The sequence below is a fragment of the Streptococcus salivarius genome, from assembly GCF_009738225.1.
In the GTDB taxonomy this organism is placed as follows: Bacteria; Bacillota; Bacilli; order Lactobacillales; family Streptococcaceae; genus Streptococcus.
The window spans coordinates 1,396,990-1,512,332 of record NZ_CP018187.1 but is presented as its reverse complement, the minus strand read 5'-3'; the positions used below and the strand labels follow the sequence as shown (position 1 = coordinate 1,512,332).

Here is a 115,343-nt window from a genome sequence, read left to right as displayed (position 1 = left end):
CAAGCAAGGCTATCCAAGCGAGCTACCTCAACTACATGAAGGAGCAAGGTCTCGGTACCAATCAGACCTATACGTCATTCAGCTCACAAACTCAAATGGACCAAGCAGCGCTTGAAGTTCAAAAACGTATTGAAGAACGTATTGCGCGTGAAGGTAACACTGACTGGTTGCGTACAACTATCAAAAATTTCGTGAAGACCCAACCAGGTTGGAATTCAACTTCTGAAAATCTTGATAACAGCGATCACTTGCAAGGTGGTGCCCTTCTCTATAACAACGATAGTCGTACAAGCCATGCTAATTCTGATTATCGTCTCTTGAACCGCACACCAACTAGCCAAACAGGTAAACACAATCCTAAGTATACTAAGGATACAAGTAACGGTGGTTTCGAGTTCTTGTTGGCTAATGATATCGACAACTCAAACCCAGCGGTTCAAGCTGAGCAGTTGAACTGGCTCCACTACATCATGAACATCGGTACTATTACTGGTGGTTCTGAAGATGAAAACTTCGATGGTGTTCGTGTCGATGCCGTGGATAATGTCAATGCTGACCTTCTTCAAATTGCTTCAGATTACTTCAAAGCTAAGTATGGTTCTGACCAAAGCCAAGATCAAGCCATTAAACACATGTCTATCTTGGAAGCGTGGTCTCACAATGACCCATACTACAATGAAGACACTAAAGGTGCCCAATTGCCAATGGATGACCCTATGCACTTAGCATTGGTATATTCACTCTTGCGTCCAATTGGTAACCGCTCAGGAGTTGAACCACTTATTTCAAATAGTATCAATGACCGTTCTGAAAGTGGTAAAAACTCTAAACGCATGGCTAACTACGCCTTTGTTCGTGCTCACGATTCAGAGGTACAATCAATCATTGGTCAAATCATCAAAAATGAAATCAACCCTCAATCAACAGGGAATACCTTCACGCTTGATGAAATGAAGAAAGCCTTTGAAATCTACAACAGAGACATGCGTAGTGCTAACAAGCAATACACACAATATAATATTCCATCAGCATACGCCTTGATGCTTACGCATAAGGACACTGTGCCACGTGTTTACTATGGTGACATGTACACAGATGATGGTCAATATATGGCCCAAAAATCACCATATTATGATGCTATTGAAACCCTCTTGAAAGGCCGTATCCGCTATGCAGCCGGTGGTCAAGATATGAAGGTTAACTACATCGGTTATGGTAATACTAATGGTTGGGATGCTGCAGGTGTCTTGACATCTGTACGTTATGGTACAGGGGCTAATAGTGCTTCTGATACTGGTACAGCAGAAACACGTAACCAAGGTATGGCAGTTATCGTTTCAAACCAACCTGCCCTTCGTTTGACAAGCAACTTGACAATTAACATGGGTGCGGCTCACCGTAACCAAGCTTATCGTCCATTGCTTTTGACAACAAACGATGGTGTGGCTACTTACTTGAATGATAGCGATGCTAACGGCATTGTCAAATACACTGATGGTAACGGTAATTTGACATTTAATGCAAACGAAATCCGTGGTATCCGTAACCCTCAAGTTGATGGTTACCTTGCAGTTTGGGTACCAGTAGGTGCTTCTGAAAGTCAAGACGTGCGTGTAGCACCAAGTAAAGAAAAGAACAGCAGTGGTTTGGTTTATGAATCAAATGCTGCCCTTGATTCACAAGTTATCTACGAAGGTTTCTCTAACTTCCAAGACTTCGTCCAAGATTCATCACAATACACTAATAAGAAGATTGCTGAAAATGCAAACCTCTTCAAATCATGGGGTATCACATCATTTGAATTTGCACCACAGTACGTTTCAAGTGATGATGGTAGCTTCCTTGACTCAGTAATCCAAAATGGTTATGCTTTTACAGACCGTTATGATATTGCTATGAGTAAGGACAATAAGTACGGTTCATTGGCTGACTTGAAAGCAGCTCTTAAATCACTCCACGCTGTAGGTATCTCAGCGATTGCTGACTGGGTTCCAGACCAAATCTATAACCTTCCAGGTGATGAAGTGGTTACAGCAACTCGTGTTAATAACTATGGTGAAACTAAAGATGGAGCAATCATCAATCATAGCCTCTACGCTGCTAAGACACGTACTTTTGGTAACGACTACCAAGGTAAATATGGTGGTGCCTTCCTTGATGAATTGAAACGTCTTTACCCACAAATCTTTGATCGTGTTCAAATCTCTACTGGTAAACGTATGACTACTGACGAGAAGATCACACAGTGGTTTGCGAAGTACATGAATGGTACTAACATTCTTGACCGTGGTTCAGAGTACGTGCTTAAGAATGGTCTAAGTGGTTACTACGGTACAAATGGTGGTAAAGTTAGCCTTCCAAAAGTAGTCGGAAGCAACCAATCTACTAACAACGACAACCAAAACGGTGATGGTAGTGGTAAGTTTGAGAAGAGCTGGGGCAGTGTTTACTATCGTTATAACGATGGCAAACGTGCTAAGAATGCCTTTATCAAAGATAACGACGGAAATGTTTACTACTTTGATAACTCAGGTCGCATGGCAATCGGTGAAAAGACTATCGATGGTAAACAATACTTCTTCCTCGCTAATGGGGTGCAATTGCGTGATGGTTACCGTCAAAACCGTAGAGGTCAAGTATTCTACTACGACCAAAACGGTGTCTTGAATGCAAACGGTAAACAAGATCCAAAACCAGATAACAACAATAACAATACATCAGGCCGCAACCAATTCGTACAAATTGGTAATAACGTTTGGGCATACTACGATGGTAATGGTAAACGTGTGACAGGTCACCAAAACATCAATGGTCAAGAACTCTTCTTCGATAACAATGGTGTCCAAGTTAAAGGGCGTACTGTTAATGAGAATGGTACTATCCGTTACTATGATGCTAACTCAGGTGAATTGGCTCGCAACCGATTCGCAGAAATCGAACCAGGTGTTTGGGCTTACTTCAATAATGATGGTGCAGCCGTAAAAGGTTCACAAAATATCAATGGTCAAAACCTCTACTTTGATCAAAATGGTCGTCAAGTGAAAGGTGCTTTGGCTAATGTTGATGGCAACCTTCGTTACTATGATGTAAATTCAGGTGAGCTTTACCGTAATCAATTCCATGAAATCGATGGTAGCTGGTATTACTTCGATGGTAATGGTAATGCTGTCAAAGGCATGGTTACTATCAATGGTCAAAACCTCCTCTTTGATAACAATGGTAAGCAAATCAAAGGTCATTTGGTTCGTGTGAACGGCGTTGTTCGTTACTATGATCCAAATTCAGGTGAGATGGCTGTTAACCGTTGGGTTGAAGTGAGTCCAGGATGGTGGGTTTACTTTGACGCTCAAGGCCGAGGACAAATCTAATCGTTTCCAAACTGTATGAACCGAGACAACAGTCTCGGTTTTTATGGCGTAACTGGGTTTCCGTAAAGACTTAGATGTGGACTGTGAATAGTCAATTTAACCCGTTTCTTGAGTTAGTTGTGAAAATACCTCTGACTATTTGGTGCCAAGGATGATATCAAAATAGCCTAATCCAAATAACTATTATTAATACATAATTTAATACGAGAAAACTTTGAATTTAGGGATTTTCATTAAATGGTTCCAATCTATTGACGAAGCGTCAAAGTCAATCTATACTAGGAGTAATGCCAGTTATTTATTGGCATTCCATAGTCGAGGACTAGGCACGGACCTTGTCTGTGTCATTCTCTTAGGTTGTTCCCTTACAACTAAGGTAAGGCTCTAGCCTTCCAAAGATGAGAAGTAGTTGTAATCGTTTTAAGTGTATTTCTTGTAAGAGTGTCTCTAGGGAGAGAAAACACCATTAAAGACTCATCATTTAAGTTATAGGGGTAATCTCATTTTGATGTCACTTTCGTAAACTACTTGATAGATATTGCACATTAAAGCGCTATTTTTTCACTTAGGGGTTAAAATGATTAAAGTTCTTACACCTTACTTGTAAAAATTCGATTCTCGTATTATAGTATATATAAGAGATATCAAAAATTTTAATCTTTGATAAGAACTTGTTAGCTTCTCTGAGGGAAAATGAAATCTTAATAGAAAAGATTTCCATGAGAACTTAGCAAGTAAAGGATTTTATTTCTCATAAAAAGAAGAAAGGGGGAGTATTTTTGAGAGCCTATAGGGAAGATGCGACTGAAGCAGCAGCAAGAACTGCCGAAGAGCATATTGCACATAAATCAGCGCACTCTGATTTAGTTGATACTATAGATCTTTCTAAATTATTGACTAACCCAAAAAGTCGCTCTGACCACGGTGCCCCCTCTCCATTAGATTTTGCCAGAGCTGACGAAGTTCTCTTTGATAATCATGCTCAATCGGAAACCGTGAGGATTCCATCTAAGCAAGAGATTATTTTTCAAGGAGCGGATTCGCAAACTCCAGATCCTGAAGTCATGGAAAACCATGTCTTCACAGGGACTAGGGATAGGAAGACTGGTTTAATCGAATGGGACAAGGACAGTTATACCTATCCTAAGATATCGGTACCAGTTGTCCAGGGCTATTTCGCTGACCAAAAGGAAGCGGGTTTTAACGTTGTCACGCCCTATGTGCCAACGGTAACGGAACATGTGACCTATAGGAAATTGGGACGCATTATCCCTGTGACAGAAGATGGGGAATATATTCCAGGTGCTTTGACTAAGCAGTATAACAATAACAAAAAAGATCCACGAAAGGCGGGTGAGACAGCAACACCAGCTGTTCAAGATTATATGACAGATATTAAAAGTGTAGTACCGAACAAACCAGGAGCGGACACTCCGGTTGTGTATCGTAAAATTTTCAAGAAAGCCAGCATCACTTATATTGATGAAACTACCGGTGCTTACTTGGTTAGTGACCAGTTGACCGGTGAATTGGGTGAAGCGATTGAATACGGGACAGCAACACGTATCAAGACTTTCAAGGACATGGGATATGACTTGATTCAGGACGAATTCCCTAAAGATGCCATTTTTGATGATAAGGATATTGATGATCAAGAGTGGTTTGTCCTCTTGCAACACGATGTTGCTAAGGTGGGACCTGAAAATGAACAAGTCCCAGATACTCCAATCAATCCTAATAATCCAGATGGACCTAAATGGCCATCTAAGTATGCTTACGAAAAAGAAGTAAGCTTCACAGTCTTTTACAGAAGTACAGATGGCAATGCGGATTTGCCAAATGCTGATGTGCAAAAGGCTTATTGGGTGCGTACTCTTACCTTCGACAAGGTTACAGGTGAGCTTGTTGATGAGACAGAGTGGTCTCCAAACAAAACCAAATATTATGATATCTATGCACCAGTTGTTTTAGGCTATTTTGCGGATAGAGTAGAAGTTAAGGGTAGAGATGTTACTGAAGATAATATAGAAGAAACCGTTACCTACGTTCCACTTGGTAAGATCATTCCTATTGATGCGAATGGACGCTTGATTCCAAACGTTCCAACGCCAACCTTTAACAATGATGCCAATAACCCAACTAAGGTTAGTGAGACACTTGTTCCACACATTCCGGGTTACCGTCCAATGCAACAAAGTGTCATGCCTGAGAGCTTGACAGACGATATTCTTGTCGAATATGCTCCAATTCTAGAGGATGTCACGCAACCAACCTTGCAAACTGTCTTCTTCAAAGGAGCTGGCGAAGCAACACCGTCTGTTAATATTCAGTCTGACTTCAGCTTCACTGGTAAGTACAACCAAGCAGAAGATACTTACACTTGGGATCAAGACAGCTATACTTTCGCTAAAGTCAATGTTCCAGTTATCGAAGGTTACTTTGCGGACAAGGCAGTTGCTGGTATGCAGGTTGTTACACCTGATAAACCAGAAGCAACAGACAGTGTTGCCTATAAAGAACTCGGTAAGATTATCCCTGTTGATAGCTTTGGTAATCCAATCGCGGATGCAGAGCCAGTTCATTATGCTAATGATCCTCAAGATGCTACGCAAGTTATTGAGACACCAGCACCACAAGTTGCTGGCTACCAAGCTGAAAGTGAATTGGTATTGCCAATTGACCTCAGCATGGACCAAACCTTGGTTTACGAGCCAATCTTGGATGATATCACGCAAGATACGAAACAAACGGTTACCTTCCAAGGTGCAGGCTACAAAGATCCAGTTATCAACATTCAAGATAGCTTCAGCTTCCACGGTAAATTTAACCAAGTGGAACAAACAAGCACTTGGGATCAAGACAGCTTCACTTACGATGTTGTAGAAGTTCCAGTTGTAGATGGCTTCTATGCGGATAAACGTCAAGCTGGTGGACTTGAAGTTCGCCCTGACCTTCCAGAAGTGGAAGATACAGTTACTTACACAGAGCTTGGTAAGATTATTCCAGTAGATGAGTATGGTACACCAATCGAAAATGCACCTACTCCAAGCTACAACAACGATCCTGAAGATCCAACCATGGCTATGGAAACAGTCGTTCCAGATGTTCTTGGTTACATTTCTGAAAAGGCCTTTATTATTCCAGAACACCCAGGTCAAGATACCAACGTGGTTTATGCTAAGGATGAGCAAAAAGCTATTATCCTTTACATGAATGAGCTTGATAAGTCCGAATTGACTCGTGATGTTGTCATCGGAAGCTCAGGTGAGAAGATTGACTACTCTACTGATGAACAAATCGCAAACTTGCTCAAACAAGGTTACGAGCTCGTCAACGATGGTTATGCGGCAGCCTTTGACCACACTTACAATGGTGATTCTGACTTTGATCAAGTCTTCGAAGTTGTTCTTCGTGAACGTTTGGTTCTTATTGACCCAGATATGCCAGCACCAGTTGCAGGTGAAGTCGTAGATCCAAACGATGTTAATAGTCCAGTTTGGCCAAATAGCGTAGAGATGCTTGAAAACCGTGCCGATGTGATACGTACAATCCAGTATGTCTTCGAAGAGGGCGGCTTGGCTAGCGACGACTACGTTGAAGTTCTTGATTTCAAACGTTTGACTAACGTTAACCTTGTTACAGGCGCTATCAATTATGAAGCATGGTCAAGTACTCAAGCTGGCTTCTCAGCTGTTCCTTCTCCAGAGGTTGTTGGATTTACACCAGACCGTATGGAAGTAGCTGAAATGACTGATGTTTCTGTAGAAACACCTGAAATCATGGAAGTAGTAACTTACCTTAAGGATGCTCAGAAAGCTACAGTTACTTATGTTGACGGTACAACTCGTAAGAAACTTGAAGTGGTCGACTTGCTTGGTAAGTCAGGCGAAGTGATTGAATACTCAACAATCGAGCGCATCAAGTACTACAGTGATCGTGGTTATACCCTCCTTGCAGATGGCTTCACAAACGGTGTTATCTTTGATGGTGATTCACATGTTGACCAAAACTTCATGGTTACCCTTCGTCATGGTACTGTTCAAGTAGGTCCAGATAACATCCAAGAAGCTGGTACACCAATCAACCCAGCAAATCCTGATGGTGCTAAATGGCCAGAACGTGAAAGCTATATCAAAGATGTAACCTTCACAGTTCTCTACACATCTAGCGATGGACAAGCAGAACTTCCTGCTAATAACATCCAAACCGCTCAATGGACTCGTAGCTTGACTATAGATAAGGTTACTGGTGAAGAGCTTGGTTCAAGCTACTGGACTTCAAATAAAGGTCAGTTTGAAACAGTCATCACACCAGAAGTAGAAGGCTACAGCGCTGATAAGGATAAGGTTGAAGGTAAGACCGTTGGTCAACGTAACCTTGAAGAAACCGTTGTTTATATCCCGCTTACAGGCGATATCAATGGTAAACCTAAAGAAAACAAGGCAGACGATATCGTTGTTGAAGAGGTTCAAGACCTAGAAGTTCTCGACCAAGTCGAAGAACAAATGGAATCTCATGAGGGACCAGTCACTTATGGACCAGACGACGACTTTGAAGCACCTGTTTCTGGTCAAGCTGAGGGTAAAGGCTCTAAACACAAGATGCCAATTAATCTCTCAAATGAGGAAGAAGCAAGCAAAGGTAAGATTGAAGAAACCATCAATATCGCAGGCTTCACCGTATCGGTAACAGGTCTAGGACTTGGCCGCAACGGACGTAAGAAGAAAAATAAAAAAGATCACAAAGATCAAAAAGAAAAATAATCAAAAGACCTGAATGACTCAGGCATGCCCAGACAGAAAGAAAATCTCAAGTTGCATAGAGCACTTGGGATTTTTTTGTGGATTGTTTCTTATCTAAAATAAGATGTTTAAAGACTATCTCAGAACATTTTTTTATTAAAAATATGTAAAACTATTAACTCTGATTTTTTTCCGAAAAGATATTGATAAACTACAATTATAGTGAAAGGTACCTTCACTATAACAAGATATTCTCCAGATTGGGTTTCAGACTTTAAAACTTCCCCTTATAATGCATATGCATGGGTGGAGTTTGATAATAATCCTATTGGTGAAAGCATTAATTTATGAAATTTCAAAAGGTTCTATTCGTCAAAGGAAAACAAAATGATTAATATTACTAATTTAAATAAAACATACGATGACAAAGTTGTATTATCAAATATAACTTTTCAAGCTAATAAAGGTGAAATTACTGGTTTGATTGGACCTAATGGTTCTGGGAAATCAACCCTAATAAAAATACTATTAGGGTTGGAGTCAGCTGATAGTGGAAAGGCAACTATTTTAGGAACAACATATAGTGAGTTAGGAGCTGAGCCAATCTCAATAGTAGGAACTTTTTTAGATAGTTATCAACCTTATCCAAGTAGAACTGGTTATGAGCAATTAAGATGGATTGCACTTTCTTGTGGACTAAGTAAGCAACGTTGTACTGAATGTTTAGAAATTGTTGGATTAAAAAATGTTGGTAAGAAGAAAATCAAAGATTATTCTTTAGGAATGAAGCAAAGATTAGGCTTGGCAACAGCAATACTTGCAGACCCAGATATTTTGATTTTAGACGAACCTATTAATGGGTTGGACCCAGAGGGAATCCGTTGGTTAAGAGAGTTTCTCAAAGATTTTGTGAAACAAGGAAAAACAGTACTATTAACTAGCCATTATATGAGCGAACTTGAATTAACCGTAGATAGAGTTGTAGGTATTTCAAATGGTCATGTTGTTCTAAACGACAAGCGTGAGCAAGTATTGAAGCAATATGATAGTTTTGAAAACGCCTATTTTAGCTCTGTACATGAAAGGAGTAGTATAAAATGTTAAGTCAAGTTATTAAGGGGTATTTATATAAATATAGTCATCTAACTTTATTTAAAATGGGATTTTTTATCTTAGTTGTAGTTAGTTTGTTTTTTACCTATCAAAACATTCAAGTCATTAATGCACTACACACTGGTGCTGCCAACTCAGTAAATATTGATCAAAATGTAATTGAGACTCCTTATAGAACGGTGAGAGATGCTATTTTATCATCTCCTTATCAAGCAACCGTGTTATTTTTGCCTATATTGTCAGCATTAATTCTAGCAACTGATTATCAATTTGGTGAGGATGAGTTTTCATCACTAATTTGTGCTAACTGGAAAATAAGGTTGTTTTCACAGATATTTAGTATAATTGTTATTTCAATAATGACGACCTTTACGTTGTTTTTATTAAATGCATTACTTCTAAAATTCATGTTAGTTAGTAAGTTACAAAGTATTCTGTCTATAGGCTTAATGCTTGATGTTTTCACTAGAATAGGAGCTTTTACAATTACACTTAATTTACTCTCTCTATTACTTGTAAAAATAACAAAAAGATCAATTCCTTCTTTGATTGTGATAGTTTTATTGTTAGTTTTTTCTTTATCAGGCATACTTAAGGCAATTTCTCCTATTTTAGATAATTTATTACCTTTAATTGGAGCTAAGTCTTTTGCTTTTGGTAGGGTCGAAGCCGGTCAGACAACTCAATTATATGGAGCGATTCTTCTATTATTTGAAACTTTCCTTACTACGATTTGTTTATTTTATTTAGAAAAAATAAAATGGGGGAAGAAGAATGAAAAGCCAATTGCATAGCTTATTATATAAAAAATATAGTTTATTACCTATACAGGTTTATTTATTATTTCAGTTAGTATTTGTTATTATAATAAGTTTATTAAGATATCTAAAATTCGAAGTTAATGAAGATTCTATCACTTTTAACAGTTCTGTTTTATTAACTATAATATCTTTCTCTTTTTTAGGGAATGGAGTTTTAAATGCAAGTGTAGAATTGAGGACACAAAGTTATAAGCAAGTTTACCTGAACAACGGAAGTAGGGTGAAGGCAGCATTATACATATTATTAATAGATCTACTAGAATGTTTAACACAGTCAGTATTAGCAGGTTTAATAGTAATGATGTTTAGTCAGGGTATTCATAGTGAAGTAAATTTTTATTATTACTTGTTTGGTTCAGTTGTATACTTTTTAGCGGGTTACTCTTTTTCCTTTTTATGCGGTAATTCAATGATTGCACTTGCAATTTTGCTATTATTTCCTATACTCGTGTTGCCTTTTATAGATAGGGTTTTACCAATAGCTTCAAGTGTAATAATATATGATTTAGTTTTTCAGCTAATACATACAAACTATTTTATAATGCGTTTTATTGTATTTATAATTTGGCTTTTTGGATTATTCTTTACGAGTTATTGCCTTATTAGAAAGGAATTTTTAAAGTAAGTCAAATAAAGATTGTTTTTTTAGATGAGACAACATCGAATTTAGATAGATTGACTGAAAAATAGATACAAGACTTTGGAGCACATATTCTGTTACTTAAAAATGAGCATTATTGAGATTTGGTAGAAAGTCAATTTATTGAACTATCAATTATATGCTAATTTTGAAATGTATTTTCGATTTTTAATTATGTTACAATATATTCAAAACGTACGAGGAAAAAAATGGTAAAGTCTAAAATTCTAGTTATTGACGATGATTTAAAAATTTTAAGATTGATTAAGAATATTCTGGAGAAAAACTCCTATGTAGTTGAAACTAGAAATTCTGTTAAAGATATTAACCTATGTGACTTCATAGGATTTGATTTGATTTTACTGGATATAATGATGCCAGTGAGTGGTATTGATATTTGTAGTAGTATCAGAAGTCAGATTCAAACACCCATAATTTTTATAACTGCTAAAAACCTTGAAGAAGATATTGTTGAAGCTATTGGAATAGGTGCAGATGATTTTATTACCAAACCATTCGGTATGAAGGAGTTGGTTGCAAGAGTCAAAATGCATATTAGAAGAGATAAAAGGCTACTTTCTGTCGGAGATACTGAGACTAGTGGTTTACTTCAATTTGATAGGGTAGGAAAGGAATTAATAGTAGACGGTAATAGTATTTCTCTTTCGAGAAGGGAATTTAATTTATTATATTTGTTGTTTACCTATCAAACTAAAATCTTTAGTGTAGAGGAGCTTTATGAATATTTGTACCCTCAAAGTTCAGAAGTTCAGTACCGAAGTATTACAGAGTATATCTATCAGATTCGACAAAAATTGAAACCTTATGGTATTGATCCAATTAAAACTCTTTGGGGTGGGGGATATAAATGGCAAAATCAATAACATTAAAGCAGTTGATAAGAGCAACTTATTTGAAAATTATTTTTCAATTTTTGTTATGCATTTGTTTTTTTTACATTATTCCTGCCCTATTTACAGCGGTTGAAGGAATTAATGCTAACAATGTGAATAGCTTTACTATGTTTTTTAGTGTTAGCTCGTGGATTTATCTTTGTGTCATTTTAGTTGTTATAATTGTAAGAAATGTACAAAAACTTCTATATGAAATTCAGAGAGAGATGAAGACAGTATATGAACAAAGCTTATATTCAGACAATAACAAATACTCTAAGCCACTAAGGTTATTTGAATTTATTGAGACAAAAGAACATATTATGAAGATGCAGGATAAAATTCAAAAGATGCTTGAAAAAGAGAAAAAACAAAAGCAAGAGCTAATGTTCAGAGTGTCTTCCGCAGCACATGATTTAAAGACACCTCTAACAATAATTTCAGGTAATGCTGAGTATCTTCAAACATTTGATTTGTCTCCTGAGTTAACTCAATGCTTATTAGATATCGAATCTTCAAGTCAACAACTAGATAATTATTTTAATCAATTTATTCAATATTCAAAAACATTTTATAAAGATAATATCAATAAAGAGCATATTACTTCGGAGCAGCTTGCGTCATGTTTGATTAGAGAATTAACTCCTCTGACAACTGGGACTTGTGTTTTAAATGTATTGAATGAAACCCCATCTGATACTACTATTCATATTGACTTAGTATTATTCTTAAGAGCAATTACTAATCTAGTGAATAATGCAATGTCCTATAGTCAATCAATGATGCCAAAGATAGTTATAAAATTATCATCTGAGCAAAATAAGATTGTTTTATCGGTTTGGAATGATGGCTCAAGGTTCTCAGCTAATATGATTGATAATGTAGGATCGCTCTTTTACCAAGATAATCAGTCAGGAAACGACTCTCAAAATCACCATTTTGGAATAGGGTTATCTTTTGTAAAAAGAGTCGTAGAACTTCATGATTGGGAACTGAAACTTTCTAATGAAAATAATGGAGCTATGGTTACAATCTATATTTAGTAATATTTTTTAAGTTGAGATATTTATCTAGTTTATATCTGTTCGCTTGTGGTAACATCACTTCTATACTACAATATAGGAAAACAACCATAAAAGGAGTATACCATGCCGACAGAATATGAAAAAATGATTGCAGGTGACTTTTATAAACCGAGTGATCCTGAGCTACGTGCTCTAGCAGCTAAATCGAGAGAAAACCAAATGGCCTTTAATGCGGAACCTGACCGTCTCAAGAGAGCTGAAATTGTCAAATCTTGGTTTGGTTCGACTGGTGAAAATCTTGCCATGAATCCTCAGTTCGTTACGGATTACGGTGTTAATATCCATATCGGTGAAAATTTTTATTCTAACTGGAACTTGACTATGCTAGACGTCTGTCCTATCAGGATTGGTGACAATGCCATGATTGGCCCTAATTGTCAGTTTTTGACGCCCTTACATCCTCTTGATCCAACCGAGCGTAATTCAGGCCTTGAATATGGGGCTCCAATTACTATCGGTGATAACTTCTGGGCTGGTGGAGGCGTGACCATCCTTCCTGGCGTTACCCTAGGGGATAATGTAGTGGCTGGGGCAGGCGCTGTTGTGACTAAGTCCTTTGGAGACAACGTGGTTCTAGGTGGAAACCCTGCGCGTGTGATTAAGGAAATTCCTGTAAAGAAAGACTAAATGAAGCAACTCAAGGATTTAAGTTCTTGAGTTTTTCTATTTTTTGAAAGAATCTATTGACTTGAGTTAATAATTCTACTACACTGTTAATCGCTAGTTAGCTAACAATATAGTTAAGGAGTCATGTTTTGGACCATTTTGGACGCTTGTTGAAGCAAGCCAATAACAATATGATGCGCCACTTTGATCAGTTTGCTAGGCAATATGATTTGACTGGAAATCAGATGGCCATTATCGATTTTATAACCAATCATGCTAATCATGAGGTATTTCAACGTGACATTGAGCACGAATTTGAGATTCAGCGTTCGACAACGACAGTTCTCTTACAGCGGATGGAGAAAAAAGGCCTTATCGAACGACATATCTCAGCGAAAGACGCTAGGCAAAAAGCGGTTGTTTTAACGGATAAGGCGGTAAAAATCGCGTCTGCCTGTCAATCCTATCTTCGTAAAGAAGAGGAAGAGTTTGCCCAGCAATTTTCAGCTAAAGAGAGAGAAATCTTTCTCAAAATATTACAACACTATCGTAATCTTTAAGTTTATCTAGGAGGAACAAATACTCATGTCAGAAGAAAAAATCTCCACCAAGATCCTGTGTGTCATCTTTGCGACAGGAATCCTTTCTTTTTGTGGAGTGGCTGGTGAAACAGCTATGAATATCACCTTTCCTGTATTGATGAAGGCATTTTCGGTTAATACGTCAACAGTACAGTGGGTTACAACCATCTACCTATTAGTCGTTGCTTGCGTGGTGCCCTTATCTGCCTATCTCAAGCGCTCGTTTAAGATGAAAACCATCTTTCTGGTCGCAAACCTTTTGTCTATTTTAGGTGTTCTCATTGACTTTATAGCGCCTAGTTTTAGCTTTGTTGTTTTGGGACGATTGGTTCAAGGGATGGGTGTTGGTTTTGCTCTACCTCTCATGTTTAACATCATTTTGGAGCAGGTGCCAAGTCGTAAGATTGGTCTCATGATGGGAGTTGGGACACTGATTACAGCAGTTGCACCGGCGATTGGACCAACTGTTGGTGGACTTTTGACAGCGCATTTTGGTTGGCGTTCTATCTTCCTCATTCAGTTTCCTATTCTCTTGGCTTCACTGATTGCAGGGCTTCGCTCGATTGAGCAAAAGAGTGAGGTTAAACGTGAATCTTTAGATATCCTCAGTCTAGTGGCTACCATCTTTCTTTTCTTGGGCCTGATTTTAGGTCTTCATGGGGTTGCTGAACATGCCTTCTTCAGCTTCTCAGTCTTAGGTTGGCTTTTGATTGGAATCTTAGGTCTTGCCATTTTGATTTGGCGTTCTACAACATTAGAAAATCCCATCATCAACCTCTCTATTTTGAAAAATCGTAAACTGACAGGTCATATCATCGCTTTCTTTTCTTTCCAATTGGGTTCCCTTGCGATGAGTTTCCTCTTGCCAAACTATGTGCAGTTGGTTAACCACTCTAATACCACTCTTGCAGCCTTGATGCTCCTCCCAGGAGCTATCATTGGTGCAGGATTTGCTCCGTTTTCGGGTATCATTTTAGATAAGATGGGAGCTCGTAAACCAATTCTGATTGGAGCAAGCCTTATTGTTCTTGCTCAGTTGCTATTTAGCTTGTTTGGCCTCTCCCTTTCAAATACTTTGATTCTCGCCTTTTACATGATTTTCATGACGGGACTTGGGGTTGCCTTTGGTAATGTCATGACCAATGGACAGAAACAACTGTCGCTTGATCAACGAGCCGACGCTAATGCCATCTTTAACACGCTCCAACAATTTGCAGGAGCAGTGGGAACAATACTAGCATCTCTAATTGTTGCTATGAGTCAAGCTAACCACAAGATTGACTTTGCACGAGCAACGGCTCAAGGTAGTCGAAATGGCTTTGTGGTCCTATTTGTTTTGGCTATTTTCCAACTCCTTGTCTTAGTTAGTGTTGTTAAAAAGAATGATTAATAACAAGTTTGAAGCAAAGGAAACATGCTTTCCCTTGCTTTTTCTTTCCTTAAATGAAATACTAATCTTATTGCAAATTTTAGTATTATGTTAAGGTTTATGACTTATAATAAACTTAAAGAATAAACCAGTCTTCGATCAAGAGGATAGAAGAAAGGAAAGACCAATGTCTTTACTCAAGAAAATTCGTCCCGAACAACCACTAAAGAATCTGAGGTGGTTTGATATCGGTATTGTTACGCTCATTATGTTTGGACAGTTTATTGTCCGTTCAACACAAATATATTTGGCAAGTTTGGCTCCAAGCGTTTCCACAGCAATCAGTGAGACTTCAACAAATACAGCCAGTGAAGGAGCAGGCTATTCAAGTAATTTCACCTTGCAGATTATTCTCCTAACCTTAGCGATTATATATCTCTGGATACGTCATTTTGACTTTAAACAATTACCTATACGCCTAAAGTGGTCTGTTCTCTTTTGGGTACCCTTTATTTTCGCTATCTCAGGTCTATTTGCCGATATGGTTAGCACCTTGTCAGGACAGTATAATTATTTTAGTCCTCAAGTTTTAGCCTATATTAATCCTATGGCTGTTATTGATAAGTTTATGGCTTTGTCACCTATGGCCATTGCTTACGGACTGCTTAATGGTTTCTACGAGGAATTTTTCTTCTTAGGGCTCTTGACCTCAGTAAAGGACAAGTATAAATGGTGGGTCTTGCTCTTTTCAACCATTGTCCGTGTGTCCTTCCATACCTATCAGGGCATGCTATGGGCTCTGGTTATCGGTGTGGTCTTTGGTCTACTTTATTATTTCCTTTATAAATACAAGGTCAAAAACTTGCTTCCATTCTTCCTCATGCATGCCTTGGCGGATATGTTTGGCTCGAGTCTCATTTATCTCTTGGTAAACTGGAATTATTAGTAAAACAACTCCCTTCGTTTATGAACTGCACCCCAAAAGTTAGACAGAAAAAATCTAATTTTTGAGGTGTTTTTATTATGAAATTAACTTATGAGGACAAGATTCAGATATATGAACTGAGAAAACAAGGGAGAAGCTTCAAAGAGCTTTCCAAAAGATTTGGTGTGGATGTTTCTGGACTAAAATATATGGTGAGGTTGATTGAACGTTACGGAATAGAAATCGTCAAAAAAGGGAAGAATCGTTACTATTCTCCCGAATTAAAGGAAGAAATAATTAATAAAGTGTTGCTTGAAGGTCGTTCACGAAAAAGTGTATCTTTAGATTATGCTCTACCCAATCCTTCTCTGTTGAAAAATTGGATAGCACAATACAAGAAAAATGGGTATACTATTGTTGAAAAAACAAGAGAGAGAGTACCTAAAATGGGACGTAAACGTAAGAAAACTTGGGAAGAAATGACAGAACTAGAACGACTCCAAGAGGAGAATGAACGCTTACGTACCGAGGTGGCTTACCTAAAAAAGTTAAAAGAACTAGAAGACAGGGACGAAGCCTTACAGCGAGAAAGGCAGAGACAATTAGAGAAATGGTCACAGGAGGATTTCGACTAGATTTACTTCTTGAAACGGCTGGTTTAGCTCGCTCAACTTACTACTATCAGTTGAAACAACTAGATGGATTTGACAAAGATAAAGTGCTTAAAGCTGAAATTCAATCAATTTATTGTGAGCATAAAGGAAATTACGGCTATCGTCGAATGACTCTTGAATTGAGAAATCGTGGCTTCATGGTAAATCATAAGAAAGTGCAACGTCTGATGAAGGTTCTTGGTTTAAGTGCTCGAATTCGTCGTAAACGTAAGTATTCTTCATATCAAGGAGAGGTTGGTAAGAAAGCAGAGAATCTCATTCAACGCCAGTTTGAAGCATTAAAACCAATGGAAAAGTGCTACACAGATGTGACAGAGTTTGCCATTCCAGCAAGCAGCCAAAAACTCTATTTATCACCAGTTTTAGATGGTTTTAACAGCGAAATTATCGCCTACAATCTTTCTACTTCGCCCAACTTAGCACAAGTAAAAATGATGTTGGAACAAGCCTTCACAGAGAAGTGCTATGAGAAAACTATTCTACACAGTGATCAGGGATGGCAATATCAACATGATTTCTATCATCATTTTTTAGAGGAGAAAGGAATCCAAGCCTCCATGTCACGTAAAGGCAATAGTCCAGACAACGGCATGATGGAATCCTTCTTTAGCATTCTTAAGTCTGAGATGTTTTATGGTTATGAGAAGACGTTTAAGTCAATTGAGCATTTGGAACAAGCTATTGTAGACTATATTAATTATTACAATAACAAACGCATTAAGATAAAACTAAAAGGACTTAGTCCTGTGCAATACAGAACTAAATCCTTTGCTTAAATTATTTGTCTAACTTTTTGGGGTCAGTACATTAAGTACGAGGGGAGTTTCCTTTTATTGTTAGATGTATCTTAATTAGCTTAGTATTATCGCTTTTAATTTAATAGTTCTTGGAAGAAGTTTTCTACCTCAGGATGAAGATTAGTTTCCTTAAGTGTAAGTAGTGAAACATAAAGCGACATGCGTTCCTCTTTAACCATTGGGATAGAAATTAAATCTTTGTCTTCCTTTGTTATAGCGATTTCAGAAAGAAGACTGATACCAATTTTTTTACGAAGGAGTTGCTTAAGCAAATTAATATCATCTGTTTGAAAGAATGGTGTTGCAGCATGATGATATTGATTATTCAAATGTTGAAAAGCTTTTAGATGAACAAAATGTTCGTCTAAAATAATAAAATTTTCATTTAGAACATCAGAGAAAGCGATAGCTTCCTTATCTGCCAATGAGTGGCCTGAAGGTAGAATATAATAAAGATCACTTGTCATAAGAGTTTTAACTGAAAATCGTTTATCGATAATCGGTTCTAAGCTTCCAATAAAACTGGCATCTAGTTCTCCCTTAGACAAGAGGTCTAGAAGTTCAATAGAACCTTCTTGTATAGGGTGAATGTTTCGAAGTGCTGAGACATTTTCAATAAAAGCAGGCTCTTTACGAACAAGATAGTCAATAATAAGAGGCGGAAACCCAATTGTATCATAGGGAGAAATGCTTCGAAGTATTTCTTTTTGGGCACCTTGTATTTCTGGAAGAGCTTTCTTTACATGTCGTAACAATATATCACCTTGTGGAGTTAGCTTAAATGTCCTATGAGAAGGATCATGCACAAGTAATTGGCAATGAAACTCCTTTTCTAAACGTTTAATGGCATAAGAAATAGATGGTTGACTCACCCCGTTTTTTCGAGCTACTTCAGTGAAAGATTGCAAGTTGCTTAGGTCATAAAAATAGTATAAGTCTTTAAGATTCATAAAATCACACTTTCAAAAAATTGTTAAAAAGAGTTACATAGACAAGGCTAGATGAGATGATAAGTAAATATTATCCGTAGTGATGTGTTTGACTATAACTTTTTTATTAGGTTAGAATATGATGATGAGTCAGGAGATGATTATAGGTTATCAAGAATATCTTCAAAAATAGCTAGGATTTTCTCCCTTTTATCAACAGGAACTTGTTTCAGCTTCATGTTAACTCTTTTCAATGAGAGATTATCGGTTTGGTCAGTGGTGGGCTCGAGGCTATTGAAATTGAAAAAGTCCTCTGGTGTCAAGTTTAAGGCGACAATCACTTTTTCTAGACTGTGAATGGTCAGATTCACATTTTGGTTTTCTAATTGATTGATATACTTGAGTCCGAGTCCTGCCTGTTCCGAAAGTTCCTCCTGGCTCATTTTGTTTTGTTTACGAAAATATTTCACTTTTTGTGAAATATATTTTTGTAGATAATTATTAGTTGTCATATAAACAGAATACAAGTTTTAAATGACAAAAATAACTTTTTAAACAATACAAAGTATACTATAAAATCCATATTGTTGTTTATTAGTTCAATATGCTAGTCTCTATTAGTACCATCACAATTGTTGCTACTATACAGCCTGTAAAACAAATGTGTTATAGGGTTAGGCACAGATAAAGTGGTTGTCCATTTGTATCTGGAGGAAAGATGATAACTGGTTGTATAGTTGATTCTGTCATAATTCTTTTTGCCCATTATAACATAAAAGAAATGAGTGGACACTATAAAGCACATTGTTCTTTAAAACGACTATTTTAAGTAGTATAATATAAGTAAAAAGGAGGTTGCATTATGACTGCACATGATATTTTAAACAACCCTTTCCTCAATAAAGGTACTGCCTTTACCTTAGAGGAGCGAAAGGAACTAGGCCTTATTGGTTTACTGCCACCGTATGTTCAAACGATTGAAGAACAAGCGGCGCAAACTTATGCACAAATGCAAACAAAAGCCAATGATTTGGAAAAACGTCTTTTCCTAATGGAAATTTTTAATACCAACCGAACTCTTTTCTATTACCTCTTTTCTCAACATTTGGAGGAATTTAATCCAATTGTATACGATCCAACCATTGCAGATACCATTGAAGGCTATAGTGACCTCTTTGTAGATCCACAATATGCGGGATATCTTGATATCAATCATCCTGAAAATATTGAAGCCACTTTGAAAAATGCTGCCGGGGATCGCGAGATTCGCCTCATTGTTGTAACAGATGCAGAAGGAATCCTTGGAATCGGTGACTGGGGAACAAATGGTGTCGATATTTCTGTTGGGAAATTGATGGTCTATACGGGTGCTGCTGGAATCGATCCTTCTATGGTCCTTCCTTTAGTTATTGATGCAGGGACTAACCGTGAAGAACTTCGTAACAATCCTAATTACTTAGGTAATCGTCACGAACGGGTTCGCGGAGATCGTTACTACGACTTCATTGACCAATTTGTTCAAACAGCAGAACGTCTCTTTCCTAAACTCTACCTTCACTGGGAAGACTTCGGCCGCTTGAATGCTGCCAATATTCTTGAAAAATACCGGAAACAAATTCCAACTTTTAATGATGATATTCAAGGTACAGGAATCGTTACCTTAGGTGGTATCTTTGGTTCACTGGATATTAGTGGTGAAAAATTAACAGATCAAGTTTATCTCTGCTATGGTGGTGGTACTGCGGGTGCAGGAATTGCCTCTCGTGTTCTTCGTGAAATGGTGAGTGAAGGTCTTTCTGAAGAAGAAGCCTATAAACGTTTCTTTATGGTTGATAAACAAGGTCTTCTCTTTGATGACATGGATGACCTAACTCCTGAACAAAAACCGTTTGCTAAGAAACGTGCTGACTTTAGTAATGCAGACAAGTTGACTGACCTGCTTGAAGTAGTGAAGACTGTGAAGCCAACCATTCTAGTAGGAACTTCGACTCAGCCTAATACCTTCACTAAAGAAATAGTAGAAGCTATGTGTGAAAATACAGATCGTCCGATGATCTTCCCTTTGTCAAATCCAACCAAACTAGCAGAAGCTAGTGCCAAAGATTTGATTGAATGGTCAGATGGCAAAGCTTTTGTAGCAACAGGAATTCCTGCTGATACAGTTTCTTATAAAGGTGTCGACTATGTGATTGGTCAAGCCAATAATGCCTTGATTTACCCAGGTCTTGGTCTAGGTATGCTGGCTTCTGAAGCAAGTCTTTTGACTGATGAAATGATTGGAGCTGCGGCTCATTCATTGAGTGGTATTGTCAATCCAGGCCAACCAGGAGCTCCTGTCTTGCCACCATTCAAGTATGTAGCAGATGTTTCTATTAAAGTAGCAGAAGCAGTCGCTAAAAAAGCACAAGAGCAAGGTCTTGCGCGTGCTAAGGAAACAGATATGGCCAAAGCAGTTCGTGATTTGAAGTGGTATCCAGAGTATAAATAATTCATTGCTGCTGTCTATCCTTCGCTAGCGACAGATTTGTATGGGCTGTGGACTTAAGTAATTTAGAAAGGATACCTATGTCACTCTTTTTAACCTCGATTACGAGTATCATTCCGATTATCGCTATTATTGTTTTGGGGTATATTCTTCAGGTGAAGGGATGGTTTGGAGATGACTTTGGACCTAACCTGTCTCGTTTGATCATGAATGTAGCCTTGCCAGCGTCAATCTTTGTGTCGGTGATGAAATACCTAACACTAGATAAGCTAATCAGTCTTTCTGGCGGTCTCCTTTATACATTTGTGGCCTTTATCTTGGGCTATATCGTAGCTTATATTGCAGTTGTGGTTTTCAAGGTTCGTCCAGGACGGCGAGGAACCATGATTAATACCTTTGTGAATGCCAATACTATTTTTATTGGTTTACCTTTAAACGTTGCTCTTTTTGGGGATCAGGCTCTTCCATATTTCTTAATTTACTATATCACCAACACGATTTCCACCTGGACATTGGGCGTGTATTTGATGACGAGCGACAGTAAATCGGGTCAAAGCAAGAAGACAAGTAAATTTGACTGGAAGAAATTGCTACCAGCTCCGCTTGTAGGTTTTCTTGTGGCTCTACTATTTTTGATTCTTCGAATCTCTATTCCAGATTTCGCAACGAATACCTTAACCTATGTTGGAAATATCGTCACTCCCCTATCTCTGATTTATATTGGTATCGTTCTTGCAAAGGCAGGCTTGAAAACTATTACTTTTGATAAAGATACAATTGTCACTTTAGTTGGACGCTTTATCCTAGCTCCTCTGATTATGCTTCTTGTATTGAAGTTCTTTGCACCAAATATGGCGACAGTAGAATTTAAGACCTTTATGATTCAATCCGCTACACCAGCTTTAGCTGTTCTCCCGATCCTTGCTAATCAGGGAAAAGGAGATGTGGAATTCTCTACGAATGTGGTGACTCTAAGTACGGTTCTATTTATCCTTGTTATTCCAATATTACAAACTTTGTTAGGATAAGAGGAAGAGATTGTGAGAACAATTTTGAATGGCGTGAAAAAATGGCAGAGACTTATCAAACTTGTGCTATTTTTATCTATTGCTAGTCTGGTTATTGTAGAGATAATCAGACTTTTTAAGACAATTTCGTTTGATAAGATTGGAGCAATCTTTGGAGAACTCTCTCCAATAAAAGTCATTAGTTTAGCTTTGCTTGGTTTTATGGCTGTTGCACTTATGATATTCTATGATAAAATCTTAAATAAAGAGCTTAATCAGAAACAAAAATTATCTTACTTACTAGAGACAAGTTGGACTATTAATAGCTTGAATAATATGATTGGCTTCGCCGGTTTGGTGGATGTTGGTTTACGATATTCTTTCTATGGAGATGAGGAACGACCTGAAAAAAGTATGCAGGGAATTTCTCGTGTCATACCTTCTTTTATGAGTGTTTTCTCACTGTTTGCACTGTTAAGTTTAGTTTTTATAATTATATTTCCTATTTCAATAGGGGTTCAAAAGTATTGTCCAGCTCTTTTAGGAGCTAGTCTATATCTTCCAATTGTTTTATTGGTTTCAAACAGAAAAAAATGGGCCTATTTTAGTCAACTGAGTGGAAGGACAATTAAATCTTTAGTATTTGCTTCTGGCCTTGATTGGGCTAGCGTATTAAGTTTTTTCTTTTGGTTGGGTATGCTTTAGGCTATAATTTACCAATTTATGATATAATCCTCTTCAAGGGATTTAGTTCTGTGTAAAACGGAGCTAAATCCTTTTTATATAGTAAAATCAATACCATTAGGGTTTGATTTGATTTTTATTAAAAATATGAGATAATAGACTCGGACTAAGTTTAAACAGCAATTTTAGAGGGAGACAATTATGTCAAAACGACTATTATCGAATGAGCCGAATACCCCCAAATCCCTTAAGGAGCTTTTCTGGGAAAATGCGGAAAAAGCTCGTATGGGGGAATTTTGGAAAGATAAGAAGAGTTACAAAGAGCTTTCAGAAGCTACGAGGATTCCGTCAGGAAGCCTTCGGATGCTTTTCATGAACAAGCCTAAGGGAAATATTCCAAAGATTGTAGCCATTACTAACGGTCTGGCCAAGGTGACTGGGAAAAAGATTACACTTGGGAAGCTCTTAGCTCGAGATAATCAGCATGAGGGTTTTGAGTTTCCAAGAGATCCTGATCAGGTCACCCAGAACTTGTGGCACAATATTCGCAAGAAGTTGGAAATCACGGAAGATATGGCTGAGGGGGAAGTCAGAGAACGCATGACAGCCTTTGTAGTCTCATCTGGTATGGCTCAAACCAACTATAATCTGATCAATCAAACAGGAACGGTATCGCTTGATACTTTGGAAAAATTTTCTAAAAGGCTTAGAGTCGAGCCTTATGAATTATTAGCTACCATAAGACGAAGGGAGATTGTTGATAGGAATGACTTCCCTATTCCTAAGGAAAATGTTAGCGACTCCCATATTGATATTGGCAAGCTTAATACTTTCATTAAATCACAACCTTACTCACCAAATGGTCAAGAGGTGGCATCAGCAGACTTAAGCCCACAGAATCTCTATCATTATTATGCCAAGGGAAATGTCGGAGATATGTCCATAAAAACAGCCTATAAGTTTAAAAGACTAGTGGATATTTATGAAGCAGAATATGGTGTTCTTGAACCTTCAAGCAGAGTTTTAGATGTCAAGGAGTTGAAAAAATTCCTTTATAGTGGCATGATTACCGGCTATGCCATTTCTAAGACAGGGTTGATGAATGCGACCAATGGAAATCTCTATATCAAGGGCAAACGTCCTATCGAATCTATGCAACTGGATCGTGCCTTCGGTCTCTATAAACACCTAAAAAGACTGAAAAAGGACTAATAAATTCTTTACCTAACAAAAAGCCCAAATCAATAGTTTGATTTGGACTTTTTGTTTGTCGTTTATCTGTATGACGAATGAGAATAATTTTAGTCGATTTGCGGACTTATCTTACAATTGCTTTGCACGTCCATTTTCATCAAAGTGATAAGTCACACCATTAATGGTACGTGTTTGGTTGGTGACGAGCTCACCAGAGTTTTCATCGTAAAAACGAGTACCCTTGTAGTCTGTAACGAAATCGCCCTTCACTTGTTTACCTTCATAATCGAAGTAGAGGTGTTGACCATTGATGACTTGATCAAAGAGGAGGGCCTTACCATCCTTACCGAAGTAGTACCAGTTGCCCTTCCAATTAACGAATTGGTTAGTTACCGCAGCACCTGTTTCAGCATCGAAGTAGTAGTAACTGTGGATTTTAGGTTCGATGATAGTACTACTAGATGTCCGAGGATATCTAGTAGACTCTTTTTGCTCAGGACTAAGCACTTTATCTTTTGCGAGATAACCAGTAACTAAGCTTGTAGACTCTGTATTATCGAGATAATAGAGTTTCCCATCGATTTCTTGAAGACCGAGAAGTTTATTACCATTTTCGTCAGTATAGTACCAATCGCCACCTACTTGATGGAATCCTTTTTCTCTGACTGCGGCTCCAGTAACTTTATCATAGAAAGGTCCTGAACCGTAAGGTCCAAAAGTACCTCGACGGGCTTGTCCATCTTCATAGAACGAATAGGTTACACCATTAATGGTATGAGAATCAGAAAGTGGTTTTCCATCTTTATCATAATAGAAGAGACCATTATCAACATGAACAAATTGGTTCCGTGGGACATCCTTCTGTTCACCGGTATCCTTATCATAGTAGTGGCCATTTTTAACTACGTTTTTGAATTGTGTTCCGAGGTGGTCGTCAAAGTAGACAGGAACACCATCAATGGTATGGGCACCTTTTAGAATATTGCCTTGCTTGTCTGCATAGAACCATTTGCCTCGAGTTGTAAAGTAACGCCCCTTAACAAGTTCACCAGTATCCTTGTCATAATACTTAACTGGGTTACCAAAGACAACAAAGCTATCATAGAGAACATTAATGCCATCTTCATCTACAAAGTCATCTTTAGCTTGTATTCCAAATACCCTGTCGAAATGCACTTGAGCACCATTGATGATGTGGTCGCCTTTAAGGATTTTGCCATTTGAACCGACATAATACCAATGGTTATTAATATTATGGTAACGATTTTTTTCGAGTGTAATTCTCGCACCAGAGTCTTTATCATAGTAGTAACCGTCGTCTCCAAAATCACCTTTAACTTGTCGCCCATAATAAGAATCAAAGTAGACAGGAACATTATTTATGGTTTGTGAACCTTTTAATGGTTTGCCCTCAGCATCAACATAGTACCAATATTTATCTACATTGACATAACGGTTGGTTACAAGTGCACCAGTTGAGGCATCGTAGTATTTACCATTACCTCCGAAGTCACCTTTCACTTGGGCACCTGTCTTTTTATCGAAGTAGTACTCTTTACCATCAATACGAGTAGCACCCTTCATGGCTACACCTTTTGCGCCAACGAAGTAGCTCTTATCGTTGACTGTTACGAATCGGTTGCTTACTAGCTTACCAGTGTGTTCATCATAATAGCGGTTATCCTTGTCAAAATTCCCTTTTATTTGAACACCATTTTCATCGAAATAGACCTGAGCTCCATTGATGATATGGTTGCCCTTTATAATTTGTCCTCTATCATTGAGATAGTAGCATTTTCCTTTGATTTCAACAAAGCGGTTGGTACCTAAATTGACGAAAACACCATCCTGATCGTAAAAGTGTCCATTAGGAGCAAAGCGATCAATGATTTGAGTCCCAAATTTATCGTCAAAGTAGGATGATCGACGATTAATTCGATACTCACCATACACGGGATTCCCTTTATCATCTAGATAATAGCGTTCATATTGTTTTGTATCGTTGCTGTAGGCAACGATAAATTGATTTTTGAGAAGAGCACCAGAATCTTTATCATAGAAATTTAGTTTTTTAGCATCATTAGGGTCTTTAGCAAAAACGCCTTTAGCTTGTATGCCATTTTCTTTATCGAAATAGACTTGAACCCCATCTATGGTTTGTGGTCCAGTCAGATCCTTACCATTGGCATCTCTGTAATGCCATTTGCCGTTTTGGTCGCTGTAATATTGACCGCCTGTAACGTTTAAGTCCTCATTGATAACAGGAGTTGTCGCAGTTGTTTCACTAGTGGTACTGTCTCTTGTTGAAGCTGTGTGTGCTTCAACGTTAGCTGTTTCAGTAGGTGATTGACTTTCATTAGTGCTTGCTGAAGCCCTTTCTCTAGCGTTTTCCGAACTTGCTAACTCTGGAGCAACTGTTGAACTTTCAGCAGAAGCAGTAGCCTCAATTCCCTTTGTTTCAACTAAATCTGCTGTTGTTTCAAGATTGGCAGTAACACTTGCTGTCGTGTCATTCTTGAGTGTTTCACTAGCAGTTACTTCATCCGCAAAAGCAGCTCCGGCAATAAGTGCAAAACTAGCAAGAGCAGATGCACATGAAAACGCAATCAGATACTTTTTAGATGCGTTTTTTTTGGCCTTATCATTTTTTTCCATAATAAATACCCCCTTTTAATTTATATTATAAGACAATAAGAAAGCCTTTTCAAGATTAAAATGAAAAGGCTTTCTTATAATGTGAAAAGGAGTAGACAAAAAAGAAAAGTATGCTTTTTTATGAATATTAAGTGAGATGTTGCCAGTTCTTACTAAATCCAGGATTCATAAAAAACAAAAAAATCCAGGACCTGAGCCCTGAATTTAGGAGATTATGAAAAAGAAAAGTTTTAGGATAGTTATAGTATATAAATCAAATCCTAAAGTTTGCTTAAAGTAGACAAAAATTATTTTCTTGGATTTTTAAAAGGAAGTTGAAATTAATCAACTTCCTTAGTATAGATGTCTTATAAGAATAATTTTAGTCGATTTCCTGACTTATCTTACAATTGATTTGTACGTCCATTTTCATCAAAGTGATAAGTCACACCATTGATGGTACGTGTTTGGTTGGTGACGAGCTCACCAGAGTTTTCATCATAGTAACGAGTTCCCTTGTAGTCTGTAACGAAATTACCCTTCACTTGTTTACCTTCATAATTAAAGTAAAGGTGTTGACCATTGATGACTTGATCAAAGAGAAGGGCCTTACCATCGTTACTAAAGTAGTACCAGTTGCCCTTCCAATTAACGAATTGATTAGTTACAGCAGCACCTGTTTCAGCGTCAAAGTAGTAGGCTGGATTGTCTTCTGGTTTTTTTGTATCAGTATTATAAGAATAGAAGAACCAATTCGGTTTTCCTAAAGCGCCACGAATTTGTTTGTGGGTTTCATATTTATTGGTAGGATTGTAAGAAAAGTAATATAATTTTCCGTCGATTTCTTTAAGACCTGAAGCTTTATTTCCTTTTTCGTCTACGTAGTACCAATTATCACCAGACTTAATAAAGCCAGGTTTTTCGACAGCAGCACCTGTTTCATCATCGAAGTAAGGAGGATTGTCATAACGATCAAAAGAACCTCTCAAGACTTCTCCATCGTCTTTAATATAGTATCGTTTACCATTTATTGTTCGGTAGTTAGAATACTGTTTTTCGCTATCAAAGTAGTATAGTTTGCCATCGGCTTTGATGAATTGATTACGAGGAACTTCGTGACGAGCACCAGAGTCTTTATCGTAGTAGTAACCTTCTGCGATTGCGTCTTTAGCTTGTACTCCATAAGAGTCAAAATAAACCTGCACCCCATCAATAGTTTGTGAGCCTTTAAGGATATTTCCTTCCGCATCTGCATAGTACCATTTACCATCATGGCTGAAGTATTGATCTTTTACAAGAGCACCAGAGTCTTTATCATAGTATCTCATAGGAGTGCCAGATAGATGATATTTTTCTTTTATGACTAGTTTACCATCTTTGTCAGCAAATCCACCTTTAATTTGTTGCCCTGTCTTAGTGTCAAAATGAACTTGAATACCATCGATAGTTTTATCACCTTTTAATGTTTTCCCATCATTGCCAATATAGTACCAATTATCGTTAACTTGGACATAGCGGCTTGTTCCTAAATCTACTTTAGCACCAGAATTTTTGTCGTAGAAGTAGCCATCATCGGCAAATGTACCTTTAATTTGTTGTCCATTGTAACGGTCAAAGTAAACTTGTACGCCATGGACAGTTTGTGGACCTTTTAAAATCTTTCCTTTATTATCTGAATAATACCACTTACCGTTGACTGTAAAGTACTTATCTTTAACAAGGGCTCCTGTATCTTTTTCGTAGAATTTAACAGGATCATTATTATAATTGTAATTCTCTTTACTAATTAGTTTGTCAGAGTAATCAACAAACCCACCTTTAATTTGTTCACCGGTATTTTTGTCGAAGAGATACTCGATATTATCAATTACAGTAGCACCTTTGACAGCTCTGCTGTCAGAACCAATAAAGTAAATCTTACCATTTGATGTGACAAACCTGTTAGTAACTAGATTACCAGAGTCTTTGTCGTGGAACTGTTGATTGTTATCAAACCCACCTTTGACCTGTTTACCGCTACGATCAAAATAAACATGAGCATTATCAATGGTCTGTTCACCAGTCAAAATTTTTCCATCATTACCAACATAGTACCAATTCTCTCCAATTTGAACATAACGGTTAGTACCAAGGTCTGTAAAGTTACCATAATGGTTATAGTAGTGACCGTCACCAAAATCATTAAAAAGTTGATGACCATCATAATTGCTGAAGTATACGGAGGCACCACTGATTGTTTGTGGTCCAGAAACACGTATACCATTCTCATCTACATAGTAACGTTCATATTTTTGTGTGTTCTTATTATAATCTATAATGTATTGGCTTTTAACAAGAGCACCGGAGTCTTTATCATAGTAGCGATATTTATAATCTGAGGAATCTCGAACAAATTTCCCCTTAATTTGTCTTCCATCGCTATCAAAATAGACCTGAACACCATCAATGGTTTGAGCTCCTTTTAGGATAGCACCATCATTTCCTGCGTAATACCATTTGCCATCTAGTTCGAAATAGCGGTTAGTACCAAAATCAACTTGTTTACCCTCCTTGTCGTAATAATAGCCATTAGGAGCAAATCTATCCTTAACTTGTTCACCATAGTTATCAAAATAATTCCAGATTCCGTTAATTTCTTTGTGGCCAGTTACTTTATAACCATTTTCGTCTAAGTAATAGGTGCTACTATAAATGTTTGCGTAATTATTAGTAACAAGCTCACCGGAATCTTTATCGTAATAATGATTGTCTTTAGCAAAATTTCCTTTAACCTGTTTACCATCTTCATCAAAGAAAACTTTGATACCATCAATCGTTTGCGGTCCTTTTAAGATTTTCCCCTCACTTCCAATATAGTACCAATGATTGGAAATTTGGAAGTAGCGGTTAATCCCTAAGTCAGTTAATTTCCCATCTTTATCATAATAACGTCCATTAGGATCAAATCTGTCTTTTAATTGTCTGCCATTATAATCGAAGTAATTCCAAACCCCATTAATTTCTTTGGAACCAATTACCTTATTTCCATTTTCGTCTACGTAGGAGTTAGTTATGGGAAAATCATTATAGTTAATTACATAGTTATTGGTAACAAGAGCACCAGAATCTTTGTCATAATAGTGACCGTCCCAGGCAAATTCCCCTTTAACCTGAACACCACTATCTCTAAAGTAGACCTTAACGCCATCAATAGTTTGTGGTCCAGTCAGGTCTTTACCACTAGCATCTTTATAATGCCAGTGACCATATGCATCACTATAGTATTGACCACCAGTGACATTGGTTTCGCTGTTTGAAGTTTCGTTAGCTGATGTAGCCTCATTGGTAGCTCGGTCTGTAGTTACAGCTTCGCGTGTTTGGCCTGAGGCCGATTCTGCAGGTGCTTGACTTTCGCTTGCAGTTGTTGAAGCTGTTTCACTGGCAGTTTCAGAACTTGCTGTAGAAGTTGTGGCTTGTTCTGAGACATTTGTAGTGCTTTCAGTGCTGGCTGCCTTTTCAGTAGTAGCAGGTGCTTCGACAACCTTAGTTTCGACGAGGTCTGATGTCGTTTCTACATTGGCAGTGGTAGCAGCAGTCGTATCAAGGTTTGATGAGTTGTCAACTTTAGCTTCCTCAGCAAATGCAGGCCTTGCGATAAAAGCAAAGCTAGCAAGGGCAGTTGCACATGAGAATGCAATCAGATGTTTTTTGGACTTAGGTCCAGTAAAATTAGAATGTACTTTCATACTTTTTCCTCCATTTCCTAAGTCCTATTATAGCGCTATTTTAGAGAGTTTCAAGGAAACATAATAAATTTAGACAAAAATAAGAAAACGATTACATAAAAAAGCGAGTGAATGGCCAATATCACAATTTTAGCAGTCTCAAGAGTTAAAAATACAAAAAAATCCAGGACCAATACCCTGGATTTTAGGAGATTATGAAAAAGAAAAGTTTTAGGATGATTATAGTATATAGAGCAGAGCCTAAAGTTTTCTTAAAGTAAGGAATAGCTTAAACTTTAGTCGCGTTACCATTTTCATCAAAATGATAAGTTACACCTTTGATAGTACGTGTTTGGTTAGTGACGAGTTCACCAGAGTTTTCATCGTAGTAGTGACCATCTGGTGCAAAAGCGCCTTTAACTTGTCTACCATGATTTTTATCGAAGTAAAGTTGTTGTCCATTAATCTGAACGGCACCAGTAGCTGCTGAACCATCCGCATAGAAGTAGTACCAGTAATTACCCCATTGATAGAAACGATTTTTAATTGCTCTACCGTCATGACCGAAGTAGTAGATTTTACCATCGATGTAATTAATACTGTCTTGCCACATGTCACCCAGTTGGGTGTACTTATAGGCACCTCCTCGACGGAAGTAATATAAATCACCATTGATTTCATGAAGTCCAAGGACTTTGTTACCTTTCTCGTCAAGATAGTAAGTTAAGCCTCTGTTATCTTTAACAAACCCAGCTTTGGTTACTTTGCGACCATTATCTTTATCGTAATAGTACTCAGGCATATAGACGCCATCTTGACCAAATCCTCCTTTAGCTTGTACCCCTCGATAGTTGAAGAAGACATCTTGTCCATCGATATTTCGAGCTCCCTTGACTGGCTTACCGTCTTTACCTACATAGAACCAATTACCCATGTATTCAACATAACGATTGGTTACAAGATTTCCAGAATTAATATCGTAGAATGCGTATAAATCACCGTAGGAATCACCATAAGCACCTTTAACCTGTTGACCATTGTCGCGGAAAAATAACTTTTGACCGTTAATGATTTGAGCACCAGTGAGGTTGTCTCCATTTACGTTCTTATAATACCAGTTTCCATTATCGTCGCTATAATAACCATTTGGGTTAGGAGCATCCATACCTACGCCGTTTTCATCAAATCGATAGGTCATACCATTAATTGTTAGAGTGGTGTTAGAGACGCGTGCTCCAGAATTAGGATCATAGTAGCGAAGAACACCATTGTCGAGAACAAGCTCTCCCTTAGCTTGACGACCATTGGCATAGAGGTAAACGATTTGACCGTCTATATTGACTTCACCATCTTGAGGACGAATAGCATTTCCATCTGCACCATAATAGTACCAGCCATCATTTTCTTGGACATAGCGATTTTTAACGGCTTGACCAGTAACTGAGTCAAAATAGTAGCGACGGGTAATATTAGTAGGGGTACCAAAACCATAAGTACGTGGTGAATTTTGCCCTTCTTCTAGTAAAATGCTGATTCCTTTTTGTAGGACGCCGGTATCAACAGGAGAGGCAGCTTCACGTGCTTTGAAATAGTAGATATTACCATCAATTTCACGTATTCCTGTAAATTTAGAACCATCGTTCTTGATGTAAAAGGTTTGGCCTTTTTTATTCTGAACTAGACCTTCTTTTCGGACCCTTGCACCAGAGTTAGAGTCGTAATAGAAAGTTTGATCTGGATAGCTATAGTCCTCTCCGCTAAAGTCACCTTTGATTTGAACACCTTTATAATCGAAGTAGACTTCTTGACCATTGATAGTTTGTTCTCCAGTGAGTGGATAGCCATCTTTACCTAAATAGTACCAATTACCTTGGGATTCAAGGTATCGATTCGTCCATAGTTGCCCAGTATCAACATCGTAGTAACGAAATAGATTATTATTCCTATCGAGTAAAGGCCCCTTAACTTGTTGCCCATTACTGCGGAAATAAACATTTTGGCCATCGATAGTCTGTTCGCCTACGAGGTTTTTACCACTGGCATCTTTATAATACCAGTTGCCTTGGTCATCACTATAGTATTGACCACCAGTGACGTTTGTTTCATTAGGTACTGAAGCTGTCTCATTGGCAGCTCGGTCTGTAGTTACAGCATCACGTGTTTGGCCTGTGGCTGATTCCGCAGGTGCTTGACTTTCGCTTGCAGTTGTTGAAGCTGTTTCACTGGCAGTTTCAGAACTTGCTGTAGAAGTTGAGGCTTGTTCTGAGACATTTGTGGTGTTTTCTGTGCTAGCCACATTTTCAGTAGTAGCAGGAGCTTCGACAACCTTTGTTTCTACGAGGTCTGCTGTGGTTTCCACATTGGCAGTGGTAGCAGCAGTCACATCAAGGTTTGATGAGTTATCAGCTTTAGCTTCCTCAGCGAAGGCAGGTCTTGCGATAAAGGCAAAACTTGCAAGAGCAGTTGCACATGAGAATGCAATCAAACGTTTTTTGGACTTAGGTCCAGTAAAATTAGAATGTACTTTCATACTTTTTCCTCCATTTTCCTAAGTCCTATTATAGCGCTATTTTAGAGACTTTCAAGAAAAAATAAGAAATTTAGACAAAAATAAGAAATCGATTACATTGTGATGCGAGTGAGAGAGGGGATGATTTTAGTTGCTACAGACTTTTCTAAAAACAAAAAAATCCAGGACCTATGCCCTGGATTTTAGGAAATTATGAAAAAGAAAAGTTTTAGGATAGTTGTAGTATACAAAGCGATTCCTAAAGTTTTCTTAAAGTGGAAGATGGAATTACTTTTTCATAATGATTACTGTTCACTTACACTAATTGAGGAGTTTTCCATTTCCCTCAGCATCAAAATGGTAGGTCTTACCTTCGATAGTGAGGGTAGTGTTCTCAGTACGTGCACCACTGTTAGGATCATAATAATGAAGTTTATCATTTACAGTGACTAGTTCCCCTTTAGCTTGTTTGCCATCTCTATGGAAATAGACATGAGCCCCATCAATAGTTTGTTCACCGGTTAGTGCATACCAATTAGGTCCAAAGTAATACCAGTTACCATTAACCTCTTTATATTGATTTTTTATAGCAGTAGCTGTTTCCTTATCAAAGTAATAGATATGGCTACCATTAGGAATAAGTGATGGGAAATAGTCTTTAGTCAAGCCATTCGCACTAACCCTACCATCAGCATATTTATTTGTCGGAGCATCAAACATATAAAGTTCTCCGTTGATAATGTGAAGCCCTAATGGGACGTGACCAGAAGCGGTAATGTAATATCTATTACCGTTTTTGGCCTTAACGAATTGAGGCCCTTTGACTTCTTTGTTATTCAAATCGTAGAATGAAGAGTAGCCGTAAGGATATAGAAATTCTTCTCTAGCAAGGTGGGGATCTGCACCGCCCGTAAAGGTATACTCTTTACCATTGATAGTTCGAACTCCCCCTTCTCTAAGTCTTTTGCCTTTAGCATCAACATAATAAGTCTTTCCATTCAAATCGACAAATTGTTCCTTAAGGCGGGCACCACTATCTTTATCGTAAAATGAATCGTTTTCAGCAAAGTTTCCTTTAACCTGCTTACCAGTACTATCGAAGTAGACCTCGACACCGTCAATGACTTGTTCACCAGTAAGGCGTTTGCCGTCATTACCAATATAATACCAATTATTATTTATGTTTTGATAATGATTTTGTCCTAAGTCTACTCGGTCTCCTGAATTTTTACTGTAATAGTAGCCATCTGAAGCGAAGTCGCCCTTAATCTGTTTACCGTCTTGGTCAAAGGAAACATTATGACCATCAACGACCTGAGCCCCTTTAAGAGGAGTACCTTTAGCACCGATTCTATACCAATTGTTATTGAAGTTAACATAACGATTGGTTACTTGTACTCCTGAATTTTCATCATAGTACGCTCCATTTTCTGCAAAGTTCCCTTTAACTTGCTTGCCATCTTTATCAAAGTAAAAATTGTTGCCATCAATGACTTGTTCACCTTTTACAATTTTACCTTCGTTATTAAGATAGTACCAGTTGCCGTTCACTTGAACAAACTGATTGTTTCCAAGATTAACGCGTGCACCAGAATCTTTATCATAATAGAAACCGTCATCTGCGAAAATCCCTTTAGCTTGAACCCCATCTTTGTCAAAGAATACGGTTACGCCATTAATGACTTGCTCTCCTTTAAGAGCTTTAGAGTCTGAACCGATATAGAACCATTTATCTTTATTTTCATGGGTATTATATGAGTTACTCAAGTCATTGATTTGAACATAACGATTAGTAACAGGTTCCCCTGTAATTGCATCATAAAAAAGTCCATTAGGTGCGAAATTTCCCTTAACTTGAATACCGTATTTACCGAAGTTGAGATGCTTACCATTAATAATTTGTTCTCCCTTAATTGTATTGCCTTCGTTATCGAGGTAATAAATAAGGGTTCCTGATGGTTGCTCTAAGGAGACAAAGCTATTTTTGACGAGTGCTCCAGTGTCTTTATCATAATAATAACCATCGTAGCCAAAGTCTCCTTTTGCTTGGTGTCCTCTATAGTTAAAGTAGACACGAACGCCGTCAATAACTTGTGGACCTGTTACCACTTTTCCGTCTGCCCCAAGATAATACCAATGGGTCTCTAGAGTTGGAGCCATAGAGCCGTTCGATTCGTAGCGTGTTAATTGAATATAACGGTTTGTCACGAGCTCGCCAGTATCCTTGTCATAGAATTGGCCGTCAGAATTAAAATCCCCTTTAATTTGATATCCGTAATAAGGGGTAAAGTAAACTTTCACACCATCAATGACTTGTTCACCTTTAAGTATCTTTCCATCTTCATCAACATAGAACCAATGGTTATCGATGAACACGTAGTGTTTTTTCCCTAGATCAACTAAATTACCATCTTGATCATAGAAACGCCCATTGTCAGCAACGCTATTACGCACCTGTGCTCCATCATACTTATCGAAATAGACAGATTTTCCATTGATGATTTGTTCACCTTTTAATTTGTCGCCATTTTTATCAACATAGAAAGGATAGATAGTGTTGTTATAGTTGTATTTAGTGCTAAAAACATAGCTATCTGTTACAAGGTTACCATCTTTATCGTAGAAGTGTTCATTGCTAGCAAATCCGTCTCGAACTTGAAGGCCGTTGTAATCATTGAAATAAACTTGTTTTCCTTGAATGGTTTGTGCGCCTTTTAATGGTTCACCATTTTTATCGACATAGTAAACACCACCAAGATGATTAATATAACAATCCGTTACAAGAGCACCAGAATCTGCATCATAGTATTGTTTATTTTTTGAAAAGTTTCCCTTGACTTGTATGCCATTTTCATCGAAATAAACGTTGATCCCATCGATTTTTTGTGCACCAGTTAGGTTCTTACCACTAGCATCCTTATAATACCAGTTACCAAGGCTATCACTATAATATTGACCACCGGTAACATTGGTTTCACTATTGGTATCTGCGGTTGCTGATGCAGCCTCACTGGCAGCCCGGTCTGTAGTTACAGCTTCGCGTGTTTGGCCTGAGACCGATTCTGCAGGTGCTTGACTTTCGCTTGTAGTTGTTGAAGCTGTTTCACTGGCAGTTTCAGAACTTGCTGTAGAAGTTGAGGCTTGTTCTGAGACATTTGTGGTGTTTTCTGTGCTAGCCACATTTTCAGTAGTAACAGGTGCTTCGACAACCTTTGTTTCGACGAGGTCTGCGGTAGTTTCTACATTGGCAGTGGTAGCAGCAGTCGTATCAAGGTTAGATGCATTGTCAGCCTTAGCTTCCTCAGCGAAGGCAGGTTTTGCGATAAAGGCAAAACTTGCAAGAGCAGTTGCACATGAGAATGCAATCAGACGTTTTTTGGACTTAGGTCCAGTAAAATTAGAATGTACTTTCATACTTTTTCCTCCATTTCCTAAGTCCTATTATAGCGCTATTTTAGAGACTTTCAAGAAAAAATAAGAAATTTAGACAAAAATAAGAAAACGATTACATTGTGATGCGAGTGAGAGAGGGAATGATTTTAGTTGCTACAGACTTTTCTAAAAACAAAAAAATCCAGGACCTATGCCCTGGATTTAGGAGATTATGAAAAAGAAAAGTTTTAGGATGGTTTTAGTATATAAAGCAAAGCCTAAAGTTTTCTTAAAGTGGTAGAAATATTATGTCTTTCCTTTTTAATTCACTTTCTCAGTAGCCACACCGTTTTCATCGATGATATAAGTTTTGCCGTCTTTTTCGAGAGTGGTATTCGTCCACATAGCCCCACTGTCTTTGTCAAAGTAGTAAGTTTTACCATCAATGTCTACTAGGCTACCTTTGACTTGCTTACCATTTTTATCAAAGTAGAGTTGAACACCATCAATGGTTTGACGGCCTGTTAGGAGTTTGCCCTCTTTGTCGTAGTAGTACCAGTTCCAGAAATCATCGCGAACAAATTGGTTTTTAGCCGTAAATTCAGTCACTACTCCCTCATTATCAATTGTGTAGGTCTTATCATCGACTTTCAAAGTGTCGTTAGTAAGGATAATAGTGGTGTACATACCAGCATATCTTTCTGTTCGATATGATTTTGTTAGACGATAGCGCTTGCCATCGATTTCTTTCCATGTAGGCTTATCAACACTTTTTACCTCAGGTTGGAAGTAGTGAAGGTGACCATCAGAGCCTCGTTGGATGCCCTCGAGGAGGACACCGTTTTTATCAGTTCCATAGATTCCAGAGAAACTAGGCCCGCCCCAAAATGTTTTTTTTGAAAAAAGGGCTCCAAAATAGTTTTTTTCTATTTTACTATCTGTGACTAGATAAAGTTTGCTGTCATAACCTATGATACCATCAAGAACTTGACCCTTTAAAGCAAAGATATATTCTTTTCCATCGATAATTTGTTTACCAGTTAAGACTTCGCCGTTAGCATTGGTACGGTAGGTAGAAGTGTTTGCATGGAACATTGAAGGAGTTTCAACAATGCCATATTTGTTCTTGACCAATTGTCCTTGGTAATCAAAAAGATAAATCTTCCCATCAATTGTGACAGTATCATTTTTAGCCAAAAGTCCGTCAGGTTTGAAATAATAACGTTTACTGTCAATGGTATGCCATCCAATAAATGCAGCACCATCTTCGCCTAAGTAATTAGTATAAGTTGTATATTGAGGTTCTGTCCTATAGCCATTGAAAATTGAAGTGCGATGCCACTGATTCGTTAATAGAGAACCATCATTCTCATCGAATCGATAGTATTTTCCACCAATCTCTCGTTCTTGTCCTTTGACTTGTTTCCCATCTTTATCAAAATAAAGGATGACACCATCAACATTTTGCCAACCAGTCAATTTTTCACCGTTGGCAGTGTAGTAATACCAATCTTTTTGGTTGTCAGATTGGAAATGACCACCGGTCACGACCTGAGTAGGTAGTTGTGTTTTTTCGGTTAGGATACCATCAGCATCTGCTAGATAAGTTTTACCATCTACTTCAATACTTGTATCAGTTACCTTACGCCCATTATCTTTATCGTAGTAGTAGTCCTTGCCATCAATAGTGACTTTTTCACCTTTTGCCTGGATGCCATTGTCATGGAAGTAGAGGTTGAAGCTGTCGATGGTTTGTGGGCCAGTTAGTTTGTGGCCCTCGTTGTCTAGGTAATACCAGTTACCCTGATCATCGGATGTGAACTTGCCACCTTGTGAGGGTGTTTCCTGTGAAGTAGTTACGTTGTCGCTTGTTTCAGATGAGACTTCAGCACCCCTATCAGCAATAGTTGTTTCACTAGATTGAGCGGTTTCAACCTTTTTATCGGCCTCGTTACTAGGCTGTGTAGCAGTTGTTTCTATTGGCTGAGTAGCGACATTAGTAGGTGTAGTGTCAGTAGATACTGCTGCACTAGAAGTATTCTCGACAACTGTACTCGTTGGAGCTACTTCGGTTCTTGTTATAAGGCTAGCACTTGTCTCAAGATTGCTGTCAGAGACGACATTTTCAGGACTGTTAACAGCAGTCGTTTCTGGTTTGACTTCATCGGCTCCGACCTGTCCTAGTCCAATTAGTGAAGCCCCGATAGCCAAACTTGAGGCAGCGATTGTGATCCAATGTTTCTTAACTTTATGAAGTTTGAAACGAACTTTGTTTTCCATAATTTTCCCCCTTGTATGGTGACTTGGTAAATTCATGCTGTGACATTTAAAACATCATGAACACCAAAAATTAATTTACGATTATATTTTAATCCTATTTTCTAATAACTTCAATAGAAAACGGATACAAAAACGCCATGATTTTATAAAAAGATTCTTATATTCGTGATAGTTATAGCCTATAAAAGAGTTTTCCTAATTTATTTATTTTTTCGTCTATAGATATGATTGAAAGAGCAATTGTCCCCATACAGTTTGAGAAAAAGACTCTTTTCTTCAAAAATCATCCTGTGTAAAATAAAGGGCATAAAAACATGAGAGGTGATTGCAATGACAAATCGTTACGACTTAAATAAAAATTTGGCACAGATGCTTAAGGGAGGCGTCATCATGGACGTTCAAAATCCTGAGCAAGCACGTATCGCTGAGGCGGCAGGAGCCGCTGCGGTCATGGCCTTGGAACGCATTCCGGCTGATATCCGTGCAGTAGGTGGTGTGTCACGTATGAGTGATCCTAAGATGATTAAGGAAATTCAGGACGCCGTTAGTATTCCAGTGATGGCTAAGGTGCGTATTGGTCATTTCGTTGAAGCACAGATTTTGCAGGCGATTGAGATTGATTATATCGACGAGAGTGAGGTTTTGACACCGGCTGATGACCTTATTCATGTGGATAAAACCCAGTTTGATGTGCCTTTCGTCTGTGGAGCTAAGGACCTCGGTGAGGCTCTTCGCCGTATCTCAGAAGGGGCATCAATGATTCGTACCAAGGGTGAACCTGGGACTGGTGATATTGTTCAGGCTGTTCACCACTTGCGACTCATGAATCAAGAGATTCGCCGTATTCAAAATCTTAGAGAAGATGAACTCTATATTACTGCTAAAGACTTGCAGGTGCCAATTGATTTGGTCCGTTATGTCCACGAACATGGCAAGTTGCCTGTTGTCAATTTTGCGGCAGGTGGTGTAGCGACACCAGCGGATGCTGCGCTTATGATGCAGCTGGGTGCTGAAGGTGTCTTTGTTGGTTCAGGGATTTTCAAGTCTGGAGATCCGAAAAAACGTGCGGAAGCTATCGTCAAAGCAGTAACTAACTACAATCGTCCCGATATTTTGGCGCAAGTGTCAGAAGATTTGGGAGAAGCCATGGTTGGTATCAACAAGGACGAAATTGACATCTTAATGGCAGAGCGAGGAAAATAGATGACAAAAATCGGAATACTGGCTTTGCAAGGTGCTTTTGCAGAACATGAGCAGGTCTTGAAAGCACTTGGGGTTGAAACGGTTCAAATCAGAAATCGACAGGATTGGGAAGCTCACGCTGATTTAGACGGGCTCATTCTACCAGGGGGAGAGTCGACAGTCATGGGAAAACTTTTGCATGATTTAGACTTGTTTGAGCCGATTAAGACGAAAATTGATGCTGGACTACCTGTATTTGGAACTTGTGCAGGTCTGATTTTGTTGGCCAAAACCATAGTGGGAGACCAAACAAAACATTTGGCAAATATGGATATCACTGTAGCCAGAAATGCTTATGGACGCCAATTGGGCAGTTTTGTCACAGATGCTGAATTTAAAGGAATAGGGGAGATCCCAATGGTCTTTATTCGTGGGCCGATTATTGAAGCTGTTGGACCAGAAGTGGATATTCTAGCACAAGTCAATGGGGCTATCGTGGCAGCTAGAGAAAAGCAGATGTTGGTGACCTCTTTTCATCCAGAATTAACGGGTGACGAAAGGGTACATGCTTATTTCCTAGATATGATTAATCAGGCAAAAGAAGAAAAGCAATGATTCAAATTTCATAAATTCATTTACTTCTCCTTCACGCAAAAAAATCCAGGACCTAAGCCCTGGATTTAGGAGATTATGAAAAAGAAAAGTTTTAGGATGGTTATAGTATATAAAGCAAAGCCTAAAGTTTTCTTAAAGTAGAAGAAAAAGTTTACATGTGATATGAAAAAGGAAGTCGATTTTGAACGACTTCCTTTTTAGCGATTCCTAAATGAGAGTAATTATGCGATATCAATAGTTGTTATTTGAATTATATACTTATACTTCACCAAGGCCCATCAAATGTCCATTACCGTCAGCATCGAATTTGAAGGCACCAGTGTTTGTTCTAACAATGGTATTTTCAGCGCGTGCTCCATTCTTAGCATCGTAATAGTGGACAGTTCCGTCATCGTCAAATTTGAATTCACCTCTAAGTTGTCTACCGTTTTGGTCGAAGTAAACATGGATGCCGTTTAAGGTTTGAGGTCCTGTCAGTTTATCCCCTTTAGCATCAACATAGTAGTAGAAATCTTCACGATCTAAATCTTTACTTTCTCTTGGGTACTGTCCATCCTGATCTACGAGATCATTTCCAGGAATGGTAATAGTGAAGTGGAAGATGCGATCACCATCGAGATTTCGGTAATTCCAGTTGTAGACATGAACAAAGCTATCAGTGACGAGAGCACCAGAGTCTTTATCATAATAGTGTCCATCAGGGGCGAAGCGTCCCTTGACTTGTGCCCCATTAGGAAGGAAGTACAAGTGACTATTTCCAAAGGTTTGAGGTCCTGTTAATGGCTTACCATCAGCATCGAGATAATACCAGGCAGTAGTATAGACATTTTGATTGTTGATGTCATCACGACCAATATAAGTCAAGATTTCTTTAAAAGCATTGGTTACGAGAGCCCCAGAATCTTTGTCATAGTATTTACCATTTGGTGCAAAATGTCCCTTGACTTGTGTACCAGTGAAATCATCAAAGTAGACTTTAACACCATCGATAGTTTGTTCTCCCTTGAGTTTATCGCCTTTATCATTGACGTAAACCCAGTTGCCATCTTCAGTTTCAAGATAGCGTTTTGTTGCAAGTGCACCAGAGTTTTTATCGTAATAGCGACCATCCTCTGCAAAACGTCCTTTGACTTGTTTGCCATCCTTGTCAAAGTAGACTGGAATGTTGTCAACGAAGTTGAGACCGATGAGGTTTTTACCGTTTGCATCCTTGTAGTACCAGTTGCCTTCGTTATCACTATAATAGTGACCACCAAAAACTCGTGGTGCATTGTCTAGGGAGACAGTAGGTGTAGGAGTGACGGGGGTATCTATTTCTTCGCCAGGTTTCATCAAATGTCCATTACCATTTGCATCGAATTTGAAGGCACCAGTATTTGTTCTAACAATGGTATTTTCAGCACGTGCACCGTTTTTCGCATCGTAATAATGAACAGTACCATCTTCGTCAAATGCAAACTCACCTCTAAGTTGTCTACCATTTTGGTCGAAATAGACATGGATGCCGTTTAGGGTTTGAGGTCCTGTCAGTTTATCCCCCTTATCATCTACGTAATAGTAGAAATCTTCGCGATTCAAATCATTGCTAGAAAGTGGGTAATGACTCATATCCAAAAATTGGTTTTCACCGTTAGGTCCAACGACTGAATTATTAGGAATGGTGATGACAAAGTGATTCACATGATTTCCGTCTTGATTTTGATAATTCCAGTTGTAGACATGGACAAAGCTGTTAGTTACAAGCGCACCAGAGTCCTTATCATAGTAGTGTCCGTCAGGTGCAAAACGTCCTTTAACTTGTGCCCCATTAGGGAAGAAGTACATGTTTGTACCACCAAGATTTTGAGGACCTTTAAGTGGCCGTCCGTCGGCATCAAGGTAGTACCAATCAGTAGTATAAATGTTTTGACCGTTGATATCATCACGACCAATATAAGTTAAGAGTTCTTTAAAGGCCTTGGTTACAAGAGCACCAGAATCTTTGTCATAGTATCGGCCATCCTCTGCAAAACCACCTTTGATTTGAATACCGTCTTGGCTAAAGTAAACAGGAACATTATCCACATAGTTCAGCCCGACAAGATTTTTGCCATTTGCATCCTTGTAATACCAGTTACCATTATCATCACTATAATAATGTCCACCAGAAATATGAGGTGCATTTTCAAGTGTTACGGAAGGTGTGACTAGCTTTTCATTTTCATCGATTGGGGCAGGTTGTTCACTGTTTTTTATAGGTGTTTTTGTTTCTTCGACAGGAATGGGTTCATTGACTTTTTCTACCGAAGTTTTTGTAGTAGAGGCTTCTGAAGTTGCCGTTTTAATTGGTGTAGCTTTATTTGCCTGATTATCTTGATTGCTAATTTCTTGCTCAGAAGTGATTTCTACCGGTGATTCGCTTGCTAATTCAGATGATGAGACTTCACTGCTAGGAGCTTCACTAAGAACCGTACTTGTACTAGTAGGTAGCTCAGCATTAGTTGAGATAGGATTTGTAGTAGGTACTTTGACCTCAACACTAGTTACTGCAGTTTCTTGTACAGGTGCAAGAATTTCAGTTGGTTGAATAGAAGTTTCAGGTGTTTTCGCTTCATCCGCAAATGCAGGTCGTGCGACTAAAGTAAAAGTAGCTAGAGCGGTTGCGCAGGAAAGTGCTACAACATGTTTCTTTGACATTTGCCAATGATAATTCATTTCAGTATTCATAATAGACTCCCTTCAAAAATGAACACCGATGTTTAGGTGTGTAACATAAAGGAGCTAGGCCGTCAGAAGAATGTTAAAAGTGAGAAGATCTGTTAAAACGACTGAGCCCCATATCTAAATCTCCCATGTTAAAGCCATAAGAAGATTTTATAGGCGAGCACGTCAAATGTGTGGCAAGGAGAATATGCTTATGCTGTGTAGTTTATATCTAGAAACAAGTGATTTTATTTATTTATCCTAATACTTTTATTTCTCTCCTTTCGTTTTATTTTTGAATCCAGCCTATGGCATCTGTCTTCAAATACAAAAAACTAGAGCTTTTAGTTTGAAGCACTCTCTCTAAAGCTCTAGTTTTGTATTATAGACAGATGTGTGTATGAAAAGAGCCTTAGATTATCATGCCAAAGTGCCTAAGGACCAGTTTTCATGCATAAAAAATTATTTTGACGTTAGAAGTCTAAAGCCAAGTTCCTAATCCTAATCCCTTGTAGTACACTTTCAATGTTTTTAGTAAAACGCTTACATGTTCACCTATCTTTATTATAGTCCTTTTTTTATGACAAACAAGTTTTTTTACAAGATAATCGTAATTGTTTTAGAATTGTTCATAATTGGCTTCTATTTGTATGACACTTATTGATAGTATGAAAAAGGAAGTTGACAGTTGGTCGACTTCCTTTTGTGCTGGGTAATTGACCATAGTCACTTGTAAATGACTATCGAAGGATATGTCCAACCCCGTCATTATCGAAGTAATAAGTAACGTGATTGATTGTCAAGGTTACATTATCAGCACGATTACCAGAGCCAGGAAGATAATAGTAAGTCTTACCACCTAAAATGATGAGTTTATCTTTAGCTTGTATGCCCTTATATTGTCCGTAATCATCATCGTAGAAGTAGACATGCTTGTCATCGATAACTCTTCTACCAGTCAGAATATTTCCCTTACTATTTGCATAATACCAGTTATTCTTATGTTCGAAGTATTTTCCGGTTACAAGGGCACCAGTCTCTTTGTCATAATAATGATCACCACGGTATGGATAATTAAACTCACCTTTCACTTTTTCGCCGTATCTAAAGTAGTACTGAATTCCGTCCAAATACTTAGCACCGTGAAACTTATTTCCTTCTTTATCAACATAAAACTCTTTGCCACCATCCTCAACCAATCTATCTGTTACTAAAGCACCGTTATCTTTATCGTAATAGTGATTATCAGGAGCAAAATGACCTTTGTATTGAACACCATTGGTGCCGAAATAAACCTTGACGTTATCAATGGTATGAGCACCAAGGAGGAGGTAACCCTTGTCATTGACATAGTACCAATTACCTTCGGAATCACTGATATAGCGGTTTCGTTCAGTTGATTGACTTTTAATGGTGATGACACCAGATTGGTCTGCCACATAGGTCTTACCATCGAAATCAAAAGTTGTATCTTTGACTTTTCGACCGTTATCTTTATCAAAATAGTAAACCTTGCCCTTGATATCAACGAACTCTCCCTTAGCTTGGCGATGAGTTCCTAAATGGAAATACATATCGTAGCCATCAATAGTTTCGGCACCAATAGCAGGAAGTCCATACTCATCGTAGTAGTACCAGTAGCCCTCTTTATCTTGAGAAAAATGAGCGCTCTTAGGTCGAAGGTCCTTAAAATCACTAGAAATGAATTTACCAACCCCATCATTATCAAATTCATAGATATTTGGAAATTCTCTCATAATATAGTGTGTAGGAATATTCAATCGTATATTTCTAGCAATGGTACCATCATTGTAGAAGTAATAGTTATTGAAAAATCTGTGTACGACCATATTTCCATCATCTTGGAAAAAGTACTTATTACCATTGATGGTTTGCCATCCTGTGACTGGTAGGCCATCGGCACCAAAATAATACCGTTCGAGTTCAGGATGTTCGTTGTTGTCATAATTGGCATAAGGAGCAGAGTCAAATCTTATTTCTTTAGCATAGTTTTCCTCAGGAATGAATCGTCCAGCTTTGAAGGTGACGAGGCGGTTCGTCACAAGGGCGCCGTTATCTGGGTCGTAAAAATAGGATTTACCATTGACCTTACGGCGTTCACCCTTGACCTGTCTACCATCTGAGTCAAAGTAATAGGTTAAGCCATCAATAGTTTGTGGTCCAGTAACTAGCTTTCCATCTGTATTCATATAATACCAATGCCCAGCATTATCTTGTAGAAAAGCTGGATGGTTATTTGCCACCGTAACGATACCATTAGGATCAATATTCAGTTTGAAATCACCGTTGTTGAGATGTGTGTCTTTAACTAATTGTCCTGCATTTTCTTTGCCAGCATCTCCAAACAGATAGAGCTTGTCACCAACCAAATTCAAGTCGTAGCTAAGTTGGTCGTTTCTATCAGGATTAAAGTAATAGGTTTGTCCGTTGATATCTTGTAAGCCAGAAACTCGCACACCATCGCTACCTAGATAGTAAGTTTGACCATTTTCTTCAACAAATTCATCATGGAGCATACGTGCACTATCTGTAAAGTAATAGAGTTTTCCATCAATGGTTTCGAAACCAGGATGTTCTCGCTCTTTTTTGAAATAATAGCGTTCTCCATTAATATCTTGCCATCCCATAAGCTTATTACCGTTATTATCGTAGTAATAAGTAACGTAATAAGGATGTCTTAAGGTAATAAGACTACCTACATAGTTAACTGTTTCGATGCGTTCTTCTTGTTCGGTGGCAAATCCATTCCTTTTTTCAGTAAAGGCAGAACGGTCAGTTCCTCTCGTGGTATTTTCGTTTGGGATATCACCAACAGATGACACATTCTCAGCTGTAACACTTTCACTAGTCGTTGTACTTACCTCGGAATGTGCAGTTTCAGAACTAGCTGTGCTTGTCACTTCAGAGCTTAGTTTTTCAGAGACTGTTTCTGTTGAAGCAACTTCTGAGGCAGCTACTGGTGCTTCTGATACTGTAGCAGTTTCGCTTGAAGCGGTAGCAGGTGTGTTTTCTGTAGGTTTAGCTGTGGCTTCACTAGTTGCTGGAGCCTCGACGTCAATGACGCCTTCTTTGATGATGGCTTCAACAGTCGCTTCATTAACAGGGGTAGGCTGTTCTTCAGCTGAAGCGTAGTTAAGGCCTGCAAAACTCAATCCTAAAGTGAGTCCTGTCACTGCAATAGTTACCCAATGTTTTTTAACTTTGTGAAGTTTAAAATGTACTTTCTTTTCCATGATAACTCTCCTTTCATTTTAAACTGTTATTATTGAGAAGGACTTTCTATAACTACACTAACTAATAAGTGTTCCATTTCCATCAGCATCAAAATGATAGGTTTGTCCCTTAATAGTGATGGTAATGTTTGACAAACGGGCACCTGAGTTAGCATCGTAGTAGTGGATTTTACCATCGACGGTTACTAGTTCCCCTTTAGCTTGTTTACCATTAGTGTGGAAGTAGACTGGGACGTTGTCAATGGTTTGTTCACCAGTCAAGGCGTACCAGTTTGGACCAAAGTAATACCAACTACCTTCCCATTCATGGTACTGGTTTTTAAGAGCAGCGCCTGTGGCTTCATCCAGATAGTAGATGTGGCTACTGTTAGGGATAGTATCACTGTAATACGCATAGATGAGCTCACCTCTACTTTGCATTCCGTAGTAGTATTTACGAGTAGGGAGTCCAAAGTAGTAGAGTTGGCCATCGATAACTTGAACTGAGACTAATTTGTTTCCCTTACCGTCTAGATAATACCAGTGATTATCTTTGGTTCTGACGAAACCAGCTTTTGTGACCTTTTTACCATCAAATCCGATATAGTCTCCACTATCTGCGTAGTATGTGAATTCTCCGAAGGCTTGATGACCATCTCCAACGATAAGATTCACTTCTTCCCCATGAACAATATGTGTTCCTGAATAGACCTTTCTACCATCTGGACCGACATAATAACGTTTTCCATTGACTTCGACGATTTGGTCTCGGACAGCAGCACCTGTGTCTTTGTCATAGAAATGATCAGCATTGGCAAAAATACCTTTAGCTTGGACACCGTCTCTATTGAAATAGACTTCTACACCATCTACGGTTTGCTGACCAACTAATTTATCGCCCTTATCATTGACATAGTACCACTTGCCGTCCTTTTCGACATAGCGGTTGGTAACGAGGGCACCAGTATCTTTATCATAATAATGGCCATTTGGTGCAAAGTCCCCTTTAACTTGGACACCATCGTCATAGAAGTAAACATTCACAAAATCGACGGTTTGAGCGCCGGTTAAGAGGCGACCATCTATGTCGCTGTAGTACCAGTTGCCTTCGTCATCAGACCAATAACGGTTGCTAACCAGTTGACCACTGTCTTTTTGGAAATAATAGGTATTGCCATCAAGAATGACAAAGGCATCTTTGGCTTGAACCCCATTAGGGTAGAAGTAGAGTGTGAAGTTATCAACGACTTGTTTACCTGTAAGTGCTTTACCATCTGGACCAAAGTAGTACCAATTGCCCATTTTGTCAGAGGCAAAGGCATTGCGCGTGATTTGACCACTATCCTTAGTAAAATGATAGGTGCTGCCATCAATCTGACGAATATCGTCTTTGACTTGCTTACCATCAGCATCAAAGTAAACGTCTACATAGTCAATAGTTTGTAGACCGGTAAGCGCCTTGCCATCCTTAACATAGTACCAGTTGCCTTGGTCATCGCTAGTGTATTGACCGCCTGTAACCACTGTTTTTTCGACTACTTCAGGGCTAGCACTTACCTCGGAATGTGCAGTTTCAGAACTAGCTCCTTCCGAACTAGCTGTGCTTGTGACTTCAGAGCTTGGTTTTTCAGAAACAGTTTCTGTTGAAGCAACCTCTGAGGCAGCTGCTGGTGCTTCTGATACTGTGGCAGCTTCACTCGAAGCACTAGCAGGTGTGTTTTCTGTAGGTTTAGCTGTGGTTTCACTAGTTGCTGGAGCCTCGACGTCAATAGCACCTTCTTTGATGATAGCTTCAACAGTTGCTTCATTAACAGGGGTAGGTTGTTCTTCAGCTGAAGCATAGTTAAGGCCAGCAAAACTCAATCCCAAAGCAAGTCCTGTCACTGCAATAGTTACCCAATGTTTTTTAACTTTGTGAAGTTTAAAATGTACTTTCTTTTCCATGATAATTCTCCTTTCATTGAAAGATAAATTGGAATTATATGTGTGAAATAAATATTATTCGTAAATATATTTAATAACTCTTCCATCACCGTTTTCATCGAAATGAACAACCTCAGCTTTCACCTTGTAACGAATTGAGTGATTAAAAGTAATGTCAACATTTTTAGCACGTTTTCCAGTTTTTGGGTAATAATAATGGTAGAAGTAGTCATTTCCCGCCCAAATTGTTCGCAATTCATCGTAGCCTAGTCTACCATCATCGTGAAAATAGTAGTAATCATCTCCAATCTTTTGTTCACCCTTATAACATTTACCATCACTACCAACATAGTAACGATAACCGTCAATGTCAACGAATTTGTCACGTCCTAAGTCAACAAGTTCACCAGTATTCTTGTCATAGTAATAACCATCATCAGCAACAATACCTTTAGCTTGTTTACCATCTTTATCAAAGTAAACCTTCACATTATCGATAGTTTTGTGTCCAGTTACCTTTTGACTATTTTCATCGACGTAGTACCAACTATTAGAATATTTTTTACCAAAATATCTAGTAATTGCACCAGTTGAGGTGTCTGCTAGACTAGGGTATCTATCGAATTGAAATACTTGAACATAATTATGGTCGATAGGCTCATTACCTAGGTCGGTGATAAAATGCCAAGGTTTTATTTGAACATAACGTTTTGTGACTAAAGCTCCGGTGTCCTTATCGTGATATCTACCATCTGGTGCGAAATCCCCTTTTAACTGTGGTCCATCAGGGTAGAAGTAGTAGTCCTCACCGTTAATAGTCTGATAACCTGACACCTTGTAGCCACTATTATCTAGGTAGTAGCGGAATGTAGTTGAGATACCATTAGCACGCCATTCACGAGCGATTCTTACAGTACGATCTCTGAAAGTATTTCTTGCTAAGCTACCTGTATGTTTATTGTAATATTTACCGTTTTTTGCGAAACCTCCTTTTACTTGCTCTCCATTTTCATCGAAGAATACTGTTTCACCATTAATAGTATGTTCCCCTTTTAAAGCGATTCCTTCGGAACCAAAATAGTAAAACGGTTTTGTATCATCACTAAATCCATTGTGGTCAGAAGGAACGTATATGTTCCTAGCTAGATGACCATTATCATTCATATAATGGATATTGTGGTAGTCATCATAGAACAGTCCATTTTTTTTGATATCATCTTTCTTTTCAGTAATGACACCTTCTTGATCTGAAATATAAAGTTTATCGTTCACTTCAAAAAGTGTTCCAATGACACGCTCACCATTAATTTTATCGTAGTAGTATTTGTTTCCTCCTTGTTTAATAAACTCACCTTTAGATCGCTTTCCGTTATGGTCAACATAATACCATTTACCATTTATCATAACTGATTGGTTGACTCCTAAATTAACACGAGCACCGGTATCTTTATCATAATAGTAACCATCGTCTGCGAACTGGTCTTTGATTTGTTCACCATAGACATTGAAATAAACAGCAACACCATTTATCGTTTGGGGACCGTGAAGGAATTTTCCGTCATACCCTGCATAATAGGTGACTTTTTTAATTTTAGGGTTAAGATAGTCATTCTCTAGGTGATAGATAGTAACGTATTGATTTTTGACCATCATTCCTTGGTAGTCATAATAATAGCTGTTTTCAAATTCGTCGGTAACAATTTGGTTGCGATAGTTTAAAGCATATGGTACTTCAGAGAGTTTACCTTCATTATCAGCTTTATAGGTCTTACCATCGATTTGAATAAGAGAGTTGATAACCATTTGTCCATTATGCAAATCATAGTAATGTTTTGGTAGACCTGAATTTGAGTAGCTAGCTTCACCTTTTAGTTGACGACCATTACCGTCAAAACAAACATGATAACTATCGACAATTTGGTTTCCAATGAGTTTTTGACCATTTTCATCGACATAGTACCAGTTTCCATTGTCTTCTACATAAGCATTGGTAACAAGTTCACCACTATCCTTGTCATAGAAGTGACCATTCGGAGCGAATTGTCCTTTAACTTGGACTCCACTGTCCTTAAAGTAAACTTTGACGTTATCAATGGTTTGTTCGCCAATGAGTTTATTGCCATCGGAGTTGTAGTAATACCAGTTGCCTTTATCATCGCTGACATATTGGTTATGGAATCTAGAATCACCTTGGATAGTGATGTTCCCTTCTTTATCTGCGATATAATGGATACCGTTTAACTCAAAAGATGTATCCTTGACTTTACGACCATTGTCTCTGTCGAAGTAGTAGATTTTATTATCAATATTAATAAATTCACCTTTAGCTTGATGTCCTTCTGGGCGAGATGATTCATGGAAGTAGAGTTCAAAGCCATCAATAGTCTTAGGTCCAGTGACTGGAAATCCGTCTTTGTTGAAGTAATACCAACGACCTTCGTAGTCCATCATAAATTGATTTTTTGGATATTCTATATTATTTTCTGAAGGAAGAGTATAGTAAATTGGGAACGGATAAGTCACAATGTTTAGTTGTTTATTGAGATAATCAGCCACCCCATTGTGGTCTGAATAAAATACATATGGCATAGACTTCCGAAGACCCTTTTCGATGATAGGAAATTGTTTGTTTTTAGCTAAGGCCCCTTTGTCATCAAAGTAGTAGCGTTTGTGATCTAATTCCATTAGTCTATGAACAGCAACTTGGCCATTGTCATAGATGTAATAGTCATCACCTAAAATCGTCTGACGACCTTTCTTAAGTGTGTTACCATTTTTATCAAAATAGTAACGTTCTAATCCAGGCATTACATAATAGTTTGGTTCGATATAAGCAGGTTCATTGAAGTAAACAACTTTACTATAGTTTTCTTCTGGAATATAGTGGCTGTCTTTGAATGTAATAAAACGGTCTGTTACTAGCTTGCCATCGTTTTCATCGTAAAAGTGGAGTTTGTCGTCAACTTTCCTAAGCTGCCCTTTTACCATAGTGCCGTCATTGTTAAAGTAATATTGGAAACCGTTGATGTCTTTTGGTCCAGTAACAAGCTGCCCTTTTGCATCCACATAATAGGTAACACCATTTGCATCTGAAACGAAACTCTCTCTTTTATCTGTCTTTTTTGTGATACCTTCCGCTTCAACAGTGATGGTGAAATCGCCATCTTTTTGTGAGGTATCTAAAGTTGTTTTATCAGGAGAAGTACTTATGATGAGGTTTTCGTTGTTTGTAGGTGTATTTGTTGCACTTACCTCAGGATGTGTAGTTTCAGAATTAGCTACTTCTGAGCCAGCTGTGCTTGTGACTTCAGAGCTTGTTTTTTCAGAAACGGTTTCTGTTGAGGCCACTTCTGAGGTGACTACTGGTGTTTCTGATACTGTGGCAGTTTCGCTCGAAGCGGTAGCAGGTGTGTTTTCTACAGCTTTAGCTGTGGCTTCATTAGTCGTTGGAGCCTCAACGTCAATAGCGCCTTCTTTGATGATGGCTTCAACAGTTGATTCATTAACAGGGGTAGGCTGTTCTTCAGCTGAAGCGTAACTTAGTCCTGCAAAACACAATCCTAAAGTGAGTCCTGTCACTGCAATAGTTACCCAATGTTTTTTAACTTTGTGAAGTTTAAAATGTACTTTCTTTTCCATGGTAATTCTCCTTTCATTTTAAACTTTTTACATATCAAAAAATAAGGGCTGTCACGAGATTTTATGAAGAGTGAGCATTGGGTAGAGTCCCTAACGATGTGGGGCAATTTTCTTAATGACAATCCTTATTTCTCCAAGTCTCCTCAATTTCGGTATTGTGAGACTGATCAAGGCAAACATGAGTCCTAACGAAATGATTCTAGAAAAACGAGAGCCGTTCGGAATTTTCCTCCTTTCTAAGCATGGAAAATCTCGTTTATTTTGGATTTCTAAGACACAAAAAACTAGAGCTTACTAGTATGAGGCGTCCCTCTAGAGCTCTAGTTTGAAATGATGCCGTATTTTTAGAAATGAGCCCTAGTTTGATGGTTCAAAGTGACTCAGGAATGGTCATCCCACTATGATTCTTATTTAGGCATTAGTCAACTAATGCCAATCTTTTAGATAATCCCCAAGTGTCCTTTGAAGCGGAATTAAAACGCTTACATATCCACCTAGCTTCATTATAATCCTTTTTTAAGAATAAACAATAGAAACTAACAGAATTATCAAAAATGTTAAAGAAGTGACATAAAAGATTCTATATTTAGTTTCGTTAGTCAAATAAGAATTCACCTGTGTAAAATCATTTATATTTTTAATTTTTGGCTCCTCATAGACAGACTATGGTCTTAGTCAGATGAAAAAATAGAGTCTTTCTATCTAAAAATTTCTTTTCAGAATTATCTTTTTAGGGGTTACTTCTCTCATAGTTTTGCTATCTCTTAAGGTTAATTGAAGCTTACTTTAATGTTTAAAAGCCTTTAAGGATAAGTATTTGAAGATGTTTGAAAATCGAAAACTTTCTATTTAGGACCTTACATGCGGTGTAAGGTCTCATTTTCAGTAATCAAAGTTAATAAAACTGAGCGAGTGGCAGAGATTTATGAAAAGAAGATGATTTTTTCCTATTTGTAATTTGTCTGAATATATCATAGAGTAGAGACAACAACAGAAAAAGGATGATTGATATAGATGGAAAATAAGGTACGTTTTAAACTACACAAGGTTAAGAAAAACTGGGTAACTATCGGGGTGACGACCCTCTCAATGGTTGCCTTGGCAGGTGGAAGTCTCCTAGCTCAAGGAAAAGTAGAGGCCGATGAGACAAGTACGCCAAATGGTGATGGCCTGCAGCAACTGAGTGAGGATGGTACTGCCAGTCTAGTGACGACAACAACTGTTACTGAGCAAGCTAGTGCCCAAGTAAGTGTGTCAGCAGTAGCAACAGCCAGCGTAAGTCACGAAACAAGCACTCAGGTGGTAGCAAGTGCGGTTAGCCAAGAGACAACTGCTCAAGCAAAAACTAGTCAAGTTGCCAGTCAGGGAGTGGCAGTTTCTTCACAAACTCAAGAAACACAGATCGCTGAACAGACCTCACAAGGTCAGGTAACAACACAGGCAACTGTTCAAGAAAGAACTCAGTCAGAAACGCCGAGTAATCAGGTAGGACAATCGGAATCTTCAGTTACTCCTAGCCTCAAAGCCACTCGCAGTGGTGGGCGTCGTGTAGCAACATCGCATGCAACAGCTAAAGCAAACAATCAAAATCAGAAAAAGACTGAGGTTCAAACCAGCCAAAGAATTGAGACTGAAAGTGTGCAAACAAGACCTCAGTCTACTCCTAGAGTATTGACCAATGCAGCGCCATCAATTGCCACACGCGCTGCTGATAGCACTATTCGTATCAATGCCAACCGTAATACGAACATCACGATTACGGCCAGCGGTACGACACCAAATGTAACCATTATCACAGGGCCAAACACTCCTAAACCAAACGTGACGGTGACAAGTCCAAATGGCACAAGACCAAATGTGACCATTGTAACGCAGCCAAATCAACCCAACAAACCTGTTCAACCAAATCAACCGTCTCAACCTAACAAGCCGGTCCAACCAAATCAGCCAAGTCTTGACTATAAACCAGTAGCTTCAAATTTGAAGACTATTGATGGTAAGCAGTATTATGTTGAAAATGGCGTCGTGAAAAAGAACGCAGCCATTGAACTTGATGGGCGTCTTTATTATTTCGATGAGACTGGGGCTATGGTAGATCAAAGTAAACCTTTGTATCGTGCCGATGCCATTCCAAATAACTCTATCAATGCGGTTTACAACCAAGCCTACGACACATCAAGCAAGAGTTTCGAACACTTGGACAATTTCTTGACAGCTGATAGTTGGTACCGTCCAAAACAGATCTTGAAGGATGGGAAAAATTGGACACCTTCAACTGAGAAAGATTATCGTCCCCTTTTGATGACTTGGTGGCCAGACAAGGTGACACAGGTCAACTACCTCAACTATATGAGTCAACAAGGCTTTAGTGATAAGACCTATACGACAGATATGATGAGTTACGACTTGGCATCTGCTGCTGACTTGATTCAAGTTAAAATTGAGGAACGTATCGGTCGTGAGGGCAATACCACTTGGCTTCGTCAGTTGATGTCAGACTTCATCAAAACACAGCCTGGCTGGAACTCTGAGAGTGAGGACAATCTTTTAGTTGGTAAGGACCACTTGCAAGGAGGTGCTCTGACCTTCCTCAATAATAGTAGGACAAGTCATGCCAATTCAGATTTCCGTCTCATGAACCGCACACCGACTAACCAAACAGGGACACGCAAATACCATATCGACCGTTCAAATGGTGGTTACGAGTTGCTCTTGGCTAACGATATCGACAACTCTAACCCAGCTGTTCAGGCCGAGCAACTAAACTGGCTCCACTACATCATGAATATTGGTTCTATCCTTGGCAATGATCCAAGTGCCAACTTTGATGGTGTCCGTATCGATGCGGTGGACAATGTGGATGCGGACCTCTTGCAGATTGCTTCTGATTACTTCAAGGAAAAATACCGTGTGGCTGATAATGAAGCCAACGCTATTGCTCACTTGTCAATCCTTGAAGCTTGGTCCTACAACGACCATCAATACAACAAGGATACCAAGGGTGCTCAGTTGTCCATTGACAATCCGCTACGTGAAACGCTTTTGACGACTTTCTTGCGTAAGAGCAATTACCGTGGTAGCTTGGAACGTGTCATTACTAACTCTCTTAACAACCGTTCAAGCGAGCAAAAACACACGCCTCGTGATGCCAACTACATTTTCGTGCGTGCCCATGATAGTGAAGTGCAAGCTGTTTTGGCTAATATCATCAGTAAGCAGATTAATCCAAAAACAGATGGTTTCACCTTCACCATGGACGAGCTCAAACAGGCCTTCGAAATCTACAATGCGGACATGCGCAAGGCTGATAAACAGTACACTCAGTACAATATCCCAGCTGCCTATGCCACAATGTTGACCAATAAAGACAGTATCACTCGTGTTTACTACGGTGATCTCTTTACCGACGATGGCCAATACATGGCTCAAAAATCACCATACTATAATGCCATCGATGCCCTGCTCCGTGCTCGCATCAAATATGTAGCTGGTGGTCAAGACATGAAGGTTACTAAGCTCAATGGCTATGAAATCATGTCATCTGTGCGTTATGGTAAGGGTGCAGAAGAAGCTAATCAACTTGGTACTGCTGAAACACGTAACCAAGGAATGCTAGTCCTAACAGCCAACCGTCCAGATATGAAATTGGGAGCCAATGACCGTCTGGTGGTCAATATGGGAGCTGCCCATAAAAATCAAGCCTATCGTCCATTGCTTCTCAGCAAATCGACAGGGCTTGCAACCTACCTCAAGGATGCTGATGTGCCAGATGGATTGGTTCGCTATACGGACAATCAAGGAAACTTGACCTTCACGGCAGACGATATTACTGGTCATTCAACCGTTGAAGTTTCAGGTTATTTAGCGGTTTGGGTGCCAGTAGGTGCTTCAGAAAATCAAGATGCCCGCACCAAGGCTTCGACGACTAAGAAGGGTGAGCAGGTCTTTGAATCATCAGCAGCTCTCGACTCACAGGTTATCTATGAAGGCTTCTCAAACTTCCAAGATTTCGTTAAGACACCAAGTCAATACACCAACCATGTTATTGCACAAAACGCCAAACTCTTCAAAGAGTGGGGAATTACTTCCTTTGAATTTGCGCCACAATACGTGTCTAGTCAGGACGGTACTTTCTTGGATTCTATCATTGAAAATGGCTATGCCTTCGAGGACCGTTACGATATTGCCATGAGTAAGAACAACAAATACGGTTCGCTCAAGGACCTCATGGATGCCCTTCGTGCCCTTCACGCTGAAGGTATCTCAGCCATTGCTGACTGGGTTCCAGACCAAATTTACAATCTTCCTGGAAAAGAAGTGGTAACAGCTTCTCGTACCAATAGCTACGGTACACCACGTCCAAATGCCGAAATCTACAACAGCCTCTACGCAGCTAAAACACGTACCTTTGGAAATGACTTCCAAGGCAAGTACGGTGGTGCCTTCCTTGATGAATTGAAGGCAAAATACCCAGCAATCTTTGAGCGCGTGCAGATTTCAAACGGCCGTAAATTGACTACCAATGAGAAAATCACGCAATGGTCAGCCAAGTATTTCAATGGAAGCAATATCCAAGGTACTGGAGCTCGCTATGTCCTACAAGATAACGCTACCAACCAATACTTCAGTCTTAAAGTAGGTCAAACCTTCCTTCCTAAACAAATGACTGAAATCACAGCAACTGGTTTCCGTAGGGTGGGAGATAAGGTCCAATACTTCTCAACGAGTGGCTACCTTGCCAAGAATACCTTCATTCAAGTCGGTGCCAACCAGTGGTATTACTTTGATAAGAACGGCAACATGGTCACAGGTGAACAGGTCATTGATGGCAAGAAATACTTCTTCCTAGACAATGGTCTCCAGCTACGTCATGTCCTTCGCCAAGGCAGTGATGGTCACGTCTATTACTACGATCCCAAAGGGGTTCAGGCCTTTAATGGATTCTATGACTTTGCGGGTCCTCGCCAAGACGTTCGCTATTTCGATGGCAACGGTCAAATGTATCGTGGCCTCCACGACATGTATGGCACAACCTTCTATTTTGATGAAAAGACTGGTATTCAAGCCAAAGACAAGTTCATCCGTTTTGCGGACGGACGCACGCGTTACTTCATCCCAGATACAGGAAATCTCGCGGTCAACCGATTTGCGCAAAATCCTGAGAACAAGGCTTGGTATTACCTCGATAGCAACGGTTATGCCGTGACAGGACTACAAACCATTAACGGTAAGCAGTATTACTTTGACAATGAAGGCCGTCAGGTTAAAGGACACTTTGTCACAATCAATAACCAACGTTACTTCCTTGATGGTGATAGCGGTGAAATTGCTCGCTCACGCTTTGTGACGGAAAACAACAAGTGGTACTATGTCGATGGCTATGGTAAACTGGTTAAAGGTGCTCAAGTCATCAATGGTAATCACTACTATTTCAACAATGATTATAGCCAAGTCAAGGGTGCCTGGGCCAACGGCCGTTACTATGATGGTGACTCAGGTCAGGCCGTAACCAACCGCTTTGTCCAAGTTGGTGCCAACAAATGGGCTTATCTCAACCAAAATGGTCAAAAGGTAGTTGGTCTCCAACATATCAATGGTAAACTTTACTACTTTGAAGGTAACGGTGTCCAAGCTAAAGGGAAACTTCTGACATACAGAGGTAAGAAATACTACTTTGATGCCAATAGTGGTGAAGCCGTAACTAATCGCTTTATCCAAGTTTCTCGTGGTATTTGGTATTACTTTAACGCCTCAGGACAAGCAGTAACAGGTGAACAAGTCATCAACGGTCAACACCTCTACTTTGACGCTTCTGGCCGTCAGGTCAAAGGCCGTTACGTCTGGGTTAAAGGCCAACGTCGTTACTATGACGCCAATACTGGAGCTTGGGTCAGAAATCGATAAGGGGCAGAAGAAAATGTGATTTTGGGACTATCCTAGATGCTTTTGGATTAAAATTCAGTAGGTACCTTCCCAGTCTCAGCACTTTTAAGCACTTGAAAAAAATGTTTCAAGTGCTTTTCTTTTATTACTATCTCTTGATATGCCAAGCAGATTGTAAGCAAACAATGAGTTTGATTAATAGATTCCTCAATAAACTGCTTACTTTAGCTTTAAATTATGCTCAGTCCTTTAATGAAGGAAGAGCTAAAACGGCTAAACATCGGAATTTCTGTGTGAATTTAACAAAATCCAAACTTATTTTGGGAACGTTTTCTAACATATAAAAGCTATAGCTATATATCTTAGGCTTGTTTTTTCAAATGGATTATGGGTAGAAGGTTAGTCTTATGAGACTAGAGTTATGCATCTGTAATTGTATTCGTTTCCAAAATCCCTTAACATAGAATAGAGAAATAAAGTTATATTGAAAGGTGTATGTTATGGAAAAGAAAGTTGGATTTAAGTTGCACAAGGTCAAGAAAAACTGGGTGACTATTGGAGTCAGTACGCTGTCGATGGTTGCACTTGCGGGTGGAGCTCTTTTAGCGGACCAATCGGCACAAGCAGATGAAGTGTCACTTCCTAATGGAGATGGTTTTGAACAAACAGATGCAGGCATTGAGTCAAGTGCATCATTGATTAATGAAAGCTATTCGCCAACCTTAACAGAAGGTGCTACTCATGTGTCAGCAGTGCCATCTAACTATGGAAGTCAAACGAGCACAGGCTACGAGTCTTCGTCATCTGTTTCAACAGGAGGCTCATCTCAGACTGTAGTTGGTGGTGGAGCTGGTCAAGTTAGTTCATCACAAACTTCACAAGTAGTAGGAACACAAAACTCTAATTCATCACAAACGGGTTCTGCTTACCAATCAAGTAGCAGCTCGGCATCAGTAAGTGCTAGTGCGTCAAGTTCTTCAAGCTCATCAAGTTCAGCTTGGTATTCTTACTCGTCTTCATCATCATGGTCATCATCATCGTCAGCTAGCGGTTTTGCGACAATTACGACGAGTTCGTCTAACTCAAACGGCATTCATTGGAATGGTGGTCGAAACACGACTATCACCATCACGGCTTCAGGAACTACGCCGAATGTTACTATCGTTTCGAATTCTAATAAACTGTTTCCAAACGTATCAGTAGGGCATTCGAATGGTTCAAATGCTAATGTCACTATCATTTCACAAGGTAACCAGCAAAATAATTCAGGTTACCAAATCATCTCAGGTGAGACTAAACCAAGTGTTGATTCGAACAATGCCAAGTCTTCATTTGTACGTGTAGGTGAAAATCAATGGTGTTATTACGATCAATATGGCCAAAAGGTCAAAGGCGAAAAGGTTATCGATGGTAAGGCTTATTACTTCCTTGAAAATGGTCTTCAAGCTCGTGACTCACTTGTGAAAGGTAGCGATGGCTATACCTATTACTACGATAAAAATGGTGTGAAAGCTATCAATGGCTTCTACGATTTTGCAGGTTACCGTAAGGATGTACGCTATTTCGATTGTTATGGTCACATGGCTACTGGTCTCCTTGAAATGGGTAGCACAACCTTCTACTTTGATACACAAACAGGTATCCAAGCTAAAGACAAGTTTATTCGCTTCTCAGATGGCCGTATCCGTTACTTCATCCCTGATACTGGTAATATGGCTGTAAATACCTTTGTTCAAAATAAAGAAAACCAAGCTTGGTACTACCTTGATGAACATGGTTACGTTGTGACAGGAAAACGTATCATCAATGGTAAAGAATACTGCTTTGACTCAGAAGGCCGTCAAATCAAAGGTCAGATGATGCAACAAGGCAACAAGCAATACTACATTTCTGCCCAAACAGGTGAAATGGCTGTGTCACGCTTTATCTTTGAAAACAACAACTGGTATTATGCGGATGCTTTTGGTTGCCTCGTTCAAGGTGCCAAAGTGATTGATGGTAAACTCTATTACTTCAACAAAGACCACAGCCAGCTAAAAGGTGGCTGGGCTGAAGGTCGTTACTATGATGCCGTCACTGGTCAAGCAGTAATTAACCAATTCATTCAAATTGCGGCTAACCAATGGGCGTACCTTAACCAAGATGGTCACAAAGTGACAGGTCTTCAAAATATTAACAATAAAGTTTACTATTTTGGTAGCAATGGTGCTCAAGTCAAAGGTAAATTGCTCACTGTCCAAGGTAAAAAATGTTACTTTGATGCCCACACTGGTGAGCAAGTGGTAAACCGCTTTGTCGAAGCTGCACGTGGCTGCTGGTATTACTTTAACTCAGCTGGCCAAGCAGTGACTGGACAACAGGTCATCAATGGTAAACACCTTTACTTCGACGGCTCAGGTCGTCAAGTTAAAGGACGTTATGTTTATGTTGGTGGTAAACGCCTCTTCTGCGATTCCAAAACTGGTGAATTGAGACAGCGTCGCTAATTAATATGTACTTTAAAAATCTAGAGCGAATTTTTCCTTTTCCTATCTAAATTATTATTATTATTTTCCTATCATAACTCTAGATGATTAAATAAACGAAAAAGCCAGCATTAGCTGGTTTTTGAGTTGTTTTAGAGAAACTGTCAGTGTACACCCAGATGCTTTTTCATGCTTAAATCCTAATAATTTTGTCCCTCTCATATTCACAAGAAGAAGCCATAGCCGTGTTATAATGGATATTATATTTGTATGTAGAAAATAGAGTTAGAGGTAGTTGTGGGGAACTATTTTCGTTAAACTCGAGGTGTAATTGACCTTCTAAAGGAGAAAAATCATGGTTATCTTAGCTTTGAGTATTACTGTCATATTATTTATCTTCATTTCAAATTACTACTTTTATAAAACAGACTTCAGAAAACGAAAATACCCATTACTCTATGCCATTATTGAAACCATAGGTGCCTTTTTCACTAGGTGGTAGTACATGGAAAATGAGTAAAAAATAGCAATCAAGAGTTTTGTGGACTACTAAATATGGAAAGCATCGCAACCTCCTAACCCATAAACCACGCATACTTTCGCAGGATTTTGCTAGTCCCCGTAACCAAGCCTTTATTTCATCTTAGAAATGAAGGTTTTTTTATTTAAAATTACATTAATTTTGTAGGATAATTCTACCGTCTACAAAAGTCTAGCTCCTAACGATTATAGTTGTTTTTATCTTATTCTTAGTGCATTTATTCACAATAGGCATATATTAGGCCAATTATTAAAGGACCTTTTCTGAGAAAACGAAGCTAGATACATTAAGCTGACATTATAGTTGTGTAATTGTATTCCCTTGTCAAATAGCTTATGATAGAGATAATATAAGGGAAAAAGGTAACTATTATGGAACAAAAAGTACGCTTTAAAATGCATAAAGTGAAGAAGAACTGGGTGACTATTGGGGTGACAGCACTCTCAATGGTCACCGTTGCTGGTGGAACTTTGTTGGCGGATCAACAGGTTCAGGCCGACGAGCAAAATCCTGCAAATCAGTCGGGTGATAGCAGTCAGGATTTGCTTCAAGAAACGCCTGCTACAACTAATGATGCAGCAACTACAGTAGCACCAACTATCTCAGCTGATGCTAATACTGCGAGCGTGGCCATTCCTGTCGCAGATGCGACTAGCACGACAACAGCTGCCACAGATAGGGCAGCGGCACCTGCTGCAAACACAGCGACAGTTGATACTAACTCAGGTCAAGCAGCACCAAGTACAAATGTGCAAGCAGCTGCAGCTGATACGAGTGCTACACCTACAGATACAAATAATGCGACTGCAACAGCTACTACAGACCGTGCGGCAACAACTGATACGGCAAATACTGAAGCTCGTACACGTAGTCGTCGTGCCTTGGCAGAAACTCGAGAAGCCAACACCAACACAGCGACTGGTATCCAATGGATCAACGGTAAACAATACTATGTCAATAGTGACGGTAGTGTGCGTAAGAACTTCGTCTTTGAGCAAGACGGTAAGTCTTATTACTTTGATGCTGAAACAGGGGCTCTTGCGACCAAGTCACAGGATGAATTTTCAACAGAACCTATCAAGGCGACTGTGGATTTTTCATCTGGAAACCAGCTCTACAAAAACGATGACAAATCTTTGGACCAACTGGATACCTTCATCACTGCGGATGCTTGGTACCGCCCAAAGAGCATTCTCAAGGATGGTAAGACTTGGACAGCTTCAACCGAGGCTGACAAACGTCCGCTCTTGATGGTTTGGTGGCCTGACAAATCGACTCAGGTTAACTACCTTAACTACATGCAAAATCAAGGTCTTGGTGCAGGATCATTTTCAACTAACTCTAGTCAGAAAAGTCTAGATCAAGCTGCCAAGATGGTTCAGACTAAGATTGAAGAACGTATCGCGCGTGAAGGAAATACCAACTGGTTGCGTACAAGTATTGATCAGTTTATCAAGACTCAGCCAGGTTGGAATAGTAGCACTGAAAATAGTTCATACGACCACTTGCAAGGTGGACAGTTGCTCTTTAACAACAGTAAGGGTGATACTGGTAACCGTACTAGCCACGCCAACTCTGATTATCGCTTGCTTAACCGCACACCGACTAACCAGACTGGCACACGTAAGTATTTCAAGGACAATTCTATCGGTGGTCTTGAGTTCTTGCTTGCCAACGATATTGACAACTCAAACCCAGCTGTTCAAGCGGAGCAACTTAACTGGCTCCACTTCATGATGAATATCGGAAGCATCATGGCCAATGACCCAACAGCCAACTTTGACGGTTTGCGTGTCGATGCCTTGGACAATGTAGATGCTGACCTTCTCCAAATCGCTTCTGATTACTTCAAAGCAGCCTATGGTGTTGACAAGTCTGAAGCTAATGCAATTAAGCACTTATCATACTTGGAAGCTTGGTCTGCTAACGACCCATACTACAACAAGGATACTAAAGGGGCACAACTGCCGATTGATAATGCCCTTCGTAATGCCCTTACCAACCTTTTGATGCGTGATAAAAATACACGTATGCAGCTTGGGGACATGACGGCCTTCATCAACAGTAGTTTGAATCCACGTGGTGCTAACGATAAGAACGGTGAGCGCATGGCCAACTATATTTTCACCCGTGCCCACGATACTGAAGCGCAAACCATTATCCAACGTATCATCCGTGATCGTATTAACCCAAATTTGTTTGGTTACAATTTCACCCGTGAGGAAATCAAGAAAGCCTTCGAGATCTACAATGCGGATATCAATACAGCTCATAAGACATATGCGTCTTACAACTTGCCATCTGTCTATGCCCTCATGTTGACCAATAAGGACTCTGTAACACGTGTTTATTACGGTGACCTCTATCGTGAGGATGGTCACTACATGGCTAAAAAGACGCCTTACTTTGATGCTATCGACACTCTCTTGCGTGCCCGTATCAAGTATGTAGCTGGTGGTCAAGACATGGAAGTGAAGAAAGTCGGAAATGACGGCCTCTTGACATCAGTTCGTTATGGTAAAGGTGCCAATAACAGAACTGATTGGGGAACTTCTGAAACCCGTACGCAAGGGATGGGTGTCATCATGACCAACAACTATGATTTCCGTTTGGGTAGCAATGAAACTGTAACGATGAACATGGGTAGAGCCCACCGTAATCAGCTTTACCGTCCATTGCTTTTGACAACCAAAGATGGTATCAAGACCTATCTAAATGATTCTGATGTCCCTTCAAACCTTCTTAAGAGAACAGACCGAAACGGAAACTTGACCTTCAATGCCAATGATATTTTTGGTGTGGAAAATGTGCAAGTATCAGGTTACCTCGGTGTCTGGGTACCAGTCGGGGCTAAGGCTAACCAAGACGCACGTACACAGCCAAGTAACCGTGCCAATAGCGACGGTCAAGTTTACAAGTCTTCAGCAGCTCTTGATTCGCAAGTTATGTATGAAGCCTTCTCAAACTTCCAAGCTTTTGCGGACGATCAGCCAGAACTTTACATGAACCGTGTCTTGGCTAAGAACACTGACTTGCTCAAAGCTTGGGGTATTACGTCTGTTGGACTTCCACCACAGTACGTTTCAAGTAAGGATGGTACCTTCCTTGATTCAACGATTGACAATGGTTATGCCTTTGATGACCGTTATGATATGGCCTTGAGTCAAAATAACAAGTACGGCTCACTTGAGGATCTCCTTAACGTCCTCCGAGCTCTTCACAAAGACGGTATTCAAGCCATTGCTGACTGGGTGCCAGACCAAATCTATAACCTTCCTGGTAAAGAAGTAGTTAACGCTACACGTGTAAATGGTTACGGTTATCATCAGGCGGGCTACCAAATTGTTGACCAAGCCTATGTGGCCAATACCCGCACAGATGGTACAGACTATCAAGGCAAGTACGGAGGTGCCTTCCTTGATGAGTTAAAAGCTAAGTACCCATCTATTTTCAATCGTGTACAAATCTCAAATGGTAAGCAGTTACCTACGAACGAAAAGATTACCAAATGGTCTGCTAAGTACTTCAACGGAACCAACATCCTTGGACGAGGCATCAACTTTGTCCTTCGCGATGATAAGACCAACCAGTACTTCAATACTTCAGACAACAGCCAACTCTTGCCAACACCACTTCGTGACACAGGTGCCATCACAAGCACTCAAGTCTTCCAACGTCGTGGACAAGATGTTTACTTCCTTCGTGATAACCAAGCCGTTAAGAATGAATTTGTTCAAGACGGTAACGGCAACTGGTATTACTTCGGTGGTGACGGTAAGATGACCAAGGGTGCTCGAAACATCAATAACAAGGATTACTATTTCTTTGACAATGGTATCCAATTGCGTAATGCCCTTCGTCGTGCTAACAATGGTTATACTTACTATTACGGTTTAGACGGTGCTATGGTTAAGAATGCTTTTGTTGATTTTGACGACAAGCGTAAGCAGGTGCGTGCCTTTACGACTCAAGGAACCATGGTAGTAGGTAACCTTCATTGGAGTGGCCACCATTTCTACTTTGACCGTGAAACTGGCATTCAGGCCAAGGATCGTATTGTCCGTACAGATGATGGCAAATTGCATTACTATGTTGCAGAAACTGGTGACATGGGACGCAATGTCTTTGCGACAGATAGCAGCACAGGTAAACGTTATTACTTTGACGCTGATGGTAACACTGTGACTGGTTCACGTGTCATTGATGGTAAGACTTATTACTTTAACCAAGATGGTAGTGTCGGTACGGCCTACAGCAACCGAGCTGATTCTATTATCTTTGAAAATGGTAAGGCCCGTTACATCACACCAGCAGGCGAAATCGGACGTAGCATCTTTGTCTACAATCCAGCAACTAAGGCATGGAACTACTTTGATAAAGAAGGTAACCGTGTCACAGGACGTCAATACATTGATGGTCACCTCTATTACTTCAAGGAAGATGGTAGCCAAGCTAAAGGTGAAATTATCGAAGAGAATGGCATCAAATATTACTATGAGCCAGGCTCAGGTATTCTTGCTAGCGGACGCTACCTCCAAGTAGGCGATGACCAGTGGATGTACTTCAAACATGATGGTTCATTGGCTATCGGGCAAGTTCGTGCAGACGGTGGCTACCTCAAATACTTTGATAAAAATGGTATCCAAGTTAAGGGGAAAACTGTTGTCGAAGATGGTAAGACTTATTACTATGATGCCCACAGTGGAGCTCTTGTCACAAGTAGCTTTGCTGAGATTGCACCAAACCAATGGTCTTACTTCAATACTGATGGCCAAGCCCTTAAAGGCAAGTGGACTATCAATGGCAAGGAATACTACTTTGACGAAAATGGTATCCAATACAAGGGCAAGGCCGTTAAGGTCGGCAGTCGTTACAAGTACTATGACGAAAACGACGGTCAACCTGTAACTAATCGCTTTGCTCAAATCGAGCCTAACGTCTGGGCTTACTTCGGAGCAGATGGCTATGCTGTAACAGGAGAACAAGTCATAAATGGCCAACACCTTTACTTTGACCAATCAGGTCGCCAAGTTAAAGGTGCCTACGTCACAGTCAACGGCCAACGCCGTTACTACGATGCCAACACTGGCGAATATGTCCCAGGAAGATAAGCAGTAGTAGCTCATGTGACTGACCAGAGAACACACAGCCGAGAATGAGGGAAAATTCTCAAGAAGAAAGATCGTGAAAACGGTCTTTTTTTGTATCCCTATTTCGATTTTTTTCGAAATAGAATTGACTGTAGTCTATGAAAAGCGTATAATCTATTTCGAAAAGTATAGAAATAGGTATTCTCACCAAGATAGTATTCTTATTCCGTTTCAATGAAAGGATAAATCAAATGGAAACATTCCTTTTTATGGCAATTCTTACCATGTTGGTTATCGCCGTCATTAGTTTTATCGTTCTGAAGAAAAGATGGCAATTTTCAATCAAGCTCTTTTTAGTCGGTCTGATTGGTTTTGCCTTACCTGTCATGATGATTGAAGGACCTATCAATGCCCTAGTTCTTTCAAGCTTTGGTCACTCTTCTAAATGGTTCACCATTATTTATGGAGGGCTTATGGCTGGCCTTGTTGAAGAAACAACTCGCTATTTGGTTTTTAAGGTACTTGCAAAGAAAAGAAGTTTGATGACGTCTGATATTGTAGCCTACGGTTTTGGACATGGTCTTAGTGAATTTATCTTCCTTGGAGTGATGGGCTTACTCACTAACATCATTGTTTTGCAGGCCATCCATTCAGGTCAGGCCAGTCAGTTACCTTCAACTCTTGTGAGTCAGGTCAACCAATTAACAGGCTTTGCTGTGCTTATGTCTCTCTTTGAAAGACTAGTTGCCTTGGTGTTACAAGTCTTGCTTACAGCTTGGGATTTTCTAGCAGTCACTAAGCATAGACTTTCATTCTATTTCTGGGCAATTATACTCCATGCTGCCATTGATTTTTTGGCAGGTGCTTATCAGCTAGGGATAGTCAGCAATCTCTTACTAATCGAACTTATTTTAGCTATTTATGTGTTAGGTATTGGACTTCTGACACGTCGGATTTGGAGAAAGGAGGGAACTCATGGGCTTATCTGAAACACTAAAAGCTATCTCTGCCCCTGTGAGGAGAGAAATTTTAGACTATCTAAAGTCTGGACCCAAGTCCGCTGGTGAAATCAGCCAGCAGTTTGATTTAGCTCCCGCAACAGTTTCCCATCATTTGTCTACCTTGAGAAAAGCGGGACTTATTGAAGAAGAAAAGCAGAAGAATTTTATCTACTACAGTTTAAACCTGACCGTTTTTGAAGAAATTTTAACTTGGATTCAATCACTTGGAGGAAAAGAAGATGAAAAATAATGTGCAAAGAGTCATTGGTAATATAGTAATACTTACACCGGTTATTATCGGACTAGTCTTTTACAAACAACTGCCAAATCAGATTGCAATCCACTTTAATGTGGAAGAGCAAGCCAATGGTTTTATGAACCGCAATCTAGCAATAGTAGCCCTACCTTTTCTTGCGTTAATCATATATAATCTCTGTTTTTCATTCTTTAAACAAATAACGATCCCATTCTTAAAAGAGTTTATGCTATGGTTAGTCCCAATTTCTGCTGTGCTTATCCAAGGTCTTATATTGACTGTTGCCTTAGGAGGCCATGTTCAAGTTCGCTTGACTATGATTTGGTTAGTGGCACTTATTTTTCTAGTGATTGGAAATTATCTTCCTAAAAGTATTGGCCTGGCTACAAAAAATCATAACCAGAGCAGTAAATCAGTAGTGAGAAAGTTGGGATACCTAATGATTGGAATAAGTCTTGCCTTGCTAATAAGTCTCTGCTTTAATCCCTATACTACAATAATGGTTTTGGGCATTTTTATAGTTCTTATCTTGAGTATCGTGTTACCCAATTTTCGCTATTTAAGAAAATAAAGAGAAGTAATCGTCTGATTACTTCAATCTGAGCTGAGAAATTCATCTCAGCTTTCTTTGTGATAGTCAAAGCGAATGACTTGCTCCGTTGCATCTACATACGCGTGGACTCCAAAGGGAACAATCGCTCTTGGTGTGGCATGGCCGACATTCAGATTATAGACAATCGGGATATTGCTATCAATGATGTCCATTAAAGCCTCCTTATAGTCGTCATAGAAGGTTTCATCCATAGGTTTCCCGACCAAGAGTCCACTGATGACCTCAAATATCCTAGTTTCTTTTAAAGTTTGCAACATTTTTTTGAAATCATCAGGTTCAGGCTTTTCTTCGCTGGTTTCTAGCAATAGAATCTTTCCTTCCCAGTCGGATAAGTCAGGGAAAAGTTTGTATTTTTGGCAGAGGTCTGTGCTATCTGCGTGTAGAGAGTTGTCAAAAATATCATAGAGAGACTCAAGACAACCACCGAGGATTTCTCCCTCAAACTGAGCATTGCCTTGTAACAAGTCAAAACCTGTATTTGCATGGCTGACACGAGGTGTTCCCAAGGCTTTGGGACTAAAATCAGTCCGTTCCTCGTACCAAACGTTACTAGGGCGAATTTCTGAGATTTTTCCAGTCTCAATCAATTCTTTAAAGTAGTGGCGGCTATATGGCAACATTTCTTTGTCTAACTCACAAATGTCTGCTAAAAAGGATTGCCCGTAAAAAGTCTTGATTCCTAGTTTATGCAACATGAGATGGTTCATGGTCGTATCCGAGAAGCCAAGAAAAATCTTTTGTTTGATGACCTTTTGTAGTTGGTCATTTTCAAAAAGATAAGGTAGCAAGCGATAGGTATCGTCTCCACCGATGGCGCATAGGATCATGTCGATGCTATCATCAGAAAAGGCCTGAATCAAATCCTCTGCACGAGCTTCAGGATGTTCTTTGATAAAGTCTAAGCCTTTTAGCGAATGAGGTAAAAAGATAGGATTGAGTCCCAGGTCTTTGAGTCGTTGGACCCCCAAGTCCACTTCGTGCTTGACAAAGTCTTCACCGATAATTCCACTAGATAAGCTCACAATACCAATAGTAGAAGTCATATATTATCCTCCTAAAAATAAATTGATGCTATTGTATCATAAAGAATGATAGAAAAATATAAGGAATAGCGTTAGACATATGTTTTTATGTCAATAAAGCAATAGAAAAATAACCGCTCGATGTGCTTACTTCTTTTTGTCTGTTGGTGCTATATTTGGACCATTTGTGGTCGAAGGATATTATTATTCTTGAATTTGCTATGTTAGATGTGTATAATGATGTCACAGCGAACTATTGAAAGAGGTCGTTGCTCATGACAACACAAACAATTAACCAATTTAATTCACTTGCTCGACCTAATCTTGCTACAGGTTATAGGAGGTAATCTAGATGACAAAAAGTAACAACAACCAAATTACGGATATCTTAAACAATATCTATAATCTTATTATAAATCCAGAAACAACTGAAAATGAGAGAGAGTTGCTCGTAACGTTTAAAAATGAAATAGAAGTTGGGAAGAAGGATAATGACGAGCTTCTTGCAGAATTAAGGAGAGCTATTCAGGCTCTAGCAGTCAGCAATCTTTCTAAAGGTAAATCACTGAGTTCTGGAGTGAGTGACTTGAGTAAGACTCTCACAGAATTCCAAGAAAAATCAGAGCGTAACATTAATCTAGCAAGAGGATTGACATCACTCGGCAGTTTGTCTTTTAAATGATTTATCTGCTTGTGATGATTAGTAAAATGACCAAAAAGATCAACTGAATTCAACCTGCTAAGTTGGATTTAGTTGATCTTTTATTGTCGTTTTGGGAAATCATTTTCTAGTGTTATAATGGTGCTATTAAGGAAAGGATTCAAGAATGATGCATAAAAGGAATCTGATAGAAGATAATAAAAGAGGTGAGAATCAAAGCTTTCTCTACTTCCTGCACGAGGAGAAAAATTTGATGTAAAAGCACTTGATGATTTGTGTCACTACATCATAGAACTGGATACAATCAGTCTCGAGCAGTTGAGAGATATCCATTATATTGAAAATCAAATACTACGCCATCTCGTGTATCATTTTGATGATAATGATCTAAGTAAGATTTCAAATCTCCCTTTTGAGTATTGGGAGTATATAGAGCCCTTTGAACGCTTGGTGGCATGTTTGTATGAGGGTGAAGGTGAGGAATGACAATTATCCAGGCCATAACAAAAACTTGCTCGAGCGTTTAAACCAGCAGTATGGCTATGCTAAAGATGTTAAGGAATATTTTGACTTGAAGTAGATTGATGATAGAGATTTTGCCGGTAGCCTTACTAGGTTTTAGAAAACAAAAAGAAAACACCAGAAAAAATGATTTCTGGTGTTTTTGAATACATTTTGGCAAAAATGAGGTATTTTTCAAATACTTACAGTTGTTAGTTTGATATTAATCCTTTTTCTCTGTAGCTACGCCATTTTCGTCAATAATATAGGTTTTTCCATCTTTTTCAAGCGTAGTGTTAGTGGTAATTGGAGAACCTTTTGACTCTGGACTAACTGATATCGGCTTTTCAAAATGATAAAGTTTACCATCAAACTCTGCCCATTCGCCACTAAAAGGAGTAGTCATATAAATTTTAGGATTGAAATAATAGAGCCTATTATCTTCTAACCGAATGACACCTGTTTTTACAACTCCATTCTCATCAGAGATACAGAAACCATTCCAAGAGGTCGAGGTGTCTGTAGCTGTATTCCTTAGAAGTCGTCCTTTAGGGCCCAAAAGATAGGTCTTTTCATTGATAGTTTTTAGATATGTTCGGTCTTCAGCTCCCCATGGTGGGCTAATATAGTAGGTTTCATTATTGTGATTAACCCACCCGAACTGTAGATGACCGTCCTTATCAGCATAATAGTATTTGTAGTTGCCGTCAATATCATTAGCAAGCATACTACCGTCTTTTTTGAAGAAATAATCGAAACCACCTATCTTGTATGTATCATTTCGAACTTGGTAGCCATCTTCTTTAAAATAAACACGTTTACCGTCAATAGTTGCCCAACCAAATATCTGGCTTCCATCCTCGCCAAAATAAGTATATTTTTTAGAAAAGTAATCGCCTGTTTCATGGAATTTATTTACGAACATAGCACCAGTATCTTCATCGAAGAAATAGTACTTTCCATCAAGCAGAAGTTGTTTTCCTTTGGCTTGTTTTCCAGTTGGATCAAAGTAGTATTTTTGATGATTAATAATTTGAAGTCCAGTGGCTAACTGTCCATTTTCTTTAATATAAGCCCAATCACCATCTTTATCTTGAATAAATTGTCCAGGTTTGTTCATCGTTACATAACCATTTTGGTCAATGATATAACGAATACCATTAAGTTCAAGTGTTCGGTTAGTCCACATAGCTCCGCTGTCTCTATCGAAATAATGTGTTTGACCGTCAATTTCGACAAGTCTTCCCTTAGCTTGTTTGCCCTCTTTATCAAAGTATAGAGTGACATTATCTATTGAATGGAGTCCGGTGACAGCTTTTCCCTCGTTATCAAAGTAGTACCAATTCCATGCATCATCGTGTTCGAAACGATTTGTTAGTTTAGTTTCGGTCGCTACTCCTTTATCATCAATGAGGTAGGCTTTTTTATTGTAAACTAAGGTCTTGGAAACTGTGAGAGGGGAAGTTTCGGAAAGCGAACTTGTTCTATTGAAAGCATAGAATTTATTGTCACTTTGAATTACAGTTTCTTCAATTTTAGTTAAATCTGTGTTTTCTGGAAGTAGATGTCCGATGTAAAAATCATTGTTTTCATCAAGATAGTATAGATTACTATAATTATCACCAATAATACGTTTAATCTTATCGGTCTTTGTTCGTACTCCGTGGTCAATAATGTCTACTTCTTCCCTGACGGTATCGGTATAACTTCTTCCACCATTCTTGTAAGTTCTGTTTATGCTAGGCTCTAAGTGGTATAGCTTACCATCAATCGTTTTCCAAGTAGGTGTTGTAACTGTAAACATTTTGGGGATATTGCTATTATCAAAATATCTATTATTTTCAAAATAATAGAGTTTACCATTATTTGCAGTGCTAACACCAGTAAGTAAAACCCCATCCTTATCTGTACCTACGATGCCAGAGTAGACTGCATCATAATCCAGTTCCTGACGTTTGAGTAAAGGTCCGAGATAGTTTTTTAGAAGTTTGCCTTCAAAATAGTAATAGTCCTTGCCACCTTTTTTGACTATATCAGTGACTGGTGAACCAGAATTTGAAAAATAGTAGTCATCACCATTAATATGATGTTCTCCGGTTAGTACTTGGCCAAATTTATTGGAGCGATAGCTAGTATTTAAAGTTCCAACAAAGACACGTAATGACTGAATATAAAAGGCATCTTTTACCAATTTTCCATGATTATCAAAGAGGTAGTTTTGTCCTTTGAAGATAGTAAGATCATTTTCAACTCGACCATTATAATCAAAATAATAAAGTTGATCGCCAACTCGATGCCATCCATAGTAACGTCGACCATCAGAACCATAATATTCGTTATACGTTTTAGCAAATGGTTCCTGTCTTCTGATTTCAATAGACCAAGTATGCCAATAGTTGGTTTTTACAGCACCTGAATAGTGACTAAAATAGTAATGGGAGCCGTCAATGATTCTTTCCCCATTTTTCGCTTGACGACCTTCTTTGTCAAAGTAAAGAGTTACTCCATCTACATTTTGCCATCCTTTTAGTTTCTCTCCTGTTGCGGTGTAATAGTACCAGTTGCCTGAGGAATCTTCTTGGAAATGGCCACCAGAAACAAGTGGACGTTGAGGAAGTTTCTGTTCAGTTTCAATCAAAAGTCCATTAGCTTCTGCGTGGTAAGTTTTTCCATTGATAGTAATGTCGGTATTTATGACCTTATGACCACTATCCTTATCGAAGTAATAGGGTTCGATACCTATTGTAACGATTTCACCCTTAGCCTGAACACCGTCTGGGTAGAAATACATATCGAAGCCATCTATAGACTGTTCGCCTGTGACAAGTTTTCCTTCTTTATCGCTATAGTACCAGTTTCCATCGTCATCTGACCAAAAACGGTCACGAACCATTTGGCCACTATCTTTTTGAAAATAATAGGAATTTCCATCTAGGACGACAAAGGCATCTTTAGCTTGGACACCATTAGGGTAAAAGTAGAGTGGTATATTGTCAATAACTTGTTTACCTATAAGTGCTTTCCCATCTTGGCCTAAGTAGTACCAATTTCCATTCTTATCAGATGCAAAAGCATTGCGAGTAAGTTGTCCGCTATCTTTCTCAAAGTGATATGTTGCTCCGTTAACTTGACGGGTGTCTCCTTTGACTTGCTTACCATCGGCATCAAAGTAGACCGTAACATTATCAATATTTTGCATACCAGTAAGTGCTTTCTCGTCCTTAATGTAGTACCAATTGCCCTGACTATCACTAGTGTAATGACCTCCAGATATCACGGGACTTTCTTCTACTTTATGAGCAGTATTTGTTTCAGAATCTGGTGTTCCAGAGCTTACTACTTCACTGCCAGTAACAGTAGAGACTTCCGAACGAAGAGCTTGTTGAGAGTTAATTTCAGAAGTACTTGTTTCTGTAACAGTTGCTTCAGTGGTACTTAGATCAGATTCAGTAGAAGTAGTTTCAGTGATGTTTTCTCTTGTATTGGGGGCGTCGAAAGATTTGTTTTCTTCTGGTTTAGTAATGACTTCATTAGTTGACGAGCTTATGACATCAATTGCGCTTTCTTGGATGTTGCTTTCAACAGTTAGTTCTGAGATGGGGGGAGTCTGTTCAGCTGCGTTCACATAGCCCAAGCTTGCAAAACTAAGCCCTAGAGCTAGACCGGTTACTGCAATGGTTACCCATTGTTTTTTTACTTTGTGAAGTATAAAATATACTTTCTTTTCCATGATAATGGTCCTTTCATTAAATTAAACAATAGTAGTAAGGATAAAGTTAACTTATGAGTGGAGTTAAAGTAGTATTACAGAATTCTTGCTTACATATTAAGTTTATCACCGAATTCTAATAAAATCAAAGAATTATGTAAACGGTTTCGTCTTTTATAGAAATCTCTTTCCAACTCTTTTCTAAACAAAACTGATAGTATATGAATGATAAACTTTCATTAAAGAGAGTTAATGATGTATTTGCTTTAAGTTAGCAGCGGATAGATCCTTGAGTAGGGTATTTTTGATATTCATAATATGCTATCCACTGATTTTAGAACGCCACCAAAAAAGCCACTGGTATACAAAACCAATGGCTTTCAACAATTTATTTCTTCTTCCCTAGTACAAAATAGCGGCTAGGGATTTGTTGTGTCAAACTGACGGCGATGGCGATGGTAAAGGAGGCCAGGAAACAAGCTCGTAGGAAGCTGAGGCCTAGGTCTGCATTTCCGATTAAGAGGAAGTAGACCGCACGGTAGAAGCTCATCCCTGGGATGAGTGGGAACATGCTTGAGGCTAGGAAGACTGTAGCTGGACATCTACGGTAGTGAGCCAAAAAGCGTGAGGTGATAGTGACTAATAGGGCAGGGAAGAGGATGGCTAAGACCTCGTGATGGGTATTGTTCCAAATCAAGAGGTAGAGGAGCCATGAGCCCGCTCCTAGGGTTCCGAGGTCCAAGAAGTATTTCTTAGGCACTCGGTAAAGCACGGAGAAGGCTGCTGTCCCTAGTCCTGCCATGAAGGTCTGAATCAAGACCCCCAGCCATGAGGTTGACGGTGTTGAGAATATGCCTGATAACTGTTCCGCAAAGGGGAGGATGGAAATCATGGCAAGAACACCGACAGAGATAGATAGACAAGTGGAGACCCCTGACAACATCAGGGCCAGACCGCTATAGTAGTTGTTCTGGGTGAATTCTCGAATGGCATTTACAAAGTAAGCCCCAGGAATCAAAATCATCAAGGTGCCCAGAATAATCACGCTACGATGTTGCCCGATACCCAAATAATAGAGAATGTTAGCTGATAAAGCGGCAATGGCACTAGAAAGGATAATCTGCAAGAAACTGGTATGAATAAAACGGGAAAAGAGTTGCATGCCAATCCCTACAAAAACTTCCGATATAGCCGCAGCAGTTCCATCAATCCAGCTACTTCCAAGGGCTAGTGAGAAGCTCCCTGCACCAATGACACAGGCTATAATATCCTCTAAAGGACGATAGAAAGTCTTCTGCTCAATGGTTTTCAGCTTTTGGAAAATGCTAGATACAGGCTGATTTGGCTGTTCTGCCAGTTCTCGAGACAGGCGGTTTACTTCCTCTAGTTTACCTAGATGGATAGACGGGACTGAGGTAGCTAGGACACGAGACTCTTTAAGACCTGAGCGGTTGAGTCCAGAAATCATGACTCCTCGATTGACCACATAAGTGGAGAAGTCTCTGATACCAAGAGACTTGGCCATGTGTCCCATGGTGTCCTCGATACGGTAAATCTCAGCACCGCTCTCCATAAGGACACGGCCTGCCTGAAGGACGGCATCCATTTCATTTTTGGTTTCTATTTCTGTCTCTCTTGGAAAATCGATGGTCATTTGAACCTCCTTAGCGCTTAATTCGTCATTCCATTATAAGGCTTGAATGGTGGTTTTTCAATAGCTTTGACGACTAAAATAGGACTTTCTATGAGATTTTTCTTCTACTTAATGATAGGGGGCAGGAAAATGGGGGGGCTTGCCTTTTGCCTTGCTATTGGTAGAGGCAAATGCTACAATTAAATTATAAAATGTATGCGTTTACATATTTTTACGCTACCTTTCTCAAAAAGCGTTTAAGTCCTTTATTTATAGGGGTCTTAGCAATTAAAGAAGGGAACAAATGTAAGTGCAAATAGATGATACCTTTGAAAAGGAGGCAATTCCATGAAAAAAATTATCAATAAACCTGAAAATGTTGTGACAGAGATGCTAGATGGTTTGGCTTATGTTCACAGTGATTTGGTGCATCGTGTTGACGGCTTTGACATCATTGTAAGAAATGAGCAGGCTGCTGGTCAAGTTGGTCTCATTTCTGGTGGCGGAAGTGGTCATGAGCCAGCTCACGCTGGTTTTGTAGGTGATGGTATGCTTTCAGCAGCCATCGCAGGTGCAGTATTTACGTCACCAACGCCTGATCAAATTTTGGAAGCTATCAAGGAAGCAGATCAAGGGGCTGGTGTCTTCATGGTTGTTAAAAATTATTCTGGGGACATCATGAATTTTGAGATGGCTCAAGAATTGGCTGAAATGGAAGGTATCGAGGTTGCCAGTGTCGTTGTGGACGACGATATTGCTGTGGAAAATAGCCTCTATACTCAAGGTCGTCGTGGGGTTGCAGGTACCATTTTCGTGCATAAGATCCTAGGTCATGCGGCTCGCGAAGGTAAGTCTCTGGCTGAAATCAAAGACTTGGCTGACAAGATTGTTCCTAATATCCACACTATTGGTTTGGCCCTTAGCGGTGCGACAGTTCCTGAGGTCGGCAAGCCTGGTTTTGTCCTAGCAGAGGATGAAATAGAGTACGGTATTGGTATCCATGGTGAACCAGGCTATCGCAAGGAGTCTATGCAACCTTCTCGACAGTTAGCTGAAGAATTGACAGGGAAGCTCCTTGAAGCCTTTGAGGCTAAGTCAGGCGAACGCTATGCCCTTCTCATCAATGGTATGGGTGCGACACCTCTCATGGAGCAGTATGTCTTTGCTAATGATGTAGCAAGCATTCTTGGAGATGCCGGACTAGATGTGGCATATAAAAAATTAGGTAATTACATGACATCTATTGATATGGCAGGCCTCTCATTGACTCTGATGAAGATTGAAGATGAGGCTTGGCTTGAGGCTTTGGAGAGTCCAGTTAAGACTATTGCTTGGTAGTCTGACGTGAGAACTAGAAATTAGGTATATTATGGATAAAACAGTTGCAGTAAAATGGATGCAAGGCTTTAACCAAAAAGTTGAAGCAGAAAAAGACCACTTGTCTGAATTAGACGGTCCTATTGGAGATGGTGATCATGGTGCTAACTTGGCGCGTGGTATGGCGGCAGCCATTGAGGCTATTAACAGCACTGAACCACAAAGTGCAGCAGAAGTGTTCAAGGCGGTTTCTATGGCCTTGATTAGTAAAGTTGGTGGTGCGTCAGGTCCGCTTTATGGGTCTGCCTTTATGGGCATGATGAAGGCTGAACAAGCTGGTCAAGATCTGGCAGGAGTGCTTGAGGCGGGTCTCGAGATGATTAAAAAACGTGGTCATGCACAAGCTGGTGAAAAGACCATGGTGGATGTTTGGCATCCGGTTGTTGAAGCTGTCAAACAAGGTCAACTAACCAATGATGTCATTGACCAAGCTGTTCTTTCAACCAAGGATGTTGCAGCTACCAAGGGGCGTGCCTCCTATGTCGGTGAGCGTTCAATTGGTCACATTGATCCAGGCTCTTATTCGTCTGGTCTACTCTTCAAAGCCTTGCTAGAAGCGGAGGAATAGGACATGCCAGAACTTGGAATTGTGATTGTATCCCACTCTGCTGATATCGCTAAAGGTTTGGTGAGTCTGATTCGTGAAGTTGCACCAGATATTCCTTTAACGGCTACAGGCGGTCTTGAAGATGGTGGACTGGGATCTAGTTTTGACCATGTTCAAGTAGCAGTGGATAGTCAACCTGCTAAACGTCTCTTGGCCTTTTATGATCTGGGCAGTGCTCGCATGAATTTGGAGATGGTTGAAGAATTTTCAGACAAGGAAATCCTTATTCAGCAGGTACCTCTCATTGAGGGGGCCTATGCGGCATCAGCCTTGCTTCAGGCAGGAGCGAGTGAAGTTGAAATCTTATCACAGATAAATGAATTAACCATTCAAAAATAGAATAAAGGAAAACTATGACAAATCAAATTAAGTATAAATGGGCTAGTCTTGGGACGGGTGTTATTGCCAATGAGTTGGCACAGGCTTTAGAGGCTCTAGGTGGTAAACTCTATTCCGTTGCTAATCGCACCTATGATAAGGGTGTTGCCTTCGCTGAAAAATACGGTATTGAAAAGGTTTATAAAGAGATTGATGAAGTGTTTAAAGATCCTGAAGTGGATATTATCTACATTTCAACGCCTCACAATACGCATATCAATTTTCTTCGCAAGGCACTCGCAGCAGGTAAACACGTCCTCTGTGAAAAATCTATCACCTTAAATAGTGAGGAATTGGCAGAAGCTATCCAACTCGCCGAAGAAAATCATGTCAAACTGGCAGAAGCCATGACCATTTTCCATATGCCTATCTATCGAAAACTATCTGAAATCGTGGAAAGTGGTAAGCTAGGTCCTCTCAAGGTCATCCAGATGAACTTCGGTTCTTACAAAGAATATGACATGACCAACCGCTTTTTCAATCGTAATCTAGCTGGTGGTGCCCTACTTGATATCGGTGTCTATGCCCTATCCTTCGTGCGTTGGTTTATGACCTCACAACCGACAGAGATGGTTTCACAGGTCAAATTAGCTCCGACTGGCGTTGATGAGCAAGCGGGCATTCTTCTTACCAATGCAGAAGGGGAAATGGCGACGGTGACGCTAAGTCTTCATGCTAAACAACCTAAACGTGGCACCATCGCTTATGACAAGGGCTATATCGAACTTTACGAGTACCCACGTGGGCAAAAGGCAGTCATCACCTATACGGAAGATGGCTCACAAGAAGTCATCGAGGCCGGAGAAACCGCCAAAGCCCTCCAGTATGAGGTCCTAGACATGGAAGCAACTGTTGCAGGCGAGGATGATCATACCTACCTCAATTACAGCCGAGATGTCATGGAACTTATGACTCAACTCCGCAAAGACTGGGGCTTGGTCTACCCAGAAGAAGAGTAGCGATTAGATGATAAACAAGACCAGTATAATGTACTGACTACAAAAGATAGACAGTCTCTTAAAAGGATTTAGCCCTGCATAAGATAGGAATAGGTCTATTTAACCGATTCTATATAAATACATTTATGTCAAAGGAGAAAGACATGAGAAATTTTGCAAGTCCGTTACGTTACATTCAAGGTGAAAATGCCTTATTTGAAAATGCAAAAGCCATTTCAGAATTGGGAACTCATCCTGTTTTACTATGTGACTCAGTAGTTTATGATATTGTAGGTAAACGTTTCGAAGAATACCTTGTTCAAAATGGACTCACAGTTGTACCAGTCTTCTTTAATGGAGAAGCATCGGATAATGAAATTAATCGTGTGGTCAGCCTAGCCAAAGAAGAAGGCTGTGATTTAGTTATTGGACTCGGTGGCGGTAAGACTATCGATAGTGCTAAAGCTATTGCAGACCTTCTACAATCGTCAGTTGTTATTGCCCCAACTATCGCATCTACAGATGCTCCAGTTTCAGCTTTGTCTGTTATCTATACTGACGAGGGTGCCTTTGAGCGCTATATCTTCTATTCTAAGAACCCAGAGTTGGTTTTGGTGGATAGTAAAGTGATCTCTCAAGCACCAAAACGTTTGTTAGCATCTGGTATTGCAGATGGCTTAGCAACTTGGGTAGAAGCTCGAGCAGTTATGCAAGCCAACGGAAAAACTATGCTAGGTAAACACCAAACTCTAGCAGGGGTTGCCATTGCTGAACGCTGTGAAGAGATTCTTTTTGCAGATGGTCTACAAGCCATGGCCGCTTGTGAAGCTAAAGTGGTAACGCCTGCCCTGGAAAATATTATTGAAGCTAATACCCTTCTTAGTGGTATTGGATTTGAAAGTGGTGGTTTGGCTGCTGCTCATGCCATCCATAATGGTTTCACAGCTCTCACTGGCGATATTCACCATTTGACTCATGGTGAAAAAGTAGCCTACGGAACTCTTGTGCAATTGTTCTTAGAAAATCGTCCAAAAGAAGTTTTGGATAAATACATTCGCTTCTATCAACAAATTGGCATGCCAACTACTCTTAAAGAAATGCATCTTGAAAATGCAAGCTACGAAGATCTTCTCAAGGTTGGTCAACAAGCGACTATTGAAGGAGAAACTATCCATCAAATGCCATTTGAAGTGAAAGCCTCTGATATTGCCCAAGCAATCGTAGCAGTAGATGCTTATGTTAATGGATTGGACTAAGTAAATGAGGTCTTTTGTAAGGAAAGTGCCTCTATTCCCGTATAGGAATACTATCCCCCTCAGGCACTTATCCCAACAGGATAGACAAATTGTTATAGGAAAGGGTTCAGTTCTGTATTAGATAGGACTGAGCCCTTTTTACTATTTAAAAACCAATATTTCCAAAGTCCCTCAAAGCGGTTTAAGAACTTTTGAAAACATAAAACATTTTCAAGAAATCTTGATTTAACAGTCATTTCCCTTGTGTAAGCGTTTCAAAAGGTGTATACTATAAATGAAAAGATAGGAAAAGGAGATGACTAGTGGCTAGTATTACAATTGAAGCGAGCAAGGTAGCTAGAAAGAGTCCTATTCGCGTAGACAGTAGTCTTGTGGGGACAGTTTCTGGAGTGGAAGACGTGAGCGTTTCCCTACCATCGTCAAAAGCTCGTTTGAGTGTCGGAAAATTGGGTTACAAGTCTAACACTATTACGGTGGAGGACGGGCAAATTGTCCGTGTTACTAGCAATTTTCTAAATCGCTTTATAGCGATAGCGCCATTGTTACTTTATCTTGTTGGAGGTCGTTATCTTCCACTTGTTGCTGTCCTATCTACTATAATTTTGCTTTTTAGCTTACCTTTTCTCAAGTTAGAAATCGTAGGCTGATTAGAATCGGGAGTGGCTTAGCCCTCTGTTTGATACCTTTAACTCACTTTTTCATAATAATGCTAGGCCACTCCCTTTTCATTGGGAACGGGTCGAGACGAAAGAGTGGGTTATCAAAAAGGGAACTCGATAGAGTTTCCCTTTTTTTTCTCCAGCTAAAGTGATTTCGAAAAGACCCCAGTTGGTAAAACTGAGGTCTTTCTTGTTTTAAATCATGAATTACTTACGGTACAATTTGTCGTATTGATAGTAAGGATCGAAGGTCACATTGATACCGAGCTTACGAAGAACATTTTTGTCTTCATCGGTAAGAATGATTGTTGAGTGAGCTTCAGAACCTTTGAGGTTACCAAGTTCCTCCATGGCACGGGCCGCATCCGCATTGTTGGCAGCAGTAATGGCCAAGGCGATAAGGATTTCGTTGGAGTGGAGACGAGGATTACGGCTACCCAGATGGTCAATTTTCAGACCTTGGATAGGTTTAACCACTTCAGGCTCGATAAGTTTAGTATCCTTATCAATACCTGCAGAAGTCTTGATAGCATTAATCAAAGCAGCTGCAGTTGGACCAAAGAGTTCTGAATTCTTACCAGTGACGATTTGACCATTTGGCAATTCGAGGGCAAGAGCAGAACCACCTGTTTCTTCAGCCTTAGTGCGTGCTGCAACAACCACTTGGCGATCTTCAGGAGTAATACCAAGGTCATTCATGAGCAACTCAATCTTCTTGACAGCAGTCTCAGGAACACGTTCATTTTTGAAATCAAGGACGGTTTGATAGTAGCGACGGATGATTTCTTGTTTAGAAGCTTCTTTGGCTGCCTCATCATCCGTAATGGCAAAACCAACCATGTTAACACCCATATCCGTAGGTGAAGCGTAAGGTGACTCACCAAGGATGCGCTCAAGCATACGTTTGAGGACTGGGAAAATCTCGATGTCACGGTTGTAGTTTACCGTAGTTTTGCCATAAGTTTCCAAGTGGAATGGGTCAATCATATTGACATCATCAAGGTCGGCAGTGGCAGCTTCATAGGCCAAGTTGACTGGGTGATGAAGTGGCAAATTCCAAACTGGGAAGGTTTCAAATTTTGCATAACCTGATTTGATGCCATTGATTTGGTCGTGGTACATGTTAGACATACATGTCGCCAATTTACCAGAACCAGGACCAGGAGCAGTAACGACGATAAGGTTACGGCTAGTCTTGATATAGTCATTTTTTCCCATACCTTCAGGAGAAATGATATGGTTCATATCCGTTGGATAGCCCTTGATTGGGTAGTGGATGTAAGATGTGATGCCATTTTTTTCCAATTGGTTACGGAAAGCATCGGCTGCAGGTTGACCTGAATACTGCGTAATAACAACAGAACCCACATAGATATTGAGTTCGTTGAATTTATCAATCAGACGAAGGACCTCTTGATCGTAAGAAATGCCAAGGTCACCACGAGCCTTAGAGTGCTCGATATTGCTAGCATTAATGGCGATGACCACTTCAACCTGATCTTTGAGCTCTTGAAGGAGCTTGATTTTATTGTCAGGCTCATAACCGGGAAGGACACGAGCAGCGTGGAAATCCTCCAACATTTTACCACCAAACTCCAAGTAGAGTTTCCCGTCAAACTGGTTAATACGCTCCAAAATATGGTCGCGTTGCAGATTCAAATACTGTTCAGAACTAAAAGCTTGTTTCTTCATAAATAAAAATACCTCTGAGGAAAATTATATCAAATGCCTGAGGTAAATGCTATTAGCGAAAGTCGATTTGTTGGAGAAAAAGAGTTTAAAGTCAATCATGATTAGAATATTTAATTTCATAAAGGTTTCACATTTGTCGTCTATAATTAGAATAAGAAATTAAAGCATCCTCACTTATCTTTGGTATAGCTGAGGGCCAATGTCTTAAATGGAGGTGGAAGATGGTTCTCTTACAACAGGCAACTGCTTATATTTTTCGCAAAAAAACGCGGAATTTTATCCTTTTTCTCATTTTATTTTTGATATTATCTTGCTTGTATTTTTGTTTCTCTCTTATGCAAGTTGGTGGAGGAATGAAAGCACAAATCAGGAAGTCAAGTGGGGCAAGTTTTGCTCTGGTAAGTAAAGAAAGAGGCAGTGCATTTTCCTGGAAAGAGGGGGAAAAGATTAGTCATCTATCTGATGTGATGACAACGATACCTGAATATATAAGCCCAGTACGACTAATCGATAAGAAGGTCGTTACAGGAAAACAAACGGTGAAACGTGATGACCTTGATAATGAGGCTAATCAAGCCTTGGGAGCCACTTTCACTAAGGGAACAGGACAAAGTGTTGATTTTAGGAGTGGTGCTTTTCAACTTCTTAAGGGAAAGCACTTATCTGCTAAAGGTCAAATTATGATTCATGAATCGCTTGCTAGAAAAAATAAGCTAAGCGTCGGAGACAAGCTGACCTTGTCCAATTTTCAGGTGACTGAAAATAGAGCTAAGAAAATGAGCTTTGATATCGTTGGTATTTTTTCTGGCAAGAAGGAGGAGACATTTACTGGAATGTCCTCAGATTTAAGTGAAAATCAAGTCTTCCTCCATTATGAGGACTCTAGCCAGCTGCTTAATTTGACTGATAAGTTAGTGACAAAATTATCCTTTGGTATTAAGAATCCAGATAGAATCGACCAAGTCATTAAACAAGTGGAACAATTAGATATCGATTGGTATCGTCTACGTTTGGACGAGGACCGAAAGGCTTTTGACTCCTTGAAGGAATCGTCTCAAGCGCTACAAGAAATAGTCAGAACGATGATGATTAGTTTAATTGTTACAGGAGCAGGTATCCTCTCGTTTTTAATGGCACTATGGACGCGTGAGAGAAATCATGAGATAGGTATTCTTTTAGCAATTGGGAAGAGCAAGGGACGCATTTTTGCTCAATTTCTTATGGAGATATTGTTGGTGTCCCTTATGTCTTTGCTACCAGCCCTTGCTATTGGACGACTACTAAGTCGACTGTTTTTGCAAGAATTTATAGGACAGCAAGGACAGCAGCAGGCTCTTCAGTTATTAGATCAAATTCCTCAGGGACTACCTTTAGGGCTATCTTATCTATGTCTTCTAGTCTTGGTAATATTATCGCTCGGTGTGACAACAGGTCTCATTTGGCGCAAAACTCCAAAAGAAATCTTATCTAATATGAGTTAAGGAGAAAGGAACACTATGTTAGAACTCAAAGATGTTACGTATAGTTATCAAAATAAAAGTGAAGCTATCTTCTCGAAGGTGAATTATCGTTTCGAGAAAGGTAAATTTTATAGTATTATTGGGCAATCTGGAGCGGGAAAAACGACCTTACTTTCCCTTTTGGCAGGTCTTGATTATCCCAAGAAGGGGCAGGTCTTGTTTAATGGAGAAAATATCAAGAAAAAAGGCTCTAGTTATCATCGTAGACACCATGTTGCGCTTGTTTTTCAAAATTACAATCTCATTGATTATCTTACACCTTTAGAAAATGTACGACTTGTTAATAAAAATGCCGATAGGAAGATACTTTCTGAATTGGGATTAGATGAAAAACAAATTAATCGAAATGTCCTGCAACTTTCAGGTGGGCAACAACAACGTGTAGCTATTGCGCGGGCTTTGGTTTCAGAGGCTCCAATTATCTTAGCAGATGAACCGACAGGAAATCTAGACGAGGAAACTGCCAAGGATATTATTGCTATCCTTAAAAGAATGGCCTTAGATCGCCAAAAATGTGTTATAGTTGTCACGCACAGTAAGGAAGTTGCTCAGGCATCTGATGTGGTTTTAGAGTTGAAGAAGAAACAACTCATAGAAAAGAAAAAATAAAGAAAGGGCTCTTATGTTTCGAAACGCTTTTGCATATATTACACGAAAATGGTCAAAGTCACTATTACTGTTAACTATTATTCTTTTGATGAGTACTCTTAGTTTGTTAGGACTTGCTATGCGAAGTGCAACCCAAGAAGCTGCATCCAAGAGTCTAGGGGCAATTACCAATAGTTTTTCAATGCAGATTAATCGTAACACGAATCCTGGAACTCCTCGAGGGGCTGGAAATCTTAAGGGAGAAGATATTAAAAAGATTAGTGAGACTAAAGGAATTGTTTCGACTATTAAACGGATAAATGGTATTGGTGATTTACTAGATTATGAGATTATTGAAACAGAGCAAACGCTACAAAATCAATCGCCAGAACGTGCTAAAAATTTTAAGTCTACCTTGATGTTGACAGGAGTCAATGACTCATCAAAAGAAGATAAATTTGTTTCAGGTGCTTATAAACTAGTTGAAGGAGAACATCTAACCGATAAGGACCATAATCAAATCTTGATGCACGAAGGTTTAGCTAAAAAGAATGGTCTTAATGTAGGAGATAAAGTAAAGCTTAAATCTAATCTCTATGATGCTGATAACGAAAAAAGGGCTGATGAAACAGTAGAAGTGACTATCAAAGGTTTATTTTCTGGTCAAAATCAAGCTGCCGTTACCTATGCTCAGGAGTTGTATGAAAACACCCTCATCACTGATTTAGACACAGCTGCAAAACTCTATGGTAATACCGTAGAAACTACCACTTATGAGGATGCCACTTTCTTTGCTAAAGGTGATCAAAATATTGATTCCTTGATAGCAAAGATTCAAAAGTTGGACATTAACTGGACCCTCTACGATCTTGTTAAGAGTTCATCAAACTACCCTGCTTTACAGGAATCTATTCTTGGGATGTATCGTGTGGCAAATCGTATGTTTATTGGAAGTCTCATTTTTACAAGTTTATTGCTAACCCTTCTGTTGATTTTATGGTTAAATGCTCGTCGTAGAGAAGTTGGTATCTTTTTGGCCTTGGGACTTAAAAAGACACAGGTTGCGGGTCAATTTTTAATGGAATTACTGATGATTGCCTTACCAGCCTTTCTTTTATCATATGGTTTAGCGAGTTTCTTTGCCGAAAAAGTTGGTAAAACAGTCCTTTCCAATGTTACGGAAGGTATCAATAAGCAAATGACAAAAGAATCTCTAGCTGCAAATCTCGGTGGAGGGGCTGAGGCAGAGAGCTTCAGTAAGACTCTGACTCAGATTCATATGACAGTCCAACCTAAGCAACTTTTAGTAGTTATTCTAGTCGGTGGCTTTATCTTAAGCTTGGTATCCTTAATTTCTTCTCGCTGGCTTCTTCACAAGAAACCCAAAGACCTCTTAGTTGATGTTGAATGATAAGTTTGCTGCACCTATAAAAAACGGTATAATGAAAGAAAGCGACTATATATAGATGAAAAGGATAATGTATGAAGATACTAATCGTAGAAGATGAAGTCCTGATTCGAGAAGGGATGAGCGACTATCTCATGGAATGTGGCTATGAGGTCTTTGAAGCAGGCGATGGGCAGGAGGCCCTGGACCTCTTTCACAAAGAAGCGCCGGATCTAGTCTTGCTGGACATCCAGCTTCCTATCCTCAATGGCTTGGAAGTCCTCAAGACCATTCGCAAGACCAGCTCAGTCCCTGTCCTCATGCTAACGGCCTTCCATGACGAGGACTATAAGTTGACAGCCTTTGGAGAGTTGGCAGATGGCTACCTGGAAAAACCCTTCTCCTTGTCCCTCTTGAAGGTCCGTATCGAAGCTATTTTTAAAAAGCTTCAACCTTCACGGGTCTTCACCTATGGAGAGGCACGGGTGGATTTTGAGAGTTATACAGCCAGCCTAGCTGGGCAAGCTATTTCCATGAATGCCAAGGAGTTGGAAATCTTGGAATACTTGCTCCAGCATGAGGGCAAGGCCCGGACCCGCTCTCAGATCCTCGATGCCGTCTGGAAGGAGACGGAAGAGATTCCTTTTGACCGGGTGATCGATGTCTATATCAAGGAACTACGAAAAAAACTGGAGCTAGACTGTATTGTTACGGTACGCAATGTCGGCTATAAATTGGAGAGACCATGACCAAACGGAGTATCTTTGCAAAAATCTTTCTGATCACCTTTGCCCTTTTTAGTAGCTTAGTTATCCTTCTCCATGCTTCGGTTTACTTTATTTTTCCATCGAGCTATATCGAGTCCCAGCGCCAGACGATTTTGAAGAAATCGCAAGCACTGGCCAAGAGTTTCCAGGGTCAGGAAGAAGGGACCATTGAGTCGGTCATCGACCTTTATTCCAAGACCAATGATATCAAGGTGTCTATCAAAGGAAAGCAAAAACAAAATGCCATAGAGGTAAAGGATGACCTGCTCGTGAACCCTGATAGCCAAAATAATTCGGTGGTTATTGAAGAGCGAAAGATTCAGACCAAGGAAGGGAACGACTTAACCTTGCAATTCTTAGCGACCGTCGATTCGCAAAAGGAAGCGCGAGATATCAGTCTGGGCTTTCTTCCCTATACACTCCTTGCTTCTTTTGTTCTGTCGCTGATTGCATCCTATCTCTATGCCCGCATGATTTCTGCTCCAATCCTTGAGATCAAGCGGATGACCAAGCGGATGAAGCGCCTGGATCGGACAGCCAGTCTCCCCATTGACTCGCAGGATGAGATCGGCGTTCTCAAGCAACACATCAACGACCTCTATCACCACCTTTTAGAAGTGATCGACAATCTAGAGAAGCAGAAACAGGAAAATCTGAAGTTGGAGCAGATGAAGGTCGAATTTCTAAGAGGGGCTTCGCATGAACTCAAGACGCCTCTAGCTAGCTTGAAAATTATCCTAGAAAATATGCGAGATAATATTGGTCGCTACAAGGATCGGGACCGCTACCTATCGGTCTCCCTCGATATCGTCGATGAGATGAACCAGATCGTCCTGGAAATCCTGTCCCTATCTTCTATCCAAGAATTAGGTGGTGAAAAGGAGTGGATCCAGTTAGATGATGTGGTAAATCGCATACTCACTCAAAATCAAGTGTTGGTTGAGACTCGCTCCCTATCAATTGAAAATTATCTTCCGATAACTAGTATTTTCATGAATTTAGCTATTTTAAAATTGGTTCTCTCAAATATTATCAGTAATGCCGTCAAGCATTCTGATAAGGGTGGAGTGGTTCGAATAGGTTTAGAAAATGGAGGAACCGATTTTGTCATTGAAAATACAATTGTATCTAAAGAAAATTCTTCAACTAAAGCTCAAGCTAAGAAAGAAGGAGGATTAGGGCTTTTTGTGGTCAAATACCTTCTAGAACATGAGGAACTTAGCTATAGATTTGAGGAAAGTTCTACGGGGAGGCGCTTTGTTATGGTCTTGCCCAAAAAGTAAAAAGCGATGGTTAAGGTATTAACTATCGTTTTTTTGTATTGTTAAAATAATCAAAGGCTAACCTTACATTTCAACTCTATTGTTTTTCAACATTACCAAAAATTTAAGGAGTCTGGAGTATAGGTCATTGAAATGTTTTAAACAACGAGAGAAAACGCTTGCATAACTTCTAGAAAAACGTAAAATAGAACCATCAGACTCACGATGATAATAAATACTAGGAGTAGAATCATGCAAAAATACTGGTGGCACAAGGCTACAATTTATCAAATTTACCCCAAGTCATTCATGGATTCCAACGGTGATGGCATCGGTGACCTCAAGGGGATTATAAGTAAGCTAGACTACCTTCAAAAACTTGGAATCACAGCTCTTTGGCTTTCTCCTGTTTATGATAGCCCAATGGATGATAATGGTTATGATATTGCTAACTATGAGGCTATTGCGGACATTTTTGGGGATATGAACGATATGGATGAGCTTTTGGCGGAGGCTAAGAAGCGTCATATCCAAATTATCATGGACTTGGTGGTCAACCATACGTCTGATGAGCATGCTTGGTTTATCGAAGCGCGTGAAAATCCAGAAAGCCCTGAACGTGATTTCTACATTTGGCGAGATGAGCCCAATGAGCTAACCTCGATTTTCAGTGGATCAGCTTGGGAATATGATGAGACCTCAGGCCAATATTATCTGCATTTCTTTAGTAAAAAACAGCCAGACCTCAACTGGGAAAATCCACAGTTGCGCCAGAAAGTATATGACATGATGAATTTCTGGATTGATAAGGGAATCGGTGGTTTCCGCATGGATGTGATTGATATGATTGGTAAGATTCCAGATCAACTGATTGATACAAACGGTCCAAGGCTTCACGATTACATCAAGGAGATGAACCAGGCGAGCTTTGGCAAGCATGACCTTCTAACCGTTGGTGAAACCTGGGGAGCGACACCTGAAATTGCTAAACAGTATTCAAATCCTGATAATCAAGAACTTTCAATGGTTTTCCAGTTCGAACATATTGGACTTCAGCATAAGCCAGATAGCCCTAAATGGGAGTATGAGAAGGAGTTGGATGTTTCAGCACTTAAGGTTATTTTCAATAAATGGCAAACTGAGTTAGAGTTGGGACAAGGGTGGAACTCATTATTTTGGAATAATCATGATCTACCTCGTATTCTTTCAATGTGGGGAGATACTGGTGTTTATCGTGAGAAGTCAGCCAAGGCCTTGGCTATCCTCCTTCATCTCATGAGGGGAACACCTTACATTTATCAAGGCGAAGAAATCGGCATGACCAATTATCCTTTTAGAACTTTGGAAGAATTGAATGACATTGAATCTCTCAACTATGCCAAAGAAGCTCTCGAAAAAGGGGCATCACTAGAAAGAGTCATGGACCAAATTCGTCAGGTGGGTCGTGACAACGCTCGAACACCAATGCAATGGGATGCGTCTAAAAATGCTGGATTTAGCACATCGGATAAGACTTGGCTACCTGTTAATCCGAACTATATGGACATAAATGTTGAGTCAGCCCTCGCCAATCCAGAATCAATTTTCTATACATATCAGAAGCTCGTAGAGCTTCGTAAGACTCAAGATTGGTTGGTAGATGCTGACTTTGAACTCTTGGAGACAACTGACAAAGTCTTTGCTTACATTCGGAAAACCAAAGATAGCAGTTATCTGGTTGTAGTCAACCTATCAGACCAAGAACAAGACTTCTGTTATGATTTCGAAAGAGCAGAAGTTGTCATTGCAAATACCGAATTAGAGCCAATTACAGACCAAGGCAAACTCCAAGCCTGGGATGCCCTTTGTGTCAAGGTGAGATAGAAAGAAAAATGGTTGTCAACTAACTGTTGATGACCATTTTTTATCTTCTTTCCCCTTACTTAACTCAGGTTAGTCTTGTAGACTAGAATTATGTTATAATAATAGAAAAATAAGAAAAAGGTAAATTTTATGGCAATCTTAGTTTTAGGTGGGGCTGGTTACATCGGTTCTCACATGGTGGACCGTTTAGTTGAAGCGGGTCAAGAAAAAGTCGTTGTCGTGGATAACTTGGTGACAGGTCACCGTGCGGCAGTCCATCCAGACGCTGTATTCTACCAGGGGGACTTGGCAGATCAGGACTTTATGCGTAAGGTCTTTAAGGAAAATCCTGATGTCGATGCGGTTATTCACTTTGCGGCTTACTCACTTGTGGCTGAGTCTATGGAAAAGCCACTCAAGTATTTCGACAATAACACTGCTGGTATGGTGAAGTTGCTTGAGGTCATGAACGAATGTGGTGTCAAATACATTGTCTTCTCATCAACAGCTGCGACTTATGGTATTCCTGAGGAAATTCCAATCCTTGAAACCACACCACAAAAGCCAATCAATCCTTACGGTGAAAGCAAGCTCATGATGGAAACCATCATGAAGTGGTCAGACCAAGCCTACGGCATCAAGTATGTCCCTCTTCGTTACTTTAATGTGGCGGGGGCTAAGCCTGACGGTTCTATCGGTGAGGACCATGGTCCTGAAACCCACCTCTTGCCAATTATTCTCCAAGTGGCTCAAGGTGTTCGTGAGAAAATCATGATTTTTGGTGACGACTACAATACTCCAGACGGAACTAATGTTCGTGACTACGTGCATCCATTTGACTTGGCAGATGCCCATCTTTTAGCAGTGGAGTATCTCCGCAAAGGTAATGAGTCAACAGCCTTCAACCTCGGTTCTTCAACTGGATTTTCAAACCTCCAAATCCTTGAAGCAGCTCGCAAGGTAACAGGTAAGGAGATCCCAGCTGAGAAAGCTGATCGTCGTCCTGGTGATCCAGATACGTTGATTGCATCCTCTGAAAAGGCCCGTACGGTACTAGGCTGGAAACCACAATTTGACAACATCGAAAAAATCATCGAAAGTGCCTGGGCATGGCATTCAAGCCATCCAAAAGGCTATGATGATAGAGATTAATTATAAGGGATAGAAGCTCCATCTGGTCACAAGCTACCATTTGGAGTTTTTTCCTACACATCGTAGCAAATCTTTGCATTTTTATCTTATATTTTTTAAGATAATTCTGTTACAAATTGAAAAGGAGAACAGGATGGAAACATATACACTTTCAAATGGCGTTACGATTCCTAAAATCGGTTTTGGGACTTGGCAGATTCCAGAAGGGGAAGAAGCCTATAACAGCGTTAGTTTCGCACTTAAGGCGGGTTACACACATATTGATACAGCGCAAATCTACGGTAACGAGGTTTCTGTAGGTAAGGCGATTGCTGATAGTGATGTGGCGCGTGAGGATATTTTCCTAACAACAAAACTTTGGAATGACAAGCACGATTACGAATTGGCTAAAGCCTCTATCGACGAGTCACTCGAAAGATTAGGTGTGGATTATTTGGATCTTTTGCTCATCCACTGGCCAAATCCTAAGGCTCTTCGTGAGAATGATGCTTGGAAGGCTGGGAATGCAGGCACTTGGAAGGCAATGGAAGAAGCCTATAAAGATGGTAAAGTTCGTGCCATTGGTGTATCTAACTTTATGCAACATCACCTCGAAGCTCTCCTTGAAACGGCTGAAATTGTGCCACATGTTAACCAAATTCTCTTGGCTCCAGGTTGTGCTCAAGAAGATTTGGTTGCTTATTGCCAAGAGCGTGACATTCTTCTTGAAGCATACAGCCCACTGGGTACTGGTAGCATTTTTGGAAATGAAGAGGTTGAAGCAGTGGCTGAACGTAACGGGAAATCTGTTGCACAAGTCGCCCTACGTTGGAGCCTTCAAAAAGGTTTCTTGCCACTACCTAAGTCAGTGACACCAAAAAATATCGAAGCCAACTTGGATATCTTTGACTTTGATTTGTCGGAGGAAGATATGGCAGTCTTGGATAAGATTCAAGGCATCAAGACTCAGGATAATCCTGACACAGTTAATTTTTAATAGAATAGAAGCAACTCGTGAGGGTTGTTTTTTTATTGTTTTACGAATAAGAGTATGAACCTATTATCAAAATTGACAAGAAGGAGGAGAGGTAATACAATGGTGTTACAAAAGAGAACGAGGTTAAGGATATGACAACAATTACATTGAAGGTTTCAGAAGCAGATAAGAAGTTCATGCAGGCAATTGCGAAATTTGAAGGCGTATCTTTGTCAGAATTAATTCGTACCAAGACTTTAGACGCCATTGAGGATGAATACGATGCTAGAGTAGCCGATTTGGCATTAGCAGAATATGAAGACTATCTTGAAAACGGTGGGGAGGTGCTAAATTGGGATGACCTATAAGATAGTACCAACCCCTAAATTTGCCAAAAGTTTTAAAAAGTTGGACCCTTTTGTCAGGAAACAAATTAAGTCTTATCTCAATCGTGTCACAGATAATCCAAGAGCTAAGGGTAAGGCCTTAGTTGCCAATCGAACTGGACAATGGCGCTATCGTATTGGTGCCTATCGTGTTATTGTCAATATTCAGGACGATGAACTAATCATACTTGCCCTCGAAGTTGGTCATAGACGTGATATCTATTAGTATCAAGACTCAGGATAATCCTGACACAGTTAATTTTTAATAGGATAGAAGCAACTCGTGAGGGTTGTTTTTTTCTACTCTGTGTGCTCGAATTTGCTATAATAAGGCTATCCTATCAATCACTATTAGAAGGGAAGTTATGCTATGGAATCGCGAAACCTTCTTCCTCAAAATACGCGTCTGATGGCTAATTTGTTGAGTTTTTCAGGAGGAGCTTTGGATGTCTTTTGTCATATGTACTACCATAGTTTAGTTGCTACACAGACTGGGAATATCCTTTTGTTGGTCGCTGACTGGCGAAACAGTAGTATCTACTATAACTTATTGCGTTGCTTTTCAATCTTTTTCTTTTCTTTAGGCTTTCTTTTTGGCATGTGGTTTAAAGACCAACGTAAGAATGCCTATTGGCGAGTTTATGGTCTGCTTCCACTTTGTGTAATGACAGCCATCCTGCCTTTCCTACCTTCAAATCCCTTGATTGAGCTTCCAATTATCGCTTTTTCTGCAGGTATCATGATGAAGACCTTTACTGGCAGTCAGATTGAGAATCATCCTTTCGTGATTTTTATGACCTCAGGAAATTATCGAAGGATGTTAACGGCTCTCTATTATGCCATTCAGGGAAGCGGTGATCAGAAAGAATATCGTCGTCAGGCTGTCAATTATAGCTTTGTCGTAGGAAGTTTTGTCGTTGGTGCTATTATCTCAGCCCTTCTAATGCATTATATCCAGATTTGGTCAATCTGGATAATCACACTCAGTCTCATTACCATCATGGTTTACTATTCCTCTGAAGTGAAACGCCTAGGACTCAAGGAGACTAATCTTTAGTCGTCTGTAGCAAATATTTTTGATAACAATTGTCTTATGTTATAATCTTGATTATATTATTTTCATTTAATCATAAAAAGGAGACATAAGATGCCTGTAGTAAGTAATGATTTTTCAGATATTGTATATAACCGTCGTTCCATTCGTAACTTTGATCCATCTGTTAAGATTCCGCGAGAAGAACTGTTGGAAATCTTAGATAAAACTGTTACAGCACCATCATCAGTCAACATGCAACCTTGGCGTTTTGTCGTCGTTGATAGCGCAGAAGGCAAGGAAAAATTGACACCTTTTGTCAGCTACAATGGGGTGCAAAATGAAACATCATCAGCCATGGTCCTTATTTTTGCCGATTTGAAGAGCCAAGAAAGAGCTGAAGAAATCTACGGCAAGGCTGTTGCTCAAGGAAAAATGCCTGAAGAAGTCAAAGAAAAACAACTGTCAAGCATTGTACCAATGTATGAAAATGCTCCTCGAGAAATGATGAATGAAATTGTCCACATTGATGCTAGCCTTGCTGCTATGCAGTTGATGTTGGTTGCTCGTTCTTATGGTTATGATACCAACGCCATCGGTGGTTATAAAAAAGATGGGCTTGCCAAAGCCTTTGGACTTGATGAAGACCGTCATGTACCAGTTTTGCTCATTGCTCTTGGGAAAGCCAATGAAGAAGGCTTTGAGTCTGTTCGTCTGGATGCTTCTGATGTGACGACTTTTGCTTAATAAATAATTGACCGTAAGTCTCGGAAGTGGAGGCTTACGGTTTTTATTTTTCCTTTTATGCTATCAATAACTCATAATGCACCTTGTCATTAATTTGGCTTTTTGTTAAGATGAAAGAAAAAGTGAGCGTATACAATTGGTAGTATCATTGGAGGATTAAGACATGGCACGTATTTTACAGATTGAAGACAATGAGGATATCCAGAATATTCTTTTTAACTTGTTTTCTGAAGAACATGATATTATCCAAGCCTACTCTGGAACCGAAGGAGAGCTTTTGTTTCAAAGTCAAGAGATTGATTTAGTTCTCCTAGATATCATGTTACCGGGTAAGGGTGGCGAAGAAGTGCTTAAGTTTATCAGGCAAAGAAGCTCTGTTCCTGTCATTATGCTGACAGCCTTGGGTGACAAGCACTTGATTAGCCAGTACTTACTTGATGGTGCAAATGATTATATCGTTAAGCCCTTTGATCTTGAAGAAGTTTATGCGCGTGTCTCAGTTCAACTACGTGAACACAGCAAGGGAAGGAGTAAGCCTGATAACATCTATCAAGTCAAAAATATCACGATAAACCCAGACAGTTTTGAAGTCTCCTGTCAGGGAAAAGTCATTCGTTTAGGTAAGAAAGAGTTTCAAATTTTTCACACACTCCTTCAAAATCCAAAGAAAATTTTTACTAAAGAGGACCTTTATGAGACGGTTTGGGCAGCCCCTTATCTATCAGGTGATAATACATTGAATGCACAGTTGAGTAATCTACGTAAGAAACTAGCCCAAGTGGATGCGGGTACGGAGTATATCGAAACGATTTGGGGCTTAGGTGTGCGACTTAAAGGAGAAGACTGATGGAAGGACTGCTTATTGTATTGATAGGACTTCTTCTGGGAGCGACTACCTGTCTAATTCGTTACTATTTGGCTGTAAAATCTCTCTCAAAGCAGATTGAAGAAAAGCTAGTTGAAGAAAGCCATCGACGAATTACTCTGAAAAACCAGCCAAAATCATTGGTTACTCTAACGAATCGGATTGAGTCTCTCTTTACCCAAATTGAAAAGACTAAGCTTGTCGCTCTCCAAGAAAAGAAAACCATGGATATGGCTATCAGTAATATTGCCCATGATATACGAACACCATTGACAGTAGCGAGAGGCTATGCTCAGCAAAGTCTTCGAAGTAGTAGTGAAGATGACATGGCTATGGAGAAGATTTCTAAAAATCTACTGACTGTTTCAAAGCGTTTGGAAGCCTTGTTGGAATATCGACGATTAACAGAGGGGGCCATCCAACCACAATTTCAAGATGTGGACTTTTCTCAACTTGTGGTTAAGTCTATCCTGCCTTACTATGACATGTTTCAGGAGACAGGGATTACACTAGATATTCAAGTAACCCCTGATATCCAATGCGAAATGGATGCTGATATTTTTGAACGTCTATTTCAGAATATTATCAGTAACGTTCTAAAACATGGTAAGACTCAAGCTCAACTGACATTGCAGAAAAAGGACGATGGCATTTATTTGTCAGTTAGTAATATGGTCCAACAGCCGATACAGCATCTGGACCAACTAACGACCCGCTTTTATTCTGAAAACCTGTCAGATACCGAGGATTCCTCTGGACTTGGACTTTATATTACCGAACACTTAGTCCAAGTCTTAGCGGGTGAGTTGCATTTGTCCTATGAGAATGAATGGTTTTATTTAACAGTGAGGTTATGAAAGCATAAACTTTATGTTTTTATAATCTTTTTTTGTAACTTTTAGAAAATAATAACGATTAGAGAATTACAATGTAAAGATAATTTAATTTTTACTATAAAATCTTTAATTTATCTGATATAATTAATATACGGAGGTAATTATTAATGAAAAAAGTAAAATTTTTAGAATTTATCGTTCTATCTGGATTTTTAGTCGGTGCAGTTATTATTTCTCTAATGAACCAAACAAGTGCTTCTGCAAAAACCGATAACGATTATCAATATAGCAATGTTATTTTTGGATTTAAAAATAAGAAAAATAAAAAAAGTAAGGACATTCCTACTTATAAGATGTCAGAAACTTTTAAAATTGCAGATGTAGAATACACAATTCATTCTAAAGAAGTCGTACAAAATGTAGGTGGCGAATTTGGTATGAATGCAAAAGGTTCATATCTTATTCTAAACGTAACTGTAAAAAATAACGGTACTAAGGCTATTACAGTTTCTGATTCTGACTTTAAGCTAGTCAAAGATAAAACAGAGTATGAAACTGATTCAACAGCAGGAATCTATGCAAATGATGATGCAAATCTTTTCTTTACTAGTGTTAATCCAGAAAATGAAGTAACTGGTAATGTTGTTTTTGATTTGAATCCAGATACAATCTCTGATACTAATTTGAAATTAAAAGTTGATGCTGGATTTGGAAATTCAAATAAAGCATTTGTGACAATTAACGAATAATAACAAGAAATCAAAATAACATCGTGCACGCGCGCGATGTTATTTTTGTTATCATAAATCTTGTTTTTCAAAGGTAATCAAGCCCAAAGCTGTAAATGCTAGGATAAATCCTACTGTCACGATTGCAGTATTTTGAATGATAGTTTTATCTGCAGTCATGCCGTAATTAAAGTTGAGTGACAAGTATTTCAAAATTTCTACTTTAGGGAAGATTGCTGCTGGTACGGTTAAAGCTACTAAACCAAGGGTGTAAGTCACAAAGGTTGTCACGATAGAATGTGTGAGGTAGAGGGTAACCGTGGTCAGACTTACCCAAGCTAGATTACACAAGAATTGGAGAAGGAAAGTTAAGGCAAAGTTTCTAACAAAGTGATCAGGTACAGTTCCAAGACCGTGGCAAAGAGTACCTAGAACAAAGGCAAGGCCGTAAGACAGGAGGAGTTGTCCTAAAGTGATAGCTACAATGACGGTTGCCTTGGCGAAGAAGAACCCGCTCCGTGAAATGCCAGAGGTGAGATTATTCTTGTACAATTTTTGTGCTAAATCAACACCCAAAATGATAGAGACCACAATTAAAGTGAATAGGACTGTCATGGAGATACTACTAGAGTAATTAATCAGTGATCCGACACCAGTCCACGAAGAGGCGCTTTTAACGGCTTGTTTTGCCCCAGTTTCTACGCCTACATGCCCTGTGCCTCCCAATAGGACACCAGAAATAATGTTTAGGGCTAGGATAATTTCAGAAATCCAAAATCCTTTAGAACGGAAGAGTCGATAGAAATCGGCGTGAATAGTGTGTAACATGGCTCTACCTCCTTTCTGAATCTACTAGTTGTGTGAAGTAGTTTTCTAAGTCTTGACGTTTGTAGTAAATTTCATCGATGTCAACTTCTTGTTTAACCAGCTCTTTGACAATTGCCTTTATAACATGGGATTTGTCAAAAATATGAATTTCATTGTCGCTGTTAACCACTTTGAAGTGTTGATGGAGTTGGTCTTGGAGAATGCGACTAGCCAGGGCTAATTGGTTAGTTTTAAGAACGATATAGTCTTCGCTGAGATGTTCGAATTCGTCCTTAGTGATTTCACGGATGATGTGACCGTGATCAATAATGCCAAAGCGGGTTGAAACTTGATAGAGTTCAGACAAGATATGGCTAGAGATGAGAACTGTCATACCTTGCTCTTCGCTCAATTTTTTAATCATTTGGCGGAATTCTTTGATAGCAACTGGGTCGAGACCATTAATCGGTTCATCTAAAATAAGTAGGTCTGGTTTTGCAATCAGTGCAATAGCGATACCTAGACGTTGCTTCATACCCAGTGAGAAACTACGAAATTTTTTCTTGCCAGTGTGTCCAAGTCCAACTGTATCAAGGATTTCATTAATGACCTTGTCAGGATTTGGAACGTGATGAATCTTGCAGTAGTAACGTAGGTTTTGACATGCATTGAGATGATTCAGGGCAACTGGTGTTTCAATCACAGAACCAACACGTTTCAGTGCGTGAGTCCACTCTGATTTGGAGGTAGAGTGGAAGAGGGAAACACTGCCTTGGCTAGGGCGGATGAGTTTAGTGATGACTTTAATCAGTGTTGTCTTACCTGCCCCGTTTCTTCCGATAAGGCCATAGACCTCACCCTTTTCTAAGGTCAGGTTTACATTGTCGAGTGCTAGGTGTTGGCCGTAACGTTTAGTCAGATGTCTGACCTCAAGTACCTTTTTCATGATAAGCCTCCTTTCGCTTATTTGATACCGCTTTCTTTTCATCTTTATTGTAGTATAAAGTCATTAAATAAACATCAAGAAATTCTCAAATATTTCTTAAATTTTTCAAGAAATCATGAAAATGGTGGTGACTAAATTCTGATAGTATGTGCTTTAACTCACGATTAAGGTAAGGCCTCTCTCTTTGTGCTATAATGAAGAAAAACGTTGAATGTAAAGTTTATTTTGCCTTTTACTAGGAGTCTTTTATGACAAACTATTTGGTCCAGAGGTTTCTCTGGTTTCGTGAGCGAGGCTTCGTCCAAATTACGCAGAAAACCTTGGTTTCGCTCTTCCCCTTCTTTCTGTTTTCAGGAATTATTCGGGTGATTTCACTATCTGTCTTTTCGGAGCTTGGTTATATTAACCAATTGTTTTCAGTTTCTGACTGGTTACCGGCCTTTAAGATAACTGGGCAGGTGCTCATTAATCTTTCCAACTTTCTTGGTGGCTTAGCCGGGCCCTTATCAACCTACTTTGCAGGAAAATACACAGCTGGTCACTATGGTAGAAGTACTGGTACAGCTGGTGTGACATCCCTTTTGGTTAGCTTAATTATAGGATCGCAGGAGCTGTTGCTGTCACCACTAAACGATGGTGTTTTGACTCGTATCAATTTACCGGCTTCAATCAACATTATGTTGGCTATCTTTGTTGGCTATCTGGTTGGCCAGATTTTTCGCTTTTCAAGAGCTAGTGATGATCAGATTGTGGACAAGGACTATATTTATCAACCAAAGACCGTCCGTCCCATTTTTTTGTCACTCATTTTAGCTATTGGACTTAACATTCTCTTTGTGATTGGAGAGCAAGATAATGTTTTTCTGACGATTAGGCAGGTTACCTCTACCTTTACTGTAACTGATAATCACCTGTTCTCAACCTTTATGATGGGACTTTTGAACACTTTTTCTGCTTGGATTGGAAATAGTCAGGCTTTTGCCCTAAATTCAATTGCCGAGGATAGTTTTGCCTTGGAAAATTTGACCTATGCTGTTTCCCATCATACGACGACTGGGCTTCCCCACCTTTACACACTAACAAATCTTTATCATAGTTATGGCTTGGTTGCTGGCATTGGCTCAGGGCTAGCCCTCTTGGTGGCTCTGCTTTTAGCATCAACCAGTTATAAGGATAAGAAGGTGAGTCTTCTAAGTGTCTTTCCTAGTCTCTTTAACAATGGGGCTCCATTTATGGTGGGGATACCAGTCTTGCTTAATTTAGTTTATCTGCTTCCTTTCCTATTGGCACCTATGATCAATATGGCCATTGCTGCGGTGGCCTTGGCTATTCATCTTATGCCAGCTGCGGTTTATCCAGTTCCAGATGGTACACCAAGTCTTCTTTTCGCCTTTATCGGAACTGGGGGTAGTTTACGAGCTCTTGCTGTTAGTCTGCTCTGTTTTGCAGTCGACATTGTTATCTTTATTCCATTTGTGCGTCTGTCTAATAAAGTACAACACGGTCTAAAAGAGGAAGGAGAGAGCATTGAAACTAAATAAAAAAACTAAGTTGGTCTTTATCCTTGTTGCTTTCTTTCTCATTGGGCTAGCCGTCCCATCCTATAGTTGGACTAGGAAAAATATCAAGGAAATAGAGACTTTCTATAATTCAAAATTGTCTCCCATTATCATGATTCCAGGGAGCTCCGCTACGGAAAATAGATTCGATGGCCTAGTACGTAAACTCAATCAAGACCGTCGTGGTGTCAAGCATAGCCTTCTCAAAGTCAAGGTCTGGAACAATGGACGGATTACCTTTGAGGGTAAAATCAAGGATAAGGATAACGAGCCAGTCATTGTTATTGGATTTGAGAATAACAAAGATGGCTATTACAATATCAAGAAACAAACCAAGATGATGAATCAGGCATTTGAAGCCTTGCAGAATAAATACAATTTCAATAATTTTAAAGGGTTGGGGCATTCAAATGGTGGCTTGATTTATACGGCTTTTATTGAAAATTATCTTAGCGACTACGATGTCAAAATAAATTCTTTGATGACTATCGGAACGCCCTATAATTTCACTGAAACCAATATTAAAAATAAATCGGTCATGCTAGCAGACTTTATAGCTGCTAAGGAGAATATTCCGTCTACCCTACATGTCTATTCGGTAGCGGGAACCATCACCTATGATTCGGACGAATTGGTTCCCGATGCTAGTGTGTCCGCTGGGAAATATATCTATCAGAATCAGGCAAAAAGTTATACTGAAATCACTGTTACAGGTGAAGATGCCCAACACTCGGATTTACCAACCAATGATGAAGTAGTGGAACTAATCAAACAACATATCGAAGGACAAGGTGTTCGTAAGAAGCAAAAGACCAATCTAGAACCTCAATAGGCTAGAATACTATGTATTATTGGTCTAGTTAGTTATTATCAAATACAAAAGAATAGAGTCTACGATGACTCTATTTTTTTGTGTAAGACTAACTCTTTAAGTTGTTGTAACTCCTTGTTTTACAACGTTAGTTTTGTTATAATTGATTGAAAAGAAAAAGATGAATGAGAGGTTCTGATATGCAAATACCAAGTCGCTTTACCATTGCTGTTCATATTTTGACCCTTATAGCACAAAATAAGGGAAATGAAACTAAGCTAACCAGTGATTTAATGGCAGGTAGTGTTGGGGTTAATCCAGTTATTATCCGTAAAACCTTGTCGCAACTGAAGAAAGCAGACTTGATTTCAGTTCAAAGGGGAAGTGGAGGAGCCACATTAGCCAAGGCATCAGAGGAGATTAACCTTTTGCAGGTTTATCGTGCGGTGGATAGCATCGGTCCAAGTGGCAAACTCTTTAGTTTTCATGACAATCCTAATCCAGCGTGTCCAGTAGGACGTAATATCCATGGGATTTTGGATCAGAGCCTAGAAGACGTTCAAATGGCAATGGAAAAAGAACTCGAAAAGAAAACTTTGGCTGGTATTTTAAAGGATGCTAAGGCCAACTGGAAAGAAGCTGGAGTTTGATTTTTAGATTTTAAACTATAAGAAATCGAAAGTTTTTCGGTTTCTTTTTTAATTTCCAAGTTGTAATGATTGACGTGACAATAGAAAAAAGTTATAATGTAATTCATATAGTTACAACAAAGGAGAAAATCATATGACATACGACTACAATAGTAAGATTTACCTCGCAGAAGCGGTACTCAATGTGAAGGACTTGGTACGTCAGACAGCCTTTTATACACAGGTTATAGGACTTGAAATCCTATCTCAAACTGCAACAGAAGTTGTTTTGGGTGCTGGAAACAAGCCGCTAGTTCACTTGATTGAAACCAATCGTGAGGAAGCGGTCAAGTCTAGTTATGGTCTTTACCATATGGCGATTTTGTTGCCGTCTCGCGAGGATCTGGCAGATGTTTTCAAACATATTGCTGAGCTAGATTATCCATTTGTCGGTGCAGCTGACCACGGTTATAGTGAAGCCCTTTATTTGGAAGACCTTGAAGGCAATGGTATTGAGCTCTATAGAGACAAGCCTGTTGCTGAATGGGATATTCGTGAGGATGGTCGCATCGTTGGTGTAACAGAAGAACTATCAGCTCAAGAAATTTACGAGATGGGACGCAAAGTTGAGCCTTTTGTGATAGCTAAGGATACTCGTATGGGGCATATTCATTTATCGGTCAAAGATAGTCAGCTAGCAACGGCTTTCTATCAGGATGTTTTGGAGCTGGCAGATAAGTTTACCATTTCAAGTGCTAGTTGGATTGCTTCAGGTGATTACCATCACCACTTGGCTGTCAATGAATGGGGTGGCAAAAACTTAGCCAAACGTGACAAAGGGATGATTGGTCTTGCCTACTACGTCCTTGAAGTAGAAGACAAAGAAGATTTGATTACCATAGCAGAACGTGCTAAGAATCGTGGAGCAGAGGTCAAATGGTTATCTTCTAATGCGTTAATCTTCGAGGATAATGATGGTATTTTGACACGGGTAAGAAAAAATATTAATAATTAGTGATTTTCGAGTCGTAACTATTGACATTACATTTGAAAGGTCTATAATGGTTATTGTAATCAAAGTTATTACAAATAAGCTTAACAATTTTAACAATTAACATTCATCACAAAGAAAGAGGGAATAACTATGACCTACTTTACAGACTTACAAACAAAACGTCGTTCAATTTATGCTTTGGGAAAAGACCTTGAGCTCTCTAACCAAGAATTGATTGAAACCATTCAAGGAGCTGTTCTTAACACACCGACAGCCTTTAACTCACAAACATCACGTGTGGTGATCTTGCTGGATGAAGAGTCAGATGTTTTCTGGAATGAAATCGCTTATTCAGAGCTTGAAAAAGTAACGCCAGCAGAAGCTTTTGAGGCAACAAAAGAACGTTTGGCAGGTTTTACTCAAGCTAAGGGAACAATCCTCTTTTACGAAGATCAAGATGTAGTGAAAGGCCTTCAAGAGCAATTCCCACTTTACGCTGAAAACTTCCCAATTTGGTCAGAGCAAGGTCACGGAATCGCCCTTTATGCGACGTGGTTGGCTTTGGCTGAGAAGAATATCGGCATGAACGTACAACACTACAATCCACTTGTGGATGCCCAATTGGCTGAAAAATACGACATTCCAGCTAACTGGAAACTCCGTGCTCAAGCGCCATTTGGTCAAATCGTTGCACCAGCAGGAGATAAAGACATTCAAACAGAAGGTCGCTTCAAAGTTTTTGGCGACAAATAATCACTTTAATTTAGTCAGTCAGCTTGCCAGTAGGCTACATACTGACTGAACAAAATCATAATGATAAGACAAAAAAGTAGCAGGGTTGAGAAATCTTGTTATTTTTTTATCTTAAAAATAGTAATACCCAAGGAAAGTTATAGCTTGAATTTTAAAACTTCCCTTAGGTGATAGCAAATATCAGCGGCCTTCTAAGAAATTCTATGAGTAAAGTTTGAATCCTCGATTTTTAATTTTTAGGCTCGGGCTAAGACAATTCTCCCAACTTCCGAGTATCTGAAACTATTTGGTTTCAGGCGCTTGCGTAAGGGCATCTTGCATATCAATTTTTCTAAGTCATTTTTTTGAAGGAGAAGTGATATAAGATGTTAGAAAAGTTGTGTTATTTATATCATATTTCCAATGATTTTGACAATATTCTTTTTATTTTTGACAAAGATAGTTGTCAAAAATAAAAAGAAGCGTTACAATAGTTTTAGACGAAAGAAGGAGAGGTATTCTTATGGGAGCCATATGGATTCTTTTTATCCCTTTTATAGTTATATTTTATGCAAGCTCAGAAAAGAAGATAAAAAGGTTGAACAAACGCATCAGACGATTAGAAAAACAAGTGAAAGGAAATCAAGACATGTCTAGACTTTTAGAAGAATTGAAAGGCCAAACGGCCACTGTTACAGTAGATGGTGTTGGATTTGAGTATGAAATTATAGATATCGATGAAGATTGGGTCAAACTGACTCGTGTGAATCATAAACAACAGAGGGAAACCAAATTAGTCCGCATCGAAGATATTCAAGGTATTCAACTATAAGGGGGCGAAAGCCATGATTTTAAAAAATCGACTGAAAGAGCTGAGGGCGCGTGATGGGCTCAACCAATCCGAGCTAGCTAAGCTAGCAGGGGTTTCGCGCCAGTCCATCAGTCTCTTGGAGCGAGGGGAATATACCCCTTCTGTAATTATTGCCATCACCATCGCCCAGGTTTTTAAAGAGCCTGTGGAAAATGTTTTTAGTCTTGTAGAGGAAGAGGAATGATTATGAAAAAGCAACAACAAGAACGATCTCCACGTTACCGTTTTTGGAGAAATGTAGGGATCATTACAGTTTCTGGTTTGATCGGAGGAGTCATCGGAGTTTTGACAGGCATGTTTGGATCGAAAACAAGTATTGAATTGCAAAATCTTTTTGATAAAGAGGACTTGTATGTAGGGAGTTTCATTCTTTTTCTAATCATTTTTGCGATTGTATTGTCCTTACTTTTGATGTCACGAAAATCTTATTACAAGATGAGTGAAACAGAAGATGAGGAGGCTTATATATTTGAAAGTCAGATGAAAAAATGTTACGACTTGGCTACGATTTTCAAAGGGATTCTGCTGATACCTTATATGTTTGTGATTATCTTTTATACTCAACAGTACTCTCTTGATGATAAGATGACAGGAACGTATATGCATATCTTTGGAAGCTACACCATGTTTTATATTTTTGTTAGCCTATTTGCTATGTTTGTCGTGGCTGACCAACTCTATCGTAAGACTTTTAAATTGATTTATGGTATGGAAATCCCTCGCAATGCCAATGCCAAGGAAGTGCGGGAATTTATGATGAGTAGGATGGATGAAGCTGAAAAACAGATTAGCTACGAGGAAAATTTCGAAGTGGTCGTCAAGTTAAGCAATTATATCTTGCCGAGCCTTCTCATTGCTCTCTTAATCATTGGAATTGCCTTCCAGACGGATATCCTATTGGCTTTGTTGGTCGTATCCATTCTCTATATTTATATCCTTATTTCACAATACAAGATTACCAAACGTTATTATAAAGAGTAAAGGAGTCATTCATGTTAGAAATTAGAAATTTAGAAAAAAGCTTTGGCAATAATCAGGTCCTCTTTGGAGTGGATCTGACTGCTCAACAAGGGCATATCCTTGGTTTGGTTGGGAAAAATGGGGCTGGGAAAACCACCATTTTCCACAGCATCCTGCGCTTTTTGGACTACAGCGGTGAGATCCGCCTAGATGGCAAAGCGATTACGCAAGAAACTTACAAAGAAATTGGTTATTTGCCGGAAGAGCGTAGTCTCATGCCAAAACTCACGATTTTTGAGCAGGTCCGTTATTTGGCTGCCTTAAAAGGAATGAGCACTGCCGAGGTCAAGGAAAAATTACCGACCTGGATGGAAAAACTCCAAGTAAAAGGGAAATTGACTGATAAAATCAAGAGCCTCTCAAAAGGGAACCAACAGAAGGTGCAACTGATCATCACTTTGATCCATGAGCCTAAATTGATCATTTTAGATGAACCCTTTAGTGGGCTGGATCCGGTCAACACAGAAGTGCTCAAGCAGGTCATCTTTGAAGAAAAAGAGCGTGGGGCCACCATTATCTTTTCTGACCACGTCATGACCAACGTCGAAGAGTTGTGTGATGATATCCTGATGATCCGTGATGGTTCGGTGGTCCTTTCAGGGCCTGTCCAAGAGGTCCGGAATAGCTATGGCAGGACTCGCCTCTTTGTCTCTAACGACTTTAGCAAAGAAGAGCTAGAAGCTCTGCCACACGTGACCAAGGTCAGCATGACCAAGCAAGGAACTTGGAAGTTGATCTTGGATGACGCGTCAGCGGGTCCAGAATTATTTGATCGCTTGACCAAGGGCCACTACCTTGCGACCTTTGACCACCAAGCTCCAACTATTGATGAGATCTTTAAACTTGAATCAGGAGTAGAAGTATGAAACAGATGTTTGTCGTAATGAAAGAAACCTATATCAGACAAGTGAAATCATGGAGTTTTCTCTTCATGGTCTTGGGCCCTTTCATCATTTTAGGGTTGGGCATTGGAATCGGTTATCTAACGGATTCTTCTACAGATGCGAAGAATCAGGTGGTCTTGGTGACCGAAGTGCCAGCTGTCAAAGAAGGTCTCAAAGGAACCGATCGCTTGACCTTAGACTACAAAGATGAAGCTGCAGCTAAAAAAGCCATCAAGGATGAGAAAGCAGCTGCTTACTTGACAGTCGATGAAAAAGATGGCCAGCTAGAAGCCACTTATGTGGGCGACCAAGCCATGAAAACAGAATTGAAAACCCTTGTCGCCGCAAAATTAAGCCAAGTTCAACAAGGGATTAATCTAGCGCGTGCCAATCTAAGTAAAGAGCAAGTTACAGCCTTGTCTCAACAGGTCTCTCTCAAAGAAAAAATTGATGAGAAAAAAGAAGGCTTGAAAATGGTGCAGACCATGGTTGCAGGTGGTCTAGGAATGTTGCTTTATATGATTTTGATCTTCTACTCTAGTATCACAGCCCAAGAAGTGGCCAGTGAAAAGGGAACCAAGATCATGGAAGTGGTCTTCTCTAGTATCAAAGCAACCGACTATTTCTTCGCACGCATGCTCGGACTCTTCGGAGTGATCTTTACTCATATTTTTGTCTATGTGATTGGTTTAGTAGCTGTTTGGATCTTTAGAGCAGATATCCCTGTTGTCAAGGATTTTCTCGCTCCAAACTCTCCAATTACCCAGCACCTAGCAGAGTCAATCTCGCTCAATACGGTCTTCTTCATTATCCTTGGGATCTTTATGTATGTGGTGCTCTCTGCCTTCTTAGGTTCCACAGTTGCACGACCTGAAGATTCAGGGAAAGCGATTTCGCCACTAATGATGTTAGTTATCTTTAGCTTCCTTGGGGTAACCACCTTGGGAAGTGCCGGTGATGTCTTCTTATTGAAGATTGGTTCGTACATTCCTTTCTTCTCAACCTTCTTCATGCCTTTCCGTACCATCAATGGCTATGCGACTGGTCTTGAATCTTGGGCTTCATTGGGAATTGCGGTCCTCTTTACCATCGTGGGAACAGTGCTTATTGCCCGTATCTATGCGAGTTTAATCCTCCAGACCGATGATCTCGGACCATGGAAGACCATCAAACGTGCTCTTAGCTATCGCTAATCAAACAAGCTCTCAGTTACAGCTGAGGGCTTTTTGATTTCAAATTGATTTTTGCAACCCTTTTCACTACAATAGAGATACAGAAAAGGAGGCAGAGATGAAGTATATTGATTTTGCTGAAAATGAGCGTCTGTCCACGATTGTCCTTGGGATGATGCGAATCAGTCAGATGAGTGAAGATGAGGTGGAGGCCTTGGTGGAGGCGGCCTTGTCGATTGGGATTAACACCTTTGACCTAGCGGATATCTATGGCGATGGCCAGTGTGAGGTCCTGCTGGGGAAGGTTCTCAAGCGCCGTCCGGAACTTCGGGATCAGATGTGGATCCAGTCTAAGTGTGGGATTCGCAAAGACGGTTTTACCTATTTTGATTTTTCTAAGGACTATATTTTGGACTCTGTCGATGGCATCCTCGAGCGTCTGCAGATCGAGCGCTTAGATAGTCTCCTCCTTCACCGACCGGATGCCCTCATGGAGCCGGAAGAAGTGGCGGTAGCTTTTGATCACTTGGAGCAAGTGGGCAAGGTCCGTCATTTTGGGGTGTCCAATCAAAATCCTATGATGATAGAATTGCTCAAAACGGCTATCAAACAACCACTCAAGGTCAACCAGTTGCAGTTGAGTGCCGCCTTTACACCAAGCTTTGAAGCTGGTTTTCATGTCAATATGGAAGGACCAAAAGCAGCCGTGCGAGATGGCAGTGTCTTTGAGTATTGTCGCTTAACCGATACGGTGATTCAAGCTTGGTCTGTCCTTCAGCATGGTTATTTCAAGGGGAATTTTGTTGGCAAGGAAGAGTTTGCGGCCCTCAATCACGTCCTCAATGACTTGGCGAAAAAATACCAGGTCACTCCGACAGCGATTGCCCTTGCTTGGGTTCTCCGCTATCCGGGAAAGATGCAGGCCGTCATTGGCACAACCAAACCCCAGCATGTTCTTGAAGCAGGGAAAGCAGCAACAGTGACCCTAACGCGCAAGGAATGGTACCAAATCTACCTTGCTGCAGGCAATGATTTGCCTTAGAATCTTATTAGTAGACCAGCCCTCACTTGTATTAGCGGGCTGGTCTTTTGTTTTATACTTTACGAATTTTTCTTGACAAGTCTTACTTTGTTATGGTATTCTTTATGCAACACATGTTGCGTAACAACTGTTGCGCGAAAGGAGTCTTATGCCACCCAAGGTTAAATTTAGTAAAGAGACTATGATTGGGACAGCTTTACAATTGGTGAGAGAAGAGGGCCTGGCTAGTTTGACGGCTCGAGCATTAGCCGAAAAACTGGGAGCCACACCAAGAGTCATTTTTGGGCAATTTGCTAATATGTCTGAGTTACAAGCAGAAGTTATTGTTGCTGCGGAAATGGTAGTGGTGGAGTATATAAGAAAGGCTTTAGAAGATGAGAAGCCTTTTCGATCTGTCGGGGTTGCTTATATCCTGTTCGCCTCAAAAGAGCCCAAACTCTTTCAATTGCTTTTCCAAAATCCTAGCACAGATCCGATTCGTCGCTTTCAAGATTTTCTTCCCATGAAGGATCATAGTTACCAATTGGTTCTGGAATCGATTGTAGCAGACTATCCATTGACGTTAGAGGAGGCTAGTCGCTTGTACCAGCATTTATTTATCTACTCACACGGGATGGCCTCTATGGTTGCTTCTGGCATTTATCAGTTCAGCATGGAAGAAGTGATTGGTTTATTGACAGAAGTTTGTCAATCTCTCATCAAAGAAATGGTAGGAAAGAAATGATTCAACTAGAAAATGTTCACAAAAGTTATGGCCAAACCAAGGTTTTAAAAGGGATTGACTTGCAGATTCAAGACCAGGATGATGTGGTTATCCTAGGTCCTTCTGGATCAGGAAAGTCAACCCTCTTAAACGTATTATCCGGATTAGAAAAGGTAGATGAGGGGCATATTCTCATTCAAGGGCAGGATTTGTCTCAGCTCACGGATGCTCAATTGACAGCCTTTAGACGTGAGAAGATTGCCTTTATTTTTCAGCAGTATTATTTATTACCGAATCTCACGGTTAGACAAAATGTTAAGATGGGAGCTGACCTAGCAAGCAGTCATGATTATTTGCAGATCATCGAAGATTTGGGGCTTGGTGATAAGCTGGACAAGTATCCGAGTGAATTGTCTGGTGGGGAACAGCAGAGAGTGTCTATTGCTCGGGCCTTGGCCAAAAAGCCAGAGATTCTTTTCTTAGATGAGCCGACGGGAGCCCTCGATGAAGAAACAGGGCGCAAGATTCTTGACTATATCTGGAAACTGAAGGAAAAGCTTGGCTTTACCTTGATTATGGTGACGCACAACCAAAATATTGCGGATATGGGCAGAACCATCATTCGTGTCAATAGTGGCAAGATTACCCAAGTTGTGACCAATGATCAGCCTCAGACTGCCTATGAGATTGGATGGTAAGCCATGTTTTCAGTAAAAGATATTCGAAAATTAGTTGTCGTCAGTATCATTGGGGCTTGTGCGGTATTTGTGGCCAATCTCTTCTTGAATTTTTATCTTGATATCGAGCAGTTGGAGATTTCTAAAACCAATCCCATGATTCAGACCTACTATGATGCCCAGGTTTCGCTATCTTGGATGGTGGCCATGGTCAGTGGGGTTGTCTTGTCCTTGACGTCGATCCTTCTCATGTGTTTTTATATCAAACAATTTGTCGATGACCACAAGGAACAATTAGGGATTTTAAAGGCTTTAGGCTATAGCAATGGCCAGTTGGCGAAACGATTTTGGGCTTTTGGACTCAGTTTTGGAGTTGGGGCTCTTCTTGGCTATTTCGCTTCTTTTCTTATGATGGGACATTTTTATGACTTTCGAAATGAAAAGGGAATTCTGCCAGAAATTACCATTCATTTTCACTGGCAGCTCTTGCTTGCTTTGGTGATGCTGCCAACGACTTTCTTTATGGTCCTTGCTATTGGCTATGCTAGAAGACAACTACAAACGCCGGCCCTTCGCTTATTGAAAAAATCTCCAACACCGATTAAGGTCAAAAGGAGAAAGAGGGCCCCCAAGAAAGAGAAATCCTTCCTAAAAGAGCTGTCCTCGTCGCTGATTTGGGGAAGAAAATCGATCCTGTTTTTTGTGGTCTTTGGTTCCATGTGTTTTGCGGCCATGATTCAATTGTCCTTTGGCCTAAGGGATTACACAGATGATATCATCCAAACCATGATGATCATGATTGGCTTGATCTTGTCTTTTTCCATTCTCTTTTTGTCATTGGGGATTGTCGTTTCAGAAAGTCGCGAAACCTTAGCCTTGATGAAGGCTTTTGGCTACACCGATTGTGAATGCCAAAGTCATATTCTCGCTCCTTATCGTTTCTGGGCTTATCTAGGATTTGCCCTTGGGACGGCTTATCAATACGGCATCATGGAAATTTTGATTGGTGTGATCAAAGACACCGTTCCTGAAAAGATTGAGCATAACTTTGATTGGAACGTTTGCTTCTGGACCCTGCTCGGTTTTGCTGTGGTTTATGAAAGCCTCTTTTATCTATCCAACAGAAAACTCCAAAAACAAACCATCAAAGAAGTACTCTTAGCAGAATGATTTCGTTATAATCAATCATAAAGAGTCTATTATTCTAAGGATTAAAAGATAATATTATGAAAACGCTAGATAAGAGACTAAATTCACTATCACAAGATTGTGACCAATCACAATCTTGTGATAGTTTACATGTTTTTAACATTGCCCCAAAATTCTTGAATTCTCTATTGTAAAAGTGTAAGATAGACACTGTTTTAATTCTAGTGCATTAAAACATGCCTTGTACTATTTTTTAAGATGTACAAAGAAAAAATTTATAAAAGAGGAGTCTCGAATGTCTGATAAACAAATGAAAACCCTTGGTTGGGTAGCAACCTTTATGTCAGTGATGATGTACGTATCTTACGTACCACAAATCATGGACAATCTGTCTGGTCATAAAGGAAACTTTATCCAACCTTTGGTAGCGGCTATCAACTGTAGCCTTTGGGTTTACTATGGTCTCTTTAAAAAAGAACGTGACCTTCCCCTTGCTGCTGCAAATGCGCCAGGTATCGTCTTTGGTTTAATTACAGCATTGACAGCTTTGTTCTAAAATAAAGCGAAATTTCTTTCTATACTATTTTTCTTAACGCAGAAAACGAGAGCAGAACTAGCGACAGTCAGAGATTGTCGTTCTAGTTTTACTCTCGTTTTATTTTTAGTTATTAAGAAGAACTTTGATAGCATCTTCCATTTTTAGTGGATCAGTTTTGGAAGAAAAGCGTTCGACAACTTGTCCTTCACGGTTAATCAGAAACTTTGCAAAGTTCCACTCAATTCTAGCCCCAAGGGGTCCGGATTTTTCTTTTTTAAGCCAATCAAAAAGTGGCTCTGCTTCCTTACCATTGACCTTGATTTTGGCAAAACGAGGGAAGGTCGTATGGTAATTGAGGGTGCAAAAGCTATTGATTTCTTCAGCACTACCAGGTGCCTGTCCCATAAACTGATTACAAGGAAAATCAAGAATCTCGAATCCTTGGTCTTTGTATTTGTCATAAAGTTCCTGCAAGCCCTGATATTGTGGCGTCAAACCACATCCTGTTGCTGTATTGACGATTAAGACGACCTTGCCCTTATAGTCCTGGAGAGACACGGGTCGGTCAGCTTGATCTGAAACTGTAAAATCGTATAAGGATGTCATAGAAAATCTCCTTTTATTTGTTTGAGACTATTATAGCAAAGTTAGTCAGAGAAGTGATTCTCCAGGAAGACTAGAGACTAAATTATGTTTGTGATAGTAATTCTCTATCTTGGTGTTAAGAATTACTTATAGCTGATGGTAATAATACTATGTAGGTATATATGCTTAAAAGAAGTAACAATAGGATTTAACGTAATTTAGATTACTATATCATAAATTTTATTTATGGCTAGGGATAACATTTCTTTATTTTTCGGATGTTATAATCTCTGATAAGATAATGTCATTCAGTTTTGAAGCAACCAATGATAATAAGAGATTATAGTATTTTAGGTGAATTCATTGAGTTGTTGATTTTAGGATAAAAGAAAAGGAGTTTCTTATGTCAGAAAAAAGAGAGTTAGTTTTGAAAGCATTTCGTGGAGAAAGTGTTGATCGTGTCCCAGTAGGATTTTGGCATCATTTTACTACTGAAGACGAGTGGTTACATGGTTTTGAAAATCCAGAAATTATTGATAAAAATAAAGCTGGTCATAAAAAATTTATTGAAGAAGTCAAACCTGATTTTGTTAAATTGATGAGTGATGGTTTCTTCGCATACCCACAACCTGCTTTTAAAGATTTTAAGTCAATCAGTGATTTGCAAACGATTGAACCTTTAGGTGCAAATCATCCTTGGATTTCTGCACAAGTCGAACTTGTAAAAAGTCTGATTGCTGATTTTCCTGAAGATATTGTTGCAATTTACAATATCTTCGCTCCGGTTACTTATTTAAAATGGTTAGTTGGAAAAGTTTCAGGTGGCGATGATCTTATCGCAGATTACATTGTGGAAAACCGAAAAGCTTTGAAGCATGTTTTAGATGTTATTGGCGAAGACATTGCGAGTCTTAGTCAGAGGGTGATTGAAGAAGCAGGTGCTGATGGTATTTACCTAAGTGTTCAAAGTATTCAAGATGAGCGAGTTAGCACTGAAATTTATAAAGAAATTATTGCTCCAAGTGAATTAAAGGTTTTAGAAGCAGCTAATGGAGCCAAAGGACATAATATTCTACATATTTGCGGTTACGAAGGAGCCCGTAATAACATCGAACTCTTTAAAGATTATCCTGCTCAGGTAGTTAATTGGGCGGTCGGTCCTGAAGGAATTAGTTTGGCAAAAGGTCTTAACATTTTTAGAGGTCGCACAGTTCTTGGAGGATTTGAAAATGGAAAAGACGGTCTTCTATATACTGGAACTAAAAAAGCTATTCAAGAAAAGGTTAGGGAGATTATTGCTGATACTGGAACCCAAGGGTTAATCATTGGTGCTGATTGCACGATTCCAAGTGATATTAACCATGAGCGTATTGAATGGGTACGTGAAGCAGCAATTTTGTAAGAAAAAGGAGAGATTAATATGAGTAAAAAGACATGGATTATTGGTGGAGCAGTTGTTGTAGCACTTATTGGGGCTACAGTTATTGGACGTAGCTTAACAGGAGATAAAAAAGCAAAATCAGATTCTGGAAAGGTAACAACATTAAAAGTTGCCCATACTCAAAACTATGTTCCTTATGATTTTGTTGATAAGGATGGTAATTCTGATGGCTATGAGGTAGCTGTATTAAAGGAAATTGATAAAAAGCTTCCACAGTACAAATTTGAATATACTGGAACAAGTGATGATGATCTTTTGATTGGTTTAGAGTCAGGTAAATATGACATTGGTACGAAGGGCGCGTGGTACACAGATGAACGTGCTAAAAAGTTTATTATTCCTAAAGATCCAATTGGAGCAAGTATTATTGGATTTACCATTCGTAAGGATGATAAAGATAAATATAAAAATATCTCTGATTTTGCAAAACAAAATGGTCGCTTGGTGCCAATCTCACCACAAAATGCTCAGTGGAATGTTATCAAAGACTACAACGATGAGCATAAAGATCAACCAATTGAGTTAACATCTGCGGAATCTTTCCAAGTTTCAGATGCCTATGCATGGGTTTTGGAAAATCGTTATGATGCTTACTTTGATATTAAATTATCTTTTGAAAAGGCTGTAACTGATAAAGACGGTGCGTATCATCAATATGCAGATAAATTGACTTGGTTCCCTTATAAAGGAATTCCAACATATCCACTTTTGCATCGTGATAGTAAGAATGAAGAGTTTTCAAAAGAATATACTAAGGCAATTAAGGAACTAAAAGAAGACGGTACACTTGAAAAGTTATCTAAAAAATACTTTGGTGAGGATGTCTTCTCATACGTAGACAAATAAGTAAATTGTAACGTCGTAAAAGTAGGATGTTTTGATAAGCTTCTGAAGTGAGTTTAGTTAGGAGAAATTATGGTCAATTATGACATTTCAAAAGTTTTTGGAGCATTACCTGAAATCATAAAGGGCTTACCGATGACATTATTGGTTATCTTATTAACGACTTTACTTGGGTCGTTATTAGGAGGATTAATTGCTTGGGCAAGCCTTTCTAAGGATAAAGCTTTAGAGAATTTAGCTAAGGGATATGTTTTTATCTTACGCTGTACCCCACCTATTGTGCTATTATTCTTGGTATTTTACGGAGTTCCAGAATTTCTTAATTGGTGGTTAGGATTGGATATAAATGATTGGTCTAAATTGATATTTGTTCTTGTGACTATGGTTCTCCTATTTTCAGCAATGATATCAGAAGTATTTAAAGCAGCTTATCAAGCAATCCCTAAAGGACAATTAGAAGCTGGGCTTAGTATTGGGCTTACTTCTGAACAAACCTTTGTAAGAATTATTGCCCCTCAAGCATTTAAGGTTGCTTTACCAAATATTACAACAGCTATACTTAACCTTATGCGCGATGCAGCTTTGGCTTATACGATTGGTTTTATTGATGTAATGGGCAAAGGGAACCTTTTGATTAGTCGCCATTTAGGAAATTATTCTTTGGAGACTTATACAGCTGTTGCCTTTGTTTATTGGGGAATAGCATTAATTCTATCGTTGATTTCTAGGATAGCAGAGCAACAATTGAGTGTAAAAGAGAGGTAAAAAATGAATATTACTTTTATAATAGATACCTTTATCAAGGCTTTATATGGTGTTCCGGTAACACTGGGGATCATGGTTGTGGCTATTCTATTGAGTTTTCTACCTGCTTTATTTCTCGCTTTGGGTCAAATTTATAAGGTACGAGGTGTTAAGACTTTTTCAATTGTTTATCTTGCGTTTATTCGTGCAACACCTCCAATTCTGTTAATTTTATTTTTTTATAGTTTGTTCCCTAGTTTGTTAAATCAATTTTTTAAAGGAATTGGGAGTCACATAGATGTCTTCAAAGTTAATCCGCTTTACTATGCTTTTATTATCTATAGCTTGATGACGACAGGAAGTTTATCGGAAATCATTCGATCAGCATTACAAACTGTTGATAAAGGTCAACTAGAAGCTGCACAAGCCATAGGTTTAACAACAAGACAAGCTTATCTGAGAATCGTTTTTCCTCAGGCACTTAAGTCTGCTCTTCCCAATTTGTGTAACTTAGTTATCAATATTGTGAAAGGAACGTCACTTGTCTTTGTTATGACGATAAAAGATATTACCGCAATTGCACGAGTTGAAGCAGCATATGGATATCAATATTTTGAATCTTATTTTGTCATCTTCATTTTATATTTAATCATTTGTGGTATTATTCAAGTTCTCTTTAACCTTGGAGAAAGAAAATTGCAATTTACATAGAGGGAGTCACTATGCTAGAAGCTAAACATATATCAAAAACATTTGGAGATCGTCAGGTTCTTGTTGATGTTAATCTACAAGTGAAACAGGGAGACGTGGTTGTCATCTTGGGACCATCAGGTTCAGGAAAAACAACTTTCTTACGTTGCCTTAATCACTTGGAGAAAGCAGATGGAGGTCAATTAACAATTTCGGGTAAGGACTACTCTTTGGATAAGTTATCAAAGAAAGATATTTTAGATATCCGAAAGAAGACAGCTTTTGTATTCCAACACTACAATTTATTTGCAAACAAGACTGCCATCGAGAATATCTTGGAAGGTTTAGTGATTGCTAGGAAAGTTCCTAAAAGTGAAGCGCAACAGATTGCTGAAGAAGCACTTAAAAAAGTTGGTCTTCTGGATTTTAAAGATTACTACCCATCACAACTTTCAGGTGGACAACAACAA

Annotated in this window: 84 protein-coding genes and 1 pseudogene (2 of these 85 only partly in view); 67 read left to right on the top strand and 18 right to left on the bottom strand. The window is 39.4% G+C overall.

Annotated elements, in window-relative coordinates; translation table 11 throughout:
* The 12 genes from BSR19_RS07225 to BSR19_RS07170 all read left to right on the top strand — a co-directional run.
* On the top strand, positions 1-3,368 hold the 3' portion of the coding sequence (locus BSR19_RS07225; protein WP_156246902.1) for a glycoside hydrolase family 70 protein. The gene continues 1,084 nt to the left of window position 1, outside the view; 3,368 of the gene's 4,452 nt are visible here — the last part of the coding sequence; its start codon lies beyond the left edge, outside the window; the stop codon is at positions 3,366-3,368.
* 779 nt (positions 3,369-4,147) lie between these two features.
* Positions 4,148-8,131, top strand: coding sequence for a mucin-binding protein (locus BSR19_RS07220; RefSeq protein ID WP_156246901.1), 3,984 nt, complete (start codon positions 4,148-4,150; stop codon positions 8,129-8,131).
* Positions 8,132-8,497: 366 nt separating this feature from the next.
* Positions 8,498-9,214 carry an ABC transporter ATP-binding protein gene (locus BSR19_RS07215; protein ID WP_002891344.1) on the top strand — a complete coding sequence of 239 codons (717 nt, stop codon included), beginning with the start codon at positions 8,498-8,500 and terminating at the stop codon, positions 9,212-9,214.
* Positions 9,208-10,017, top strand: coding sequence for a hypothetical protein (locus BSR19_RS07210; protein ID WP_084869656.1), 810 nt, complete (start codon positions 9,208-9,210; stop codon positions 10,015-10,017). Before BSR19_RS07215 ends, BSR19_RS07210 begins: the two co-directional genes overlap by 7 nt.
* A complete protein-coding gene (locus tag BSR19_RS07205) occupies positions 9,998-10,669 on the top strand; it encodes a hypothetical protein (protein ID WP_156246900.1) in 672 nt (223 codons plus the stop codon). Before BSR19_RS07210 ends, BSR19_RS07205 begins: the two co-directional genes overlap by 20 nt.
* Before the next feature lie 224 nt (positions 10,670-10,893).
* Positions 10,894-11,568, top strand: coding sequence for a response regulator transcription factor (locus tag BSR19_RS07200; protein ID WP_048674301.1), 675 nt, complete (start codon positions 10,894-10,896; stop codon positions 11,566-11,568).
* Positions 11,553-12,620: a sensor histidine kinase gene (locus BSR19_RS07195; RefSeq protein WP_060973014.1), complete on the top strand. Its 1,068-nt coding sequence runs from the start codon at positions 11,553-11,555 to the stop codon at positions 12,618-12,620. The genes BSR19_RS07200 and BSR19_RS07195 overlap by 16 nt, the downstream gene beginning before the upstream one ends.
* 105 nt (positions 12,621-12,725) lie before the next feature.
* Complete coding sequence (locus BSR19_RS07190; protein WP_060973013.1) at positions 12,726-13,289, top strand: sugar O-acetyltransferase; 564 nt, start codon at positions 12,726-12,728, stop codon at positions 13,287-13,289.
* Positions 13,290-13,417: 128 nt separating this feature from the next.
* The gene (locus BSR19_RS07185) at positions 13,418-13,828 is read left to right on the top strand and encodes a MarR family winged helix-turn-helix transcriptional regulator (RefSeq protein WP_081372580.1); all 411 of its coding nucleotides are present in this window, start codon (positions 13,418-13,420) and stop codon (positions 13,826-13,828) included.
* 25 nt (positions 13,829-13,853) lie between these two features.
* Positions 13,854-15,239 carry an MFS transporter gene (locus BSR19_RS07180; RefSeq protein ID WP_060973012.1) on the top strand — a complete coding sequence of 462 codons (1,386 nt, stop codon included), beginning with the start codon at positions 13,854-13,856 and terminating at the stop codon, positions 15,237-15,239.
* A 166-nt stretch (positions 15,240-15,405) separates the two neighbouring features.
* Entirely contained in the window at positions 15,406-16,164 is a 759-nt protein-coding gene (locus tag BSR19_RS07175; protein ID WP_060973011.1) for a CPBP family intramembrane glutamic endopeptidase, read from the top strand.
* Between the two features lie 77 nt (positions 16,165-16,241).
* Positions 16,242-17,593 (top strand): IS3 family transposase gene (locus BSR19_RS07170; protein WP_156246899.1). Its coding sequence is split into 2 segments (ribosomal slippage): positions 16,242-16,692 and positions 16,692-17,593, totalling 1,353 coding nucleotides; the frame shifts between segments, so codons are not numbered across the junction.
* A gap of 95 nt (positions 17,594-17,688) precedes the next feature.
* Here the strand turns inward: BSR19_RS07170 and BSR19_RS07165 are convergent.
* Together BSR19_RS07165 and BSR19_RS07160 are read right to left on the bottom strand one after the other, a co-directional pair.
* On the bottom strand, positions 17,689-18,564 hold the full coding sequence (locus BSR19_RS07165; RefSeq protein ID WP_060973010.1) for a LysR family transcriptional regulator: 876 nt from the start codon (positions 18,562-18,564) through the stop codon (positions 17,689-17,691).
* A gap of 140 nt (positions 18,565-18,704) precedes the next feature.
* A complete protein-coding gene (locus BSR19_RS07160; RefSeq protein WP_037598004.1) occupies positions 18,705-19,055 on the bottom strand; it encodes a helix-turn-helix domain-containing protein in 351 nt (116 codons plus the stop codon).
* Between the two features lie 350 nt (positions 19,056-19,405).
* Here BSR19_RS07160 and BSR19_RS07155 point away from each other — a divergent pair, with 350 nt between their 5' ends.
* The 4 genes from BSR19_RS07155 to BSR19_RS07140 all read left to right on the top strand — a co-directional run bounded on the left by BSR19_RS07155 (position 19,406) and on the right by BSR19_RS07140 (position 23,931).
* Positions 19,406-21,031: a malolactic enzyme gene (locus BSR19_RS07155; protein ID WP_156246898.1), complete on the top strand. Its 1,626-nt coding sequence runs from the start codon at positions 19,406-19,408 to the stop codon at positions 21,029-21,031.
* 77 nt (positions 21,032-21,108) lie between these two features.
* On the top strand, positions 21,109-22,056 hold the full coding sequence (locus BSR19_RS07150) for an AEC family transporter (protein WP_156246897.1): 948 nt from the start codon (positions 21,109-21,111) through the stop codon (positions 22,054-22,056).
* Positions 22,057-22,068: 12 nt separating this feature from the next.
* Positions 22,069-22,740, top strand: a complete 672-nt coding sequence (locus BSR19_RS07145; RefSeq protein WP_060973008.1) for a putative bifunctional lysylphosphatidylglycerol flippase/synthetase — start codon at positions 22,069-22,071, stop codon at positions 22,738-22,740.
* Positions 22,741-22,920: 180 nt separating this feature from the next.
* On the top strand, positions 22,921-23,931 hold the full coding sequence (locus BSR19_RS07140) for a hypothetical protein (RefSeq protein ID WP_060973007.1): 1,011 nt from the start codon (positions 22,921-22,923) through the stop codon (positions 23,929-23,931).
* Positions 23,932-24,042: 111 nt separating this feature from the next.
* Here BSR19_RS07140 and BSR19_RS07135 read toward each other — a convergent pair whose 3' ends face one another.
* The 5 genes from BSR19_RS07135 to BSR19_RS07115 form a co-directional block, all read right to left on the bottom strand.
* The gene (locus BSR19_RS07135; RefSeq protein WP_060973006.1) at positions 24,043-26,568 is read right to left on the bottom strand and encodes a glucosyl transferase; all 2,526 of its coding nucleotides are present in this window, start codon (positions 26,566-26,568) and stop codon (positions 24,043-24,045) included.
* Positions 26,569-26,951: 383 nt separating this feature from the next.
* Complete coding sequence (locus BSR19_RS07130) at positions 26,952-30,272, bottom strand: glucosyl transferase (RefSeq protein WP_156246896.1); 3,321 nt, start codon at positions 30,270-30,272, stop codon at positions 26,952-26,954.
* A 268-nt stretch (positions 30,273-30,540) separates the two neighbouring features.
* Positions 30,541-32,781 (bottom strand): glucosyl transferase, encoded by a 2,241-nt coding sequence (locus BSR19_RS07125; RefSeq protein ID WP_080610693.1) that lies wholly within the window; start codon positions 32,779-32,781, stop codon positions 30,541-30,543.
* Positions 32,782-33,081: 300 nt separating this feature from the next.
* A complete protein-coding gene (locus BSR19_RS07120; protein ID WP_156246895.1) occupies positions 33,082-36,174 on the bottom strand; it encodes a hypothetical protein in 3,093 nt (1,030 codons plus the stop codon).
* A gap of 279 nt (positions 36,175-36,453) precedes the next feature.
* A complete protein-coding gene (locus BSR19_RS07115) occupies positions 36,454-38,412 on the bottom strand; it encodes a KxYKxGKxW signal peptide domain-containing protein (protein ID WP_156246894.1) in 1,959 nt (652 codons plus the stop codon).
* A 330-nt stretch (positions 38,413-38,742) separates the two neighbouring features.
* Between BSR19_RS07115 and pdxS the strand changes: the two genes are divergently transcribed.
* Both pdxS and pdxT read left to right on the top strand, forming a co-directional pair.
* Positions 38,743-39,615 carry a pyridoxal 5'-phosphate synthase lyase subunit PdxS gene (pdxS, locus tag BSR19_RS07110; protein WP_037602288.1) on the top strand — a complete coding sequence of 291 codons (873 nt, stop codon included), beginning with the start codon at positions 38,743-38,745 and terminating at the stop codon, positions 39,613-39,615.
* Positions 39,616-40,209, top strand: coding sequence for a pyridoxal 5'-phosphate synthase glutaminase subunit PdxT (pdxT, locus tag BSR19_RS07105; RefSeq protein ID WP_060972796.1), 594 nt, complete (start codon positions 39,616-39,618; stop codon positions 40,207-40,209).
* A gap of 258 nt (positions 40,210-40,467) precedes the next feature.
* Here the strand turns inward: pdxT and BSR19_RS07100 are convergent, their stop codons facing one another.
* From BSR19_RS07100 to BSR19_RS07085, 4 genes are all read right to left on the bottom strand, one after another.
* Positions 40,468-42,915: a glucosyl transferase gene (locus BSR19_RS07100; RefSeq protein WP_197092240.1), complete on the bottom strand. Its 2,448-nt coding sequence runs from the start codon at positions 42,913-42,915 to the stop codon at positions 40,468-40,470.
* A 716-nt stretch (positions 42,916-43,631) separates the two neighbouring features.
* Positions 43,632-46,145, bottom strand: a complete 2,514-nt coding sequence (locus BSR19_RS07095; protein ID WP_156246893.1) for a KxYKxGKxW signal peptide domain-containing protein — start codon at positions 46,143-46,145, stop codon at positions 43,632-43,634.
* A gap of 57 nt (positions 46,146-46,202) precedes the next feature.
* The gene (locus BSR19_RS07090) at positions 46,203-48,068 is read right to left on the bottom strand and encodes a KxYKxGKxW signal peptide domain-containing protein (RefSeq protein WP_156246892.1); all 1,866 of its coding nucleotides are present in this window, start codon (positions 48,066-48,068) and stop codon (positions 46,203-46,205) included.
* A gap of 54 nt (positions 48,069-48,122) precedes the next feature.
* On the bottom strand, positions 48,123-51,686 hold the full coding sequence (locus BSR19_RS07085) for a KxYKxGKxW signal peptide domain-containing protein (RefSeq protein ID WP_156246891.1): 3,564 nt from the start codon (positions 51,684-51,686) through the stop codon (positions 48,123-48,125).
* Positions 51,687-52,700: 1,014 nt separating this feature from the next.
* Between BSR19_RS07085 and BSR19_RS07080 the strand changes: the two genes are divergently transcribed.
* From BSR19_RS07080 to BSR19_RS07055, 6 genes are all read left to right on the top strand, one after another.
* A complete protein-coding gene (locus tag BSR19_RS07080) occupies positions 52,701-57,590 on the top strand; it encodes a glycoside hydrolase family 70 protein (protein ID WP_156246890.1) in 4,890 nt (1,629 codons plus the stop codon).
* Between the two features lie 479 nt (positions 57,591-58,069).
* Positions 58,070-60,055: a KxYKxGKxW signal peptide domain-containing protein gene (locus BSR19_RS07075; protein ID WP_156246889.1), complete on the top strand. Its 1,986-nt coding sequence runs from the start codon at positions 58,070-58,072 to the stop codon at positions 60,053-60,055.
* 891 nt (positions 60,056-60,946) lie between these two features.
* A complete protein-coding gene (locus BSR19_RS07070) occupies positions 60,947-65,686 on the top strand; it encodes a glycoside hydrolase family 70 protein (protein WP_156246888.1) in 4,740 nt (1,579 codons plus the stop codon).
* 248 nt (positions 65,687-65,934) lie between these two features.
* Entirely contained in the window at positions 65,935-66,654 is a 720-nt protein-coding gene (locus BSR19_RS07065; RefSeq protein WP_231605959.1) for a YhfC family glutamic-type intramembrane protease, read from the top strand.
* Positions 66,641-66,916 (top strand): autorepressor SdpR family transcription factor, encoded by a 276-nt coding sequence (locus BSR19_RS07060; protein ID WP_002891308.1) that lies wholly within the window; start codon positions 66,641-66,643, stop codon positions 66,914-66,916. Before BSR19_RS07065 ends, BSR19_RS07060 begins: the two co-directional genes overlap by 14 nt.
* Complete coding sequence (locus tag BSR19_RS07055) at positions 66,906-67,493, top strand: DUF1648 domain-containing protein (protein ID WP_156246886.1); 588 nt, start codon at positions 66,906-66,908, stop codon at positions 67,491-67,493. Before BSR19_RS07060 ends, BSR19_RS07055 begins: the two co-directional genes overlap by 11 nt.
* A gap of 47 nt (positions 67,494-67,540) precedes the next feature.
* Here the strand turns inward: BSR19_RS07055 and BSR19_RS07050 are convergent, their stop codons facing one another.
* Positions 67,541-68,578: a S66 family peptidase gene (locus BSR19_RS07050; RefSeq protein WP_156246885.1), complete on the bottom strand. Its 1,038-nt coding sequence runs from the start codon at positions 68,576-68,578 to the stop codon at positions 67,541-67,543.
* Between the two features lie 331 nt (positions 68,579-68,909).
* On the opposite strand from BSR19_RS07050, the gene BSR19_RS07045 reads away from it, so the two are divergent.
* Both BSR19_RS07045 and BSR19_RS07040 read left to right on the top strand, forming a co-directional pair.
* A complete protein-coding gene (locus BSR19_RS07045) occupies positions 68,910-69,239 on the top strand; it encodes a bacteriocin immunity family protein (RefSeq protein ID WP_037610543.1) in 330 nt (109 codons plus the stop codon).
* A 145-nt stretch (positions 69,240-69,384) separates the two neighbouring features.
* Positions 69,385-69,704, top strand: a pseudogene (locus tag BSR19_RS07040) (hypothetical protein).
* A gap of 238 nt (positions 69,705-69,942) precedes the next feature.
* Here BSR19_RS07040 and BSR19_RS07035 read toward each other — a convergent pair.
* A complete protein-coding gene (locus BSR19_RS07035; protein WP_156246884.1) occupies positions 69,943-73,449 on the bottom strand; it encodes a glucosyl transferase in 3,507 nt (1,168 codons plus the stop codon).
* A 367-nt stretch (positions 73,450-73,816) separates the two neighbouring features.
* Positions 73,817-75,082 (bottom strand): threonine/serine exporter family protein, encoded by a 1,266-nt coding sequence (locus BSR19_RS07030; protein WP_156246883.1) that lies wholly within the window; start codon positions 75,080-75,082, stop codon positions 73,817-73,819.
* A 327-nt stretch (positions 75,083-75,409) separates the two neighbouring features.
* On the opposite strand from BSR19_RS07030, the gene dhaK reads away from it, so the two are divergent.
* From dhaK to BSR19_RS07000, 6 genes are all read left to right on the top strand, one after another.
* Positions 75,410-76,399, top strand: coding sequence for a dihydroxyacetone kinase subunit DhaK (dhaK, locus tag BSR19_RS07025; protein ID WP_002891299.1), 990 nt, complete (start codon positions 75,410-75,412; stop codon positions 76,397-76,399).
* A 31-nt stretch (positions 76,400-76,430) separates the two neighbouring features.
* Complete coding sequence (gene dhaL / locus BSR19_RS07020) at positions 76,431-77,006, top strand: dihydroxyacetone kinase subunit DhaL (RefSeq protein WP_060973040.1); 576 nt, start codon at positions 76,431-76,433, stop codon at positions 77,004-77,006.
* Between the two features lie 3 nt (positions 77,007-77,009).
* Positions 77,010-77,384, top strand: coding sequence for a dihydroxyacetone kinase phosphoryl donor subunit DhaM (dhaM, locus tag BSR19_RS07015; protein WP_014634742.1), 375 nt, complete (start codon positions 77,010-77,012; stop codon positions 77,382-77,384).
* A gap of 14 nt (positions 77,385-77,398) precedes the next feature.
* Positions 77,399-78,382 carry a Gfo/Idh/MocA family protein gene (locus BSR19_RS07010; protein WP_060973039.1) on the top strand — a complete coding sequence of 328 codons (984 nt, stop codon included), beginning with the start codon at positions 77,399-77,401 and terminating at the stop codon, positions 78,380-78,382.
* A 143-nt stretch (positions 78,383-78,525) separates the two neighbouring features.
* Positions 78,526-79,617, top strand: coding sequence for a glycerol dehydrogenase (locus BSR19_RS07005; protein ID WP_060973038.1), 1,092 nt, complete (start codon positions 78,526-78,528; stop codon positions 79,615-79,617).
* A 302-nt stretch (positions 79,618-79,919) separates the two neighbouring features.
* Complete coding sequence (locus BSR19_RS07000) at positions 79,920-80,264, top strand: hypothetical protein (RefSeq protein WP_002891292.1); 345 nt, start codon at positions 79,920-79,922, stop codon at positions 80,262-80,264.
* A 219-nt stretch (positions 80,265-80,483) separates the two neighbouring features.
* Here BSR19_RS07000 and BSR19_RS06995 read toward each other — a convergent pair whose 3' ends face one another.
* Positions 80,484-81,968: a DUF1846 domain-containing protein gene (locus BSR19_RS06995; protein WP_037602244.1), complete on the bottom strand. Its 1,485-nt coding sequence runs from the start codon at positions 81,966-81,968 to the stop codon at positions 80,484-80,486.
* 221 nt (positions 81,969-82,189) lie between these two features.
* Between BSR19_RS06995 and BSR19_RS06990 the strand changes: the two genes are divergently transcribed.
* The 15 genes from BSR19_RS06990 to BSR19_RS06920 all read left to right on the top strand — a co-directional run bounded on the left by BSR19_RS06990 (position 82,190) and on the right by BSR19_RS06920 (position 96,057).
* Positions 82,190-83,449: an ABC transporter permease gene (locus BSR19_RS06990; protein ID WP_045001613.1), complete on the top strand. Its 1,260-nt coding sequence runs from the start codon at positions 82,190-82,192 to the stop codon at positions 83,447-83,449.
* Between the two features lie 15 nt (positions 83,450-83,464).
* On the top strand, positions 83,465-84,097 hold the full coding sequence (locus BSR19_RS06985) for an ABC transporter ATP-binding protein (RefSeq protein ID WP_060973036.1): 633 nt from the start codon (positions 83,465-83,467) through the stop codon (positions 84,095-84,097).
* Positions 84,098-84,110: 13 nt separating this feature from the next.
* Complete coding sequence (locus BSR19_RS06980) at positions 84,111-85,487, top strand: ABC transporter permease (RefSeq protein ID WP_156246882.1); 1,377 nt, start codon at positions 84,111-84,113, stop codon at positions 85,485-85,487.
* 71 nt (positions 85,488-85,558) lie between these two features.
* A complete protein-coding gene (locus BSR19_RS06975) occupies positions 85,559-86,212 on the top strand; it encodes a response regulator transcription factor (RefSeq protein WP_002891287.1) in 654 nt (217 codons plus the stop codon).
* Positions 86,209-87,513, top strand: coding sequence for a sensor histidine kinase (locus BSR19_RS06970; protein ID WP_156246881.1), 1,305 nt, complete (start codon positions 86,209-86,211; stop codon positions 87,511-87,513). The genes BSR19_RS06975 and BSR19_RS06970 overlap by 4 nt, the downstream gene beginning before the upstream one ends.
* 231 nt (positions 87,514-87,744) lie before the next feature.
* Complete coding sequence (gene dexB / locus BSR19_RS06965; RefSeq protein ID WP_156246880.1) at positions 87,745-89,355, top strand: glucan 1,6-alpha-glucosidase DexB; 1,611 nt, start codon at positions 87,745-87,747, stop codon at positions 89,353-89,355.
* Between the two features lie 129 nt (positions 89,356-89,484).
* A complete protein-coding gene (galE, locus tag BSR19_RS06960; RefSeq protein WP_148512587.1) occupies positions 89,485-90,486 on the top strand; it encodes a UDP-glucose 4-epimerase GalE in 1,002 nt (333 codons plus the stop codon).
* Between the two features lie 133 nt (positions 90,487-90,619).
* Positions 90,620-91,462: an aldo/keto reductase gene (locus BSR19_RS06955; RefSeq protein WP_156246879.1), complete on the top strand. Its 843-nt coding sequence runs from the start codon at positions 90,620-90,622 to the stop codon at positions 91,460-91,462.
* A gap of 131 nt (positions 91,463-91,593) precedes the next feature.
* Positions 91,594-91,809, top strand: coding sequence for a type II toxin-antitoxin system RelB family antitoxin (gene relB, locus BSR19_RS06950; RefSeq protein WP_013990356.1), 216 nt, complete (start codon positions 91,594-91,596; stop codon positions 91,807-91,809).
* Positions 91,799-92,053, top strand: coding sequence for a type II toxin-antitoxin system RelE family toxin (locus BSR19_RS06945; protein ID WP_156246878.1), 255 nt, complete (start codon positions 91,799-91,801; stop codon positions 92,051-92,053). Before relB ends, BSR19_RS06945 begins: the two co-directional genes overlap by 11 nt.
* A gap of 144 nt (positions 92,054-92,197) precedes the next feature.
* A complete protein-coding gene (locus tag BSR19_RS06940; protein WP_156246877.1) occupies positions 92,198-92,884 on the top strand; it encodes a DUF1275 family protein in 687 nt (228 codons plus the stop codon).
* 90 nt (positions 92,885-92,974) lie between these two features.
* Positions 92,975-93,607 carry a nitroreductase family protein gene (locus tag BSR19_RS06935; protein WP_156246876.1) on the top strand — a complete coding sequence of 211 codons (633 nt, stop codon included), beginning with the start codon at positions 92,975-92,977 and terminating at the stop codon, positions 93,605-93,607.
* 163 nt (positions 93,608-93,770) lie between these two features.
* Positions 93,771-94,454: a response regulator transcription factor gene (locus BSR19_RS06930; RefSeq protein WP_118172357.1), complete on the top strand. Its 684-nt coding sequence runs from the start codon at positions 93,771-93,773 to the stop codon at positions 94,452-94,454.
* A complete protein-coding gene (locus BSR19_RS06925) occupies positions 94,454-95,329 on the top strand; it encodes a sensor histidine kinase (RefSeq protein WP_156246875.1) in 876 nt (291 codons plus the stop codon). Before BSR19_RS06930 ends, BSR19_RS06925 begins: the two co-directional genes overlap by 1 nt.
* Before the next feature lie 146 nt (positions 95,330-95,475).
* The gene (locus BSR19_RS06920; protein ID WP_064525292.1) at positions 95,476-96,057 is read left to right on the top strand and encodes a DUF4352 domain-containing protein; all 582 of its coding nucleotides are present in this window, start codon (positions 95,476-95,478) and stop codon (positions 96,055-96,057) included.
* A 51-nt stretch (positions 96,058-96,108) separates the two neighbouring features.
* Here BSR19_RS06920 and BSR19_RS06915 read toward each other — a convergent pair whose 3' ends face one another.
* Both BSR19_RS06915 and BSR19_RS06910 read right to left on the bottom strand, forming a co-directional pair.
* Positions 96,109-96,864 carry a hypothetical protein gene (locus BSR19_RS06915; RefSeq protein ID WP_156246874.1) on the bottom strand — a complete coding sequence of 252 codons (756 nt, stop codon included), beginning with the start codon at positions 96,862-96,864 and terminating at the stop codon, positions 96,109-96,111.
* 4 nt (positions 96,865-96,868) lie between these two features.
* Positions 96,869-97,789, bottom strand: a complete 921-nt coding sequence (locus BSR19_RS06910; RefSeq protein WP_156246873.1) for an ABC transporter ATP-binding protein — start codon at positions 97,787-97,789, stop codon at positions 96,869-96,871.
* Positions 97,790-98,037: 248 nt separating this feature from the next.
* On the opposite strand from BSR19_RS06910, the gene BSR19_RS06905 reads away from it, so the two are divergent.
* From BSR19_RS06905 to BSR19_RS06835, 15 genes are all read left to right on the top strand, one after another.
* Complete coding sequence (locus BSR19_RS06905) at positions 98,038-99,330, top strand: PTS sugar transporter subunit IIC (protein ID WP_145517259.1); 1,293 nt, start codon at positions 98,038-98,040, stop codon at positions 99,328-99,330.
* Positions 99,317-100,180, top strand: coding sequence for an alpha/beta hydrolase (locus BSR19_RS06900; protein ID WP_118172360.1), 864 nt, complete (start codon positions 99,317-99,319; stop codon positions 100,178-100,180). The genes BSR19_RS06905 and BSR19_RS06900 overlap by 14 nt, the downstream gene beginning before the upstream one ends.
* Before the next feature lie 179 nt (positions 100,181-100,359).
* The gene (locus BSR19_RS06895; RefSeq protein WP_156246872.1) at positions 100,360-100,809 is read left to right on the top strand and encodes an Rrf2 family transcriptional regulator; all 450 of its coding nucleotides are present in this window, start codon (positions 100,360-100,362) and stop codon (positions 100,807-100,809) included.
* A gap of 133 nt (positions 100,810-100,942) precedes the next feature.
* On the top strand, positions 100,943-101,803 hold the full coding sequence (locus BSR19_RS06890; protein ID WP_156246871.1) for a VOC family protein: 861 nt from the start codon (positions 100,943-100,945) through the stop codon (positions 101,801-101,803).
* Positions 101,804-101,932: 129 nt separating this feature from the next.
* The gene (locus BSR19_RS06885; protein ID WP_156246870.1) at positions 101,933-102,535 is read left to right on the top strand and encodes a nitroreductase family protein; all 603 of its coding nucleotides are present in this window, start codon (positions 101,933-101,935) and stop codon (positions 102,533-102,535) included.
* A gap of 502 nt (positions 102,536-103,037) precedes the next feature.
* Complete coding sequence (locus BSR19_RS06880; protein ID WP_156247087.1) at positions 103,038-103,346, top strand: hypothetical protein; 309 nt, start codon at positions 103,038-103,040, stop codon at positions 103,344-103,346.
* A gap of 13 nt (positions 103,347-103,359) precedes the next feature.
* Positions 103,360-103,569, top strand: a complete 210-nt coding sequence (locus BSR19_RS06875) for a helix-turn-helix transcriptional regulator (RefSeq protein WP_021143931.1) — start codon at positions 103,360-103,362, stop codon at positions 103,567-103,569.
* Entirely contained in the window at positions 103,566-104,366 is an 801-nt protein-coding gene (locus BSR19_RS06870; protein WP_197092239.1) for a DUF3169 family protein, read from the top strand. The genes BSR19_RS06875 and BSR19_RS06870 overlap by 4 nt, the downstream gene beginning before the upstream one ends.
* Before the next feature lie 11 nt (positions 104,367-104,377).
* A complete protein-coding gene (locus BSR19_RS06865) occupies positions 104,378-105,271 on the top strand; it encodes an ABC transporter ATP-binding protein (RefSeq protein WP_156246868.1) in 894 nt (297 codons plus the stop codon).
* On the top strand, positions 105,268-106,482 hold the full coding sequence (locus BSR19_RS06860) for an ABC transporter permease (protein ID WP_156246867.1): 1,215 nt from the start codon (positions 105,268-105,270) through the stop codon (positions 106,480-106,482). Before BSR19_RS06865 ends, BSR19_RS06860 begins: the two co-directional genes overlap by 4 nt.
* Before the next feature lie 97 nt (positions 106,483-106,579).
* Positions 106,580-107,503: an aldo/keto reductase gene (locus BSR19_RS06855; RefSeq protein WP_156246866.1), complete on the top strand. Its 924-nt coding sequence runs from the start codon at positions 106,580-106,582 to the stop codon at positions 107,501-107,503.
* 148 nt (positions 107,504-107,651) lie between these two features.
* Positions 107,652-108,227, top strand: a complete 576-nt coding sequence (locus tag BSR19_RS06850) for a TetR/AcrR family transcriptional regulator (protein WP_156246865.1) — start codon at positions 107,652-107,654, stop codon at positions 108,225-108,227.
* Positions 108,224-108,904, top strand: coding sequence for an ABC transporter ATP-binding protein (locus BSR19_RS06845; RefSeq protein ID WP_156246864.1), 681 nt, complete (start codon positions 108,224-108,226; stop codon positions 108,902-108,904). Before BSR19_RS06850 ends, BSR19_RS06845 begins: the two co-directional genes overlap by 4 nt.
* Positions 108,905-108,907: 3 nt before the next feature.
* The gene (locus tag BSR19_RS06840) at positions 108,908-110,053 is read left to right on the top strand and encodes an FtsX-like permease family protein (RefSeq protein ID WP_156246863.1); all 1,146 of its coding nucleotides are present in this window, start codon (positions 108,908-108,910) and stop codon (positions 110,051-110,053) included.
* A 274-nt stretch (positions 110,054-110,327) separates the two neighbouring features.
* Positions 110,328-110,588 (top strand): SemiSWEET family transporter, encoded by a 261-nt coding sequence (locus tag BSR19_RS06835; protein ID WP_008534978.1) that lies wholly within the window; start codon positions 110,328-110,330, stop codon positions 110,586-110,588.
* Between the two features lie 105 nt (positions 110,589-110,693).
* Here BSR19_RS06835 and BSR19_RS06830 read toward each other — a convergent pair whose 3' ends face one another.
* Positions 110,694-111,176 carry a glutathione peroxidase gene (locus BSR19_RS06830; RefSeq protein ID WP_156246862.1) on the bottom strand — a complete coding sequence of 161 codons (483 nt, stop codon included), beginning with the start codon at positions 111,174-111,176 and terminating at the stop codon, positions 110,694-110,696.
* A 382-nt stretch (positions 111,177-111,558) separates the two neighbouring features.
* Between BSR19_RS06830 and BSR19_RS06825 the strand changes: the two genes are divergently transcribed.
* From BSR19_RS06825 to BSR19_RS06805, 5 genes are all read left to right on the top strand, one after another.
* Positions 111,559-112,557 (top strand): uroporphyrinogen decarboxylase family protein, encoded by a 999-nt coding sequence (locus BSR19_RS06825; RefSeq protein ID WP_156246861.1) that lies wholly within the window; start codon positions 111,559-111,561, stop codon positions 112,555-112,557.
* An 18-nt stretch (positions 112,558-112,575) separates the two neighbouring features.
* Positions 112,576-113,442: a transporter substrate-binding domain-containing protein gene (locus BSR19_RS06820; RefSeq protein ID WP_004182285.1), complete on the top strand. Its 867-nt coding sequence runs from the start codon at positions 112,576-112,578 to the stop codon at positions 113,440-113,442.
* A gap of 69 nt (positions 113,443-113,511) precedes the next feature.
* The gene (locus BSR19_RS06815) at positions 113,512-114,204 is read left to right on the top strand and encodes an amino acid ABC transporter permease (protein WP_048790057.1); all 693 of its coding nucleotides are present in this window, start codon (positions 113,512-113,514) and stop codon (positions 114,202-114,204) included.
* Positions 114,205-114,207: 3 nt separating this feature from the next.
* Positions 114,208-114,894: an amino acid ABC transporter permease gene (locus BSR19_RS06810; RefSeq protein WP_151404834.1), complete on the top strand. Its 687-nt coding sequence runs from the start codon at positions 114,208-114,210 to the stop codon at positions 114,892-114,894.
* An 11-nt stretch (positions 114,895-114,905) separates the two neighbouring features.
* A protein-coding gene (locus BSR19_RS06805) for an amino acid ABC transporter ATP-binding protein (protein WP_002885262.1) crosses the window boundary here: on the top strand, positions 114,906-115,343 show its 5' portion. 327 nt of this gene lie beyond the right edge of the window; 438 of the gene's 765 nt are visible here — the first part of the coding sequence; its start codon is at positions 114,906-114,908; the stop codon falls past the right edge of the window.

What these genes read in the sequence shown, in the direction of transcription:
- BSR19_RS07050 (WP_156246885.1), bottom strand. Translation starts at nt 68,578, where the DNA reads ATGACTTCTACTATTGGTATTGTGAGCTTATCTAGTGGAATTATCGGT.
- BSR19_RS07120 (WP_156246895.1), bottom strand. Translation starts at nt 36,174, where the DNA reads ATGAAAGTACATTCTAATTTTACTGGACCTAAGTCCAAAAAACGTCTG.
- BSR19_RS06885 (WP_156246870.1), top strand. Translation starts at nt 101,933, where the DNA reads ATGACCTACTTTACAGACTTACAAACAAAACGTCGTTCAATTTATGCT.
- BSR19_RS07055 (WP_156246886.1), top strand. Translation starts at nt 66,906, where the DNA reads ATGAAAAATAATGTGCAAAGAGTCATTGGTAATATAGTAATACTTACA.
- BSR19_RS07070 (WP_156246888.1), top strand. Translation starts at nt 60,947, where the DNA reads ATGGAACAAAAAGTACGCTTTAAAATGCATAAAGTGAAGAAGAACTGG.
- BSR19_RS07155 (WP_156246898.1), top strand. Translation starts at nt 19,406, where the DNA reads ATGACTGCACATGATATTTTAAACAACCCTTTCCTCAATAAAGGTACT.
- BSR19_RS06970 (WP_156246881.1), top strand. Translation starts at nt 86,209, where the DNA reads ATGACCAAACGGAGTATCTTTGCAAAAATCTTTCTGATCACCTTTGCC.
- BSR19_RS06895 (WP_156246872.1), top strand. Translation starts at nt 100,360, where the DNA reads ATGCAAATACCAAGTCGCTTTACCATTGCTGTTCATATTTTGACCCTT.
- BSR19_RS06905 (WP_145517259.1), top strand. Translation starts at nt 98,038, where the DNA reads ATGACAAACTATTTGGTCCAGAGGTTTCTCTGGTTTCGTGAGCGAGGC.
- BSR19_RS07160 (WP_037598004.1), bottom strand. Translation starts at nt 19,055, where the DNA reads ATGACAACTAATAATTATCTACAAAAATATATTTCACAAAAAGTGAAA.
- dhaL (WP_060973040.1), top strand. Translation starts at nt 76,431, where the DNA reads ATGGATAAAACAGTTGCAGTAAAATGGATGCAAGGCTTTAACCAAAAA.
- BSR19_RS07165 (WP_060973010.1), bottom strand. Translation starts at nt 18,564, where the DNA reads ATGAATCTTAAAGACTTATACTATTTTTATGACCTAAGCAACTTGCAA.
- pdxS (WP_037602288.1), top strand. Translation starts at nt 38,743, where the DNA reads ATGACAAATCGTTACGACTTAAATAAAAATTTGGCACAGATGCTTAAG.
- BSR19_RS07200 (WP_048674301.1), top strand. Translation starts at nt 10,894, where the DNA reads ATGGTAAAGTCTAAAATTCTAGTTATTGACGATGATTTAAAAATTTTA.
- BSR19_RS06850 (WP_156246865.1), top strand. Translation starts at nt 107,652, where the DNA reads ATGCCACCCAAGGTTAAATTTAGTAAAGAGACTATGATTGGGACAGCT.
- BSR19_RS07030 (WP_156246883.1), bottom strand. Translation starts at nt 75,082, where the DNA reads ATGACCATCGATTTTCCAAGAGAGACAGAAATAGAAACCAAAAATGAA.
- dhaM (WP_014634742.1), top strand. Translation starts at nt 77,010, where the DNA reads ATGCCAGAACTTGGAATTGTGATTGTATCCCACTCTGCTGATATCGCT.
- BSR19_RS06825 (WP_156246861.1), top strand. Translation starts at nt 111,559, where the DNA reads ATGTCAGAAAAAAGAGAGTTAGTTTTGAAAGCATTTCGTGGAGAAAGT.
- BSR19_RS06835 (WP_008534978.1), top strand. Translation starts at nt 110,328, where the DNA reads ATGTCTGATAAACAAATGAAAACCCTTGGTTGGGTAGCAACCTTTATG.
- BSR19_RS06995 (WP_037602244.1), bottom strand. Translation starts at nt 81,968, where the DNA reads ATGAAGAAACAAGCTTTTAGTTCTGAACAGTATTTGAATCTGCAACGC.
- BSR19_RS06830 (WP_156246862.1), bottom strand. Translation starts at nt 111,176, where the DNA reads ATGACATCCTTATACGATTTTACAGTTTCAGATCAAGCTGACCGACCC.
- BSR19_RS06925 (WP_156246875.1), top strand. Translation starts at nt 94,454, where the DNA reads ATGGAAGGACTGCTTATTGTATTGATAGGACTTCTTCTGGGAGCGACT.
- BSR19_RS06875 (WP_021143931.1), top strand. Translation starts at nt 103,360, where the DNA reads ATGATTTTAAAAAATCGACTGAAAGAGCTGAGGGCGCGTGATGGGCTC.
- BSR19_RS07215 (WP_002891344.1), top strand. Translation starts at nt 8,498, where the DNA reads ATGATTAATATTACTAATTTAAATAAAACATACGATGACAAAGTTGTA.
- BSR19_RS07075 (WP_156246889.1), top strand. Translation starts at nt 58,070, where the DNA reads ATGGAAAAGAAAGTTGGATTTAAGTTGCACAAGGTCAAGAAAAACTGG.
- BSR19_RS06945 (WP_156246878.1), top strand. Translation starts at nt 91,799, where the DNA reads ATGACCTATAAGATAGTACCAACCCCTAAATTTGCCAAAAGTTTTAAA.
- BSR19_RS06980 (WP_156246882.1), top strand. Translation starts at nt 84,111, where the DNA reads ATGTTTCGAAACGCTTTTGCATATATTACACGAAAATGGTCAAAGTCA.
- BSR19_RS06860 (WP_156246867.1), top strand. Translation starts at nt 105,268, where the DNA reads ATGAAACAGATGTTTGTCGTAATGAAAGAAACCTATATCAGACAAGTG.
- BSR19_RS07090 (WP_156246892.1), bottom strand. Translation starts at nt 48,068, where the DNA reads ATGGAAAAGAAAGTACATTTTAAACTTCACAAAGTTAAAAAACATTGG.
- dexB (WP_156246880.1), top strand. Translation starts at nt 87,745, where the DNA reads ATGCAAAAATACTGGTGGCACAAGGCTACAATTTATCAAATTTACCCC.
- BSR19_RS07085 (WP_156246891.1), bottom strand. Translation starts at nt 51,686, where the DNA reads ATGGAAAAGAAAGTACATTTTAAACTTCACAAAGTTAAAAAACATTGG.
- BSR19_RS06975 (WP_002891287.1), top strand. Translation starts at nt 85,559, where the DNA reads ATGAAGATACTAATCGTAGAAGATGAAGTCCTGATTCGAGAAGGGATG.
- BSR19_RS06935 (WP_156246876.1), top strand. Translation starts at nt 92,975, where the DNA reads ATGCCTGTAGTAAGTAATGATTTTTCAGATATTGTATATAACCGTCGT.
- BSR19_RS06915 (WP_156246874.1), bottom strand. Translation starts at nt 96,864, where the DNA reads ATGTTACACACTATTCACGCCGATTTCTATCGACTCTTCCGTTCTAAA.
- BSR19_RS06815 (WP_048790057.1), top strand. Translation starts at nt 113,512, where the DNA reads ATGGTCAATTATGACATTTCAAAAGTTTTTGGAGCATTACCTGAAATC.
- BSR19_RS06845 (WP_156246864.1), top strand. Translation starts at nt 108,224, where the DNA reads ATGATTCAACTAGAAAATGTTCACAAAAGTTATGGCCAAACCAAGGTT.
- BSR19_RS07180 (WP_060973012.1), top strand. Translation starts at nt 13,854, where the DNA reads ATGTCAGAAGAAAAAATCTCCACCAAGATCCTGTGTGTCATCTTTGCG.
- BSR19_RS07135 (WP_060973006.1), bottom strand. Translation starts at nt 26,568, where the DNA reads ATGGAAAAAAATGATAAGGCCAAAAAAAACGCATCTAAAAAGTATCTG.
- pdxT (WP_060972796.1), top strand. Translation starts at nt 39,616, where the DNA reads ATGACAAAAATCGGAATACTGGCTTTGCAAGGTGCTTTTGCAGAACAT.
- BSR19_RS07100 (WP_197092240.1), bottom strand. Translation starts at nt 42,915, where the DNA reads ATGAATACTGAAATGAATTATCATTGGCAAATGTCAAAGAAACATGTT.
- BSR19_RS06930 (WP_118172357.1), top strand. Translation starts at nt 93,771, where the DNA reads ATGGCACGTATTTTACAGATTGAAGACAATGAGGATATCCAGAATATT.
- dhaK (WP_002891299.1), top strand. Translation starts at nt 75,410, where the DNA reads ATGAAAAAAATTATCAATAAACCTGAAAATGTTGTGACAGAGATGCTA.
- BSR19_RS06890 (WP_156246871.1), top strand. Translation starts at nt 100,943, where the DNA reads ATGACATACGACTACAATAGTAAGATTTACCTCGCAGAAGCGGTACTC.
- BSR19_RS06920 (WP_064525292.1), top strand. Translation starts at nt 95,476, where the DNA reads ATGAAAAAAGTAAAATTTTTAGAATTTATCGTTCTATCTGGATTTTTA.
- BSR19_RS07035 (WP_156246884.1), bottom strand. Translation starts at nt 73,449, where the DNA reads ATGGAAAAGAAAGTATATTTTATACTTCACAAAGTAAAAAAACAATGG.
- BSR19_RS07190 (WP_060973013.1), top strand. Translation starts at nt 12,726, where the DNA reads ATGCCGACAGAATATGAAAAAATGATTGCAGGTGACTTTTATAAACCG.
- BSR19_RS07210 (WP_084869656.1), top strand. Translation starts at nt 9,208, where the DNA reads ATGTTAAGTCAAGTTATTAAGGGGTATTTATATAAATATAGTCATCTA.
- BSR19_RS06940 (WP_156246877.1), top strand. Translation starts at nt 92,198, where the DNA reads ATGGAATCGCGAAACCTTCTTCCTCAAAATACGCGTCTGATGGCTAAT.
- BSR19_RS06990 (WP_045001613.1), top strand. Translation starts at nt 82,190, where the DNA reads ATGGTTCTCTTACAACAGGCAACTGCTTATATTTTTCGCAAAAAAACG.
- BSR19_RS06985 (WP_060973036.1), top strand. Translation starts at nt 83,465, where the DNA reads ATGTTAGAACTCAAAGATGTTACGTATAGTTATCAAAATAAAAGTGAA.
- BSR19_RS06910 (WP_156246873.1), bottom strand. Translation starts at nt 97,789, where the DNA reads ATGAAAAAGGTACTTGAGGTCAGACATCTGACTAAACGTTACGGCCAA.
- BSR19_RS07115 (WP_156246894.1), bottom strand. Translation starts at nt 38,412, where the DNA reads ATGGAAAACAAAGTTCGTTTCAAACTTCATAAAGTTAAGAAACATTGG.
- BSR19_RS06840 (WP_156246863.1), top strand. Translation starts at nt 108,908, where the DNA reads ATGTTTTCAGTAAAAGATATTCGAAAATTAGTTGTCGTCAGTATCATT.
- BSR19_RS07150 (WP_156246897.1), top strand. Translation starts at nt 21,109, where the DNA reads ATGTCACTCTTTTTAACCTCGATTACGAGTATCATTCCGATTATCGCT.
- BSR19_RS07060 (WP_002891308.1), top strand. Translation starts at nt 66,641, where the DNA reads ATGGGCTTATCTGAAACACTAAAAGCTATCTCTGCCCCTGTGAGGAGA.
- BSR19_RS07175 (WP_060973011.1), top strand. Translation starts at nt 15,406, where the DNA reads ATGTCTTTACTCAAGAAAATTCGTCCCGAACAACCACTAAAGAATCTG.
- BSR19_RS07010 (WP_060973039.1), top strand. Translation starts at nt 77,399, where the DNA reads ATGACAAATCAAATTAAGTATAAATGGGCTAGTCTTGGGACGGGTGTT.
- BSR19_RS07195 (WP_060973014.1), top strand. Translation starts at nt 11,553, where the DNA reads ATGGCAAAATCAATAACATTAAAGCAGTTGATAAGAGCAACTTATTTG.
- BSR19_RS07205 (WP_156246900.1), top strand. Translation starts at nt 9,998, where the DNA reads ATGAAAAGCCAATTGCATAGCTTATTATATAAAAAATATAGTTTATTA.
- BSR19_RS07125 (WP_080610693.1), bottom strand. Translation starts at nt 32,781, where the DNA reads ATGAAAGTACATTCTAATTTTACTGGACCTAAGTCCAAAAAACGTTTG.
- BSR19_RS07045 (WP_037610543.1), top strand. Translation starts at nt 68,910, where the DNA reads ATGACAAAAAGTAACAACAACCAAATTACGGATATCTTAAACAATATC.
- BSR19_RS07140 (WP_060973007.1), top strand. Translation starts at nt 22,921, where the DNA reads ATGTCAAAACGACTATTATCGAATGAGCCGAATACCCCCAAATCCCTT.
- BSR19_RS07095 (WP_156246893.1), bottom strand. Translation starts at nt 46,145, where the DNA reads ATGGAAAAGAAAGTACATTTTAAACTTCACAAAGTTAAAAAACATTGG.
- BSR19_RS07005 (WP_060973038.1), top strand. Translation starts at nt 78,526, where the DNA reads ATGAGAAATTTTGCAAGTCCGTTACGTTACATTCAAGGTGAAAATGCC.
- BSR19_RS06855 (WP_156246866.1), top strand. Translation starts at nt 106,580, where the DNA reads ATGAAGTATATTGATTTTGCTGAAAATGAGCGTCTGTCCACGATTGTC.
- BSR19_RS07130 (WP_156246896.1), bottom strand. Translation starts at nt 30,272, where the DNA reads ATGAAAGTACATTCTAATTTTACTGGACCTAAGTCCAAAAAACATCTG.
- BSR19_RS06870 (WP_197092239.1), top strand. Translation starts at nt 103,566, where the DNA reads ATGATTATGAAAAAGCAACAACAAGAACGATCTCCACGTTACCGTTTT.
- BSR19_RS07080 (WP_156246890.1), top strand. Translation starts at nt 52,701, where the DNA reads ATGGAAAATAAGGTACGTTTTAAACTACACAAGGTTAAGAAAAACTGG.
- relB (WP_013990356.1), top strand. Translation starts at nt 91,594, where the DNA reads ATGACAACAATTACATTGAAGGTTTCAGAAGCAGATAAGAAGTTCATG.
- BSR19_RS06820 (WP_004182285.1), top strand. Translation starts at nt 112,576, where the DNA reads ATGAGTAAAAAGACATGGATTATTGGTGGAGCAGTTGTTGTAGCACTT.
- BSR19_RS07065 (WP_231605959.1), top strand. Translation starts at nt 65,935, where the DNA reads ATGGCAATTCTTACCATGTTGGTTATCGCCGTCATTAGTTTTATCGTT.
- BSR19_RS06880 (WP_156247087.1), top strand. Translation starts at nt 103,038, where the DNA reads ATGGGAGCCATATGGATTCTTTTTATCCCTTTTATAGTTATATTTTAT.
- BSR19_RS06865 (WP_156246868.1), top strand. Translation starts at nt 104,378, where the DNA reads ATGTTAGAAATTAGAAATTTAGAAAAAAGCTTTGGCAATAATCAGGTC.
- galE (WP_148512587.1), top strand. Translation starts at nt 89,485, where the DNA reads ATGGCAATCTTAGTTTTAGGTGGGGCTGGTTACATCGGTTCTCACATG.
- BSR19_RS06810 (WP_151404834.1), top strand. Translation starts at nt 114,208, where the DNA reads ATGAATATTACTTTTATAATAGATACCTTTATCAAGGCTTTATATGGT.
- BSR19_RS06955 (WP_156246879.1), top strand. Translation starts at nt 90,620, where the DNA reads ATGGAAACATATACACTTTCAAATGGCGTTACGATTCCTAAAATCGGT.